Below are 112,984 nucleotides of genomic sequence, written 5' to 3'. Positions count from 1 at the left end.
CGTGGTGGCCATCACGATCTCCCGAAGACATGAACGGCCTGTAGGATCGGGCCGCGCGCCGTCCGTCGCAATGTCATTTCTCCCGCACTTTCTGCCATGACCCATCGCGTCGCCATGCTCGTGTATCCCGGCTTCCAGTTGCTCGATGCCGCCGGGCCCGTTGCCGCGTTCGAGATGGCCGACTACGCGCGCACGCCGTATTACGCGATTCGCATCGTCGCGGTGCAGCCGGGGCTGGTTCGCAGTTCGTCGGGCGTGAGCTGGCACGCCGAGCCGCTGCCGGAGGCGGCGGACCTCGATACGTTGCTGGTCGCGGGCGGCGATGGCGTCGATGCGGCGATGGCAGACGACGCGACGTGCGCATTCGTCCGGCGCTGCGCGGCGCGCGGCATCCGCGTCGCGAGTGTCTGTTCGGGCAGCCTGCTGCTGGCCGCGGCCGGCGTGCTGGACGGCCGGCTGGCGACCACGCACTGGGGCTGCGGCGAGCGTTTCGCGCAGGCGTTTCCGCAGGTGCGGCTGGCGCTCGACCGCATCTACGTGAACGACGGGCCGTTCTGGACGAGCGCCGGCATCACGGCCGGCATCGACCTGACGCTCGCGCTGATCGGCGCGGATCGCGGCGAGCGGCTGGCGCGCGCGGTCGCGAAGCGGCTGGTCGTGTACTACCGGCGCCCGGGCGGGCAGTCGCAGTTCTCGGCGCTGATCGAACTCGACAGCGCGCATGGGCGCTTCCAGCCGTTGCTCGACTACATTCGCCGCAATCTCGGTGCGCGCTTGCGCGTGAGCGACCTGGCCGAGCAGGCGTGCATGAGCCCGCGTCAATTCGCGCGGGCGTTCCAGACGGAAACCGGTCTCACGCCGGCCAAGGCCGTCGAGAAACTGCGCGTGGAAGCCGCCCGCGCCGCGCTGGAAAGCGGTGCGGCATCGCTGCAGCGCGTGGCGAACGAGTGCGGGTTCGGCGATACGGAAAACATGCGGCGCAGTTTTCAGCGCTGGCTGGGCGTCGCGCCGTCGACGCTGCGTTCATAGACGGGCGCCGGCGCGATCGGCGACGGGGCGTGACGTGTCGCGCCGCATTCGCCGCCCGCTCAATCGCCGGCCGGATCGTCACGCTCCGCCGCCACGCGCGCGAGCCATTCCGCATAACTCGATGCAACACGTTCACGCCGGTCGTCGTCATGCCAGACCCGGATCACTTGCCCGACCGTGCCGCCTTCGGCGGGATCGAGGTCGACGCACAGATGATTGCCGCTGCCGTCGTGCGTGAACGGAATCCACTTGAGGTTGTACCAGTCGTCGCGGATGCCGGCGGCCGGGTCTGACGTCATGTCGTCGAAGTCGCCACCCGATACCAGTTTCTTCCAGATCGACCATTGCGCGACGATCTCGTGCGCGCTCAGCAATGCGTCGTTTTCGGCGAAGACGGTTGCCGGATCGGCCTGGCCGTCGTGAAGCCGAAGGCTTTCCAGCAGGTCATCCGGCAGCGTCGTGCCCAGCGTGCCGTGCAGTGCGGCGATCGCGTGCGCTGAGGCCGGCCCGTTGAGACCGCCGGGAAGGTGCTTCGGATCGGCGTCGATCCGGTATTCGATGCGTTGCCATGATTCGCGAACGTCGGGGACGGTTGCGTCAGCAACCAATGTGCCGGTACCGGTGCGGGTGTCGGTGGCGGCTGCTTGCGGTGGCAGTGGCGGCGGCGCGTCCGTCGCCGTATCCGGAGGTTTTACCTCGCCGCGACGCGGCGCTTCGTGGCCGGTGCGGTCGAGCCGTACGAACAGGACGGGCGCACCGGCAGGCAGCACCGTTTCCCCGGCCGGGATCGCGACGAGCACCTCGGCGTCGGTCACGGCGCGAATGGGTCCGTCTCCCTGGCATGGCAGCAGGCTGACCCGCGATTCGCCGCGTTCGGCGCCATGCCGAACGCCCCAGCGCATCCCGTTGAGTTCGGCGTCCGGTGCGATATCGTGCGCGGTCAGCGCGGTTTCCCAGTGCGGGCCCGGCGACGCGACATGCTCCAGCGAATCGAGCACGTACCGGACGATCGCATGCATCAATACCGCGACGCCGCTCGTATGGCCCGGCAGGTTGACCAGTACCGCCTGATCGTAGCTGACCTTCGCTTCCGACCTGTAGATGTAGCCGTTCGGCCTCGTATATTCCACCAGCCACTTCTTCGGTGGCGAGCGGTCCATACTGCGTCCGACATTGAATATTCCACCGGGCGTCTGCTTGATCCGGATCGTGTCCCGACTGTTCGGGTACGCCATCTGGCTGTTCAGGCCGCGAATCTGGAATGGATCGCCCGCCGGCAGCCCGGCGCCGACGATCAGGTCGTAGCGCCCGGCCAGTTCGGCCAGTTGTCGCCCGAACGCCTGGTCGTCGCGCCACGCGTCGGCCGACCACGGAACCGCGGAGGGCAGTGGAAGATACTCGACGGCAGGCACGTCATAGCCCCATTGCCGCAGGATCGCGCGGACATACGGGCCGCACGAATCGTAGCGCTGCCACGATTCGCGTACATGGCCAGGCGGCACCACCTCGTAGCCGGCGATCACGATGCCGATGCGCGGCCGCTTCGTAACGGCCACCTCGCGCACGCCCGCCGCAATCAGCGCCGCCTGCCGCGCCGGCGTAATCCGCAGACCCTTCTCGAGCAGCACGTCTCCTTTCCGGTATTCGCTGCCGGCGGCGATCACGTGCTGGCCGGGCGCATACGGCGCGCGAAACCGCAGGTATGCGCCCACGTCTGCGCTGGCGCAGCGATGGGTGGACGTCGGCGCAAGGGTGTCGGCGTGCTCCGGCATCGTCACGTAGGCCGGGATGCTGGCCGCGTGGCCGGGCGCGAGCGCGCGGGCGGCCGGGCTCGCCGTTCGCGACGCCAGATAGCCCAGCGAGCGTTCGCAGTCGAGATCGACCGGTTCGCGATGCGTCGCGCGAGCCGTGTCGGATGCGCGCAGCGCATAGCCGTCGCACGCGGCAAGCGGAACGGATGGCACATCGTCCGGAGCGATGACGTCGACCGCGGTGACGCGCGACACGGCGTCGTCGATCGCGACCGTCTCGCTCAGCATCGCGCCCGGGACGAGTTGGCGGCAATAGTGCTCATAGACCTGCTTGAGCCACGCGGGGAAGGGGGCAGGTACGCTCATCGGGTTCCTTGTATCGACGCTTCGGGGCGCACGGCGATCCGGTCGGGTGGCCCGTGCCGCTCTCCCGGCACATCGGCGAAGCCAGTTTTTTGTGAAGCGTCATTGGACGATTCATCGAGACGTCATGTAACTGTCAGGGATGTCAGGGATGTCAGGGCGCGGTGGGCGTCGAAGGCCCGCCCGTGCCTGAATGCGCGTTGCTGTGACGCAGGGATGACGCGCCGCAGCGTATCTGCCCAACAAGCGGAACGGTCTGGTGCACACTGCGGTCTTAAACTTTTTGCAAGGAGCGGCAGATGGCATCGAGCCAAAGCACAGTCGATTTCATCGTCGAGCAGATGGCGGCGGCCGGTACGGTCTCGGCACGGAAGATGTTCGGCGAATACGGTATCTACTGCGACGGCAAGATGGCCGCGCTCGTCTGCGACGATCGGCTGTTCGTCAAGCCGACACCCGAAGGCCGCGCGTTTCTCGGCGCCTGCGAAGAAGGTTCGCCGTATCCGGGCGCGAAGCCGCACCTCGTCATCTCCGGCGAGCGCTGGGACGATCGCGAATGGCTGTCGGCGCTGATCCGGATCACCGCCGCGCAGTTGCCGGTGCCGGTGAAGCGGAGCCGATAGCGGCCCCTTCGCGTGCAATGTTGCGCTGCGGCCAGGCGTATTCTGTGAAACATGTGCGCGACCATCGCGCGCCAGGCGGGAGCACAAGAATGAAGACATCCGGAGATCCGCGCCGCACGTGGCTGGCTCGCCGCGCGTGGCACGCGCTTGCTGCGGCCCTGTGCGTTGGCTGGAGCGCGCTGTCGTTCGGCGCGGACGATGCGGCGACGCTGCTCGACCGTTACCGCAGCCTCGGCCCGCAACTGAAGGACAACGCGTTTCACCGGCCGCTGGTTCTCGAATCGGCGGAAGCGTCGTCGTCGCTGAAGGGCGACATCTACGCGGTGGTCGATTATCCGTACGCGGTCGTCAGCAGCCAGCTCGACGAGCCTGCGCAGGGCCCCGCGAACTGGTGCGCGGTGCTGATCCTGCACCTGAACACGAAGTATTGCCACGCGTCGAGCGGCAGCAACGGCCCGGTGCTCGACGTGAACCTCGGCCGCAAAATCCAGCAGAAGCTGTCGGACACCTATCGCGTACAGTTCCGCTATCGCGTGGCGGCCGCGACACCCGACTATTTCCAGGTCGACCTGACCGCCGACAGCGGCCCGATGGGCACGAAGGATTACCGGATCGCGCTGGAGGCCATTCCGGTCGGCGCGTCGCGCACGTTCCTGCATCTCACGTATTCGTATGGCTTCGGCACGGTCGGCCGCATGGCGATGAAGACTTACCTCGCGACCGTCGGCAGCGACAAGGTCGGCTTCACGACCGTCAGCGGCGCATCGGCCGCGCAGCCGCAGTACATCGGCGGTGTGCGCGGGCTGCTGGAGCGCAACACGATGCGCTACTACCTCGCGATCGACACGTATCTCGCGACGCTCGACAAGCCGCTCGACCAGCGCCTTGCGCGCTGGTTCGATGCGACCGAGCAGTATCCGCAGCAACTGCACGAGGTCGAGCGCGGCGCCTATCTGCAGATGAAAGCGCAGGAGGTGCAGCGGCAGCAGGCGGCGCGGTAGGCGGTGCGCGGAAAACGCTCTCCCGCACGACTTACTTCAGCGTGCGCATCGCCACTCCCGTGCCGGACGGTTGGGCGAGTTCGGCAACCACCTTGAGCGGTACCTCGCCCACCCCCATCGCACGTTCGATCAGCAAGTCGTCGCCATGTTGGGCCAGCAACGCCTGCAACCGGCCGAACTCGCCACACCAGAGCGTTTCGACATCCTTGTCGCGGGCAACGTCGCGATTCGCGACGAGGGAAACGGCCCGAACCTGCAGGCGGCCGGCTTGCGCCTGACCGCCGACTTCGACGCCATAATCCGGCAGCGAGGGTTTCTTGACGACGACCCGGCCGTCCTTCGCCCATGCGGTCGTCATGCCCTCATGCACTTCGTAGCCGAGTCGCGCCAGGCCATTCAGGATCGCGTTGCGCCGCGCCTCCGCTGCCTGTTGCTGCCGCACCTGCGCGATCAGGTCCTGCCCGGTTCGGGTCAACTCGGCCACGACGTCCGGTGACGTGGCGATATCGCACTGTCGAGCGCATTCGACAAAATTCGCCGCGTCTGCCGTGTGGCAAGCCCGAATCTCCGCCGTCAGTTCTTCCAGTGCCGCGATCGCCGCGCGACGTGCGCGAGCGGCCTCGATTGCACTTGACAGGTCGAGGATCAGGCTGTCGAGCAACAGGTGCTTGCGCGCGTCGTTCACCTCGTCTTCGAGCGTATCCAGTCTCGACGAGAATCCGGCAACGGCTTGCGGGTCCAGAAATACCCGTGCTTCTCCGATCTGTCGATCGAGACGGTCGATCGACGGATCGCGAGACGCCGCCCGTTGCGCGGCCTTCCAGGTCTCGAAGTCCGCCGACTGTTCGGCGGGCATCAGGCGATTCGCCAGCGCCCGTTGCGCATCGTTGAGTGTGCGTCCCGCAGCCGGCGTCAGAAGGGCGAACCCTTGCGCGAGCAGCGCATCGGCATGCTCGAGCAGATCGCCCGAGCGCAGGCGATCAAGCTGGCCATGAAGCTCAGCCGGTATCTCGATCCCTTTCGCTTCCAGCGCGCCGAGCAAGGTCGTCGCGCTGTACCGTCCTTGCCGCCGGCGTTTCTCTGCCTGCTCTGCGTGCTCGACGGCCACCTGTTGACGCCGGGCGAGATCCGCCTTCAGGAAAGCAATCTCGTCGGGCACTTTCTTCTGCAACTCCATGAACGCGTCGGCGGCGATCAATGCGGCCAGCGCTTCACGTCGAGCCCGAGTTGCCGCGATCGCTTCGTCCGACAGCGCGCCGGTACGTCGGCCTTCGGCAATCCATGTGGCGATGGCCTGGTCGAGGCGCTGCAGATGTCCGTCGCAGATCGCGACGATTTCCTCGCGCGTCACGATCCGGACGACTTTCGGGCCGCTCATGCCATCACCTCCTGGTTCAGTGCCTGCGCGACGGCTGCCTTCAGGCGAGCCTTCTCTGTCTCCGGTGCGTGGTACCAGGCTTGCGACGAGACGCGATGCAGCGTCGGAATGGCGCGTCCCAGCACGGACGGCCGCCAGATTTCCCGGGCACGCGCATGTTCGAGCAGGGGATGACGTGGCGCATCGCATTCGATGCCGATCGCATAAAGACCGGTTTCCGGATCCGCGATCGCAAAATCAAGCCCGAAGGCGTCGCCTTCCTGGGCGGGCACCGGTGACAGGCCGAGTCCCCTCAGATAAGCCTGCACATCTTCCGCGAAGCCGTCGACGACACCCGTCTGCTGCAACTTCGCATGCGCCCGTTCGCTGCTCATGCGGCCAAGCAATGCGCGGCCGGCGGGCAGTTCACCGTTCGACATCGCGCGTGCGTATTCCATATAACCCTGAAGATAATCGCGCGGAATCGCGGGCTTGCGCTGCGTCGTGAGCATGTCGGAGATCTCACGGATCGGCATCGACGTGATGAGCACGACTTTATGGCGCGCACGCGTCACGGCCACGTTGAGGCGTCGCTCGCCACCGCTTTGGCCCAGCACGCCAAACATGCGCCGGAAGGTGCCCTGGCCGTTGCGCCCGAAGGTCGTGGAGAAGACGATGATGTCGCGTTCGTCCCCCTGGACGTTCTCGACGTTCTTCACGAATACGGCCATGTCCTCACCGCGATCGGTTCGCTCGAGTTCCTCGCGATACGCGTCGCGGAATGCTTCATCCTCTTCCGCGCGCTGCTCCAGGCGCTCCAGGATGAGGTCGGCTTGCTTGCGGTTGAACGTGACCACGCCGACGGACGGGCGCTGTGCGTAAGGCTGTTGCCACAGTTGCGCCAGATAGGCGACCACGCGATCCGCTTCGTCGCTGTTGGTCTGCTGCGCGTAAAGACCATTCACCTGGACGAGTTCGAGCGGCTTCACCTCGCGCACCGTGGCATCCGGATGGCGGACCGGCACACTGAGGTTGTTCTCGTAGAACGCGGCGTTTGAATAGCCGATCAGCTCTCGATACGCCGAACGATAGTGGATCTGCAGCGTCGACACGGGCAGTGCGCTCCGTGCCAGTTGCAGCACGTCAGGGCAGTCCTTGATTTCGCGTCGGTTCCAGGTGTCCTCGAAGCGCTCGCGTTCGTCTTCCGTCGCGGCCTCGTCGGGTTGCTCGCCGTCGAAGATGTCCGTCTCGTCGCTATCCGCCCGGCTCGAAAAGAACGCCGTCGGCGGCATTTGCTTCTCGTCGCCGCTGACGATCGACAAGTTACCGCGGAACAGCGTCGGAATCGCGTATTCCACCGGCATCTGCGAGGCCTCGTCGTAGACGACGGAATCGAACAGCCCCGATTTCAGCGGCAGTACGCGGCTCGCGACATCGGGGTTCATCAGCCACACCGGTCGCAGCGCCATCAGGCCCAGCCCCGTCCCGAGTTCGATGAATTCGCGCAGACGCCTGGAGCGCCGGCCGGTCAAACGCGTCACGTCCTCCCAATCGCGCGCCGAACCCAGTCGGCCGTGGTCGATGCCGTTGCGAAGCATCTCGCGGTTCAGGCGCCGCATTTCCCCGTCGGCGGCCGCGAGTGCTTCGATCTTGGCGGCCGTTTCGCTCTGGTCGAGCAGCAATTCGGGATGGTCCTGCTCCATGCGCCGCTTCCATCCGAGCCGCGCCTCGCGGTTGATCATGCGCCGCACGGCGTCGTCGAGGCGTTCAGGCGGCAGACGCGTCAGCGCGTCTTCGTGGTCGCGCATGATCGCAAACACGTCGAGTGCGTCGGCGGTGACATGCCGTGCCCGGGTGCGGAACTGCTGATAGGCGGCGAGCGTCGGCAACGCATCGCCGATTCGGTTCAACGGCGCCTGATAACTGATGTTGTCGGCAATGGTCTGCCGACAGGCGGTGACGAGTTCTGCCGAGAGCCATTCATCGAGCGGCCTCAGCGCCCGCAGACTATGCTGGCGCGCGCTGTGCCGCACGAACGCGGTCTCGAAACCGTCGAGCAACTGTTCGACGGGCGCCCGATCGCCGGTCATCACGGCCGAGTCGAATTCGTCGCCGCGTGGCGCGATCGCCAGATGCTGCGCGAGTTCGCGGATGTCTTCGAGCTGGCGCAGGCGGGTCAGGCAGGCATCGGCGAGCGTCGGCCCGCACGCGGGCTCGACCGTCTCGAGATGCAATGCCCGGCTGATCGTGTTCAATGTGTCGCGCAGCGGCCGCCAGGTTGTTTCGAGCCGGCTGGCGGCCAGCAGCTTGCGGAGCGTTTCGTCGGTCGCGGGCGCGCCGCAGCCGGTGACGAACTTCATCAGGCGGCCACGCCGCAGATACGTGACCGGGTTAAGGCGGCGCAAGAGAGACGGGGCGCGAGTCGCCAACGCCGCCTGGGCCTCGAGCTTGCGGAGCGCGGAATCCGGCAGGTGCGCGACGGCAGCCGACAGCACCGCATCGAAGCCGCTGGTCTCGACGGCCAACAGATCGCGATGCAGGGTGCCGAGCGCCGAGTAATACCGATGACCTTCCGCATCGGCATGGTCGGCCGGTCGGAACAAGGGCAGCCATTGAGCCAGCCGTTTGCGTTGTGTCTCGTCCAGCGCGACGAGGCGGCCGGCGTTGGCATCGAGCCAGGCCCGATACGGGGCGGGGTCGTCGACATCGAAGCGCGCGGGATGCGCGGCGAGCGTCTCGATGCGCAGGCGCTCCGCATCGCGGAAATCCGCGAAGATCGTGTTGAACGCGTCGAGCGTGGCGGCATCGGTCGCGAACGACTTCAATTGCGCCAGCGGGCTGCCCTCGAACTTCGACGGCAGCCAGTAGCGGGCGAGCGGTGCGCAGTGTTCTTCCAGCGTGGTCAGTGCCGAAATATCGAGCGTGGCAAGCCGGGTACGCAACTGCGGCACGCTGACCGGCGGCGTGCCGGCTTCGAGCCGGATCAGTTCGCCGAGCAGCGCCCGATAGCTGAGGCCGGTCGATGCGTCGACGCGATGCAGCGCGGCATGCTGGCGATCGAGTTCGCCCTCGAGGGCCTCGATTCTCGCGGCCATGCGTTCACGCTGGCGTATCAAACCGGGGTCGAACGCGGCACCGCGAAAGATCGCATCCAGTTGTTCGCGGACGGCGCGAATCGTCGGCTCGCGGTCCTTGTTGACGTCGTTGAGCATCACGATGCGATCGCCCAGGCCTTCCGCGACGAGACGCTTGCGAACGACTTCCAGCGCGGCATGCTTCTGGCAGACGATCAGCAGGCTCCGGCCTTGTCCGATCGCGTCGGCGACCATGTTGACGATCGTCTGGCTCTTGCCGGTACCGGGTGGCCCTTCGACCAGCAGGCCGGGGCCCTGACGGGCCTGCAGGATAGCCGCTTCCTGCGACGGATCGCTTGCCACCGTCAGGAATCGGCCGAGCTCGGTCGACGTAGCCTCGGACGCGTCGTAGTCGGATTTGTCCTTGAGCCGCAGCATCGATTCGAGCGCCGTGCCGGAAGGCGACAATTGCTTGAGCTGGCGCAGATCCTCGCCGATGGCCTGGCCGGCGAAGTCGACGTGAAACAGCACGCCGGCGCAGGCGAGGCGCGTCGCGCCGGCGGGCACGTCGAGGGTCGGCAGCGGCAGCGCACCGAGTTTGCGGCTTTCCACGTCGGCCAGCAGGCCGAAAGCATCGACCACGTCGGCCGCTTTCAACGCGGAACGTCCGAGCACCTCGTCGGCTGCGACACGCCATGCCTTGACGGCCTCGCGTCCCAGCAGGCCCTCGAGTGCCGGGTTCAGGCGAACCTCCTCGCGCTCGCCGTCGAAAGCCATCGCCACCTGGCGTCGCGTGCCGAGCTCCATCAGCAGTTTGACCGGCCACAACAGGACGGGGGCGATGCGAGGGCGCGTCGTGCTGCGATGATCCTTGTAAAGCAGGAACGGGAAGCCGAGATAGAGGCCGTCGATGCCGGTATCCCGCTTGTAGAGCGAGGTCTGCCGGTACAGCGTGTTCAACCGGCCTTCGAGCGTTCCGCTTGCACCGAACACGGCCGGGTCCACCGGTACCGTCTGTACATTGCGCTGGAGCAGATGGTCGAGGAGCGCGGTGCTGGCGAATCGCTCACCGTTCAGTTCGTGGAGATCGACCCGCCCCGTGGTCTTGCCGATGGTCATCCGTACCAGCGGACCGCGCAATACGGTCGTGGCGACTTTCTTCTCGAAGAAGTCGAGGATCTGCGACACGTATTGCTGCTTCTGCGGTTCCAGCCACTGCTCGGCGGGCACCGACAACAGAACGACGACTTCGTGCAGGGGCAAGCGACGTTCCAGCCGGAACTGCTCCGCCCATTCATCGACGGTCGGGTTGCCGGTTCGCGCGAATCCGGCGATCCGGTCGTCGACGGCATGGAACAGGTCGACGCGCGGCAGCGCAAGCGCGATCCGGGCAGCCTGGCGATCGAAGACCAGAATCTGCTCTCGTTCCGCGAGGGCCGCCGCCTGGTCGAGGATCTCGTCGACCGGGCGAAACTGTGAAATGGCCGCGCTCAACAGAACGATCAGGTCTTCCTCGCTGAGGACGCGGCGTTCCGACAGCGACAGCAGGCCGTGATGATCGGAATCCGGCAACAACAGGCGCCGTTCTTCCCATTGCGCGGCCAATTGGGCACGCGACGTGGAAAGCAGCGCGATGCGCACCAGGTCTTCGTTCAGTTCGATGCCAAGATACGCAGCCCGGTGTCGTACTTCATCGGCTCGAGCGCGTAGCCTGGACAGCCAGCTTTCCGTTCCCAGCCGCTCCAGGAACGTCGGCACCGGCCCGGTCACCAGGTCGTAACCTTCCAACGGGTTGTGCAGCAACCAGCCGGGCGTGACGATGTCGCCGCGCAGAATGAGCGGCATGTCGGGATTCAACAGCTTGAGCGCGATCATCAGGCGGCCCTCGTCATCGACGCCGTCGAGTTGCGCAACCTGACGCAGGCCGGCCAGCACTTTCGCACCGGCACCGGCTTGTTCCGCCCATGTCAGGACAACGCCGCGATTCAGGTGATCGCGCGCCGCTTCCCAGTTCTCGCGCTCCGCCGCGGCGAGCGCGAAGATCGCCGGCTTGCGATATTGGCGGGCGCCCAACGCGATGCTGGCGCCTTCGTCGCCATCGGAATCGATCGTCGCCGCCGACGGTGCATCGACCGGTTTGCCGTCCAGCCAGGCCTTGACTTGCGGCCATTGCCAGCGTTGATGTCGGTCACGCGCGAGCAGGCCTCGCAGCAAAAGGTGAAGCGAGGGATCCAGATCGTCCGGTAACGTGACGCCGTTGGCCAGCACGTGAATCAGAAACGCGCGCGGATTGATGCCCTCGAAGCAGCGGCCGTCCGTCAACTGCTCGAGCAGGATCATGCCGAGGCTCCACCAGTCGGATGCCGCGGCGACACCGCCCGCAATGGCCTCGGGCGCCATATAGCGCGTCGTTTCGAGCGGCGAGACGATATCGAGATCGAATTCGGACAGCCGCGCCGAACCGAAGCCGCTGATGACGAGGTCCAGCGGTTCGCGGCTGCGCACCAGCAGCGTGCCGGGCCGCAGGTCCCGATGCCGAAGCCCCACGTCCGAAAATGCCTGCAGGGCCTGGCCCAGTTCATCGACCACCCGGCGGATCGTCGCGCGATCGCGGACGGCCACGCCGAGATCCGCCAGCGTCCCGCCGCTCATCTCCTCGGCGACTTCGTACGCACGTTGATCCCAGCGTCCGGTAGCGATGATCTCCGGAACGTGCTCGCGCGGCAGGCGGCGCACCACATCGTAGACGGCCGGGTCCGGTTCCGCGCCCGGCCGATACAGCGTCAGCACGGCCTGCCTGCCGGTCCCGTCCTGCTGGGCCACATAGCGTTCGCGCACGCCGTCCGTGCTGGAAATCTGGCGCAACAACCGCCAGCCGTCGATCCGCGTTTCTTCGACGGGCGGCGGCGCGTCCTCCGCCGAGCTGCCGGCAGGAGCCTCGTCGCCGGCGCCGAGCCGCTGTGCGTCGGCGGGCATGGCCGGATCCGCGCCGCATTCGAGGCACATGAGGTCGCCGTCGTTCATCGGATGGCCGTTCGTGCACGACAACGAGGGCGGCACGGCGGATCCGGGTGCGTCCGCAGCCACTTGCTGGCTGACCGTCTCGACCGTGACCACATCCTGGGGGCGCCAGCCGTTCGCCCGGATCGGTACGCCTGACAAGTCCCAGTTGCAAACGGCATCGCCGACCGTGCCGGCACAGTACCACTCGTCCACCGACCGCTCGGTTCGGCAATTCGGGCAAAAACGCATCATGGCTGACATTTCCTGTCTTATCTGTTTCTCGCCTTGTCGGCACTGATCCGGACGTGATGCCCCTGATCGGTCAATAGGTCTCTCAATCGATGAAAATCGTCCCGGCCCGGTATCCCCGCGAACCAGACGCTACCGTCCTCGTCGAACATGACGTCCAGGGCCTTGCCGGTGTGCCGAGGCGCGTGTTCGTACTGTGCAAAACGCGCGTGGCCAAGTGCCGTCAGGCAATGTAATCGCTGGTTGTCGCTGCCGCGCAGCGTGTGTGTCTGCGGCGCGTCGATGTCGAACGGATCGGAGATCAGCGCATCGATCAGGCCGTCGGCGCGTGCCAGCGTATCGTCCAGCGATTCGATCGGGTGGCCGCTGTAGACGAGGATGTCGCCTGCCGACAGTTGCCGCAGGCCATGCAGGAGCGCAATCAGCGCATCGGGCTGATCGAACGGCTCGCCGCCCGAGATCGTGATGCCGGTAGCGTCGGGCAACCAGGTTCGGACCTGCGCCAACAGCGCATCGACGGTGGTTTCGCCCCCGGCGTGCGCCCAGGTATCCATCGAAATGCAGCCCGGGCATCGGATCGTGCAACCTTGAAACCAGATGCCGATCCGCTGCCCCGGCCCGAGCGTCGTCACGGGAAAGTGCAGGCGCGAAACGCGGATGTCCATGGCCTACTGCTTTTGCAACTGGAACGCACCCGAGTCGATGCCCGAGATGACGAAGCGATCGCCGGCGCTCGCATCCTGATCGAACAGGCCGCGTGCCAGCGGGTTGAGCAGATGCGCTTCGATCTGGTTTCGGATGCCGCGGCCGCCGTTGGATAGATCGCCGAGGCATCGCGCCTGGAGCGCGATCCTGGAACTGGCGTCCAGGTCGACGGCGATACCCTGGGAGGCGACGTCGTCGAGCACGGCACGAACCATCTGCTCGAAGATCTCCGTCGCGACATCCTCGCGGATGAAGTCGAAGACGATGATGTTTTCGCCGATGCGGTTCAGGATTTCGGGCCGGTTCAGGACCAGCTTGAAATGCTGCTGGATTTCCCCGAGCACCTTCTTCTGGATGTCCGCAAAGTCGTTTCCCGGCTGGATATTCGCCACGCGCTGACCCGATTCGTCCTGGCGGTAAATGCCGAGGTTCGACGTGAAAACGATCAACGCTTCGGAAAAGTACACGCGGTCGCCGCGCCCTGACGTCAGCACGCCGTCATCGAGGATTTGCAGAAACTTGTCGAGAATGCGCGGATGCGCTTTTTCGATTTCGTCGAAGAGCACCACGCTGAACGGGCGTTCGCGAATCGCATTCGTCAATTCTCCGCCGACGTCGTAGCCGACGTAGCCGGGCGGCGCGCCGATGAGGCGCTGGTCGGCATGTTCCGCGCTGAATTCCGACATGTCGAAGCGGATGTACGCGCTTTCGTCACCGAACAGCAGGCTCGTGATCGTCTTGGCGAGTTCGGTTTTCCCGACGCCGGTCGGGCCGGCGAGGAATGCGACACCGCGCGGCCGGTTGCCTTTCCGCTGAGAACCCACCCCCGTCATCGCGCGCTTGACGAGGTCGAGCATGTGCGTGACTGCGTGCGTTTGCCCTTTGACGCGGCGGCGAATGAACGCGTCGGCGTGACGGATCTTGTCGCGGTCGATTTGCTGCCACGGATCCTCGGTGACGCCCACTTTATAACGCCGCACGGCGTCGGCAATTTTATCGAGGGGCACCTGCTCGACGCGGGCGAGCGTGGCGATCGCGTTCATATCGGCGAGCAGCAATCCCTCGGAACCGTCGACGAACGCGGACGCCGCGTCGGCAAGATGGTCCGGCGTCGCGGCCTGGGCACCGGGTACGCCGCGCAGCAATGCACCGGCCAACGCACGACGGGCGGCACTGTCGGGTTTCGACACGGGAATATGCCGGATGCGCGGATTGTCGATCAGCAACCAGTCCGGCAGATCGCCTTCCTTGTCGACGATCCAGATCACGGTATTGAAAAACGGACGTCGCAGTTCTCCCGCGGGGCGGGGGGCCGCCATATGCGCCAGCACCAGTGCGCGCGTGAACAGCGTGTGCTCGGCCGGGTTCAGCGTTTCGGCGCGAATCGCCAGTCGGGAAGCAAAATCGACGACGAGGGCAATCGGCGGGCCGGGCAGCGCGACCAGGCGTTCAACGCATGCGGTGAGCGCATCGATGCCGCCCGGCGCCGTGCCGTCGACCGGTGTCAGGCCGAGACGTCGCAGGGTTTCATCGGCAGGCTCCGTGGGCGACACCCGGCTGTCGGGCACCGTGAAGCCGGAAATCGGATTCCAGACGACGAGCTGCGCATAACCCGCCTCGCGAAGATTGTCGCCGAGCGTATTCACCAGCGACTGCGCCGTCACCACTTCGGGGGCAACTTCACAGGCCTGTAAATCGCGGACGTTTCCCGACAGCACGAACTGGCTTTTCAACGGGAGGAAACGCAGCAGATCCCGTAACCATCTGGGTTTGACGTAGGCAGGCATGTCGTGATGGCGCGCAAAGAAAGCGAAAGCAAAACGTTATCACAGCCACTCGACCGATATATACCGAACGAATAGGGCTGCCGGAAACGACTCGATTTATTGATAGGCGCCGGGAAATGAATCTCGACGGCCCTATTCATTTTCCGGTTGCGCCCAGCAGCCCCGCGACGACGTCGACGATCCGCTGCAGCAACGCTTCGTCATAAGGCAGCCACGGCACCGCGCGCAGCGGCGACGGCGGCGGCTCGATCGCGGGTTCGACGGGTGCGCCGTCGCGCGTCACGCGCCCGGTCGCGCAATGTACCGACCACGCGCCGACCCGCACGTGGCGTTCGTCGAGCGTCATCCGGCCTTGCGCGATCGGTTCGGCGAACACGAGCGCGAGCACCTGCTTGCGATGCCGCGCCATCGTGCCGAGCGGCAAGCCGGACAGCCCGTGCAGGCGCTGTTCGCGCTCGTTCCGCGCGGCGCGCTGGCGCACCGGGTCCGCCAGCGTGTCGGCCGCGCGCGTTGCTTCGTCGTCGAGCGCAAATGCGGCGACGCTGACAAGCAGGTCGACCGCGCGCGCCACTTCCGAGAACACGACGGGATCGATTTCGCCGATCGGCGCGGCGATCCAGCGCCGCTCGCGCCTGCGCTCGACGTGCAGCCTGCCCGACGTGCCCTGGCCGTCCGTGCCGGGAAAGAGCCGCGCGGCGACGCTGAAGGTCGCGCGCACGTCGCCGAACTCGCGCGCGAGGCCGTCGTCGTACGCGCGGATCGACCAGCCTTCGCGGCGTGCGACGCCGATCAGCGGGCGGCTTGCGAGGACATGACCTTCGAACATCGCGGAATGACTGGCCGCGGCGTCTTCGTCGGCTGGCACGTAGAACTCGCGGAACGCCTGCCGAACGGGTTGCCGGATCGCACGGCCGACGATCGCGCGCTGCCACGCGAGCCGCTCGTCCGCATCGGCCAGCAGCGGATGCCAGAGCCGGATCTCGCTGTCGGCGTCGAGTTCGCACGCCGCGCCGGCGGCGTCGCGCAGCACGACCTTGCCTTTCGCGACGTCGGGCATGAACGAGACCGTCGCGCCGTCGCGCGCGCGTGCCTGCCAGATCATGCGGGTCGAGAACGCGGCGCCGGCCGGCGCATCGACGAGGCGCTCGCGCCATTCGGCATGGCCCAGCGTCATCGACTGCCAGAAACCCGCTTCCATGCAGGTGGCGAGCATCGTGAGCTGCTTCTTGTCGGGTTTCGCGTCGAGCGTCATGCGCAGCGCCGTGTGCGGCCGCTCGCCGAGCGCGCGTTCGGCGGGCTTCAGGTTGCGCGCGAGCTTCTTCTGCACGCCCGCGTGACGTACGGTGGCCAGCGCATCGCGCAGCGCACGCAGGCTCTCGGGTGTCGGGATCGTCTCGACCGCATGGCCGAGCGCGATTGCAAGCGATTGCGACGGCGCGGTTTTCGCGGCGGTCGGCGCGACGCACACGCCGGTCAGCAGCGGCCCGATCAGCGGGGGGAGCCACGGGGCGTCGCGATAGGCCGCGACGCGCGCCGCGCGCGCGACGACCTGCGCGTCGTCGGTCGTAAACGCGCGATCGGCCTGATAGGGGACGTCGCCCGCGTGAATCGCGGCGACGTGCCGCGCGGCTTCGGTCAGCGTGTCGCGCGCGAAGTCGACGTAAGCGGGCTCCTCCGCGAGCGTGGCGGCCGGATCGTCGGCATTGAACCACAGCCGCTTCGGCGCGAAATAACCGTCGTTCGTGGCGGCCAGCGCGAGCAGCGCGGCCGGCCCGAGTTCGGGCAGCACGTCGAGCTCGCGCACGCGCGCCGGTGAATCGGCATTCAACTGCGCATACGCGTCGCGCAAGGCCGTGATGTCGCGCCGGCCGGCGAACGAGAGGAGGGCATATTTTCCGTACGCGGAGAGTCTTTGCAGGCCGTCGTTCTGCGGTTCGTCGAGGATGCGCGCGAGTTCGGCCTGCAGCGATGGCGCGGGCAGCGCGTCGAGACACGACAGTTCCTGCAACGCGCGCTGCCACGCGCCGGCCGGAATGTCGCGGAACAGTTCGAGCGCGGCCTCGGCATCGACGAGCGGCGCGAGATCGAGCGCGTCGATCTGCGCGCGCAGCCAGCGCGCGAATGTGGCGCGCGGATCGTCGTAGGCGTAGTCGTGCTGCGCGACGCGTTCCTCGGTGCGGCGCAGCGCGGGCCACACCGCGCCGAGCGCATGCGCGTCGAGCGTCGACAGGTCGGGCGGCGCACCGGTGAAGCGCGGGTGGTCGGCGGTGCCGGTCAGCCGCTCGACGAGCTGGGCGACGACAGGCGGGTGGACGGATTCGGTCATGATGTTGGGTGGCCCTCGCGTGGCGGCATCGGATCGGCGTCGGTGGTGTCGTGGCGTCAGCGCGGCCGCAGCCGCTCGACCCTCTCGTGGATGACGATAGGGCGGATCGCGCGCAGCAGATGCATCTCGCCGCCGAGCGTCGCTGTGAGTTCGGGGTGGGCAGTCTTCATCGCGTCGATGGCGGCGACGAGGGTGCGCTCAGTCATGCGACGCCTCCTCGCCGGCGGGGCGCGCGTGGTCGGGCACAGCTTCACCGGCGTCTGCCAGCACGCGGCGCGCGATCTCGATTGCGCGGGCCGCGGCCTGGCGGCCGGCGTCGGTCGTCCTGATCCGCGGGCGGCGGGTATCGTCCGTACCCGCAACGGATGCTTCGACAGGCGACAGCACGAGACGCGCGGCCGCGAGCACGCGCGCGGCCGCACGAGCGGGCGGCGCGGTTTCGGCGGCCGGGGCCGTGCGCGCGGCGTCCGCGCGCAGCAGCAGGCGCTCGGCCGCGCGTCGTGCACGAACGCCGGCCCGACGGCTCGCGCGCGCCGACTGGCGCTCGAGCAGTTCTTCGCTGGCGTCGGGGATGTCGACGACGACCTGCACGCCGAGCCCCTGCAGGATCTGGAACACCTTGCCCCACTGAATGGTGTCCGCGCCGCGCTCGGCCTTGACCATGAACGACTCGCTGACGCCGACGCTGCCGGCCGCGTCGTCCTGGCGTAGTTGCTGCACTTTCCGCGCGGCGCGGATCACGCCGCCGATGTCGGATGCCTGTTCGATCGTGTATCGCATGGTTGAGCCCCGCCACCGTTGCCGGCGTGGCAGGATGAAAACTGTAAGATCGAACAGTATTGCATCTCGATGGAAGCATTCAAGAGAAAACCGTTCGCTCGACGAGTTTGGGCTCGTTGGCGACGGTGTCGAAAGAATAACTGTTAGATCGAACCGTTTCACTTCCGAATTGCCGGCAACGTGTACCGACCGTCCCGCGGCCGCAGGGCGCATTCGCGGTTCGTGGTCGTGCCTTCCCTGAAAGCCACGCGCTCCGTCCGGCGCCGCTGCGCGCGATTCGCCGCCATCGCGGCCCATTCATAAGACGTACAGTTTTCCTGTCGTGCGCGATTCGCGCCGAACTGTACTCTTGTTCGCGTGATCGATGTGTGTACTCGTCGCAAACTGTTCTGCTCTTAAGATTCCATCATCAAGTGCACAGTGCCGCAGATCCAGTCGTACCGGAACGCTGTCGGCGCATCTTCAAGAGAGAGCCAGTGCGATGGAAAAGGCAAAACCGGAGGGAAAGATCAGGAATCACGACGGCCCGGTCGGCGGGCGAAACACGTGCGTATCGGATGCATGCGGTCGGGCGACACGGCTGCGCAAGCCGGCGGGAGGCGCGCGATGAAACTCTATGAAAAACTCGCGGACGACATCGAGCGCCTGATCCGCCAGGGCGTGTACCGGCACGGCGACCGGATTCCGTCGGTGCGGCAGGCCAGCCAGCAGCACCGGATCAGCATCACGACCGTGCTGCATGCGTATCTGCTGCTGGAAAGCCGCGGGCTGCTGGAAAGCCGGCCGCAGTCGGGATATTTCGTGAACCTGCGCCGCGACGACAGTCATGCGCCGGTGCGCGAGCTGCGGCCGTCGAAGCCGATCGCGATCTCGTCGTCGGTTGACGTGAGCCGGCTCGTGCTGTCGACGCTGCGCTCGATCGGCACCGACGACGCGGTGCCGCTCGGCTCGCCGTATCCGGATCCGAGCCTGTTCCCGTTCGAGAAGCTGAACCGCTACGCGTATGCGGCCGGCCGCGACAAGTCGCTGTGGGGCGTGACGGACGGGCTGCCGCCCGGCCATCCGAGGCTGATCCGGCAGATCGCGCGCCGTTACCTGGAAAACGGGATGTCGGTCGACCCGAACGAGATCATCGTGACGGTCGGCGCGACGGAGGCGATCAACCTGTGCCTGCAGGCCGTTGCGAAGCCCGGCGACACGATTGCGGTGGAATCGCCGACGTTCTACGCGATGCTGCACGCGATCGAGCGGATGGGGATGAAGGCGATCGAGGTGGCCACGCACCCGGAATACGGGATCGACATCGCGGCGCTGGCCGCGATCGCGAAGTCGCAGCCGATCGCGGCATGCATGGTGATGCCGAACTTCCAGAACCCGCTCGGCTTCCAGATGCCCGACGAGCGCAAGCGCGAGCTGGTCGAGTTCGCCACGAAGGCCGGGATGCCGCTGATCGAGAACGGCGTGTACAACGAACTGTATTTCGGCGACGCGCATCCGAGTTCGCTGAAGTCCTACGATCGCAGCGGGATCGTGCTGCATTGCTCGTCGTTTTCGAAGAGCCTGACGGCCGCGTACCGGATCGGCTGGGCGCTGCCGGGCCGCTATCGCGACCAGGTCGAGAAGCTGAAATTCCTGAACACGCTCGCGACGCCGTCGCTGCCGCAGCTCGCGATCGCGGAGTTTCTCGAACGCGACGGCTACGAGCATCATCTGCGGCGTCTGCGCAAGGCGTATGCGCAGCAGGCGAACCTGATGCGCGCGATGGTGTCGCGGTTCTTTCCGGAGGGCACGCGCATCTCGAGCCCGGCGGGCGGGTACGTACTGTGGGTCGAGCTGCCCGCGCAGGTCGATGCGATGCGGCTGTACCAGCTCGCACTGGAGCAGGGGATCACGATCGGGCCCGGCTACATGTTCTCGATCACGGACAGCTACCGGAACTTCATCCGGCTGAACTACAGCAGCCCGTGGTCGCCGGAGATCGAGCAGGCGGTGATCGCGGTCGGGAAGCTGGCGGCGGCGTGCATGCGGTGAGCGGGGGCGGGCGATGCCTGCGCTTCGATGACGAAGCCGGCCTTGTGCCGGCTTTGTTATGTGCGCCCAGCATGGGCGCACTCCTGCGGGTGCAAGTCCCGCCATAAGCTTGACGGATGGCCGCGCCGTCCCGGCACACGGGATCGAACCGGCTCCCGCCGCGCACGGCCGGCCGGGATCTCCGTCGATCAGAGGCTGTCCAGGAACGCCTGCGTGACCGCCACCCACGGGCCGTTCCCGTCGTTGTTCGCATCGTATTCGACCGCGGGATTCTGGCCGCCCCAGATGATCAGGCCGGCCGCGGCGGTGCTGCGGATCGTGTTCAACATGCTCTGCCACGTCGACGCCGGGATCAGCGTCGTGTTCTGGTCGTAGTACTGCGGCCAGATGTACGGAAAGACCGGGTGCGTGCCGGTGCTGCTCTGGCGATCGATCGTTCCGGTCGTGGCGAGGTCTGCATTGAGCTGTGCGGCCCATGCCGCGCCCGTATACGGCGACGTGCCGTTGGCCTTCACGTATTCGCTCGGGAAGTACGCGGTTCGGCCGTTGTTGAGATCCATCAACTGCGCGATGTCGCGATAGGCGCTGGCGGAATCCACCGCGCTGATGTTGGCCGCGTTCGCGAGCCCGTACCACCCGAGCACGCGATTGGGGCGAATCGCCTGGGTCCATTGTTGAAGTTGCTTGAGGATCGCGAACCGGTTGGCGATCGTCGCCGTGCTGCCGGTCAGGTACAGCTTTTCGCAGTCGAGCACGAGATAGCCGGCCGAGTCGGCCGGCGTCGGATCGTACGTATTGACCAGCGCCTCCCAGTCGCTTTGCGACGGCAGTTTCACCTTGCCCGTCGATGCGTCGTACGTGAGCGGCTGGCAGTAGCGGGCCGGGATGAAGTTGGTCTTGATCGAGCCGTGCCCGAGTGAGACATCGGCGTATGCGGTGTTGTCGAGCACCGTAAACGACGACGCGGCATCGACGTCGCGGGGATGGACGAACGCAAGCGCGATCAGCGCGGCCGTGCCGACGATGGCGGTGCGCGATGCACGCGGGCGGAGGGATACGGATGGCATGGTTCGACTCCTGGTTGGCAAAGTGGAAAGGCGTGGCGGGCGGCGCATGGACTGCGCGCGCCGGCCACGCGGCTAGAACACCGTCTCGATGCCGGCATAGACGCCGGTTTGTCCATGACCCGGTGCGGGGTTCGTGCCCCAGCCGGCGTTCATCGGCCCCAGCCCCGGGCTCTGCGGATTGACGCCGAAATTGGCGTTGGCACTGTTGAACACGTGCGCGGCCATGCTGTACAGGAAGGTCCGCTTCGACAGGTCGTACATGCAGCCGACGCCGACCATCGTCACGCGCGATTCGCCGTCGTGATCGGCGGTCCACTTGCCGGGGCCGACCTTCATCGTGTAGGCCGCACCCTGCAGGTGGAGGAAGGGGTTCACGTCGTATGTGAGGCCGGCCCACCAGAGGTCGGCGCGGTCGGACAGCCCCGCCGGCGTATCGGGCGCGGAGTAGTGCGTGTAGGCGGCCTGCACGCGAAACGGGCCGAACCGGTCGCGCACGCCGACGAACAGCTCGCGCGAATAGCTGAACAGGTTGTTCTCGATGCCCTGCGCGTTGCGGATCTCGTCCCAGACCACCCGCACCTGGAAATCGCCGTGCGTGTAGGCGCCGCTGAAGCCGTCCGCGCGCCCGGCCTTGCCCGCATTGCCCGGATCGCCCGCGTTGAAGTTCGTCGGGCTGTTGCCCAGGTTCAGCTCCGCGTCGAACGAGAAGCCGTGCAGATCGGGCGACAGGTAGCGGATGCCGTTGGAGAGGCGGGAGCCGTTCCGGTACGCGACGAACGATTGCGCGCCGAAGTTTTCTTCGAGCAACGGGTCGTATTCCCATACGTAGTTGTTGAGCATGGGCCCCTGGCCGAACCGGATCGTGCCGTAGGTGTCGTTCTTCAGCCCGACCCAGGCCGCGCGCTGGAAGATCAGCCCGGCGACCAGCGAGCCGGTCGGCGTGAACGCCGACTCGAGCCAGAACAGCGCGTGATTGCCGTTTCCCAGGTCTTCCGTACCCTTCAGGCCGATGATGTTGACGCCCCAGTCGCTGCCTTGCGACCAGCGGGACGCGGGCCCGTGCGGTGTCTGCACGCCGCTCGTGTACTGGACGTCGCCGCCGAGGCGTCCCCACAGCAGGACGTTCGATTGCGCATGCGCGAGGGTCGTCACGAGGCACGCGACCGCGAAGGCGATTCCGCTTTTCATTTATTTAGCTATCCATATTGAACAGAGCGATAAAGAGACGGCTGCCCCCGGCACGACCGCCTTTCCGCCGGGTGCGCTCAGCGCGGCTGTTGCACCGGCAGCGGCCCGTCGGCGCGCGGTTCCGCGCGGTGCGAAGCGGGGCGAACGAACTGCCGGCGCTGATCCTGCGTCAGCCCGAAGCACCACGTGAGCACGAAGGCCGATGCATAGGCCGTCGCCGTCGCGAGGCAGTAGACCGCGATGCTGCTGCCCAGCCCCATCGGCCCCGTGACGAGCGGGATCAGCATCAGGTTGGCGGGGCCGATCGTGGTCGCGCCCACGAAATCGCCGTGGCTCGCGAAGTACCCGAGCACGAGCGCGCCGATGCCGCCGCCGATCGACGACGTGACGAGCGGGCGCCCGAGCGGCAGCGTGACGCTGTACAGCAGCGGTTCGGAGACGCCCAGCATGCAGGTCGGCAGCGTGTCGCGGATCCGCTGCTTCAGGCCCGCATCGTTCACGCGGAAATAGAGCGCGAAGGCCGCACCGGCCTGCCCGCAGCCGGACATCGCGAGGATCGGGAACAGCGCGGTGAAGCCGTATTGCGCGATGAGCTGCGCATGAATCGGGATCAGCGCCTGATGCAGCCCGAACATCAGGAGGCCCACGAACGACGCGGCGAGGACGAACGCGGCCGGCATGCCGCCGACATTCAGCAGGAGCGTGGTGAGCTTGCTGACGCCGTTCGTCAGCACGTCGGCCACCGGCATCAGCACGAACAGCGTCGCGACGCCCGCGACGAGCAGCGACACCGTCGGCGTCACCAGCGTCTCGATCGCCGGCGGCACGCGTGTGCGCAGCTTGCGCTCGACCAGTGCGACCAGCACGCCGGCCAGTAGCGCGCCCATCAGCCCGCCCTGGCCGGGCCGCAGCACGATCTCGCCGAGCAGCGGCAACGTGAACGCGGGAAGCTTGGTCAGCGCCGGGACGATCATCACGCTGGCGGCGGCGCCGCCGAGGCTCGGCGTGCCGTCGAATTCGCGCGCCGCATTCATGCCGACCTGGATGACCAGGAACGCGAAGAACGCCGTGCCGATCGTCGACGCGACGGTCGAGAGAAAGGTCAGGTCGCTCGCGCTGTCGGGCGGCGAATGCCGGGCCCAGAGCAGCAGCAGGCCGCCGAGCGCATTGATCAGCCCCGCGCCGACCAGCGCGGGAATCAGCGGCGTGAAGATCGCGGCGATGCGGCGCAGGAAGCTGCGCACCGCGCGGTTGCCGCGCTTGGCGGGCGCGGGCGGCGTCGCGGCCGGCGCATCGTCCGGTGCGCGTGCGTCGCTTGCATCGGGTTCGCTCGATGCCTGCGCGAATGCGCTCCATACCTGCTTGACCGCGCCGGGGCCGATCACCACCTGCAGCGGATCGCCGGTCACCACGCCCAGCACGCCGGGCAGTTGCCGCAGCGCGGCCGGATCGGCGAGCGCGGGATCGACGAGATTGACGCGCAGTCGCGTCATGCAATGCGTGTGATTGCGCACGTTCCGCGCGCCGCCGATCGCAACGAGAATCGCGCGGGCCAGTGTCCCGAACCGCTCTGCCGTGTCCGCCGCCATGCTTGCTCCTGTGAAATACCGAACCGCCCCGGTCCCGAGGCGGATACGTTGAACTGTCGATGGATTGGAACGTACCAATTCATATAATGGTTGGCAATAGGTAGTTTTTTAGAAGCTGTCCAGGGATCGGATGGATAGCTTTTCAGTTCCGGAGATAACAGGGGCAGAGTTGCGTCATGACGCGTTATTTCATTGGAATGTGCTTATTATCAATGGCTTGCGGGTGATCTGTTGCGGGTGGCGGCGAAGTTGGCGGCTTCCTTGATGCGACATCCGATGAATCGGTGATTTACAACCAATGCCATACCAATTATGATCGAACCCACTTCTCACCCAACCTGTGGAGTGCCCCCATGCCGCTGGACCGTTTGATCACCGAGCAGCCCAACGTCTTCAGCGCCAACCTCGATCAGCTCAGCATCGAAGAAGGCGTGGCGTTGATGAATCGCGAGGATGCGTTCATCGCGCCGTGCGTGGCGCGCGCGTTGCCGTCCATCGCGGCGGGGGTGCGGGCGGTCGCGCAGGCACTCCGCGCGGGCGGCCGGCTGGTCTATATCGGTGCCGGCAACAGTGGGCGGATCGGCTATCTCGATGCGCTGGAATGCCAGCCGACCTTCGGCATGTCGCCGCAGGAAGTCGTGGGCATCGTCGCGGGCGGCTTCGTCGGGGTGTCCGAGGGCATCGAGGATTCCGCGGAAAGAGGGCAGGCGGACCTGGAGGGCATCGCGCTGCGGCGCGAGGACGTCGTGGTCGGGCTGAGCGCGAGCGGCCGCACGCCCTATGTGATCGGCGCGCTTCGCCATGCGCGGCAGATCGGCTGCCGTACGGTCTCGGTGGCCTGCAATGGCGGGAGCGAGGTCGGCGCGGTGGCCGATATCGCGATCGAAGTGGACTGCGGCCCGGAGATCCTGGCCGGGTCCACGCGCCTGAAGGCCGGGACCGTCCAGAAGATGGTCTGTAACATGCTGTCGACGCTGTCGATGGTCGCGCTCGGCAAGACCTATGGCAATCTGATGGTCGACCTGCAGGTGCACAATCACAAGCTGCAGTTGCGGGCGCAATCGATCGTCGCGCAAGCGGCGGGTGTCGCGCCGGACGTCGCGGCGCGCACGCTGGCGGAAGCGGGCAACCGCCCGCGGATCGCGATACTGATGCTGTTGGCCGGTTTGAGCTGCAGCGAAGCCGAGGCGTTGTCCGTCGAGCATGGCGGATCGATTCATCACGCGCTGCAGTCGCGCAAGCCGTCCTGATGCCGTGCATCGCACCGTGTCGCCTGTTCAATCCTGACCATTTCTAGTGTATCGATGACGGAACGCCGCCTGGATGACCTTCTTTCGCCCGACTCGCAACCCGACGCGCACCTGTTCGGCGCGTTGCAGGTCGCCGAGTTGCATGCGCCGTCGTCGAGCGGCGCGAGAATGCCGATCGCGTCGCGACTCGCGCGGATGCTGCGCGCGCTGATCGTCGACGGCACGATGAAGACCGGGGAGAGCTTTCCGCCGGAGCGGGAACTGGCCGCCCAGTTGCAGGTGTCGCGCGACACCGTGCGACGCGCGATCGAGGAGCTGATCCGCCAGGGGCTCGTCGAGGCGCGGCAGGGCGCGGGGACGTTCGTCTCCGCGCGCGTCGAGCAACCGTTGACCGAGATCACCAGTTTCTCGGACGACATGCTCCGTCGCGGCTTCCGTCCGGGATCGCACTGGGTCAAGCGCGAATTGCGCCGCCCGACACCGGAGGAATCGCTCGCGCTGGGGCTCGCGCCGGATTCGGTCGTCATGCATCTGGAGCGCGTCAGAACGGCGGATGACGTGCCGATGGCCGTCGAGCGCGCGGTGCTGGCCGCCGATCTGCTCGGCGGCAACCTGGAATTCGGCGATTCACTTTACGGGGCGTTGAATGCCGCCGGCATTTGCCCGGTCAAGGCGCTCCAGCGGCTGCGTGCGGAGCTGGCATCCGGGCTGGATGCCGAGTTGCTCGGCATTCGCCGCGGCGATCCGGTGCTGCATATCGAGCGCCGGTCGTTTTCGGTCGAGGGGCGGCCGCTCGAACTGACGCGATCGTTCTACCGTGGCGATCGTTACGACTACCTCGCCGTGATGGGAAAGGCGTGATTGCCTGAGCGGTCGATCCGGTTTCCCGCTCCCCGGTCAGCCGGTCTCCGGCAGCCAGATCCCGGCCGGCTGCCGGCCGCGGATGTCCTGACGCCCCAGCTTGGTTCGCAGTCGCATCACGAAATCGCGTGCCGTCGCGGTCAATAGATCCTCGCTGGGATATGCGAGGTACATGCCAAGGCGCGGCGTGCCGCCGCGCAGTTTCAACTGCTTCAGCTTGCCTTCGCGAAAGCGCGGCTCAAGCAGCGGCAACGCGGGTGTCGTCCAGATCGACACGGCCGGCATGCGCAGCGACAGCTCGCCGTAGAGATTCATCGACGAGCAGCGGATCATCCGCTTCGGCAACGGCATCCCGTATGCGTTGAACAAGGTGACGACGAAGCTCGACGGGTCGTCCGTCGAGTCGAGCACGAGCCACGGCAGATCGTGCAACTGCTCGATCGTCAACGACGTCGGCCCGCCGTAGGAACCCGAAATCGTCAGCAACGTATCGAGCTCGTAAAGCCGCTGCCATTCGAACGACGTCGTCTGCGGATCGCTGTATTGCGTGAACAGCCCGACGTCGACGGTGCCGTCGCGCAACCCTTCGACGATCTGTTCCGCGCGCCACTCGAGTACGTGCAGTTTCGCGTCCGGGCGATTCGCGGCGAAGTCGGTCAGCGTCTCCGCGAGCGCCCGGCTCGACGCTGGCGGTGTCATCGCGAGCGTCAACTGCCCGTTCAACGCGCCGCGGATCGCCTCGACGTCCTCGATGATCCGGTGAACCTCGCGGTGAATCGCACGCGCACGCTTGAGCACGCCGACCGCATACGGCGTCAGGGTCGCGCCGCGCGCGGAACGCACGAGCAGCGGAATGCCCAGCTCGCCCTCCAGCTCCCGGATCGAACGGCTGACCGCCGGCTGCGTGACGAACAGCCGGCGCGCGGCTTCCTGCAGGCTGCCCAGCTCGGCGACCGCCTGCAGCGCTTCCAGTTGTCTCAGTTTCATGGTGCCGGCGCTTGTGTCTGGTTATAAGAAAACATCATAGGCCTAAAAAAATTTGTTTTGTCCGGGAATTTCTGTCCGGGAATGATGCGATGACAGGCGAATCGTGCCGATCCGCACAGTGAGGATTTTCCCGATGCAAAACTCCACCCTCGATCGAGCGGTCGATGCCGCACCGCGTACGCTGAATGCCACGGCGACCCGCAAGCTGATCGTCGCGACGTCGCTCGGCAACGGACTCGAAATCTTCGATTTCACCGTGTTCAGCTTTTTTGCCGCACACATCGGTGCCGCGTTCTTTCCGTCGCAGGATCCGCTGACCTCGCTGCTGCTCGCGGTCGGTACCTTCGGCGCCGGCTTTTTCGCGCGTCCGCTCGGCGCGCTGCTGATCGGCAGCCATGCCGACCGCGTCGGGCGCCGTGCGGCGATGACGATGACGATCTGGCTGATGGCGATCGGTACCTGTGCGATCGCGCTGTCGCCGACGTATGCGCAGATCGGCGTGGCCGCACCGCTGATCGTGCTCGCGGGCCGGTTGCTGCAGGGCTTTTCGGCGGGCGGCGAAGTCGGCGCGTCGACCACGCTGCTGATGGAGTCCGGCCAGGCGCGCCGCCGCGGCTACATGATCAGCTGGCAAATGACGAGCCAGGGCATCGCCGCGGCCACGGGTGCGGTGGTCGGCCTGATCCTGACGCGCGCGCTGCCGGCGGATGCGGTCGCGAGCTGGGGCTGGCGTGTGCCGTTCCTGATCGGGCTGCTGATCGCGCCCGTCGGCTACTACATTCGCCGGCATTTGCCGGATCACCATGCGCGGGACGGCGTGGAAAGGGTCCAGAGCCCGCTGCGCGAGTTGTTCACGAACCATGTCCGCGCGTTCGTCGTCTCGACGTTGATGATCATCAGCGGCACCGTGTCGATGTACACGCTCGTCTACTTCATGCCGAACTACCTGTCGCGCGTGATGCACCTGCCGGCGACGCTCGGGTTCTCGGCGGCGCTGCTCGGGTCGATCATGATCGTGATCGTGTCGCCGGTCGCGGGCGTGATCGCGGATCGTGCGATGCGCCGCAAGCCGCTCGCGATCGTGCTCGGCGTGATCGGCGCGAGCTGCACGCTTCCCGCGTTCTGGCTGCTCACGCATACGCCCGCGCCCGGCATCGTGCTGGGCGTGATCGCATTGATGGTCGCGCTGATGATCCTGGGCACGGGCAACGGGATGCTGATGATCATGGAAGCGTTCCCGGCATCGGTGCGCGCGAGTGGTTTTGCGAGTACGTATGCGACCGGCGTCACGCTGTTCGGCGGCACCGCGCAGTTCGTCGTGACCGCACTGGTCGTGCGGACTGGTCACCCCTTTTCGGCGGGGTGGTACGTGTTTGCCGCGAATATCGTCAGCCTGCTCGCCGTCTGTGCATACCGCGCGGCGAAGCGCGCGTGAGCGATGCCGTTCCCCCTTCTTCAGAGCCCCTACATTCATGTCGCAAGCCTCACTGATTCCGGCGTTGATCGAACGCCAACCGTTCTTCGCTCAATTGCGCCGCGAGGTGCACATGTATCCGGGCCTCGGCTTCGAGGTCCGGCGTACCGCCGACATGGTCGCCGAGCGCCTGCGCGAGTGGGGCTATGACGTGACGACGGGTGTCGGCGGCACTGGCGTCGTCGGTACGCTGAAGCTGGGCACCGGCACGCGCCGGATCGGGATTCGCGCGGACATGGACGCGCTGCCGATCGTCGAGAACACCGGGTTGCCGTGGAGCAGCAGAATTCACGGGCACATGCACGCGTGCGGGCACGACGGCCATACCGCGATCCTGCTCGCGGCGGCGTGGCAGCTTGCGCAGACGCGCGGGTTCGACGGCACGCTGCACCTGATTTTCCAGCCGGACGAGGAGAACCTGTGCGGCGCGAAGGCGATGATCGACGACGGGCTCTTCGAGCGCTTCCCGTGCGATGCGGTGTACGGCCTGCACAATTTCCCGGGCCTCGCGGTCGGCACCGCGCTCGTCGTGCCGGGACCGGTGACCGCGTCGTCGGACCGGATCAGCGTCCTCGTGCGCGGCAAGGGCGGTCATGGCGCGATGCCGCATCTCGCGCGCGATCCGGTCGTGGCCGCCGCCGCGATCGTGATCGCGCTGCAGTCGATCGTCTCGCGGAGCGTGAAGCCGGGCGACCTGAGCGTCGTCACGGTCGGCCAGATCAACGGCGGCTCCACGTTCAACGTGATTCCGCAGCATGCGGAACTGTCGATCAACGTGCGCGCGACGAACGTCGATACACAGAAGCTGATCGAGCAGCGCATCCGCGAGATCGTCGATGCGCAGTGTGCGTCGTATGGCGTGAGTGCGGACGTCGAGATCGAACATCTCGTGCCGGTGATGGTGAACCACGAGCGGGAAACGGCCTTCGCAGCGGAGATTGCGCGCGGCGTGTTCGGTGCGGAGGCGGTGTCGAGTACGCGCACGGCCGGCGGCTCGGGCAGCGAGGATTTCGCATGGATGCTGCAGGCGCGTCCGGGTTGCTATGTCGTGATCGGCAACGGGGAGGGGAGCTGGGGCGGGTGTTCCGTGCACAACCCGGGGTACGACTTCAACGACGAAGCCATTCCGTATGGCGCGTCGCTGTGGGTGCGACTGGTCGAGGCCTATCTGAAGCAGGCGTGACCGGGCGGTGGTCGCGCCGGCCGCGATGATCGGCCGATCGACGGAACGCATGGACACCGGGCGACGAGCCCGGTGTTTTTTTACGGATGCTTCGACGCAAGCGCGCCGAGTTCAGAACTGGTGCGCAATCCCGATCGACACGCTCGTCAGAGAATGCCCCTTCGCCACGATCGTCGAGCCCGACGTGCTGTCGTAGTTGTACGTGAGCGCCGATTGCGGGCCGTTCTTCAGGAACGCGACGCGCGTGTAAAGCGACGTGCGCCGGGAAAGGTAGTAGTCCGCTCCGATCGTGCCGCCCCACGCGTAATTCTGCTTGATCGTCGTATCGCGATAGTCGAGCGCGATCCGATACAGCGTGCGGCCGCTGAAGCGTTGCAACCCGACCGTGTACAGGCGCGCGATCGCATCACCGGCGTAGTGCGGAATGTATTGCAGGTAGCCGACCTGTGCGACGACGGGCCCGAAGTCGTGCTCGATGCCGGCGATGTACAGGTCCGTGCGCACCGATCCCGCGTCGCCCGTATTCGGGCTGCAACTGCCGGCGAAGCCCGGATCGCACCAGGTCTGGCTGTAGGCGATGCCCGCGATCGTCGTGTCGGAGTTGAACCCGAGCGATGCGCCGCGCGTGTGGACCGCCGGCCCCGGTGTCTGCGTCGTCTTGAAGCCGTAGCTGAAGCCCGCGGTGAAATACTGCAGGAAGCGCGGCGACGTATAGTTGATCAGGTTGTTCATCCGGTTGCTGCCGTCGGCTGTCGCGCCATGGCCGAGATCGGCGTTGACCAGGCCCATGTACGAGAACACTGCCTCGTGCGCGTTCGCGTAGAACGGATCGATCGCCAGCGCCGCGGTGCCGGTCACCGAATAGGTACGGCCCAGCGTGATCTTGCCGTAGCGCGGGTTGTCGAGGCCGATGTACGACGCGCGATTGAACAGCGAGTTCGTATCCTGTACCGCACCGTTGTTCGCGATGAATCCCGATTCGAGGCGAAAGAACGCGGTCCATTGGTCGCCGAGGTCTTCCTGTCCGTACAGGCCGAACTTCGAGGTCCACGTGTTGCCGCTCTGCATGCGCACCATCGACTTGCCGCCGGCGTTGATATAGTTGACCGCCATGTCGACCGAGCCGTACAGCGTGACGAAGCTGCGCCCGGTGGCGACGTTCCACGCCTGTGGCCCGAAGCCGGGCGTGACGGCGCCAATGACATAGGACAACTGACCGGATGCACAGGCAGGGGAGGTCGCGGTGAGCAGGAGCGCGCAGGTGCAGGTACCCGCGATCGTCGCGAAACGGATGGGGCGAGACTGGATGGAACGCATGTCGGTTTATTTATAGTGGCTCGAGCGTTGACGGGAACGGCGCGGCGCGCATCGCTCGTCGGGCATGCTTGCTGTCCGTCGATACGCGACACGTAAGCGTCACCGGACCAAAATCACAGCACCAATCAAATTCTTTAAGAGCTAAAAGATTTGGTTGGGAAGGAGGCAGGTCGCGGTTCGTCGCGGCGAGCGCAGGGCATCGACACCTGCCGGTGTTCCAGGTCGACACCGGTGAGAGGCCGCGCGGCACGGCCATGGCCGGCGAGATCCGGCCCACGGCAATCGTTCAAAAAAACGGGACCGTCGATTCAAATAATTCGAATTTTCAGAATGCCTAGACTGAAATCGTCAATCCCCACAACAGGTGACCCAATGGCCCAACCCGCTTCCGATCTGGAAAAAGTCGCCCGAATTGCCCCGAAGCTTGCTCAGTTGAGCGAAGACGTGCTGTTCGGCGATGTCTGGCAGCGCCCCGAGCTTTCGCCGAGAGAGCGCAGCATTGCAACGGTTGCCGCGCTCACGGCGCTGTATCGCCCCGAGCAACTGACCGGACATCTGCAGAGAGCGATCGCCAACGGCGTCACGAGGAGCGAGCTGGGCGAACTGTTTACCCACCTCGCGTTCTACGCCGGCTGGCCAGCCGCGGCATCCGCGGTCAATGCGCTGGCCGCGCTGCCGGAATAGCGGAGGGGGCGAGATGCCATATGCACGAATCGCGTTGCATGACGGTAAATCCGCCGACTGGCTGGCGGCGATTTAGACCAGCCTGCAGGATGCGCTCGAGGAAGCGTTCGAGGTGCCGGCGGGGGACTGTTTCCAAGTGTTTCAGCAGTGCCGGCAGGGCGAGCTCGTCTATGACCGGGACTACGGCGGCGGGCCGCGTAGCGGTGATTTCTTGCTGATCCACATCACGGGCGGCCGCCCTCGCAGTTTCGCCTGCAAGGAGGCGTTCTACGCGCGACTCGTCGAACGGCTCGCCGACAACCCGGGTATCGCGCCCGCGGACGTGATGGTGATCATCTGCACGACCGGCCCCGACGACTGGTCGTTCGGGCACGGCCGGGCCGCATCGCCACCGGTGGCGTCTGCTCATCAGGCCGTACCTGGTGACACCCGGATGCGGGATCCCCGAGCCTGACGCGGCTGCGTTCGCCGATCGACGCGCCGATCTCGTAGCGGGCCGGCGATGCACACCGGCCCGCTACCCGCGCGCATCGATCGCGCCGAATGCGATTCACGTCGCGGCCGCGAACTTGGCCACGCCGCTGCGTGCATTCGCGTCGGCCGCGAGGCGCCGCTCCAGGTCGGTCGCATGGTCACGATCCCATGCGAGCACCTTGGGCGTCATCAACGTGTGCCACAGCGGCGGAATCATCGCGACGACGATCGTCGTCAGGTAGCCGCCGATCATCATCGGGGCATCGGAAAACGGTTTGAGATCCTGATAAGGCACTTCGCCTTGCGCATGATGATGCGAATGGCGCGTCAGGTTGAACATCGACCACGAACTGATGCGCCGATTGGTATTCCATGAATGGCGCGGCTGAACCGGCGTGCCCGGATCGCGAACGATACCGTAGTGCTCCATGTAGTTGACGATTTCCAGCAGCGCTTTGCCCCACAGCGCGCAGAGCAGGAAGTAGGCGCCCGTTCGGTACCCGTCGATGCTCCACGCGCCCGCGAGCAACAGCACGCTCGTCAGGTGGCCGCGAATCACCGCGTTGAATGGCGTGAGCAGACCGTGCCCGGCACGCTTCAGGCGTTTCGCCTCGATCTTCCACGCGCTGACGTTGCCTTTGAGTGTCGACGCGACGACGTGAACATAGACATTGCGGCCGCGCGGCGCCGTGGCGGGATCTTCGGTCGTCGACACGTAGCGATGGTGCCCGTAGACATGCTCGATCGAGAAAATCGTATCGAAGCTGAACGCGAGCAGCCAGCGGCCGATGAACATCGACGTCCGGTCCCACGTGCGATGGGTCAGCTCGTGCGCGGGAATGGTGCCGATCATCCCGATCATCAGGCCGGTCAGCACGATGCCGGACACGTGGTGTAGCCCGTTCCCCGTCGCGCGTGCCGCCAGCGCGTCGTATCCGGTCACCCTTTCGATCAGCGCGCCGAACCCGAGCGGGTCGGATGCGGCCATCGACCAGACCGACGCGAACACGATCAGCGACAGCAGCGGCAGTGCCATCCAGAGTTGAAACGTCAGGATGCCGGAATGGCGCAGGACGGGTGTCGACGTGTCGTCGCCGCACAGCGCGTCGCCGACGATATAGAACGCGAGGATCGCGACCAGATCGATCGTGATCCACGCCCCGCCCGCGACGAACGCGGCGATCGACGAGAGGCCGATCACGTGAAACAGGAAATACTTCAGATAGTGGTGCATGGGAACGTCTCCTCCTCCGGGTTGGTATTGAAATTCACGAGATTGCCTGCGTGTCGTGCTGCGTCGTGAACCGGTCGGCGTGAATGTGCGCGTGGGACAGGCCGCGCGCGAGCAGCGCGCCGGTTGCCGCGTCGATCATCGGAGGCGGCCCGCACAGGTACGCATGTGCGTCCGCCGGCAGATCGTCGGCGATGCCGTTCGTCACCAGCCCGCGTGCGCCTCGCCATGACGAATCGAGCGGCTCTTCGGACAGGATCGGCAGAAAATCGAAGCGGTCGTGCCAGCGACGGGCCAGATCGGAAATCGTGTCGAGCGCGTACAGGTCGCGCTGCGCGCGTGCGCCGAACAGCAGCGTGACCGGCCGCGCCACGCGCGCCGCTGCGCCGTCTTCCAGCAGCGACAGGACTGGCGCGAGGCCGCTGCCGCCGGCAATCAGGATCAGCGGGGCGGCGGCGGCGCGCATCCAGAAGTCGCCGAGCGGACCTTCGACGGTCACCGTCTTGCCGACGACGTCCTGTTCGTGCACATGACCGGAAAACACGCCGCCGGGCACCTTTCGCACGAAAAACACCGCCTGCGCATCCGGCCGCACGCCCGTCGCGAACGAGTAGCTGCGGGCCTCGCCGGGCAACGACGCGAGGGACAGGCGTGCATGCTGCCCGGCCTTGTACGGCAGCGATTCGTCGAGCTGGATGCGCAGCCGCAGGATGTCGTGCGTCAGCCGGTCCTGGCCGATCACGCGGCCGCCGACCGTGCGTCGCGCGCCGTCACGGCTCATGTCGACGGCGACGGTCACGTCGGTTCGCGGGATGCTCTGGCAGGCCAGGATGAACCCCTGGTCGAGATCGTCGTCCGACAGGATGTACCCGGTCTGCGTGAGCTCCTTCACGCGACCGTCGATCAGCCTGCACTTGCACGTCGCGCACCCGCCGACCCGGCAGCTGTGTGGAAAGTCGATTCCCTGGCGCAATGCCGCCTGCAACAGCGTTTCACCCGGTTGAACCGCGATCGCGCGATCGTTGACGACGGCCGTCACAGTCTTGGGTTTTGTCAGGAAGCTGAGCATATTCCCTTCCGGTCGGTACGATTGAGGTGCGTTCATCGTAGGGAACCGGCCACGTTTCCGGGAGTGCTCGAATTGACATCGATGGCGCATTTGCGGTCAATTGATGTCCGTCACGCAACGAGGATGTCCGACATGTCCGAGACGGACTTTTTTCTTCAACCGCAGTACGCGCTCCAGATCTCGGATCAGGTCGTCCGAATGGGCGCGCGTTTGCCCGACTGGTTCGTGCAGCTGCAGCGGCCGGGCGCCAACGGCGAACTGACGGTCCAGGATTTTTCGTTCGACGCGTTCAAGCGGCTGGTGAGCGACGCGATCGATGCAACCGGCGAGCCGGCGTTCGGGCTGCTCGTCGGGGAACGGCTGCGTATCGGCAGCCACGGGATACTCGGCTATGCGATCACCAACAGCGTGACGCCGAGACAGGCACTCGAACTCATCGAGCGTTTCGTGCAGGTGCGGACCTCGCTCGTTTCCGCGAAGCTCGAGGTCGCGGGCGAACATGTGCGGCTCGTGTTCGTCGAGCGCCATCCGCTCGACGGCATCCGGCAGCCGGTGATGGAAGCGATCGTGCTGACGATCAAGAACCTGCTCGACTACATCACGCGCGGTGCGAGTTCGGCATCGTTCGTGGCGCTCCCGTTCGATGTGCCGGACTACGCGAATCTGGCGAGGGACCTGTTCGGTTGCGACGTCCGTTACGGCCTGAACTGGACGGGCCTGGATTTCCGGGCCACCGATCTGGACCGGGCGCTCGACAGCAGCAATGCGCGCGCGTTGACGGAGGCGGTGCACATCTGCCAGACCGAACTCGCGAACCTGACCCGGCAGCATACGCTGCCGTCCAGGGTCCGGCGGCTGATGCTCGAGAAGGTGGGCGCGTTCCCGTCGCAACAGCAGACCGCCCAGCTGCTGAACATGACGCCGCGCACGTTGCATCGGCGCCTGGCCGACGACGGAACGTCGTATCGCGAGATCCTCGAAGGCGTGCGCCATACGCTGGCGCTCGAGAGCGTGAGGTCGAGCAAGCTCAGCCTGCAGGAAATCGCGTTTCTGCTCGGCTACGACAGCCTCGGCAATTTCCGGCGTGCCTTCATCCGCTGGGAGGGCAGGTCGCCGTCGGAATTTCGTCGCGCCGCCACGGGTGCGTGATGCGTGGCGAACGGCGATGCCGTGCTTGCCGGGGGCGGCGCGGCGTTACCCGCCCGTCACCGGCGGAAAAAATGCCACCTCGCTGTCCTCCCGCACGATGAATTCCCCCGTCACCATCTCGAGATTGACGGCCGCGCGCACGGGCCGGTCCATTCGCAGCGCTTCCGCGCTGCGCGCGTCGCGTGCTGCCAGCGTGTCGCGCAGCGCGTCGACGGTGAGTTCGCGCGCCTCGATCTCGACGATTTCCTCGTCGCGATCGAGTTGTTCGCGAATGCTTGCAAAGTATTTGATCGTCAGTTTCATCGCGATGTCTTGAAAGGAATCGGCGGAATCGGAACACGCGCAGCGCGCACGTCAACCCCAGCGCCGCATCGCCTGGTCGTCGTGCGCCTTCGCCTCGACCCAGCCGGATACGCCGTCGTGGCGGATCTCCTTCTTCCAGAACGGTGCATGGGTCTTCAGGAAGTCCATCAGGAATTCGCACGCATCGAACGCGGACCCGCGATGCGCGGCCGCCACCACGACCAGCACGACCGCCTGGCCGAGCGGAATGCGCCCGACACGATGCACGATCTTGATCGCTTCGAGCTGCCAGCGCGCGCTGGCTTCCTCGACGATGCTCCACAGGGCCTGTTCGGTCATCGTCGGATAGTGCTCGACCTCGAGCGCGACGACATCGTCGACGTCGCCTTCGTTGCGCACGACGCCGAGGAAATTCACGACCGCGCCGACATTCGGATTACGAACGATCGGCGCGAGCTCGGCGCCGGCGTCGATCGGCGCGTACTGCACGCGCACTTCGAAGCCGGCGGTTATCGATGGTGGCGGCTCGGGGTGCGGCTCGGTCGCGCCGTCGGGAGCGGGGCCGCCGGCGTGCAACGGATCGTCCGGCAGCCCGGCACGGGATTCGGTGAAGGTCGTCATGACAGGTTCTCCTGTAGGCGGTGCGTTCTGTGTCGCGCGGCGGCCCCTCAGCCGCCGACCAGCGACATGCGCACGGTCGGATAGGTCTTGCCCGGCGCGCGGGCCGGCCGTGCGGCCCGGCGCTCGGAATAACGGTCGTCGCGGTGTGTCCAGCGATCGCGCACGGCGGCGGCGAGGTCGGCGGTCGATGCTGCGTCGTCGAGCCACGGCCGCAGGTCGGTGTCTTGCGTCGCGAACAGGCACGTATAGAGCTTGCCGTCGGCCGACACGCGGGCGCGCGAACAGGTGCCGCAGAACGGATGCGACACGCTCGCGATGAAGCCGACCTCGCCGGCGCCGTCGATGTGTGCGCAACGGATCGCGGTCGCGTCGTGCGCCGGTTCGCCGACGAGCACGAGCGGATAGTGTTCGTCGATCGTTTCGCGCATTCGTGCGGCCGGCACGACCTTGTCGCCGGACCAGAAGCTCGCGCCGCCGACGTCCATGTACTCGATGAAGCGCACGGCCACGCCGGTATGACGGAAGTGGCGCACGAGCGGCAGGATCTGGTCGTCGTTCACGCCGCGCTCGATCACCGCGTTGACCTTGACCGGTGCGAGCCCTGCCGCCTGCGCGGCCTCGATGCCGGCCAGCACGCGCGACACGGGCACGTCGGCATCGCTCATCCGGCGGAACACCGCGTCGTCGAGCGCATCGAGGCTGACGGTCACGCGCGACAACCCCGCGTCGCGCAACGTGCGCGCCTTCGCGGCCAGCAGCGAGCCGTTGGTCGTCAGTGCGATTTCGACGGGCTTGCCGTCGACGGTCGTCAGCGCGGCGAGGCGTTCGATCAACGCTTCGAGGTTGCGGCGCAGCAGCGGTTCGCCGCCCGTGATGCGGATCTTTTCGACGCCGAGCGACGTGAACGCGCGGGCGATCTTTTCCAGTTGCGCGAACGACAGCCGTTCGGACGACGGCATGAACGCATAGTCGGCGCCGAAGCTTTCGCGCGGCATGCAGTAGCCGCAGCGGAAATTGCACTGGTCGATCACGGACAGGCGCAGGTCGCGCAGCGGGCGGCCGAGCGTGTCGGTCGTGCGGGGGAAAGCGCCGGGCGATGCGCCGCCGGAAAGTGCGGCAGCGGCCGGCGCGGCGGAAACGATGGCATTCACGATCGGTTCGTCGGCCTGCAAGAAGTAAGCGGTGGGGCGTCGCCGGTCGGCCGTGCGTGTGCGGATGGGCAGGCGCACGGCGCGTGACGAGCCTCTTCGTGAGGATAGTCCGCCAGGTTTTTCCGGCAGGGACACAATCGCGCCCGAATTGCAGGAATACAGTTCGGCGCGCGGCCGGTGCGGCCTGCGTGGCCTGTCTGGCGAAGGGCGCGGATCGGGCGCGTGTCCGGCGTCGCGATCATGCGAGCCAGTGCGTGAATTCGTAATACGGTACCGCGTCGCCGCACGCGATGCGCTGCCCGGCCGGCAGCCGGGCCAGTCCGCTCGCCTGCACGAGCGACTGCAGCGTGCCGGCGCCTTGCTGGCGCAGCGTGTCGAGGGCGGGCATGCCGTCGAGGCCGACGGTGCAGTGCACGCGCACGAAGCGCTCGCGCTGCGCATCCGGTTCGAAGTCGCCGTCGATCGGCAGCGACGGCACGATCGGCAGGCGTGCGCTGCGCCCCTGCAGGCGGCGGATCAGCGGCGCGACGAACAGCGCGAACGCGGTCATCGCGGCGCCCGGATTGCCGGGCAGCAGCACCACCGGTTGCATGTCGAGCCGGGCGAGTGCAACCGGCTTGCCCGGCTTCATGCGCACGCCGGCGACGATGAACGAGGCGCCGAGCGCGTCAAGCGCGGGGCGCAGCAGATCCTTGTCGCCGACCGACGCGCCGCCGACGCAGATCACGAGGTCGCAGCCCGCGTGCAGATCGCGCAGCGCACGATCGACGGCGGGCGCGGTGTCGGCCGCATGCAGGCTCATCGCGACCTCGGCGCCGGTTCCCGACACCAGCGCGGCGAGCATCGGCGCATTGCTGTTGTAAATCTGTTGCGGCGCGCGGGGCTGCCCGCACGCGACGAGTTCGTCGCCGGTCGTCAGGATGCCGACGCGCAGCGCCCGGCGCACGTCGACGCGCGCGAACCCTTGCGCGGCGGCCACGCCGACATGCATCGCGCCCATCCGCACGCCGGCCGGCACGAGCAGGTCGCCGGCGCGCACTTCCTCGCCCCGGCGGCGGATGTGCGAGCCGCTGCGCTGCGGCGCGTCGAACGCGACCCAGCCGTCCTGCTCGCGTGCATGTTCCTGCATCACGACGGTGTCCGCGCCCGGCGGAATCATGCTGCCGGTGAAGATGCGTGCCGCCGTGCGCGGGGCCAGCGGCGCCGGGGTGTCGCCTGCATAGCAGCGCTGGGCGACGTGCAGCGGCTCGCCCAGTGCGAGATCCGCGTGACGCACGGCGTAGCCGTCCATTGCGCTCTGGTCGGCCGGCGGCTGGTCGAGCACGGCGGTGAGCGGCGCGGCCAGCACGTGGCCGGCGGCTTCCGCGACCGGGCGGGAGATCGTGGCCTCGAGCGGCGCGAACGCGCTGGCGAAATGCTGCTGCGCGGTATCGAAATCGGTAAGGGGTTTCATCGGGAGAGAGCCGGATGCGCTTGAGCGAGCGCCGGTTGATCAGGTTGAACGGCGTCGGGCGACACGTACTCGACGAAACCGTCGTTGCGGCAGAAGCCGAGCAGCCGCACGCCCGCTTCGCGGGCGACGTCGATCGCGAGCGACGTCGGCGCCGAGATCGTCGCGATCATCGGGATGCCGACCCGCGCGGCCTTGCGCACCAGTTCATAGCTTGCGCGGCTCGACAGGAACACGAAGCCGTCGTGCAGGTTCGCGCGGCGCCGCGCGAGCCGGCCGATCAGCTTGTCGAGCGCGTTGTGGCGGCCGACGTCCTCGAACACGTCGAGCACGGCGCCGTCGCGATCGCACCAGGCGGCCGCGTGAATGCCGCCCGTCTCGCGCATCAGCGCCTGATGGGCCGGCAACGCGCGCGCGGCGCGGGCGATCGCGTCCGCGCCGATACCGGCTGCGGTGCCGGCGGCGGCGATGCGCGGCGGGTGCAGGTCGAGCTGCGCGATGCTTTCGATCCCGCACACGCCGCAGCCCGTGCGGCCGGCCAGCGCGCGCCGGTGCGCCTTCATCGCCATGAACGCCTGCTGCGACACGGTCAGCCGCACTTCGGCGCTGCCGGGCCGGCATTCGCTTTCGATATCGAAAACGTCCGACGCGCGCTCGACGATGCCTTCGCTCAGCGCAAAACCCAGGCCGAACACGTCGAGGTCGATCGGGGTCGCCATCATCACCGTGTGCGCAATATCGTTGAACACGAGTGCAACCGGCGTTTCGTCGACGACGCGGTCGACGGTGTCGCGCGCTTCGCCGGCACGGTGACGTGTCACATGACACGCGGTGCTGCCGGTCGGATCGTCGCGGCGGATGCAGGACTCCATGCGGTTTTCTCCAGGCGGATCGGCCGGCGGGCCGGCCGGGTCGGGCGCGGATGCCCGACCAGGGGATTCGATGCTGCCGGGCGGGCGCGGCCGAGGGGCGCGCCGTGGCCGCGGGCAGGCGTTGAGTCGGATGTTAACGGGGATGAAAGGTGCGCCGGATGTACAGCGCTGCAACGCGGAAAGCAGTACAGCTGACCATCCCGCAGGCACGAAATGTGTTTTCCGGGCACACATCTTCGGCAACGGAAGCAGCACAGTTTCAGCGCACGTTCGAACGATTGCGAGTATCGTTGCAAACGCGATATCGTCATTCACGCTTCGATGCCATGCGAGTGACCGTTTGTGTTCGCATGTGTTGTCGCCAAGCCGTCGCGCGATTTCCTGCTTCGGGCGTACGTCCTCACAACCACGAGCAAATTACGGTCATGGAAATCTTCGATGCGTTCCATCTCGCCCGATTGCAATTCGCGTTCACGGTGTCGTTCCACATCGTGTTTCCCGCGATCAGCATCGGCATGGCGAGCTTCCTGGCGGTGCTGGAATGGCGCTACCTCGTCACCGGCGACGCCGCCTACAAATCCATGTTCCAGTTCTGGTCGAAGATCTTCGCGATCGGCTTCGGGATGGGCGTGGTTTCCGGCGTCGTGATGGCGTACGAGTTCGGCACCAACTGGGCCGGCTTCTCGCGCGTCGCGGGCAACATCACGGGCCCACTGCTCACGTATGAAGTGTTGACGGCATTCTTCCTCGAAGCCGGTTTCCTCGGCGTGATGCTGTTCGGCTGGCAGCGCGTGAGCCCGCGCGCGCACTTCTTCGCGACGCTGATGGTCGCGGTCGGCACGCTGATCTCGACGTTCTGGATTCTCGCGTCGAACAGCTTCATGCAGACCCCGCAGGGCTACAAGATCGAGAACGGCCTCGTCGTGCCGGTCGACTGGTTCAAGATCATCTTCAACCCGTCGTTCCCGTACCGCCTCGTACACATGACGATTGCGGCATTCATCGTCGCGGGCTTCATCGTCGCCGCGTGCGGCGCGTGGCACCTGCTCAAGGGGCGCCGTGACGAGCCGGTGAAGCGCAGCTTCTCGATGGCGCTGTGGATGCTGCTGATCCTCGCGCCGATCCAGATCGTCGTCGGCGACGCGCACGGGCTGAACACGCGCGAATACCAGCCGGCGAAGATCGCGGCGATCGAGGGGCTGTGGGAAACCGAGAAGGGCGGCACCGCGCTGAACCTCGTCGGGCTGCCCGACATGCAGGCCGAAACCACGCACTATGCGATCCAGGTGCCGCACCTCGGCAGCCTGATCCTCACGCACAGCTGGAGCGGCGAGATTCGCGGGCTGAAGGAGTTCCCGCCGCAGGATCGCCCGTATTCGCCGATCGTGTTCTGGACGTTCCGGATCATGGCGGGCCTCGGGATGCTGATGCTGCTCACCGCGCTGCTCGGGCTGCTGCTGAGAAAGGGCGGGCGCCTGTATGAAGCGCGCTGGTTCCAGTGGTTCGTGGTGGCGATGGGGCCGTCGGGCATCCTCGCGCTGCTCGCCGGCTGGATCACGACCGAGGTCGGGCGGCAGCCGTGGACCGTGTACGGCGTGCTGCGCACCGTCGATTCGGTCGCGCCGCTCAGCGCGCAGCAGGTCGGCGTGTCGCTGCTGATCTTCGTGGTCGTGTATTTCCTGGTGTTCGGAACGGGTATCTATTACATGATGAAACTGATGAAGCGCGGGCCCGCTGCCCAGGCCGGGTATATCGAGCTGCACCGGCACCCGGGGCTGCGCAAGAGCGCGCTGTCCACGCCGCTGAACGTGACCGAAGCGGAGTAAGCCATGCAAATCGATCTTCCTGTCATTTGGGCCGCGATCATCGGCCTCGGCGTGTTCATCTACGTGATGCTGGACGGCTTCGATCTCGGTATCGGCCTGCTGTTTCCGTTCTTCGATGCGAAAGCCGAGCGCCAGGTGATGCTCGACACCGTCGCGCCGGTGTGGGACGGCAACGAAACGTTCCTGGTGCTCGGCGGCGCAGGGCTCTACGGCGCGTTTCCGGTCGTGTATTCGACGCTGCTGCCGGCGAACTACCTGCCGCTGGTGCTGATGCTGGTCGGGCTGATCTTCCGGGGTGCGGCGTTCGAGCTGCGCGCGAAGGCCACCCGCACGCAACACATGTGGGATCTCGCGTTCATCGGCGGCTCCGCGCTCGCCGCGTTCTGCCAGGGGATCGTGCTCGGTTCGCTGCTGCAGGGCATCAAGATCGAGAACAACCAGTTCGCAGGCGGGCCGTTCGACTGGCTGTCGCCGTTCAGCCTGCTGTGCGGGATCGGCGTGCTCGTCACGTATGCGACGCTCGGCTGCGGCTGGCTGATCCTGAAGGTCGACGGCGAACTGCAGCGCAAGATGCGCCTCCTGATGAAGCCGCTCGCGGGCGTGCTGCTCGCCGTGATGGGCGTGGTCAGCCTGTGGACCGTGATCGGGCTGCCGGCCGTCGCGCACCGCTGGTTCGGCAGCGGCAACCTCGGCTGGTTCCTGCCGGTGCCGATCCTCGTCGTCGCGTGCGTGTGGGGCATCTTCCACACGGTGAAGCGCGAGCACGAGGCCACGCCGTTCCTGCTGACGCTCGCGCTCGTGTTCCTCGGCTACACGGGGCTCGTGATCAGCATCTGGCCGAACATCGTGCCGCCGTCGCTGACGATCTGGGACGCGTCGTCGAGCCATTCGAGCCAGAAGTTCGCGCTCGTCGGCACGGTGATCGTGCTGCCGATCATCCTCGTGTACAACGCGATGCAGTACCGCGTGTTCCGCGGCAAGGTGCGCGAGGGCGATATCGGCTATCACTGAGCGGCTATCACTGAACGCCGCATGATGTGACGGGCGTGGCGGGCGCGGGCGTATCATCACGCGCAACGCGGCACACGTGCCCGGCATTCACCCGACAGCGGCCCGCCACGCGCGGGCCGTTGTGCATCGGGCGCAGGCGCGCCGTCTGATGCATCCCTTGGCAGTCGAGAAAACACCATGATCGTCCGACCACAACAAAACTGGCTCAGGATGCTGTTCGTCTGGAACGGCTCCGTGCTGCAATCGATCATTCCGCAGCTCGTGTTCATGGCGATCGTCAGCACGCTGGCGGTCTTCACGAACGGGCGCATCTTCGGCGAGAAGATCCCGCTCAACACCGCGCCGTTCACGCTGTTCGGGCTTGCGCTCGCGATCTTTCTCGGGTTTCGCAACAGCGCGAGCTTCGAGCGCTTCAAGGAGGCGCGGCATCTGTGGGGCAACCTGCTGATCGCGGCGCGTACGCTGACGTCGCAGATCAATCGCTACCTGCCTGACAGCGTGAGCGACGCCGAGCGCAACCGGCTGGCCGACCTGCTGATCGCGCTCACCTATGCGCTGAAGCATCAGCTTCGTCATACCGATCCGACCGCAGACCTGCAGCGCATTCTCGGTGCGGAACGTACGGCGGAGCTTGGAGGCAAATGCTTCAAGCCGGTCGCGATCCTCGACGAGCTGCGCGGCAGCATCGTCCGTGCGCTGGGCCGCGCGCCCGGCAGCGACGCGACCCGCTGGATGGTCGAGACGCAACTCGACGAGGTCGGCAAATCGGTCGGCGGTTGCGAACGCATCCTGTCGACGCCGATCCCGTTTTCGTACAGCGTGCTGCTGCATCGCACCGTGTATGCGTATTGCGTGCTGCTGCCGTTCGGCCTCGTCGATTCGACGGAGTTCTTCACGCCGCTGATCTGCGTGTTCATCTCGTACACGCTGATCGCGCTCGAAGCGATCGCGAGCGAGGTGGCCGAGCCGTTCGGCCTCGCGCCGAATGCGCTGGCGCTCGATGCGATCACGCGCACGATCGAGCGGTCGGTGCTCGAACTGGGCGATCGCCCGCTGCCGGAGGAATTCGTGCCGGCGTCGACGTACCAGATCACGTAGGCGGGGGCGCGCAAGCGCGGAAGTGGCGGATCGCGTCGGGCGCTAGAATGGCGCTTGACTGTTCTTCGGACCTGACGCAATGACCCTCGTCGATACCTATCTCGCCGGCTTGCGCGCTGCACTGCCCGACAACGACAATGCGGCGCTTGCCGCTGCCACGGGCGCGACGCCCGTGCAACTCGACGCGCTGCGCGCCGTGTATCCGCAGTGCCCGGCCAGCCTGATCGAATTGCTCGGCAAGCTCGACGGGACCTACCGGCGCGATTACGACGGCACGACGGTCAAGGTTCTGGTGCTGGGCTCCGACGTCTACGAATACCCGTATTACCTGCTGTCGGCCGCCCAGATGCTCGAGAAAGGGGCGAAGTACCGCGACAGCATCGAGGAGATGTATGGCGACGACGCAAACGACGACGGCGAACTCGTCGATCCGCGCATCGACATCGTGCTGCCGCTGGGCCGGCGGCTGTGCTTCTCGCATTGCGTGAACAACGGCGGCACGTCGCAGCTCTACATCGATTTCGACCCGGCGCCGGGCGGCAAGGTCGGGCAGGTCGTGCGCTACCTGCACGATCCCGACAACTATGCGGTGATCGCCGACGACTTCGACGGCTACCTGCGCAAGCTGATCGACGGCGGTTATGCGTTTGTCATCGATGTCGACGAAGCATAACGGCGGGGCGTGGCTGCCAATTCAGGAGAGGTTGAAATGCGAATCTACGTGACGAGTATTTTTGTCGACGACCAGGACAAGGCGTTGACGTTCTATACCGACAAGCTCGGGTTCAAGCTGAAGAACAACGTGCCGGTGGGCGAGTACCGCTGGCTGACCGTGGTGTCGAAGGATCAGCCGGACGGCACCGAGCTGCTGCTCGAGCCGAGCCACCATCGTGCGGTCGGGCCTTACAAGCAGGCGCTGTACGAGGACGGCATTCCGGCGGCATCGTTCCAGGTCGACGATCTCGATGCGGAGTTCGTGCGGCTCAAGGCGCTCGATGTCCGCTTCACGCTGGAGCCAATGGACGCCGGGCCCGTGCGCGTCGCGGTCGTCGACGATACGTGCGGGAACCTGATTCAGTTGATGCAGATGAAGTGAAGTAAGACGCCGCCGCGCGGGGCGTCCACGCGGTTGCGGCCGGCCGCGCATCGTGCAACCAGCTGCGCTCCTGCGTGCGGCTCCGGATGCGCCACCCGCATTCGGTTCGCACCAGCAGGTCGCGATACCAGAGCCCGACGAAGCACATGCGATTGCGGCCCGCGTCGTCGGCCGAGATCATCATCGCCTGGCCGGCCGTTCGCGCGGTCGCGGCGTCGCCGTCGACGATCAGCAGCGACGTCGAGATCGTGTGCCGGGTGCCGCGCATCGCCGACGTCACCTGTTCCAGATAGGCGGCAATCTCCGAACGGCTGCCGACCGGGCCGCCGAAGGCCGTGTAGTCGAGGGTCGCATGGGTTGCGAAGAGGCGCTCGAATTCATGCCGTCGTGGCGGTCGACGGCGTGGCAATAGCGGGTCAGCAGATCCTGGATCTCTATCCGGTCGATCGTTTCCTGGGGCGTCATGGTGTCGTGGGTGGGTGACGGGGAAACGATAGCGGGGGCGGGCGGGGGGCATCGGCGGAGTGGACTAGGGCCGGCCTGCTGTCGGCGTGAACGACTTCGCACGTGTCGGGGGCGGGCGCTCGGGTATCGCCCACGAGCAGCAGGGTGACTTCGGTGCGAAATGCCACGCTCATGTAGACTCGTGTGCCCTTCAACGGAGTAGATGCGATGCAACTGCTTGATCACGTATCAATCAGCGTGCCGGATATCGACCTGGCGCGCCCGTTCTACGATGCCATCATGGCCGCGCTGGGCGCAGCCAAGGTCTATGACCGGCCGACCGCGCTCGGCTATGGCGAACGCTGCAATGCGAACGACACCGCGTCGACTTTCCTGGCGGTCTATCTCGATCCCGCTGAAGTCGGCGTGAGCAAGCGGCACTGGTGCTTCAAGGCCGCGAGCCGCGAGCAGGTGGATGCGTTTTTCAAGGCCGGCCTGTCGACGGGCGGGCAGTCCGACGGCGAACCCGGCTTGAGGTCGCATTATCACGGCGACTACTACGGCGCGTTTCTCGTCGACCCGGCCGGTAACAGGGTGGAAGCGGTGTGTCACGCGGCCGCGCCGACGCACGCGTCGTGATGCGGTTGCGGTGGCATCGACGCTCGCTTGCGCATGTGACGCGGTGGTGATCGCCGCGCGCCGGGCCGATACCGTCCGGCGCGCGAAGCGGGTTCGCTCTGCCTGCGCTGCTCAATCGAAGTAGTTCAACCCCATCGCGCCCTTCACCTCCGCGAGCGTCGCGCCGGCGACATCCCGCGCGTGCATCGTGCCGCGCTTCAGGATCGCCATCACTTCGGCCTTGTCGGCCTCGAATTCGCGGCGGCGCGCGCGGATCGGCTCGATCAGCGCCTGCAGCCGCTCGTTCAGCACGCGCTTGACGACGCTGTCGCCGAGCCCGCCGCGACGGTAGTGGGCCTTCAACTCGTCAACCTTCTGCACGTCGGGCTCGAACGCGTCGAGGAACGTGAACACGACGTTGCCCTCGACCTGGCCGGGATCGTTCACGCGCAGGTGGTTCGGGTCCGTGTACATGTCCTTCACGGCCTGCGTGATCTCGTCCGGCGTCGAGCCGAGCGTGATCGCGTTGCCGAGCGACTTGCTCATCTTTGCCTTGCCGTCGATCCCCGGCAGCCGTGTGACCGGCGACAGCACGGCTTCGCATTCGACCAGCACGGGTTGCTCGACGGTCGCGTTGAAGCGGCGCACGAGTTCGTTGGTCTGCTCGATCATCGGCAGCTGGTCGTCGCCGACCGGCACGTGCGTCGCCTTGAACGCGGTGATGTCGGCCGCCTGGCTCACCGGGTAGGTCAGGAAGCCGGCCGGGATGTCGCGCTCGAAGCCGCGCAGGCGGATCTCTTCCTTGATGGTCGGATTGCGTTCGAGGCGAGCGACCGTGACGAGGTTGAGCAGGTATTGCGACAGCTCGGCAAGCTCGGGCACCTGCGACTGCACGACGATCGTCGAAATCGACGGATCGATGCCGACGGCGAGATAGTCGAGCGCGACTTCGATCACGTTCTCGGTGACGCGCTGGCGGCGGCCCATGTTGTCGGTCAGCGCCTGCGTGTCGGCCAGCAGCAGGAATTGCTTCGCTTCGTGCTGCATTTGCACGCGGGCGCGCAGCGAGCCGATGTAGTGGCCGAGGTGCAGCGGGCCGGTCGTGCGGTCGCCGGTGAGGATGGTCGGACGGGTCATGTTGGTCGTTGCTCCGGGTTATCGAAGCCGCCAGCCATGGTGTCTGCAGAAACGCAAATGCCGCCATCGCTGGCGGCATCACGTTTGGGACATGCAAAAGGAAACGGGCCGCCTGGGTCAGGCGCGCCACCAGCAATGCACGTTCGGCGAGGCAGGTTGGGTTTCCATTGCGTGAGTATAGCGTAGTGCGGGGATGGACATGCTGCGTCAGCGTACGACCGACTCCATCGCGAGGTAGGCGGTTTCGGCCGACGGCCACAACAGGTACAGCAGGCCGGCCATCAGCAGCAGCGCGCCGGTGCGCGCGAGTGGCGTGCGGTCTTTGCCGTGCGGAGGACGGGGGGGCTGCTTCGGTTTCTTCATGCTTGCAGGCGCGGGGCGCGCCACTCCAACGGTTGCTGCAACGGTTCGCGCGGGGCGATGCCGGGGTGTTGCGGGGTTCAACGGGGCCTTCAACCACGTCGTGCTGCGTTTGAGCATGCATTCGGTACGTGGGTCGGCCCGGCGCGCGACGATCCCGGGCAGATCGGTCGTGTGCGACGCGCATGCTATCAGCTTGGCAGACCGAGAACCGTCAAGAATTGTCGGGCAATGGCTGGTTCGACGTGCGTTCAAACACGGAGACGTTTGTCGCCGGCCTTCAGGGAGAATAGAAAAATCAATAAAATCAATGAATTGTATTTCATTGAGGATTCGTCAAACCCTCCGTCGCGCGATCGCGCGGCCGCTGGCATCGTGCGATTGTTTTTGCGTGAACGTTGCATTTAAAATCAGTGACCAAACAATTAAGTGCGCAGGTGGCTTGGCGGTCTGAGAGCGCCGTTGCCGAATGCCCTATCGACAAGTGAACGTGACCGAAATGCTGCGCGCCTTCGTTGGCGCGCTCGATCAGAACAATCGTGCGATCCGGTTTCGCTGGGGCCGTCACCAGGATGCGCTGGCCCACGTCCTGGTACCGCAAACATCGATTGGACGGAAGGCATCTGTGCCGGGAGCGAAGGGCACCTGACCGGTCAGTCTTCATGCCCGGATCTTCCGCTCTCCACCTTTCTGGGGTTGCCGCTTGCGGTGCAGCCGAGATGGATCGAGGAAGCCGTACCCGATCAACGGGATCATCACTGATGTCCGCGCCGACCGGCTTTCTCTTTCAGCATCCGTCCCGTGATGAGCGTGCGACAGGCGTTCGCTTATCCTGAGTAGGCTTCCCAAATCGTGCTAAATCAATTGCGTTCGACTCCCGCCAACCGTATCGGCTTTACGCGGTTAATTTCTGCTTTCCTGCTCCTTGCATGTGCAGCCTGCTCAATGAACGATTCTCTTCCTCGCAACATGTCGTTGACCGCCTTCAACCCTCATCGCACAGCATTTGAGTGCAAGCACGAGGTTGACGTGGTTCCTCCGCTCGATCCCGAGGCCGATCGATGGAACCAGCAAGCAATGGCGCTCACCAGCGCGCTGTTGTGGCCGAACCAGCGCAATTACAAGGGTGCTGTCGATTTGTGGACGAAGGCAGCCGAGCGCAAGCACTGGAAGGCAATGCTGAATCTGGCGAATGCCTACGCCCAGGGGGAGGGGGTGGATCGTGATTCCGAACATGCCCTGCAGATCACCGAACAGGCGATGAAACTGGGTATTCCGGCGGCCTACGATCTGATGGGTACGTATCACATGGACGGCATGGGCGTAAAACAGGATGCCAGCCGCGCCTATGCATTCTGGCAATTGGCCGCCGATATGGGCAGTCCGAGTGCGATGGCGTATCTGGGTGACAAGATGGACGCGCTCTATGACGACCCCAAGGCGGGGTTCTGGGGCAACCGCAAGATCGCACTCCAGATGCTTGAATGTGCGGTCGCGCAGGGCAACGGACGTGCGGCGTATGTGTTGGGAACGACGATTGCGGGTGATCGAGCCGAGTGGAGCGAGAATAACGAACGTGCGCTCAAGACGCTGCATGCGGGCGTGAAATTCGGCAGTGCCGAGAGTGCGGGATGGTTGAGTGCGTCGTTTGGCAAGGGGGACGCGCTGGTTGGCCATGTCAAGGATGAAGCCCGCGCCGAGCGCTACGGCGTCCTTGCCGATCGCCTGGAACGCGACCCCGACCTGCGTCTGCCGAACCTGGACAAGGTGGTGCCGCTGCCGCCGGCCAAACTGCCCAAGTGGGACGGAAACAAGGAGACGTTGATCGACGCGGCGAAGGCGGTGGCGTCCGCGCCGGCGTCGCCGGTCAAGCCCGCGGTGCACCCCGTGTCGCTGCATACGGGCCGCGCGCACGTGCCCGATGGCTACATGCTGCCGGAGAAGCCGCAGGTCGCCGCTCCTCCACAGGCGGAAACGACCGCTGCTCCTGTCGGCGGATACTGGCTTGCACAACTGAAGTATCCGACTGCCGAACGTCACTTCGCATCGCATGCGGCTCAGGTACCGATGCATGACCGGCGGGAGGAACTGTTCGATCGGAGCCGCCCCGGTTTGATGCCGGAGGATGGCCGCATCTTCTTCCACTATGTCGGTGACGTGATTCCCATGCCCGCGCAACCGGTGGAATCGCATCCGCGCGTCGCGCAGGGCATCGTGCGCGACGCCGAATTTCCCGATCCGGCGATCCGGTGTCGCGGCACGCGCGCGTGCCCGGTGACGGGCATCTGGCAAGCCGATGTGGCCGGCGATCATCCTAGGGCGGCCACGTTCAACCAGTGGTATCGGCAGTCCTACGTGATGCAGGGCGACACGTTCCCCGACCCACGGGCCATGCATCTGGACGTATCGCCGGCGGACGTGACATGGACGTGGTGGAACGAGGCCAATCACCTGGGGTTCGCGAAGCTGCCTCAGGTCAGCGTCGGCAACACTTCCGATAGCGCTTGAGGGGGCGTGATGCGTAAATCGACGATTGCAGCGACGGTGTGTGTCGGTGGTCTGATCCTGGCCGCCTGGGGTACGATTGCGGCAATGGGGGCCGTGGCCCAGAACAGCGGAGGTAGCTACGGTTCGCACGATGTGAGCGATTTTGCGATCGAGAACTTCCTGTTTCTCGGTCCGCTGCTTGCTTTGAGTGGCTTGGTCGCTTGGTTCGCCAGCCGGGGTTCGGCAACATCCGACGACGATGACGAGGAACAGCCCTCGGGCAAGGATGAAAGCGACGCCGCCGCTCCAGCGCACCGGGAAGCAGATCGATGAGCAGTTCTGAAATCATCTACAAGCACGATCAGTGGCGCAAGGGCGCGGGTGGTGCGCCCGCGGGACTGTCCGGTCAGGCAGACAGTTCGGCCTATGCCGGCCTCGATCTGGGGCTCGCGCAATTTGCCGGCAGCAGCTTCAACGGTAGCAGCTTCGCCGGCACGTCATTCCGGCAAGCCGGCTGGACGGGCTGCCGGTTCTCGGCCTGCACGTTCGCAGGTTGCAATTTTGCCGAGATTGCGATTTCCGGATGCACATTCGTCGATTGCAGCTTCCATGACGCCGCCTTTCAGGGCAGCACGTTCAACGGTGTGAAATTTCTCGGATGCAAGTGGAACGGTGTCAGGTTCGACGGCAACACGTGGCATTCGGTGCAGATGCTGAACTGTACCGGCACCACGGTTGAAGCTCACGGTCTCAAGGGACTCGACGTCGATTTCACCGGGAGCTATTTCGAGCATCTCGCCTTCGAGGATATGGAAATCAACGGCGGGCATTGAGTCGAGGGGGGTGTTACGGGGCTTCGTCAACCGAGTTGCGAGTTGGCCCGCAACGGTTACGTGCTCCATGTTCGGTCGCGCGTTTCGAAGCGGCGCACCCGTCGACTCGGTAGTGTCGTCATCTCCAATCGCGGAACGCGTGTCAGGTACGCGCCTTTTCCGCTCGGCTGCATAAGAAAGGAATCACGGCATCTCGGAGCGATACGCGGGATAGGGCGCTGGCATCATTCGCGAATCGTTGGCCGGTATGTTGACACCCAGCAGAGACAGAAGTGGCGGATCAAAGCAATTCTCAGGAAAGAAGTTGCTGAAATACGAAACGTCTTCGTCACGGTCTGCCCTCTCGAACATGGCTTCGATGGGGCCCCAGTAGTATCGCCAGGACAACCTGTCAATCTCGCGTTGTCGATCGGTCGGAAGCGCATCAACCGCAATTTCGTTCAGTCCGTCACGAGAGAACTGATAGACGCGCCAAAGCGGGTCGATCAGGAAATTGGGTGCACTCGGAGAGAAGGCAACATAGTCTGCTCCGTCCTGGAGACCTATCCGGCCATCGTGCAATCGTGGCAGCGTGCATGGGAGCACGTCGTACCGTTCTACGTGTTCCCGCCAGAGATTCGACGGGTCGTTTACACGACCAACGCCATTGAGAGCCTGAATATTCAACTGCGCAAGATCATCAGGACGCGCGGCCACTTCCCGAATGACGAGGCCGCGATCAAACTGCTTTGGCTGGCGCTGCGCAATGTGCTGGCCAAAACGGTACGCGCTGCCTTCGACTGGAAATCAGCGATGAACCAGTTTGCTATTCTGTTCGGCGAGCGGTTTACGCAGGCGCGCGGATAACCTGTTGTTCAACCGCCTTGCCCACAAAAATGCGGACAGGTTCGCTGAATCAGGTGCGCTGATTGACCTCCTCTGTTCAGATTGCTTCGCAATCCATTAATCCGCGCGCGCATTTTCGAGTACCACACTGCGATCTCACCAAATCGTTATTTTTCTGCGCGCCATCATTATCTTCACCTTGATTCCATTAATGTGACCTGGCGCGCTGACGCATCAGGTTCACGACCTATAACGTCATTACGCTTCACCCAACTTCACACCCAATAAGAGATCCGATATGAATCGATCATTCCGAATCGCCGCCGTATCTATCGCCGCGCTGTGCGCCGTGTCATTCCAGATCGCGCGCGCCGCGCCCCCCGACGTCACGGTCTATCCGGCTGCCAATGGCAGCGATCAGTCCGATGCGCTGCAACAGGCGTTCGACGCGCTGCAGCCCGGCCAGCGGCTCGTGCTCGCGCCCGGGCAGTACGCGGTGAGCCGCTCGCTGACCGTGAAGAATCCGCAGGTCGTGATTTCCGGCTATGGCGCGACCCTCAGCGCCACCCGCAGCGAGGACCAGACCATCGTGATGAGCGGCAAGAACTCGACGCTCGTCGGCGTGACGCTGGTCGGCACCGGCACGACCCGGCTGACGACGCCCGAGTCCACCAAGGTCGAGGTCACCGGCATCGGCGTGCAGGTGCTCGACGTCTCGGTGCGCGGCGGCAGTAGTGCCGGGCTGTTCGTGTTCGGCGGCAAGGACGTCGCGCTGGTCGGCAACGACGTGCGCGACACGCTCGCGGACGGCATCCACACCACCTACGGCTCGCGCAACGTGCTGGTGCAGGACAACACGGTGACCGGCACCGGCGACGACCTGATCGCGGTCGTCAGCTACATTCCCGACGGCGCGATCAGCAGCAACGTGCTGGTCCGGAACAACAACGTGTCCGGCAACTACTGGGGGCGCGGCATCACGGTGGTCGGCGGCGCGGACGTGACCATCACCGGCAACACGGTGCGCGGCGTGGAGAAGGCAGCCGGCATCCTGGTCGGCCAGGAGGACGGGTACAACACCTACGGCGCGAACAACGTCGTGGTGTCGAACAACACGATCTCCGACATCTCCTTGCCCAATCCCGGCAACCCCCGGCCGGAAACCGGCATGGCCGGTATCGACCTGAACACCTACTCCGGCAAGGTCACCCGTGTCGCCGTGCTGGACAACCGGTTGTCCAGCGTCCGGTACTCCGGCGTCCGCGCGCTCGGCAACGTGTGCCAGTTCCGCATCGAACGCAACACGCTCACGTCGATCGGCGGCACGGCGCTCGACCTGATACAGGCCCCCAGCTGCGCACCGAGCCAGATCGTCTGCTCGGCCAATACGCTCGATGGTCGGGCGTTGACGCCAACGGGCTGCGTGGCGAGCGCGACGCTCGACATCACCGGCGCGAACGTCTCGAGCTTGCCGGTGGTGCGCGATGCGTTGCGGCAGCCGCGCAACGCGGCGGCCACGGCGCAGGCGCACTGACATCGCGACGCGGCGCGGCGCGCGCGGCGAGGCGACCCGCCGACCAACTGGCGACCGCGTACCCGTACGCGGCCGTGGACCTACGCCGCGCCAGCACGCACTGGCTGCGCCACACCTTTGCGAACCACGGTCTGGACGCCGGCGCCGGCATCCGTGATATGCAGGAGCTGCTCGGCCATGCGAGCCGTGGCACCGCCACGCTCGCCACCCCCGCCATCCCCAGTTTTTTGTTCGTCAACACCAACAAAAATCATCATTTCGCGCCCGCCTGCGCATCCGCAGAATGTCTCCATTCCAACTTACGCGACAGCACGCGCGTCGCGCTGAGCCGCACTTCAGAAGGAGACAGCCGTGGCAGTCGAAACAACCTCAATCGATACGCTCGTCGTCGGCGCCGGTCAGGCCGGCGTGGCCATGAGCGAGCACCTGGGCAAGCTGGGCGTACCGCATCTCGTGCTCGAGCGCAACCGCATCGCCGAACGCTGGCGCACGGGGCGCTGGGATTCGCTGGTCGCGAACGGCCCCGCGTGGCATGACCGTTTCCCGGGGCTCGAATTCGATGGTCTCGATCCCGACGCGTTCGCGTCGAAAGACCAGGTCGCCGACTACTTCGAAGCGTATGCGCGCAAGTTCAACGCGCCGATCCGCACCGGTGTCGAGGTGAAGCAGGTCGTGCGCAATACGGGCAAGCCGGGGTTCGTCGTCGAGACGTCCGACGGCACGATCGAGGCGAACCGCGTGGTCGTCGCGACGGGGCCGTTCCAGCGCCCGGTGATTCCGCCGATCGCGCCGGACGACGCGCGCTTCGTGCAACTCCATTCCGCCGACTATCGCAATCCGGGCCAGCTTCCGGAAGGCGCGGTGCTGGTGGTCGGCGCGGGTTCGTCGGGCGTGCAGATCGCCGACGAGCTGCAGCGCGCGGGCCGGCAGGTCTACCTGTCGGTCGGCCCGCACGATCGTCCGCCGCGCGCGTATCGCGGCCGCGACTTCTGCTGGTGGCTCGGCGTGCTCGGCGAATGGGACAAGGAAGTCGCGACGCCCGGCCGCGAACACGTGACGATCGCTGTGAGCGGCGCACGCGGCGGCCACACTGTGGATTTCCGCAAGCTCGCGAACCAGGGCGTGACGCTCGTCGGGCTGACGAAGTCGCTCGACGGCGGCGTGGCCGTGTTCGAACGCGATCTCGCGATCAATCTTGCGCGCGGCGACGAGAACTACCTGTCGCTGCTCGACGCGGCCGACGCCTATGCGGCGCGCAACGGCCTCGACCTGCCGGAAGAACCGGAAGCCCGCCGCATCCTGCCGAATCCCGACTGCGTCGCGCATCCGATCCTCGCGCTCGACCTTGCCGGCGCGGGCGTCACGTCGATCATCTGGGCGACGGGCTACGCGGTCGACTACGGCTGGCTGAAGGTCGACGCGTTCGCCGACAACGGCAAGCCGCAGCACCAGCGCGGCGTGTCGAAGGAGCCGGGCATCTATTTCCTCGGGCTGCCGTGGCTGTCGCGGCGCGGCTCCAGCTTCATCTGGGGCGTGTGGCACGACGCGCGGCACATCGCCGATCACATCGCGATACAGCGCACCTACCTCGAATATCACGACGCATCGCAGCGCCGCCCGACGTCGCGCCCGGAGCAGGACGGCGCCGCGTCGCACGCCGACGCGCACCCGCTTGCCGACGCGGTGAACTGACCGACTCCATGCCGTCTGCCGCACCGCGTTCGCTTCCGGTGCGGCGGCGTGAACATTCACGACTGAAGGATTTCGATGAGCCAACCCACCCATACCCGTATCCGCATGTTCAACACGAAGGATACCTACCCGAACCAGACGCTCGACAACGACCTGTGCCAGGCCGTGCGGGCCGGCAACACCGTCTACGTGCGCGGCCAGGTCGGCACCGATTTCGACGGCAAGCTGATCGGCCTCGGCGATCCGCGCGCGCAGGCCGAGCAGGCGATGAAGAACGTCAAGCAGTTGCTGGAGGAAGCCGGCAGCGACCTCACGCACATCGTGAAGACGACGACCTACCTGATCGACCCGCGCTATCGCGAGCCGGTGTACCAGGAGGTCGGCAAGTGGCTGAAGGGCGTGTATCCGATTTCGACGGGGCTCGTCGTGTCGGCACTCGGCCAGCCGCAGTGGCTGATGGAAATCGACGTGATCGCCGTGATCCCGGACAACTGGCAGCCCAACCGCGCGTAGGAGGCGACATGACTTTCTCCATCGTCGGGCGCTGCCCGGAGACGGGCCAGCTCGGCATCGCGATCAGCTCGTCGAGCATCGCGGTGGGGGCGCGCTGCCCGTGGGTGCGTGCAGGCGTCGGCGCCGTGGCGACGCAGAACATCACGCTGCCGGCGCTCGGCCCGCAGATCCTCGACCTGATCGAGCACGAACAGCTCGCGCCCGCCGCGGCGCTCGACCGTGCGCTCAGTGCGAACGGCTGGAGCCAGTACCGGCAGGTCACGGCGATCGACGGGCAGGGGCAGACGGCGTGCTTCACGGGCAAGGAAGCGCTCGGCACGCATCACGCGGTGCGCGGCGAGCAATGCGTGGCAGCCGGCAACCTGCTGGCCGCGCCGGCCGTGATCGACGCGATGGCGCGTGCCTTCGAACAGGCGTCCGGCCTGCTCGCCGATCGCCTGCTGGCCGCGATGCATGCGGCGATGGCGGCCGGCGGCGAAGCAGGGCCGGTGCATTCGGCCGCGCTGAAGGTGGCCGGCGACGTGATCTGGCCGATCGTCGACCTGCGCGTCGACTGGGCCGATGCCGATCCGGTCGGGCAGCTCGATGCGCTGTGGCAGGCGTATCGCCCGCAGATGCAGGACTACCAGACGCGCGCGCTGAACCCGACCGTCGCGCCGAGCTACGGAGTGCCGGGCGATGAATGACACGTCGAGCCGCGCGCTGCTCGAACGGCTGATCGGTTTCGCGACGGTCAGCCGCGATTCGAACCTCGAGATGATCGGTTTCATCCGCGACCATCTCGCGGGCCTCGGCGTCGAGAGCGAACTGTTCTACAACGCGGAACGCACGAAGGCGAGCCTGTACGCAACGATCGGGCCACGCGATCGCGGCGGCATCGCGCTGTCGGGCCATACCGACGTGGTGCCGGTCGACGGGCAGGCGTGGACGGTCGAGCCGTTCCGGCTGACCGAGCGCGACGGCCGCCTGTACGGTCGCGGCACGGCCGACATGAAGGGGTTCATCGCATCGGTGCTCGCGGCCGTGCCGGCGTTCGTCGCCCGGCCGCTGAGCGTGCCCGTGCATCTCGCGTTCTCGTACGACGAGGAAGTTGGCTGCCTCGGCGTGCGGCCGATGCTCGACACACTAGCCGCGCGCGCGCACCGGCCGCGTCTGTGCCTGATCGGCGAGCCGACCGAACTGAAGCCGGTGCTCGGCCACAAGGGCAAGCTTGCCATGCGCTGCCACGTGAAAGGCGCGGCGTGCCACTCGGCGTACGCACCGTCGGGCGTCAACGCGATCGACTATGCGGCGAAGCTGATCGGCCGTCTCGGCGAGATCGGCGATGCGCTCGCGCGGCCCGAACGGCACGACGAACGCTTCGATCCGCCGTTCTCGACCGTGCAGACGGGGCTGATCAAGGGCGGCCGCGCGCTGAACATCGTGCCGGCCGAATGCGAGTTCGATTTCGAAGTGCGGGCACTGCCGGATTTCGATGCACACGACGTGCCGAGGAAGCTGCAGGACTATGCGGAATCCGAACTGTTGCCGAGGATGCGCGCGGTGCAGCCCGATACCGACATCCGGCTGCAGCCGCTGGGCGCGTATCCGGGGCTCGCGACCGCGCCGGACAGCGAAGCCGCGCGGCTGCTCGCGATGCTGAGCGGCTCCGATGCATTCGGGACGGTGGCGTTCGGCACCGAAGGCGGGCTGTTCGGGCAGGCCGGCATTCCGACCGTGGTGTGCGGGCCTGGCAGCATGGACCAGGGACACAAGCCTGACGAGTTCGTCACGCTCGACCAGCTTCACGGCTGCGACGCGATGCTTGCCCGGTTGGCTGAGCATCTTTCCACACCCGTCTGACATTGCCACCGCCACCACGCACGCACCGCATCCCGCGGCGCGTGCGTTTTCCTGTTCCTTATCGCGCCGTTTCCGCGACGATCTGCGCGAGCCGTTCGCGGCAGAAATCGACGAACGACTGCGCCTGCTTCGTGAGCTGACCGCGCTTCAGCCGCGCGCTGACGAGCCCCGACGGGCTCACCGTTTCGCTGAGGCCGATCGTCACGACCCGCTGGCCGTCGTATGTGTATTCGGAATGCGGGCGCGTGACGAGCAGCGAGAAGCCGAACCCCTGGCCGACCATCCCGCGCACCATCTCGATCGACGGCGATCCGAACACGATGTTCGGCGTCAGCCCGAGTTCGTGAAAGAGGCTGACGAAATACGTGCGGCTCGGCTGTACGTCGAGCAGGATCATCGGCTCGACGCAGAGGTCGCGCAACGACACGTGCGACTGGCCCGCGAACCGGTGGTTCTCCGGCAGCAGCACGTACGGCTGCTGCGGCGGCATCAGCGGTTCGGTCTCGATCGTGCCGTCGAGGTCGTGGTCGTACATGAGCGCGAGATCGAACGTGCCGGACGTCAGGCCCTGCACGAGTTCCTGCTGGTCGCCGTCGCGCAGCCGGATGTTCACGCCCGGGTAGCGCTCGCGAAAGCCCGCGATCAGTTGCGGCAGATAGAGCGGCGCGACCGTCTCGAAGCAACCGATGTCGATCTGCCCGGTGATGACGTCGTTGTCGGCGAGCGCGTTCTGCTCGAACTCGTGCGAGATGCGCAGCAGCTCCTGCGCTTTCCGGTAGAAGCGCGTGCCGCTCGGCGTGAGCGACACGCCCTGCGCGTGATGGCGGATGAACAGCTTCACGCCGAAGCTTTCCTCCAGCCCCTTGATCGCGCTGGAGATCGACGGCTGCGCGATGAAGAGCTGGCGCGATGCCTCGGCGACACTGCCGGATTCCACCGTCGTCACGAAGTATTTCAGTTGCCGCAAAGTGTAGTGAGCCACAAGCACCTCTGATGCACGGCCCCGGCGTGCCGCCGCGGGCGCTATCTGTCCATGGTTTGCGTAGCACCTTACCTGAAAGCTCCCCGGTGCCGAAATGTCCGCTGCAGAGCTTTTTCGTATGTCCCGGAAATATTTTTAGTATTTTCCGGCCGCGATGCGCGTGGCGCACCATCGTCTCCAACCTGGATCACGACGTTCACGAGGCGGCCGTGCATGCGCCGGCGGGAGAGTTATTCCGTCCCCGCATGCGCATCGTCCGTTTCGTTCGACACCGCCGCGCGGGCACGCGGTGCGTCGTCGCTCGCGTATCCGGACCCGATGGCAGGCGCGTCCCCCAACGCGCGCCGGCTGACACGGCACGCGCGCATCGCCGCGCAGGACAGGAGACATCACCATGACGAACGTGGACCGCACTGCGTCCCCGATGATAGAGAAGCACACGATCGGCTACGTGCCGCCCGCGGAGCGCCACGGCAAGGTGCGCGACCTGTTCACGCTCTGGTTCGGCGGCAACATCGCGCCGCTGCCGATCGTGACCGGCGCGCTTGGCGTGCAGATCTTCCACCTGAACCTGATGTGGGCCATCGTCGCGATCGTCGTCGGCCAGGCGGTCGGCGGCGTGCTGATGGCGCTGCATTCGGCGCAAGGGCCGCAGATGGGCATCCCGCAGATGATCCAGAGCCGCGCGCAGTTCGGTTCGTGGGGCGCGCTGCTCGTGACCGTGATCGCGGCCGTGATGTACGTCGGCTTTTTTGCGTCGAACATCGTGCTCGCCGGGAAGTCGGTGCACGGCATCGCGTCGTCGGTGCCGGTGCCGGTCGGCATCGTGATCGGCGCGGTGGGGTCGGGGCTGATCGGGATAGTCGGCTACCGGTTCATCCACATCCTGAACCGGATCGGCACGTGGGTGCTCGGCATCGGTATCGTTGTCGGCTTCTGGATGATCCTCACGCACGTGACGACCGACGATTTCCTGACACGCGGCGGCTTCGATTTCGCGGGCTGGCTCGCGACGGTGTCGCTGTCGGCGTTGTGGCAGATCGCATTCGCGCCGTACGTGTCGGACTACTCGCGCTATCTGCCGGAGGACGTCGGCGTGGCGTCGACGTTCTGGGCGACCTATCTCGGCTGCACGATCGGCTCGACGCTCGCGTTCATCTTCGGTGCGGTCGCGGTGCTCGCGGTGCCGGCCGGCGCGGACACGATGGATGCGGTCAAGCAGGCGACGGGCCCGCTCGGCCCGCTGATGCTCGTGCTGTTCCTGCTGAGCGTGATCAGCCACAACGCGCTGAACCTGTACGGCGCGGTGCTCGCGGTGATCACGTCGGTGCAGACGTTCGCGTACAAGTGGATTCCGACCGCGAAGGCGCGCGCGGTGGTGTCGGTCGTGATCTTCGTCGCCTGCTGCTACGCGGCGATCGGCGCGTCGACGAACTTCGTCGGCAACCTCGTCGATCTCGTGCTCGCGCTGCTCGTCGTGCTGGTGCCGTGGACGGCGATCAACCTGATCGACTTCTATGTGATCCATAAGGGCAAGTACGACATCAAGTCGATCTTCATGGCCGATGGCGGGACCTACGGCCGCTTCAATCCGCAGGCGCTGCTCGCGTATGCGATCGGCATCCTCGTGCAGATTCCGTTCATGAACACGCCGATGTATGCAGGCCCGATTCCCGCGCATCTCGGCGGCGCGGACCTGTCGTGGCTCGTGGGGCTCGCGCTGACGTCGCCGCTGTACTACTGGCTCGCGACGCGCGACAGCGCGTATCGGCGCCGGCAGACGGGCGCGACGATACCGCCGACGGCGGCGCGTTGATCGGCGCATGGCTCAGTGCGCGGGAGGCGGGCAGGGTGCCGTCTCCTGCGCTGCGTGGTGGAGGGGGCGGTGAATGCCGAATACCGGATGCAGGCTTGCCGTGCGGTCATCGCACCGCGGTCCCGGATCCGGCAGGTAACGCGTCCGGTCGTTCGCGACGAGATGGGGAAACCGCAGATGGAGTAGAGTGCATCGTCCGGTCCGGCCGGATGTGCGGGAAACGCAGCGATGCGACCGCGCATACGGCCACACGCGACCGGATCGCATCTCCATCCGCCGATGCCGACAACCGGCCGCGGCGGGCCCGACAATCGATCGTGGAGCAGGAACATGCCCCTTCAGCTGCATAATCCGGCCGGCGTCGCCGAGCCGTTTTCCCATTACAGTCACGGCGTCTCGGCGCCGGTCCAGGCACGCTGGCTGCACATCTCCGGCCAGGTCGGAGCCGCGCCCGACGGCAGTGTGCCGGAGGATCCCGAGCAGCAAATGGAACTGGCCTGGGACAACCTGTTCGCCGTGCTGGCCGATGCCGGCATGGTGGCGTCGGATCTGGTCAAGGTGGACGGGTTCCTGACCCGTCCGGATCTGGTGCCGCTCTATCGCACCGTGCGCGAGCGGCGGTTGGGCGGCCATGCGAGCGCATCGACCGTCGTGATCGTCAGCGGCCTGGTCGTGCCGGCACTGCTGGTCGAGATCCAGGCGGTCGCGGCGAAGTAGCCGGGCGAGCCGTGCGCGGCACGGCGCCCGCGGCCGGCGGCAGGCCCGCGGGGCGCGCCGATTCGCGCCCGCGAACCTGACGCTGCTTCAGACCACCGCGGAGCGTGCGACGCGCACCGGCACCGACTTGTACGACGGCGTGCCGCTTTCCTTGTCGATGTAGTCGAGCGGCACGAGCACGTTCGCTTCCGGGTAGTACGCGCCGACCGACCCCGGCGCGATGTCGTACTCGATCGCGGTGATCTTCTCGAGACGCAGCGCGCGGCCCGATGCGGTGACCGTCTCGATGTCGACGAGGTCGCCGTGTTCGAGCCCGTACTTCGCGAGATCGGCGGGGTTCATGAACAGCACGTCGCGCCGCCCGAACACGCCGCGATAGCGGTCGTCGAGTCCATAGATCGTCGTGTTGTACTGGTCGTGGCTGCGCAGCGTGATCAGCCGCAACACCTGCTCGGCGCCGAGCACGTCGGCATCTTCCTTCACGCCCTTGTAGACCGAGAACATCGCCTTGCCGGTCGGCGTCGGCCACACGCGCTCGGTGGGCGGCAGCGGCAGGCGGAAGCCGCCCGGCGTGCGGATGCGCTCGTTGAACGCCTCGAAGCCGGACACCGTGCGGTCGATCAGGTCGCGGATGCGGTCGTAGTCGGCGATCAGGTCGAGCCATGCGACCTTGCTGTTCGGCAGCGTCGCATGCGCGATCCCGGCGACGATCGCGGGCTCCGAGCGCAACTGGTCGGACGCCGGCTTGAGCTTGCCGGCCGATGCGTGGACCATCGACATCGAATCCTCGACGGTGATCGACTGCCGGCCGGTTGCCTGCATGTCGAGTTCGGTGCGGCCGAGCACGGGCAGGATGAAGGTTTCCTTGCCGACCAGGAGGTGCGAACGATTCAGCTTCGTGCCGAGATGCACGCTCAGGTCGAGTTTCGCCATCGCCGGGAACGACAGCTCGGGATCGGGCAGCGCGACCGCGAAGTTGCCGCCGAGGCACAGCAGCGCCTTCGCGCTGCCGTCGATCATTGCCTGCATCGCTTGCACCGCGTCATGCCCGTGATGCGCGGGCGGCGTGAAGCCGCACACGTCCTCGATCTTCTTCAGGAACTCGGCCGACGGCTTCTCGGTGATGCCGACCGTGCGGTTGCCCTGCACGTTCGAATGGCCGCGCAGCGGGCAGACGCCGGCGCCGGGTTTGCCGATGTTGCCGCGCATCAGCAGCAGGTCGGCGATCAGGCGCACGGTTGCCGTGCCCTTGTTGTGCTGCGTGACGCCCATGCCGTACGTGACGATCGTCGCGTTCGACTTCGCGTAGGCGAGCGCGACCTGTTCGAGCTGCGCCTGGCTGAGCCCGCTCGCGCGCTCGATGTCGCCCCACGACGTGGCTTCGAGGTCAGCCGAGAACGCGTCGAAGCCGTTCGTGTGCTGCGCGATGAAGTCGCGGTCGAGCACGTCGCCGCGCTCGGCTTCGAGCTGCAGCAGCGCCTTCATGATGCCCTTCAATGCGGCCGCGTCGCCGCCGGCGTCGACCTGGTAGTACGTCGATGCGATCCGGGTCGAGCCGAACGACGCCATCTCGATCATGTCCTGCGGATCGGCGAAGCGTTCGAGCGCGCGTTCGCGCAGCGGGTTGAACACGATGATCGGCACGTTGCGGCGCGAGCACTCGTGCAGCGTGCCCATCATCCGCGGGTGGTTCGTGCCGGGGTTGTGGCCGATCGAGATGATCAGCTCGCAGTGGTCGAAATCCTCCAGCGATACGGTGCCCTTGCCGATACCGATCGACTGCGGCAGGCCGACGCTGGTCGGTTCGTGGCACATGTTCGAGCAGTCGGGAAAGTTGTTGGTGCCGAGCTCGCGTGCGAACAACTGGTACAGGTACGCGGCTTCGTTCGATGCACGGCCCGACGTATAGAACTCGACCTGCTCGGGCGTCAGCGCGCGCAGCACTTCGCCGATGCGCGCGAACGCGTCGTCCCATTCGATTGCGCGGAACGTGTCGGACGCGCGGTCATAGACGAGCGGATGCGTGAGCCGGCCCATGTTCTCCAGCTCGTAGTCCGACATGCGCAGCAGCGACGACACGGTATTCGCCGCGAAGAACTCGGGCGTCACGCGCTTGGTCGTCGCTTCCCACGTGACGGCTTTCGCGCCGTTCTCGCAGAACTGGAACGTCGATTTGTGTTCCTTGTCGGGCCATGCGCAGCCGGGGCAGTCGAAGCCGTCGGGCTGGTTGGTCCGCATCAGCACGATCGGTGCTTCGATGGTTTCCATTTGCGTGCGCACCGCATCGGCTGTCGCGCGAAGCGCGCCCCAACCACCGGCGGGCCCGTCGTACTTCCTGATGCCTGGCACTTCGCGTCGATTTGTCATGTGAATCTCCATCTGCCGGTCCCGATGCGGGCGGCTCGGTTTGCGCCGTGTCGCGGCGTGGGGCGGCTCCGTCGCATGGACGTAGCCGGTCATGCGTGCCCCGGGCGAGCGGGGCACGCGGGGTTTCAGTGCGCGTCCTTCTTCGCGCCGGACGACTTCTTGCCGGACGGTTTCGCGGCAGGCGCGGGCGGCGGTGCATCGGCGGGCGTGTCGCCTGCCTTGGCCTCGCCGGTGGCCTTGGCCGCCTTGCCGTTCGGTTTCGCCTTGCCGTCGGCGTCCTTCTTAGCGTCCTTGGCCTCCTTCGCTTCAGGCGCCGCGAGCTTGTTGAACTTCACTTCGTCGCTGGCCTTGTCGTAGTCGACTTCGCATCGATCGCCCGACTGCAACCGGTCGGCAAGGATCTCCTTTGCGAGCCGCGTCTCGATGGTCTGGCGGATCTGGCGTTTCAGCTCGCGCGCACCGAACTCCGGCTGGTAGCCGGCTTCGGTCAGGTGCTCGACGAGCGAGTCGCCCATCACGAGCGTGATGTCCTGCGCGGCGGCCGTGCGCACCACGCGGTCGAGCTGGATCTGCACGATCGCGCGGATGTTCTCCTTCGACAGCGCGTGGAAGACGATCACCTCGTCGATCCGGTTCAGGAACTCGGGGCGGAAATGGCCCTTCAGCACCTGCATCAGTTCTTCGCGGATCGCCTTGTCGGTCTTGCGCGCGGCTTCCGGCTGCGTGAGGTTGTCCATGATGATCGTGGCGCCGAGGTTGCTGGTCGCGATGATGATCGTGTTGCTGAAGTCGACCACACGGCCCTTGCCGTCGGTCAGGCGGCCGTCGTCGAACACCTGCAGCAGCACGTTGTAGACGTCCGGATGCGCCTTCTCGATCTCGTCGAGCAGGATCACGCTGTACGGGCGGCGCCGCACGCGCTCGGTGAGCTGGCCGCCTTCGTCGTAGCCGACGTAGCCGGGCGGCGCGCCGATCAGCCGCGCGACCGCGTGCCGTTCCATGTATTCGGACATGTCGATGCGGATGATCGCCTGCTCGTCGCCGAACACGGTCTCGGCGAGCGCCTTCGCGAGTTCGGTCTTGCCGACACCCGTCGGCCCGAGGAACAGGAACGTCGCGATCGGCCGGTGCGTCTGGCCGAGCCCCGCGCGGGACAGCCGCACCGCATCGCTGACAGCTACCACCGCGTCGCTCTGGCCCACCACGCGCTCGCGCAGTTGCTCTTCCATCTTCAGCAGCTTCTGGCGTTCTTCCTGCGTGAGTTCGGACACCGGGATGCCGGTCAGCCGCGACACGACCTCGGCCACCGATTCGACGGTCACTTCGAGCGTCTCGGAGCCGGTCTTGCGCTGCCACGCCTCCATCATCTCGTCGACGGCTTTCTGTTTCTCGTTGATCTGCTCCTCGAACTGCTTCGCCTGGTCGAAGCGCTTGCGCGACGTCGCGTAGTCCTGTTCGCGCTTCAACTGCGCGATCTGCGCTTCGCCTTCCTGGATGTCGACCGGGCGCGACGTCGCACCGATCCGCACGCGCGCGGCGGCCTGGTCGATCAGGTCGATCGCCTTGTCGGGCAGGAAGCGCGACGTGATGTAGCGGTCGGCGAATTCCGCGGCCGCGACGAACGCATCGTCGGAGAACGTCACCTGGTGGTGCGCCTCGAGGCTGTCGCGCAGCCCGCGCAGGATCACGATCGTCTGCTCGACGCTCGGCTCCGGCACGAACACCGGCTGGAAGCGCCGTTCGAGCGCCGCGTCCTTCTCGATGTACTTCTGGTATTCGTTGAGCGTCGTCGCGCCGATCAGGCTCAGCTCGCCGCGCGCGAGCGCGGGCTTCAGCACGTTCGCGATGTCGAGACCGCCTTCGCCGCCGCCCTGACCCGCGCCGACGATCGTGTGCAGCTCGTCGATGAACAGGATCAGTTCGTCATGCTTCGCAGTGACTTCGTCGATCAGCTGCTTCGCGCGCTCCTCGAACTCGCCGCGATACTTCGCGCCGGCCACCATCGAGTTGATGTTGACTTCGACGAGCCGCTTGCCGCGCAGCACCTCGGGCACGTCGCCGTTGACGATCCGCTGCGCGAGCCCTTCGACGATCGCCGTCTTGCCGACCCCCGGCTCGCCGATCAGCACCGGGTTGTTCTTCTTGCGGCGCGCGAGCACCTCGATCGTGCTCTCGATTTCCTGCGCGCGGCCGAGCACCGGGTCGAGCTTGCCCTGGCGCGCGATCGCGGTGAGGTCGCGGCCGAACTTGTCGAGGTTCGGCGTGCCGGTCGGCGCATCGACGCGGCCGTCCTCGGCACCCTTGCCGACCACCTTCACGACTTTCTGGCGCAGCGCCTCGGGCGTCACGCCGTATTTCTTCAGCAGCGTGCCGGCGATGCTGTCCGGTACCGATGCGAGGCCGATCAGCAGGTGCTCGGGGCCGATGTACGAGTGACCGAGATCGCGCGACGCCTGGAACGCGTACTGCACGGCCTTCTTCACGCGCGGCGAGATCGACAGCTTGTCGAGCGGCGCATCGGGGTCGGCCGTGCCGGTGTGCGCATGCTGGTCGATGTACGACCGGATGTCCTGCGGCGACAGCTTCAATTCTTTCAGCAGCGCGGCGCACACGTCGGTGTCCGCGAGCGCGTACAGCAGGTGTTCGGAATCGAGCTCGCTGCGGCGCAGCTCGTGCGCCTTCTCGGCCGCGCGCTGCAGCAGTTCCAGCGTCTGCTCGCTGAACGCGTCGGTCGGGTCGACCGATTCGCGCGGAATCTCGGCGGCGAGCGGCGCTTCGTCGTCGAGCCCGCCGAACAGCGACGACGAGCCGCCACCGCCCAGCAGCGAGTCGAACGGGTTCAGCATGCTTTGATGCCGCATCAGCTGACGGAAGTGGTAATCGCAGATCGAGATCGTCTTGCGCTCGCCGTCCTGCATCACGGTTGCGCGCGCGACGGCCGGCCGGGCGTGGCAGATATCGCAAAGTGCGGGCATGGTGGTCTGGCTCCTGTCGGTGAAAGTGGGTCGAAGGGTGAAGTTCCGATGCGGTGCGGCGCTTGGCGCATCCCGACCGCGAACGCACGGCACGCAACACGGCGGCGCGCGGGCAGCGCTCGGGCTGTCGTGCAGCGCGCGTCGGCGTCGTGCACGGTCGCGGTCAGGGCGGCAAGCGTGCGTGCCGGGAGGAGCCCACGGCATCGCTTCGACTGCGTTCAAAATAGCGAATCGGCGGAAGCCATCCAAGACACAGTTCCGCAACGGCCCGGCCGCGAATTGCACCCTCGTATGCGGGTGCGCACGGGTGGCAAGGAGTACAGACGGGCGGGCGCGCGGCGGCACGGGCGTGCGCGGCGGATGCAGCGGGTGAGGGCAGGAGGCGGGAACGGGCAGAACGCGAGCGGATCGCGGTGCGACATCGGCGCGCAGGGCGCTGCTTGCGGGCGGGGCGGCGGCGATGCGGGAGGACAAGCGCGGCGCAAGCGCCGCAGCGTGTGCGTGCCCCGACCGGCTATGCGCAACCCCCCACGCACCGCAGACGATGCGTGTGTGACGGCCGAAGGCGAGGGCGAGTTGCACGGTCCGGGCCGGACACGGCGCAACCGTGGCGTGCCGCGGTCAATCCGGGAGGGTCATCGCGAGCCGTTGCCGGGCGATCTGCTTCACGTCGGTTGACAGTGCCGCATTCGGTAGACCATTGGCCCAGACGGAGAACGAATCCTCGATCAGGTTGCGCGTGTCGGGCGGCAACTCCGCCAGGACCAGCGACATGACGGTGAACAGCACGGCGGTGTCGCCGGCCTGGCTGCTCGCGTTCGCATCGACCGCCTGCTTCAGGTGGTCGACCGACGCCTGCAGCGCCTGCAATGCCTCATTCGAATCGCTCATCACACACTCCATGCAAGATGGGTTCGATCGGCGACGAACATGCGGCCGGCGGTGCGGCTGGTCGCGCGCGACGCCCGGCGGGCATCGCGCGCGGGCAATCGCGGTCAGGCCGCCGTGTTGCCCTGCGGCGCCACGGCTACCGATGCTTCGCTCGTCAGCATCAGGAACGTGAACGTTTCGCGCAGGTACAGGCGGACGACCTTGTCGGTATGGCTCGTGTAGCCGATGGATACGTCTTCCCCGAGATGCAGTTCGTAATCGCCGCCGCGCGTGGACAGCACGCAGCCGCCGCTGATCGCCGGCGCCCAGATGATCTCGCCGCTGACGATCCGCTTGATGTGGCCGAGGACCGGATAGCCCTGGTCGCGCGCCTCGCTGAGCGCCGTGTATGCATCCGAACCGAGCACCACCGAGTACGGGCCGTCGACGCCGGCGAGCCGCAGCGCCTCGAGCGCGTCGCTGATCGCGTCGGGATACGCGCCGACGTCCGCCGGCAGCGTGAGCTTGCGGTTCGACGTGCCTTCGCGGATGCCGAGAATGCCTGCCGCCTGGTAGCCGTCGAAAATCGCGTCGTCTTCGGCGAACGCGAGCCGCTGCGCGGCGTCCTTCGCCGGTTGCCAGTCGGCGTCGCGCGCGCCGCGCTCGACGCTGTCGATCGCATCGCGGCTCAACTCGAACGGCACCGTCAGCTCGACGATCGTGCGGACTTCGCGCAGCCGCGCATTCACTTGCTCGCGCGGGGCGGCGACTTCGACGAGGTGCCCGGTACCGACGGCCGACAGCTCGGGGCCTTCGGGGCCGTCGACGTCGACGACGCGGCGGCCGGCCACCGATCGTTTGAACGTGCGTGCCACTTCCTCCTCGATTTGTTGCCAGGCGGAAGACGAGATCGGGGCGAGTTCGCGGTGCAGGTTATTCATGGGTTCTTGTTGCCTCACGTCTGCGAAAACACTTCATGGTGGGCCAATCGGCTGAAGGACTGCGCCTGATGCCAGGCATGCCGATCGCGGGCGAAAATGCATATTAGCAGGCTCTATTGACACCACTGCAGCACAAATCGAAACGACACCCTGCGGTGGCGCAACTGTTCTGCAATTCGCGTGTGGGGCGAGGGTGTGTGCGCGTGCGGCATGCGGCGATGGGATGGCCGCGATACCAGGGGCGGGCCGGCGGTAACGCCGTTCGGGCTGCGTTCGATGCTGTGCGGAATCATTTCCGGTCGACGGCCTGTCGCGTGTCGTGCATTCTTACGAACATTCATCCGGCAGGGTTTCCGGAAGCCGGGGTTGGGCGGCGTTCAGTCGTCGCGACCGGGCGCGGATGAATCATAGACACAGCCTATTGAAGCTTCACAACACGTGGAGGTCGTTCATGGCACTGCAACTCGTTTCGCCCGAAGACAAATACATGTTGAAGACGGGCGTGATCAATCACGAGGATGTCATCGGGCATTTGCGGCAGGTATTGAACTCGTTTGCCGCGAAGCCGGAGTACAGCAAGTTCTATATCGGCATCACCAGTGACCTGTACACCCGGCTGGCGAAACATCGAGCCACCAAGCCCGATTTCAAACTGATGTGCCCGATCTACCTCGAAGCGCACAACCTGGTCGGGAACGCGTTCGACCGGCTGGAGCGCAAGGCGATCGAGACATTCCGTACCGGCATCACGCACCCTCGGTCCGGTGAGCGGCTGCTGGCATGCAGCAACGGCCCGGGTGGGGCGCTGCCGAAGAACTGGCTGTATATCCTGGTCGGCTGATTCGTCGAGGCCGAGCGCCGGGAATGCATGCCTCTGCGCGTCACGGCCTGCACGCGAGGGGCAGCCCCTGTGCAGCGCCGCACGCCCTCTCCGCACGCGCGCCCCGGCCGACTGAACGACGGCCGTTCCGGACACGCCCGGCGCGGGGTTGCGCGCCGGACTGCCGTCGGCACCTTGCCTTACGACGGCACGCCTTTCAGCGAGCCGATTTTCAGCGAGCCTTCGCGATGCGGCGTGGCTGACGTCGCTTCCGGCTGCGCGGCGTCTGCGGCCGGCGCCGCGCGATCGGCGAGCGCTTCGAGCAGATCGGCGGACGGCACGAAGAACAGCGAGCCGGTGACCGCGCGGCTGTAGTCGAGCAGGCGGTCGTAGTTGCCGGGCGGGCGGCCGACGAACATGTTCTCGAGCATCTGCTCGATCGGCGCCGGCGAGCGCGCATAGCCGATGAAGTAGGTGCCGAATTCGCCTGAACCCGGGCGCCCGAACGGCATGTTGTCGCGCAGGATCTTCACTTCCTGGCCGTCCTCGTCGAGCGTGGTCAGCGAGCTGTGCGAGCACGACGGCTTCACGTCCGGCGCGAGCTCGATGTCGGCGAGCTTGGTGCGGCCGATGATGCGCTCCTGCGTCTCGACCGCGAGCGCGTTCCAGCCGGCCATGTCGTGCAGGTACTTCTGCACGATCACGTAGCTGCCGCCCGCGAATTCGTCATCCTCGTCGCCGATCACCGTGAAGTCGACCGCCTCGCGGCCTTCCGGGTTCTCGGTGCCGTCGACGAAGCCGATCATCGCGCGCTGGTCGAAATTGCGGAAGCCGTGCACCTCGTCGACGACCGTGACGGCATCGCCGAGCGCGCCGAGCAGCTGCGTCGCGAGTTCGAAGCACAGATCCATCGCTTCCGCGCGGATGTGCAGCAGGATGTCGCCCGGCGTCGCGACCGCGACACGCTGCCCCGCACCGAATTCGCGGAACGGATGCAGCGCGGCGGGGCGCGGGTTGCCGAACAGCGCATCCCAGGCGTCGGCGCCGAAGCCGCACACGCAGGTGAGGTTGCCGCCCGGCACGCGCTTGCCGACCGAGCGCACGAGCGCGGCGATGTCGCCGCACCATGAACGGATCGTGTCGGCGTGATCGGCGCCGGGATTGATCGTCGCCACGAGGAAGATCGCGCTGCGCGTGATCGTGCTGTGAACGTTTTGGGAGAGCGGGGGAGGTGTCTGCATCGTGGCCTGCCGGTCAGTCATGTCGGGACGGAAGTGCCGTGGTGCGCGAAGGCGAACGGTTGAACTGTGTCATGCGACTGTTCTCTTTGTGTCATGCGGATGAAGGACATTGCGCGGATCTCGCGCAACGGGCCGCAGCGGTGGCGGCCGGCCGCACGGCGCGTGACCTGCCCGCACCGCGTAACGTCGTCGAGCAAGCAATCTAGCAGCTTCGGCCAGTCTTTGGAACACGTATTGCCAATCTGTCATTCGAATGCGTCAAACAGGGCCGGATTTCGTGCGATGCCCGCGCAGCTGTACTCCTGGCGTGCGCGGCGCTGTGCTCTTGAGCACCGGTGCCGCGTGCAGTAGATTAGGTCCCGCTGCGCCCGCCGACGAGGAGCGTCATCATGAACCTGCTGGAAGCGATGCGTGTGTATGTCGCGGTGGTCGAGCATGGCGGCCTGTCCGGCGCCGCGTCCGAACTGCGGCTCGACGAAGCGCAGGTGAGCGAACGGATCGACGGTCTCGAACGGTATCTCGGCTGCCGCCTGCTGCTGTGCCGCGAGCACGACGATGTCGCCTGCACCGACGCGGGCGACGCGTTCCACGTGTGCTGCCGCCGGACGCTGTCCGCGGTCGAGCAGGCGATTGGCGCGGCCGGTCCGCAAGCGGCGGATGGGCCGGATGCGCACGATGCCGTGCATGCCGCCGCGCGTGATGCGGTTTTCCCGCCGCCGCCCGGTGCCGCCCATGCCTCAACACAGCGACTGTCACCTTGAATACGACCACCATTCCCTGCTCGCCCGCCGAGCGCATTCGCCGCCGCTTCGGCCATTTCCTTCACGCGGCCGAACTGGCCGGGCTGATCGTGATCGGGCTCGCGACCGCGTTCGCGATGACGCAGGAAGCGTGGAAGGTCGTGCTCGCGGGCGAAGTATCGCTGACCGACCTGCTGCTGATGTTCCTGTATCTGGAAGTGCTCGCGATGGACGTGCGCTACCTGCGGCTCGGCCGGCTGCCGGTGCGGTTTCCGCTGTTCATTGCGATGACGTCGCTCGCGCGCGACCTGATCCTGCGCGGCGCGACCGACAGCCCCGAACGGATGCTGATGACAACGTTCGGCATCGTGCTGCTCGCGGTGGGCGTGCTGATCCTGAGTTTCGGCCAGCATCGGTTTCCGGCCGACGTCGACGATGTCGAGGAGGATGCGCATGCGCGCCGGTGACGCACGAGCGGCAAGCCGTATGCATGGTCCATGTCTCTGCCAGGAGGGTGCCGGATGAGCACGCATACCGTTGAAACGAAACAGGCGATCGAACTGCAGCATGCGGCGTCGAACGCTTACCGGCTGGCGCGCGACACGCGCGATGCCGATCCGGTGCTGGCTCGCGCGCCGTCCGTCGCCGGGCTGCAGCGGGCGGCTGCGCACGCGTATGCCGATGCGGCGCGTGCGCGTGCGGCGGCCACCGGCATCTGAATCGAATCCGGCCGTGCCGCATGTGCGGCGGCGGCTGCAACTGACTATCCAACCGAGCGAGGTGTCGAATGACCAAGCAACTGATCGTCGCCGTGTTCGGCAGCGTCGACACGGCCCGAGAGGCCGCGAACGATTTCGAGGCGCTGTCGGAGAAGGACGAAGGATTCCACGTCGAGAACGGCGTCGTCGTCGAGAAGGACGCGACCGGCAAGCTCGCGGTACTCCACGCCGAATCGCGGCCGTTCAAGGGCGGCGTGATCGGCGCGATCGCGGGCGGCTTGCTCGGCCTGCTGGCCGGGCCGCTCGGCGTGGTCACCGGCATGGCGGCCGGCGCGGGGGCCGGCATTCTCGCGGAAGCGGCCGGCAACGCGCTGCTCGACGGCACGTTCGTCGAGACGGTTGCGGCACGGCTCGTGCCCGGCAGCGTCGCGGTCATTCTGGAGGCGAAGGAAGACACGCCGTTCTCGGTGGACAACGTCGTGACGGGATTCGGCGGCAAGGTCTACCGTCAGGCACTCGATTGAGACCATCCCTTTCGAACGGCTTCGGGAGAACCGCATGCGCATCGATCAATCGTACCGTCGCTTTGACATCGCGGCGACGCTGTCGCCGCTGCCCGGCAACCGCGCGATCGTCAACGTCGACGTGACGACCGACGATCCGGCCCGTGTCGCCGATCTCGGCACCGGGCAGTTCCTGCAGATCCGCAAGTGGGTCGAGTCGAACGACGTCGCGATGCTGACGGTGGTGTTCGACGAGTGCAAGGTCGCGATCGATCACTACGCGGACAACGTCGACGACGCTTGAACGCACGCGAGGCCCGCGCATGGCCGGGCTTCGCGTGACTGCCGCCCGACGGCCATCGGTAATCCGTGATGACGTGCGCCGGGATCGCGCCCGGAGCGTGACCTCGTGCGATCGCGCGAGGCCGTTCGCCGTCGCGTTCTAATCTGTTCACCACGCCGGCCGGATTTCACGTTTCCTCGCCAAACTGTCACTTACATTCGTCGAAATGACGCAGTAGGATGCCGAACCTTGTCTTGATGAGATTCGCATTGCTATCCGCCTTCAATTTCGATAACGGACGAGGTTCGCACCGGGACGCCCGCGCCCGGGCACGGCTATCCGGCTTCGTGCACCGGCGCGGCCATGCCGCCCATGCATCGCAGGCCGGTTCACCGCTGGCGGGGCGAGGCGGATGAAGCTCTACGAGAAATTTGCAAACGACGTAGAGCGACTCATCCGGCAAGGCGTATATCGACACGGCGATCGTGTGCCGTCGGTGCGGCAGGCGAGCCAGCAGCACCGGATCAGCATCACGACCGTGCTGCATGCATATCTGCTGCTGGAAAGCCGCGGGCTGCTCGAAAGCCGCCCGCAGTCGGGCTATTTCGTGAACCTGCGGCGCGACGACAGCCATGCGCCGGTACGCGAGCTGCGGCCGTCGAAACCGATCGCGATCTCGTCGTCGGTCGACGTGAGCCGGCTCGTGCTGTCGACGCTGCGCTCGATCGGTACGGACGACGCGGTGCCGCTCGGCTCGCCGTATCCGGATCCGAGCCTGTTCCCGTTCGAGAAGCTGAACCGCTACGCGTATGCGGCCGGCCGCGACAAGTCGCTGTGGGGCGTGACGGACGGGCTGCCGCCCGGCCATCCGAGGCTGATCCGGCAGATCGCGCGCCGTTACCTGGAAAACGGGATGTCGGTCGACCCGAACGAGATCATCGTGACGGTCGGCGCGACGGAGGCGATCAACCTGTGCCTGCAGGCCGTTGCGAAGCCCGGCGACACGATTGCGGTGGAATCGCCGACGTTCTACGCGATGCTGCACGCGATCGAGCGGATGGGGATGAAGGCGATCGAGGTGGCCACGCACCCGGAATACGGGATCGACATCGCGGCGCTGGCCGCGATCGCGAAGTCGCAGCCGATCGCGGCATGCATGGTGATGCCGAACTTCCAGAACCCGCTCGGCTTCCAGATGCCCGACGAGCGCAAGCGCGAACTGGTCGAGTTCGCCGCGAAAGCGGACCTGCCGATCATCGAAAATGGCGTGTACAACGAACTGTACTTCGGCAACATGCATCCGAGCACGCTGAAGTCGTTCGACCGTCACGACATCGTGCTGCACTGCGCGTCGTTCTCGAAGAGTCTGACGGCCGCGTACCGGATCGGCTGGGCGTTGCCGGGGCGTTATCGCGAGCAGGTGGAGAAGCTGAAATTTCTGAACACGCTCGCGACGCCGTCGCTGCCGCAGCTCGCGATCGCGGAGTTTCTCGAACGCGACGGCTATGAGCATCACCTGCGGCGGATTCGCAAGGCGTATGCGCAGCAGGCGAACCTGATGCGGACGATGGTGTCGCGGTTTTTCCCGGAAGGCACGCGCATTTCGAGCCCGGCGGGCGGGTACGTGCTGTGGATCGAGCTGCCCGTGCAGGTCGATGCGATGCGGCTGTACCAGCTCGCGCTGGAGCAGGGGATCACGATCGGGCCCGGCTACATGTTCTCGATCGCGGACAGCTACCGGAATTTCATCCGCCTGAACTACAGCAGCCCGTGGTCGCCGGAAATCGAGCAGGCGGTCGTGACCGTCGGCAAGCTCGCCGCCTACTGTCTCGACTGAATGGTCCGCCGCGCGTCGAGCGTCCAGCGTGGCGTCGTCACGTCAGCCGGTACGACTGCGCACCCGTTCCCGCGAGCGTGCCGCCATCGACGATCAGGTATTCGTTGCGGATCGGCTTGCCGTCGAACCAGCATTGCAGGATCTCCAGCGTGCCGGCCGCGTAGCGTGCCTGCGCGGACAGCGACGTGCCGGAGATGTGCGGCGTCATCCCGTTGAACGGCATCGTGCGCCACGGGTGATCGGCCGGCGCCGGCTGAGGAAACCACACGTCGCCGCCGTAGCCCGCGAGATGCCCGGACGTGACGGCGTTCACGACCGCGTCGCGGTCGACCAGCTTCGCGCGCGCGGTGTTGATCAGGTACGCGCCGCGCTTCATGCGCGCGATCATCGCCGCGTCGAACAGGTGCTCGGTCGACGGGTACAGCGGGATCTGCAGGTTGACGATGTCGACGGCGCTCGCGAGCGACGCGGCGTCGGCGTGATACGTGAGCGCGAGTTCCTGCTCGATCGATGCATCGAGCCGGTGGCGCTGCGTGTAGTGCAGATGCAGCCCGAACGGTTTCAGCCGGCGCAGCACCGCGAGCCCGATGCGCCCCGCGCCGACCGTGCCGAAATGCATGCCTTCGACGTCATAGCTGCGCGACACGCAATCGGCGATGTTCCAGCCGCCCTGCTGCGCGATCGCATGCGACGGCAAGTAGTTGCGCACCAGCGCGAGCGTCGTCATCACCACGTGCTCGGCCACGCTGATGCTGTTCGAGCCGGTGACTTCGGCGACGGTGATGTGCGCACGCGCGGCGGCGTCGAGATCGACGTGATCGGAGCCGATGCCGGCCGTCAGCGCGAGCTTCAGCTTCGGCGCGCGCGCGATCCGTTCGGCCGTCAGGTACGCGGGCCAGAACGGCTGCGAGATCACCACGTCTGCTTCGGGGAGCCGGCGCTCGAATTCGGAGTCGGGGCCGTCCTTGTCGCTCGTGACGATCAGCGTGTGGCCGTGCGCTTCCATGTAGCCGCGCAAGCCGAGCGCGCCGGACACCGAGCCGACGAGTTCGCCAGGCCGGAAGCCGGGCGGGCCGGCGGGCGTCGGCACGGTTTGACCGTCCGCGTAATGCGTGACGACCGGAATCGCATCGCGCACGTAGCGCGGCGGATAGCCGTCCACGGGATCGGGGTAGAGCACGCACAGGACGGTAGCCATCGGGTAGCACTCCGGGTGACAGGGTGAAGGCGCGCGGCAGGCGGATTGCGCAGGACGCGCGACGCGCGCCTGGGGCGGCACGCGTGTTGCGCCGCAGCGTTGGTGACGTTCTACGCCCGTCATGGATCTCGTACAAGCTACAGTCCGTGTTTGCGTGCGCTGCGGGGGCGTCTGTACCTGTTCTTTTCATGAGGGACGCCGATAATGGGATCGTTACCTGACTCTGCGGGAGCGATGTCATGTCCGGAAGCGATTCCTCGTCTTCACGTCCCGATCTCACGCAAGGCATCGCGCTCGACGATCTCGGCGACGGTGCAATGATCGAGGGCCATGTCGGCGATGCCGCGGTGCTGCTGGTGCGCCGTGCCGACGAACTGTTTGCCGTGGGCGCGCAATGCCCGCACTACGGCGCGCCCTTGGCCGACGGCCTGCTGGAGGGCGGCACGATCCGCTGCCCGTGGCATCACGCGGCGTTCTGCCTGCGCACCGGCGAGTTGCTGCGCGCGCCGGCGCTCGACGGATTGCCGTGCTGGCGCGTCGAACGCCGCGACGGTCGCGCCGTCGTGCTCGATGCGCAACCGGCTGCCGTGCCGCCTGCGTTGAATGCGGCCGGACTGCCCGCATCGGTGGTGATCGTCGGCGGCGGCGCCGCGGCGATCGCGGCCGCCGTGACGCTGCGGCAGGAAGGCTATCCGCATCCCGTCACGCTGCTCACCGCCGATTCCGATCCGCCTTACGACCGGCCGAACCTGTCGAAAGACTATCTCGCGGGCACGGCCGACGCCGACTGGCTGCCGCTGCGTTCGCCGTCGTTCTACACCGATCACCATATCGACGTGCGATGCGACACGCGTGTCGTCCGAATCGATACCGTGCAGCAGGCGGTCGAACTGGCCGATGGCAGCCGCGTCGGATACGGCGCGCTGCTGCTTGCGACCGGGGCCGAGCCGAACCGGCTGACCGTGCCCGGCGCGGATCTGCCGCACGTGTGCGTGCTGCGCTCGCGCGCCGATTGCGACGCGCTGATCGCCAAGCTGAAAACGGCGCGTCGCTGTGTCGTGGTCGGGGCGAGCTTCATCGGGCTCGAAGCCGCCGCCGCATTGCGCACGCGCGGGCTCGACGTGCAGGTCGTCGCGCCCGATGCGCTTCCGATGGCGCGCGTGCTCGGCGAAGCGCTCGGCGGCACGATCAAGGCATTGCACGAGTCGCACGGCGTCGTGTTCCATCTCGGCGCGACGCCCGCGCAGATCACGCCGGACAGCGTGACGCTGTCGACCGGCGACGTGTTGCCGGCCGATCTCGTGGTGGTCGGCATCGGCGTTCATCCGAACGTGGCGCTCGCGCAGGACGCGGGGCTGGCCGTCGAGCGCGGCGTGACGGTCGACCGCTTCCTTCAGACGAGTGTGCCCGGCATCTACGCGGCCGGCGACATCGCGCGCTGGCCCGATCCGCTGACGGGCGATCGTATTCGCGTCGAGCACTGGGTCGTTGCCGAGCGGCAGGGCATCGTCGCGGCGCGCAACCTGCTCGGGCAGCAACGGCCATTCGACGCGGTGCCGTTCTTCTGGAGCCAGCATTACGACCTGACGATCAACTATGTCGGGCATGCGGAGCAATTCGATCGTGTCGAGATCGATGGCGACCTCGGTGCACACGATTGCTCGATTGCGTACTGGCGCGGCAACACGCGCCTCGCTGTCGCGACGATCGGCCGCGATCTCGACAGCCTGAAGGCGGAAGCGGCATTCGAGCGGCAGATTGCAGCCGCGTGACAGTGGCGTGACGACATGATTCGAACCCGGAGGCGAGATGAATCCCGATGTCCGTACACGTTTCGAAACCGAGTTTGCGCCGCGCATCGCGGCGCGCGTGCTCGGCCTGTATCAGCCTGGCGAAGTGAGGGTGGACGTCGTGCCGCATGACGGGCAGGGCAGCCCGACCTGTGTGGATGTCATCGGCCTCACGTCGACGGTCGGGCTGCCGAACCGGCTGAACGCACGGCTCGCGTGGCGCGACGACGCGATCGATGCGCTGCTGGCCGAGCCCGACCGCAGCCGCTTCGACCGCTATCTCGCGGCGCTGCCGGTCACGATCGAACGCTGGCAGATGGAATTGCCGGTCGACTTCGGCACGCGGACCCAGCGCGATCGCGAGATCCTGATCGGCGATCTGGAATTCGATGCGTGATTGCGTCGGGTGCAGACCGCCGATGAGCCGCGCGCCGTCAGCGGTCGCGCGTCTTGATGATCACGCGGCCCTGGTCGATGCCACCGCGCAGCGCTTCGTCGCACGTGAGCCATTCGGGTGTGACGAGCTCGGGCGCCGGCAGGTCGACCGGCGCGCCGTCGCGGAAGATCCGTACCTGCGCGACCCACGCGCCGTTCGCATTGCGCGTCGCATCGACGCGAATCTCGTGATCCATGAAGGTGTCGGTGGCTTGCATCGGTCGGGGCCCTCCGTCGTGCGTGATCGCGGTGCGTCGATCGTAGCAGCATGGCGCGCGCCGTGCATCGGAAACCATGCGGAACCTGCGCACGATTCGAAGCACGTTTCGTCGCGCGAGACGGGAGCAAGCCTGTGGCCTTCGACCTGACCTTTTCCATCAAGGTGTTCGCGGCGCTGTTCGCGATCATGAACCCGATCGCGAACATCCCCGTGTTCCTGTCGCTGACGGAAGGCGCGGCGGACGGCGTGCGCCGCAAGGTCGCGCTGACGGCCGCGATCGGCGTGACGGTCGGCTGCATCGTGTCGGCGGTCGCGGGTGGCGCGATCCTGCATATATTCGGACTGACGATCGACGATTTCCGGCTCGCGGGCGGGCTGCTGGTGCTGCTGATCGCGTTGTCGATGCTGCACGGCGCGCCGAGCCGCCAGCATTCGCCGGGCGACGGCGAAGGCGCCGACCCGGCGGCGGCCGAGAGCGTCGCGATCTATCCGCTGACGATCCCGCTGCTCGTCGGCCCCGGCACGATCGCGACGATGATCGTGCTCGGGCACAGCGCGTTCTCGACCGGGCAGGAACTCGCGTTCGCGCTCGGGCTCGCCGCGTTTCTCGTGCTGCTGGCGGTTTCGCTGCTGTCGGCACCGCTGATCGGTCATTACCTGTCGCCGCGCGTGACGGCGGTGACGCAGCGCCTGATGGGGATGATTCTCGCGGCGATCGCGATGCAGATGATCGTCGCGAGCCTGAAGGCCGCGTTCGGGCTGCCGCATTGAGCGCGGCGCATCCTGACCCGGCCGCCTGATTTCACGGAGTGGCGGATGAATACGCTGATTGCATTGTCTTATCCCGACCTCGCGGCCGCCCATCGTGCGCTCGCCGAACTCGATACGTTGCGTGACCGGCACGTCGTCGCGCTGTCGGGCGTGGCGCTCGTCGAATGCACAACCGATGGACAGTTGCGTGCGCATGCGGTTGACCCCACGCGCACGCCGCCCGGATCGCTGCTCGACAGCGTGGTCGAGCACATCGAATCGTCGCTCGATGCATGGCGCGAGCGGCCGGTGGACGACGCGCTGATCGACCGCGTCGCGCGCAAGGCGCGCCCCGGCACCGTGTCGCTCGGGCTGGCCGCGACACAACTCGACATCTACGCGCTGAGCACGGCGCTCGCACCGTTCGGCGGTGAAGTGATCGACACGACGCTGTCGATCGACGACGAACTGAAGCTCGTCGAAGCGATCTCGAAAGCACGTGACGGCGGCAATCATGCCGCGGCCGACTGACTGACGAAGGGCACAAGGGCACTCGGTGCGCGGCGAGTGAATCGGCAGGGTCTGAAGCGAACGCCAGCCGTCGAGCTGCCGCGTATCGTCGCTCGTGGTTTTCGACATGCGAAAAGTCAGGCCGGAAAGTTTGACCGCATCTGTCGAAGAAGTGCGCAAAAGATGTGATCGGGGCGACTTCACGCCGCATGATTCGCACGAAAACGACGACGTTCTTACCGATTGCGACGCATTGAATCTGGCAATGCGGGTGACCTGCGCGGATAGATTTATTCGATGATCGGCGAATGCGCGACTTGGCTCTTCTATACTGACAGGGACTGCTTTTCACGGGAGGACAGCCAGTCCGCACGAGCGCATCGATCGTGCCATGTCGTCGTGCGACCGGCGGCCGGACTTCGCTGCAACCCGCCGCGGCCTCGGCCGACACACGCGCCGGGCCGCTTCACAAGGAGCCACGATGCCCTACGTCCTGATCGTCGAAGACGACGCCGATACGCGGACGATGCTCGCGGCGCTCGCGCGCATGCAGCAGCTGTCGTGCGATACGGCCGCGACGCTCGAAGAAGCACGCACGCTCGTCACGACACTTACCCCCGATCTCGTGCTGTGCGATCTCGTGCTGCCGGACGGCAACGGGATGGAGCTGTTCGATGCGTTGCCAAAGAATTCGCACTGCGAAATGGTGATGACCACCGGCCACGCGAGCCTCGAAACCGCGATCGACGCATTGCGGCGCGGCGCGACCGACTACCTGGTGAAGCCGCTGAACATGCAGCGGCTGAACAGCATCTTCGCGCGCGTGCCGCGCACCACGGCGCTGCACGAGGAAATCGCCGAGCTGCGCTCGGAACTGCAGCGCCTTGGCCGCTTCGGCCGCATGCTCGGCAGTTCGCCCGCGATGCAGGCCGTCTACGACGCGATCGGCCGGGTCGCGCGCACCGAGGCGTCGGTGCTGCTGACGGGCGAATCGGGCACCGGCAAGGAGCTGGCCGCGCAGACGGTGCACGACCTGAGCCTGCGTCGGCGCGGCCCGTTCCTGGCCGTGAACTGCGGCGCAATCGCCACGAACCTCGTCGAGAGCGAGATGTTCGGCCACGACCGCGGCAGCTTCACGGGCGCGGAACGCCAGCACAAGGGCTTCTTCGAACGCGCGGACGGCGGCACGCTGTTGCTCGACGAGATCACCGAGATGCCGCTCGAATCGCAGGTCAAGCTGCTGCGCGTGCTCGAGACGGGGCGCCTCACGCGGCTCGGTTCGACGCGCGAGATCGACGTCGACGTGCGCATCGTCGCGGCGACCAACCGCGATCCGGAAGCCGCGATGGCGGACGGCAAGCTGCGGCCCGACCTGTTCCACCGGATCAACGTGTTTCCGATCCCGCTGCCGTCGCTGCGCGAGCGCGGCGACGACATCCCGATGCTGGCCGATGCGTTCCTGCAGCAGTTCAACGCCGAAAGCGGCCGGAACCTGCGCTTCGCGCCGGCCGCGCGTGAAGCGTTGAAGACCTATGCGTGGCCCGGCAACGTGCGCGAGCTGCGCAACTTCGTGCAGCGCGCGAGCATCTTCAGCGACACAAACGTGATCGATACGCTGCCGCCGCCGATCATGGACGAGCTGTCGAACCTGGCCGATTCGCACGAGGATCGCGTGACCGTGCCGTTCGGCACGTCGCTCGACGAAGTCGACCGGCGGGTGATCCTCGGCACGATCGCGCAATGCGGTGGCGTGAAGGCGCAGGCGGCCGAGGTGCTCGACGTCAGCCTGAAGACGATCTACAACCGGCTCGCGCAGCTCGAAGACGAAGCGGACAAGCCGGAATCCTGATGCCGCTGCGACGCGCGTGCCGCCTGCCGGATCCGCGTGCGATCGCGGTCGAACGGGCCGGTGCGCGAAATGCGTGCCCAAAACTTGCCGTGGGCTTGTAAAAAAAACGGTTCCGGCGCGCGCGCGGCCGGGAGCGAACGCGCGCGAACCGCGACGCGTGGCGACCGGCCGGCCTGGCATGAAAGCTGCGTGAATGCTGTATCCGAAGCGAAACCCGCGAAACGTCAGGAGGACCATCGATGTCCGTCTCGCTTGCGCTGCAGATGCGACAGCATCTGGCACTTACGCCGAGGCTTCAGCAGTCGCTGCGGTTGCTGCAGTTGTCCTCGCTCGAATTTCAACAGGAGTTGCGGCAGGCGCTCGATCAGAATCCGTTTCTCGAGGATGGCCAGGGCGACGAGGAGCCTGCGGCCGACGCACCGGGGCAGCAGGCCGATGCCGCTGCACCCGAAGCGGCGCCGGAAACCGACGACGCACGCGTGCCGGACGGCGAGGTGCCCGAGGTGCCGGAGGTGTCCGAAGTGTCGTTGACGGCTGCGCCCGCGCCGCGCGGCACGCGTCGCCAGGGCGAAGATGCCGGCGGCCTGTCGCCCGGCGAATGGCTGGCCGTCGAACCGTCGCTTCACCAGCAACTGCACGATGCGTTGCGGCTCTATCAACTGAACCGGCGCGACCGCGAAGCCGCGCGCATCGTGATCGACGCGCTCGACGACGACGGCTACCTGCGCCAGGAACTGGCCGAACTGCTGGCCGCGGCCGACCCCGCGCTATTGTTGTCGGAGCAGGATCTCGCGGTCGCGCTGCGGCTCGTGCAGATGCTCGACCGGCCCGGCATGGCCGCGCGGTCGCTGTCCGAGTGTCTCGTGCTGCAACTCGATGCGATCGCGGCTGGCACACCGGCGCTCGCGGAAGCGAAAGCGATCGCGCGCGAGCATCTCGAACGGCTCGCGCGCCGCGAGACGGCCGAGATCCAGCGGCGCATCGGCTGCAACCCGCAGACGCTGCATGCGGCCTGCGCGCTGGTGCGCGGCCTCGACCCGCGCCCCGGCAATCATTACGGCAGCACGCGCGGCGACTACGTGGTGCCCGACGTGATCGTGCGCCAGGTGCGCGACGACTGGATCGTGACGATCAACCCGGCCGTGCTGCCGCGCGCGCGGCTGCACGAACGCTATGCGACGCTGTTCGCGCAGTCGAGCGGCGAGCGCGATTCGCCGCTCGGCCAGCAGTTGCAGGAAGCGCGCTGGCTGATTCGCAACGTGCAGAAGCGCTTCGACACGATCCGGCGCGTCGGCGAATGCATCGTCGCGCGGCAGCGCGATTTCTTCCGCTATGGCGAGATCGCGATGAAGCCGCTGGTGCTGCGCGACATCGCCGAGGAACTCGACCTGCACGAATCGACCGTGTCGCGCGCGACGGGCAACAAGTACATGGCCACGCCGCACGGCACGTTCGAGTTCAAGCATTTCTTCCCGCGCAAGCTCGAGGCGGCCGGCAAGGGCGTGTGCTCGGCGGCGTCCGCGAAGGTGCTGATCCGCGACATGATCGCGGCCGAGCGGCACACCGACCCGCTGTCCGACGTCGCGCTCGCCCACAACCTCGCGGGGCGCGGCATCCTGCTTGCGCGCCGCACGGTGACCAAGTATCGCCAGGCGATGAAGATTCCGCCGGCCGACTTGCGGCGCCGCGACGCCGCATGACGGCCGCCGGCGAGCGCATCGCGCGCACGTGCCGACCGTCGCGTCGACGTGCGCGCCAACGACAGGCGCGCAATCATGCCAGCGCAATCGCAGGCCGGAAGCGCGCATTTTTTGCATCGTCATCGCAGATTGGTACAGGAGGCCACCGTGCAAAATCAACAGGAAGCACAGGTTCGCGACCCGTATCGCGGGCACGAGATCCGGGTGTGGGCGCGGCGTAACGACAGCGGCGCGTGGCGCGACGAGGTGCAGGTGTATGTCAGCGGCGCGCGCATCGAGCTGGCCGCGCCGGCGGCCGACGGCCCCGACTGGATGACCGAGAGCGAAGCGCTGCTCGCGGGCGTCGAGCGCGGCCGCTACCTGATCGACAAGCGCATCGACGACGATTGAGTCGCGCGGCGGCCAGGTGTCGATCCGGCGGGGGCGTGGCCGGTGGTCGTTCGCGGCCTGACCACACGGACGGCGATCCGGCGCAGGTGCCGTCGGCGAAGGGGGCGCCTCGGGCGGTTCAGGGCCGCGCGGCAATCTCGTCGAGATGCCACAGCAGATCGGCCGGATCGTCGTACACGCGCAGCGCGCCCGCGCGTTCGAGTTCGTCGCTGCCGTATCCGCCCGACAGCAGCCCGACGCCGAGCGAGCGGCAGCGGGCCGCGGCGAGCATGTCCCAGATGCTGTCGCCGACCACGACCGTATGCTCGATCGGCACGTTCAATTGCGCGGCGGCGGTCAGGAACAGGTCGGGATCCGGCTTCGCATACTTGACCTGGTCGCGCGTGACCACGACGTTTTTCGCCGGATCGACGCCGAGCGCCTCGAGATTGATGGCGGCCGTTTCCATCCGCCCGCTGGTCGCGATCGCCCAGCGAATGCCGGCCGCCGACAGCGCGGCCAGCAGTTCGCGCGCGCCCGGCAGCGGCCGGACCTGCGCGCGCAGCCGCTGGTACGCAGCCGCATGGAGGCGGGCGAGTCGCTCGACGCGCTCGGCGTCGAGGTTGCCCGACGTCTCGCGCAGCAGCTGATTCAGGAACAGGCCGCCGCTCATGCCGATCTTGCGGTGGATGCGCCACACCGACAGTTCGATGCCCTCGGCATCGAGCGCTTCCTTCCACGCGAGCACGTGCTGGTAGACGCTGTCGACGAGCGTGCCGTCGAGATCGAACAGAAAGGACGTTTCAATGCGCATGTGAATCTCCTGGCTCGATGGGGCTCGAGCGAACGGGTCGTGAGAAGCCGGTCGGCACATTATCGGCGCGTGGCCGTGTCATGACCATGTCCCGCAGCCATCCCGCGCCGCGCCGTGTCATATGCCGCTGGTACAATCGCCGCGATCGCCGGGCCGGGTTCTCCGCGCCGCGCGCCCCCAACCCTCGTCTCGCCGATTCCAGGTATGGCTACACCGGACGCCGTCAGTTCCAAGCACTCGTGGTGGGGCGTACTGGCCCTGGCACTCACCGCCTTCATCTTCAATACCACCGAATTCGTGCCCGTCGCGCTGCTCAGCGCGATCGGCGACAGCCTGCACATGCAGCCGACCGACGTCGGCCTGATGCTGACGATCTACGCGTGGGCCGTGGCCGTCGTGTCGCTGCCGCTGACGCTGGCCACGCGCCATGTCGAGCGTCGCAAGCTGCTGACGGGAGCGTTGCTGGTGTTCATCGGCAGCCACGTCGTGACCGGCGTCGCGTGGAATTTCGCGGTGCTGATGGTCGGCCGGCTGGGCATCGCGTGCGCGCATGCGGTGTTCTGGTCGATTTCCGTGCCGCTGGCCGTGCGCCTCGCGCCGAGCGACCGGAAAAGCCGCGCGCTCAGCTTGCTGGCGATGGGCACGGCGATCGCGATGGTGGCCGGCATTCCGCTCGGGCGCGTGGTCGGCGAGACGTTCGGCTGGCGGGTCACGTTCCTGATCATCGCCGGTGCGGCGGCTGTCGCGTTGCTGCTGCTGCGCGCGACGTTGCCGGTGCTGCCGAGCCAGGGCGCCGGGTCGCTCAGCAGCGTCGGCGTGTTCCTGCGCAAGCCCGCGCTGGTTGCGCTGTACGCGATCACCGTGCTCGTCGTGACCGCGCACTTCACGTCGTACACGTACATCGAGCCATTCGTCCAGAGCGTCAATCACGCCAGCAGCAGCCGGATTACCTACGTGCTGATCCTGTTCGGTATCGCCGGCATACCAGCCGCGATCTGCTTCAACCGCGTCTATCCGCACCGTCCGGACGACTTCCTGCTCGGGTCGGTCGTCGCGCTGGCGGGATGCCTGCTGATCCTGTTCCCGTGCGCGCTGAACATCGTCACGCTGTCCGTGCATACGCTGGTCTGGGGCGGCGCGATCGTCTGCTTCGGCCTCGCCATGCAGGCATGGGTGCTGAAGCTGGCGCCGGAGGGCACCGACCTGGCGGTGTCGATCTTCTCCGGGCTGTACAACGTCGGCATCGGCGCCGGTGCGCTGATCGGCAACCATATCGCCGGCGACTTCGGGCTGCCGTGGGTCGGCACGTTCGGCGGCGTGGTCGGCGCGGTGGCGGTCGGGATCGCGTGGCTCGCGCTGCGGCTGCACGCGAGGCAGGCGGTGGCATAGCCGGCGCCGGGTTGCGGCGTGCGGCGAAGGCGGCCACGGCCCGGCCTCGCGCTTCACCGGTCATGCCACCGAGTAACCGCCGTCGGCCACGAGCGCATGCCCTGACACATAGCTGGAATCGTCCGACGCGAGGAACGCGACGATCGTCGCCATCTCCTCGGCGGAGCCCCAGCGTCCTGCCGGTGTCGATGCGGCAAACGCCTGTTGCGCCTCCTCCGACGGCCAGATGCCGCGATGATGGAACGGCGTTTCGATCAGCCCCGGGCACAGTGCGTTCACGCGCACGCCTCGCTTGAACCATTCGATCGAAGCGGTCTTCGTCATCCCGATCACCGCGTGCTTGCTCGCGATATAGACCGACGCATTCTCGAAGCCGATCAGCCCGCCCATCGACGCGTTGTTGATGATGCTGCCCGACCCCTGCCGCAGCATGATTTCGGCGGCGAACTTCATCGAATTGAATACGCCGCGTACGTTCGGCTCGAACACCCTGTCGAACCGCTCGGCGTCCTGCTCGAGCAGCGGCGCGAACACGCCTTCCGTGCCGGCATTGTTGAACGCGATGTCGAGGCGTCCGTAGGTCTCTACTGCGAAACCGAACAGCTTGCGCAGATCGTCTTCGTTCGCGACGTCCGCGACGAAGGCGCTGGCTTCGCCGCCGGCGGTGATGATTTCGTCGACCAGTTGATCGAGCTCGGGCTTGCGCCGCGCGGAGACGACGACCTTTGCACCGCGACGCGCGAGTTCGATCGCGGAGGCGCGGCCAATGCCGGAACTGGCGCCCGTCACCAGGGCGATGCGGCCGTCGAGTTGGGCCGGTTTCGTGCTTGCGTTCATGATGAGATGCTCCAGAGTGATGGATGAAAGCGCCGCATGTGGCTGAGTCGGATCGGTTGCGATGCACGCTTGATGTGCATTGTGGTCGCTCGCCGGTCGTAAAAAAATGGAACAATGGCGCATTCAGAATTCCCGTTTCGGGAATGAAAAGCGCGGCCGCCTGCGCGTGCCAGGAGCGTTCTCCATGCTCAACCGACTCGACATCCTGAAGATCTTTTCCGCGGCTGCCGCGGCGCCCACGTTCCGCGAGGCGGCAGCGCGCCTGGGTGTATCGCCGCAGGTCGTGACGCGTGCGGTGCGCGAACTGGAAGAGATGCTGGGCGAAACGCTGTTTCACCGGACGACCCGGAGCGTCCGGATCACCGCGTTCGGGCAAGCGTTCGCGCGTGACGCGCAGACGGCGCTGGCCGCCGTCGACGGGCTGTTCGGGCCCGCGACCGGCCAGGCCGACGAGCCGGTGGGCGTCGTCAGGATCACGGCGCCGTCGGGCATGGGGCGTCGTTACGTCCAGCCGATCCTGAGCGATCTCATGCGGCGCTATCCGGGGCTCGTGCCCGACCTGAGGCTGTCGGACGTGCCGTCGCCGGTGGTCGACGAACAGATCGATATCGGCGTGCGCGTCGGGGCGATCGGCGACAACCGCTTCGTTGCGCGGATGGTCGGGCCGTTGCCGATGTGGATCGTCGGCGCGCCGTCGCTGATCCGGCGGCTGGGTGAGCCCAAAAGCCGCAAGGACCTCGAATCGATGCCGGTGACGTGCCTGATCGATCGCGCGAGCGGCCGGGCGTGGCCGTGGATGTTTCGCGGGGAGCACCAGTTCGTCCCGTCGTCGCCGGCGTATCTGACCGACGACACCGAGGTAGAGATCGAGGCCGTGTGTGCGGGAGTAGGGCTCGGCCAGTGCTCGGAGTATCTCGTCCGGCCGTATATCGACAAGGGGCGACTCGTGCGGCTGCTGCCCGGCCTCGAGCCCGAGCCGTGGAAACTGCACGTCTATCGGCCGCGACGCGGGCCGATGCCCCGGCGCATCCGGGTCGTGTACGACGAGTTGGTGGCGAAGCTTGCGGACGCAACGTGGCGAGGGTAGCCGGTGCGGCCGCGCTGCCCGGCCGCTGATCGCGTTGGCGCGCAGCGGCGTCAACCACCGATCGACGGCATCGGCACACGGAGCAGCAGAAACGTGTGCCGCGCTCGGCCATCCAGCCAAGGGGGGGTGCGCCATTCGCCGCCAGACACGCGGCAAGCCGACATATTGCGGCATCATCATGGCGCCGCCGCACCCGCATTCGGTGCCCGATATTCGACTGGAGACTGTGCATGCCGATACCCCGGATTGAAACCCGCGACGCGATGGGCGATCCCGATGTGGTCTATCTCAACCCGGATCACGTGCTGTGGATGTCGCAGCCGACCGCTGCGCAGCGGCGGCCGGGCGGCACGGCCATTCGCGTGGACGACCGCGTGAAGGGCGGCTCGTTGCTGATGGCCGACAATCCGCCGCCCGCTCGACTTCTGCAGGATCTCGGGCCGTTCGTGACGGTGACGCTGGCGAATCCGTCGTCCGACTACCCGGACGGTCTCGTGCATGTGCGTGCGCATGCAATCGTCAAGATCGCGACCGACGACCACGACAAGCCGCTCGCCGAGCGCACGCTCGGCTGGGTCCACGTCCAGGACGGCTCCGCCTTCAAGGTCAGGGATTACGCCGGCGTGGCCGCGCAATGGCAGGCGTCGGTGGCGGCTGCCGGCCGCTGAGCGGGTCTTCACGCGTGCGCCATGACGCTGCGGTCCGTCGTGCCGCAGTTGGCGGGCCGTGTTTTTCCCCGGGATACCGGCTGCCTTGCCTCGTGCGCCGGGGCGAACGGCCCAGGTGCCGGATGGCCGGGGCGAACCCTGCGCCCGCTCGGTGTCGTATTCGATACGCAATACGCGAAGCGTCGATCAGCCGGGTAACATGGCGCATCGTGACGAACCCGTGCTCGTTCGGGCCTTGGTCGCGGAATCGCCCGTCGAAGCGCTCGATACAGGTGTTCTCCACCGGCTTGCCGAGGAACCGTCCGCCATGAACCTTGCCGTGTCCGATATCACGCCGGAGGAACTCCGGCTGTTCGGCGACATCGTCGCCCGCCTGGAAGAACTGGGGCCGGTCGTCGATGTGAGGACGGTCGTGCTGCCCGCGATCACGCAGCTGCTTCGCGCGGATTTCGCCGCATCGTTCGATTGCGACGAGCAAACCGGCCTTTGGCGCAACGGGTTCGCGTACAACGTCGATCCGTTGCAGATCGCCCGGTACGAAGCATGGTTCCAGCATATCGATCCGGTGACGTCGCATCTGCGCGCGCGCCGCGTGGCGACCTGCGTCGATGAGGTGGTGAGCCGGCGCGAGCTGGAGCAGACCGAGTTCTACAACGATTTCCTGTGCCGCGACGGCATGCACCACGGCATCAACGTCTACGCGTTCGACGGCGCGACGCACGTCGGCGATCTGCGCATCTGGCGCGCACAAGGGCGCCCCGATTTCACCGAACGCGACAAGCTGCTGCTGAACGGCATCGAGCCATTTTTCCGGCGCGCGCTGCTGCGGCGGCGCCACGCGTGCGCGGGGCTGACCGAGCGCGAGAGCGACGTCGCGCGGCTCGTCGCCGCCGGTTATACCGACAAGGACGTCGCGCGCACGCTCGGCATCGGGCTGTCGACGGTCCGCACCCATCTGCGGCGCGTGATGGCGAAGAAGGGCGTCGCCAACCGCGCGAGCCTGGCGGCCGCGCTGGCGTGACTGGCGGCGTGGCCGTCGGCCGGGGTCATCCATTGTGATGATGGGCGTCAAAATCGGCGCGCCCTACCTTGTGACGATCCCCTGTCACGAGGACCGACGACGATGCCCACCCTGGGACACCTGACGCTCACCGAAGCCCGGCACGCGCTCCTGCGCCGGGAGTTTTCCTGTGTCGAATACGCGTACGCAATGATCGAGCGGCACGCACGCTGGCGCTACCTGAATGGTTTTACGTGCGTCGACGATGCGCGGCTGCTCGCCGAAGCGGCCCGCTGCGACCGCGACCTCGCGACGTCGGCCACCCCGCACGCGCTGCTGGGCCTGCCGATCGCGATCAAGGACAACATCGACACCGCCTGCCTGCCGACCGGCAACGGCACGCTGGCGCTGCACAACCGCGTGCCGCCGCAGCATGCGCCGGTCGTGGCGCGGCTGCTGGCGCACGGGGCGCTGATCGCGGGCAAGACCAACCTGCACGAACTGGCATTCGGCGTGTCGGGCAACAACCGCGTGACGGGTGCGGTACGCAACCCGTACGACTTCAACCGGATGCCGGGCGGCAGCAGCAGCGGCTCGGGCGCGCTGGTCGGCGCGGGCGTGGTGCCTGCCGCGCTCGGGACGGACACCGGCGGCTCGGTCCGGATTCCGGCGGCGCTGTGTGGCGCCGTCGGCCTCCGGCCGACCGTGGGGCGCTACCCGTCGGCTGGCGTGGCGCCGATTTCGCGCACGCGCGACACCGTCGGTCCGATCGCGCGGTCGGTCGAGGACATCGCGCTGCTCGACGCGATTCTGTCGGGCACCGGCGCCGCAACGTCGCTGCCGACGCGCAACACAACGCGCCCGGTGCGCCTTGCGGTCCCGCGCACGACGTTCTGGCGCGGCCTCGCGCGGGATGTCGACGCGGTGGCGAATGCCGCAGTGGCTAAGCTGGCGCAGGCGGGATTCGAGTGCGTCGACATCGACCTGAACGACTATCCGGGGTTCTTCGACGACGAGCCGGCCATCATCGCGATGTATGAATTCCGTTCGTCGATGCACGCGTATCTGGTCGAGAACGGCTACGACCTGTCGGTCGACGACATCGTCGCGAACGTGGGGAGCCCGGACGTCGCGAAGATCGCCCGCCATATCACCGGCCCCGACGGTATCGGCGAAGCGGCGTACCACACCGCGCTCGACCGGCGTACCCGGTCGCGTGCCGCGTATCGGCAGTGCCTCGCCGACAGCGGCGCCGATGCGCTGGTCTTTCCGACCACGATCGCCACCGCGTGCCCGATCCCGTCGGGTGACGCGATGATGCTCGACGGCGAGACCGCGTCGGTGTTCTCGACCTACATCCGGAATACCGAGCCGGGCAGCAATGCCGGCGTACCGGGCATGACCATCCCGGCCGGCCTGACGGCGGCCGGGTTGCCGGTCGGTCTCGCACTGGACGGGGCGGCCGGCACCGATCGTGAACTCATCGCGGTCGCGCTGGAAGTTGAGCGGGTGCTCGGGCGGCTGCCGTTGCCGGACGATGGGTATGGGGCAGAGGGCCGGTTGGGCGGGTACCCGGGCGTCGATGGCGCGTCGTGACGCCGTGTTGCCGCGCCGGGGTGGTGTGGTGCGGCGCCAGAATGAATCGCCAGCGCCGGCGGCGCTCGCCACGATGCCGGCCGGGCACGTCCTGTGGATTGCCCAGACGCCGCCCCGCGCGCGTGCTCGACCCGGGGCGTAAGCACCGCTGCCGTGAATCGTGTCGGCGCCACATAAGCTTGCGCCGACAACCGGTCGAACGAACGGCCACGAAGCCGATGGCCGACCGCGCATGGCGAGAAACTTGCCCCCGAGCCCCCGATGTGGCATCAGGAAAACCCTGACAGCGGCCCGCCGAGGCCACTTTTTTACGTCGCTGCGCGCGTGGCGACCGATGCCAAACCCATCTGCGGCCGCTCGCATCCCGGGTGGCCGCTCCCCTCGATCCAGCATGGCTTCCAGGCCGTATTGCCTGTCATGGAGGGTATGGTAAACCGCGAAATCAAACGAATATTCCCGAATTTCAATACCTGTCAGGTATTGAAATGGCCGCCTAAAAGTATTGGACGCTCGATCCGGCCGAGACGTATAAATCGCCTCAAGAACTTCACCCCACGGCGTGCCCCATGTCCTCCGTCACCATCGAACGCATCGAAACCCGCCTCGTCGATCTGCCGACGATCCGCCCGCACAAGCTGTCGGTGGCCACGATGTACGGCCAGACGCTGATGCTCGTGAAGGTGTTCTGCAGCGACGGCGTGACGGGCCTCGGCGAAGGCACGACGATCGCCGGCATGGCTTACGGCCCGGAAAGCCCCGAGGCGATGAAGCTCGCGATCGACACGTATCTCGCGCCGGCAATCGTCAGCAAGGACGCGACGCGCATCCAGACGCTGATGGCGTTCCTCGGCAAGCTCGCGAAGGTCAACCACTTTGCGAAGAGCGCGCTCGAAACCGCGCTGCTCGACGCGCACGGCAAGCGGCTCGGCGTGCCGGTGAGCGAGCTGCTCGGCGGTCGCCGCCGCGATCGCCTGCCGGTCGCGTGGACGCTCGCGTCGGGCGGCACGGCCACCGACATCGCCGAAGCCGAGCGGATGCTCGACCAGCGCCGCCACAACGTGTTCAAGCTGAAGATCGGCGCGAAGGCGCTCGATACGGATATCCGCCACGTGGCCGAGATCAAGAAGGCCGTCGGCGATCGCGCGTCGGTGCGTGTCGACGTGAACATGGCATGGAGCGAAACACAGGCCGCGCGCGCGATTCCGGCGCTGGCCGATGCCGGCTGCGAACTGGTCGAGCAGCCGGTGGCCTCGGCCGCGGCGCTGGCGCGCCTGATGCGCCGGTTCCCGATTGCGCTGATGGCCGATGAAATCCTGCAGGGTCCCGACAGCGCATTCGACATCGCGAAGCATCACGGCGCGGACGTGTTCGCGATCAAGATCGAGCAGAGCGGCGGCCTGTTCGCCGCGCAGCGCGTCGCCGCGATCGCGGATGCGGCCGGCATCGAGCTGTACGGCGGCACGATGCTCGAAGGCGCGTTCAGCACGGTGGCGTCCGCGCACCTGTTCGCGAGTTTCGCGAACCTGCAGTGGGGCACCGAACTGTTCGGCCCGCTGCTGATCACCGAAGAGATCCTGACGCAGCCGCTCGATTACAGCGACTTCGAACTGACCGTGCCGGACGGCCCTGGCCTCGGCATCGAACTCGACGAGGACAAGGTCAGGCGTTTCACCCGCGACGGGCTGACGAAAGTCGCGCGATAACCCGAGCCAGGCAACGGCCGTCATTCCCCCTAATACACGTGGAGACACCATCATGAGCGTCAAAGTTTTCGATACCCGGGAAGTGCAGGATCTGCTGAAGGCCGCGTCGAACGCGGGCGGCAACGAAGGCAACGCGCGCACGCAGCAGGTCGTGCTGCGGCTGCTCGGCGACCTGTTCAAGGCGATCGACGATCTCGACATCACGCCCGACGAAGTGTGGGCCGGCGTCAACTACCTGAACAAGCTCGGCCAGGACGGCGAAGCGGCGCTGCTCGCGGCCGGCCTCGGTCTCGAAAAGTATCTCGATATCCGGATGGACGCCGCGGACAAGGCGGTCGGCCTCGATGGCGGCACGCCGCGCACGATCGAAGGGCCGCTGTATGTCGCGGGTGCGCCGGTGCGCGACGGCGTGTCGAAGATCGACCTCGACGCGGACGACGGCGCGGGCCCGCTGGTGATCCACGGCACGGTTACCGGCCTCGACGGCAAGCCGATCGCGGGCGCGGTGGTCGAATGCTGGCACGCGAACTCGCACGGCTTCTATTCGCACTTCGACCCGACCGGCAAGCAGAGCGATTTCAATCTGCGCGGCGCGGTGAAGACGGGCGCCGACGGCAAGTACGAATTCCGCACGCTGATGCCGGTCGGTTACGGCTGCCCGCCGCAGGGCGCGACGCAGCAGTTGCTGAACGGCCTCGGCCGCCACGGCAACCGCCCGGCGCACGTGCACTTCTTCGTCGACAGCCACGACCACCGCAAGCTGACGACGCAGTTCAACATCGATGGCGATCCGCTGATCTGGGATGACTTCGCGTATGCGACGCGCGAGGAGCTGATCCCGCCCGTGGTCGACAAGACCGGCGGCACGGCGCTCGGCATGAAGGCCGATGCGTACCAGGACATCGAGTTCAACTTCGTGCTGACGCCGCTGGTGCAGGGCAAGGACAACCAGATCGTCCACCGCCTGCGCGCAGCCGCGACGGCGTAACCGCCCGCCGGCGCGGCGCGGATGCGCCGCCGCCGGCCGGGTTCCCGCGAGATTCAACCGATTACCGATGCGAGCGTGCTTGCAGGACGCGGCACGCGCATGGGAGGAGCCAACATGTCCGCCACGATCGACCAAGCCACCGACCTGGATCACCTGCTCGCCACCGCCGTGCAGGACGACAAGGCGGCCGGCGTATTCCGCTGCCGCCGCGACATCTTCACGAACGCCGAGCTGTACGAGCTGGAGATGAAGCACATCTTCGAGAGCAACTGGGTGTACCTGGCGCACGAAAGCCAGATCCCGGCCAACAACGATTACTACACGACGTGGATCGGCCGCCAGCCGATCGTGATCACGCGCGACAAGACCGGCGAGCTGCACGCGGTCATCAATGCCTGCGCGCACAAGGGCGCGATGCTGTGCCGCCGCAAGCATGGCAACAAGGGCAGCTTCACGTGCCCGTTCCACGGCTGGACCTTCTCGAACACCGGCAAGCTGCTGAAGGTGAAGGACGAGAAGACGACCGAGTATCCGGTGCAGTTCAACACGCACGGCTCGCACGACCTGAAGAAGGTCGCGCGTTTCGAGAACTATCGCGGTTTCCTGTTCGGCAGCCTCAGCGCCGATGTGCTGCCGCTCGAGGCGTACCTCGGCGAAGCGCGCGTGATCATCGACCAGATCGTCGACCAGGCGCCGGACGGGCTCGAAGTGGTGCGCGGCAACTCGTCCTACATCTACGAAGGCAACTGGAAGATGCAGATGGAGAACGGCTGCGACGGCTACCACGTCAGCACCGTGCACTGGAACTACGCGGCGACGATGGGCCGCCGCAAGGAAGACGGCACCAAGGCCGTCGATGCGAACAGCTGGAGCAAGTCGGTCGCGGGCGTGTACGGCTTCGACAATGGCCACATCCTGCTGTGGACGCAGACGATGAACCCGGAAGTGCGGCCCGTGTATCAGCACCGTGAAGAGATCAAGGCGCGCGTCGGCGACGTGCAGGCCGACTTCATCGTCAACCAGACCCGCAACCTGTGCGTGTACCCGAACGTGTTCCTGATGGATCAGTTCAGCACGCAGATTCGCGTGGTGCGGCCGCTCGGTGTCGACAAGACCGAAGTCACGATCTTCTGCTTCGCGCCGAAGGGCGAGAGCGAGGCCGACCGCACGATCCGGATCCGCCAGTACGAGGATTTCTTCAACGTGACGGGCATGGGCACGGCCGACGACCTCGAAGAGTTCCGCGCGTGCCAGGCCGGCTATGCAGGCATCACGGCGATGTGGAACGACCTGTCGCGCGGCGCGCCGCTGTGGGTCGACGGGCCCGACGAGAACGCGAAGAAGATGGGGCTGAACCCGCGCATTTCCGGCGAGCGCAGCGAGGACGAAGGGCTGTTCGTGTGCCAGCACGAACACTGGGTGCATGTGATGCGCGATGCGCTGAAGAAGGAACGCGGGGAGGTGGCAGCATGAGCTTCGATTACCGGACTGTCTGCGCGGCGCTGTATCGCGAAGCGCGCCTGCTCGACGATCGCCAGTGGGACGCGTGGCTGACCTGCTACACGGAGGACGTCACGTACTGGATGCCCGCATGGGACGACGACGATCGGCCGACCGAGGATCACCAGAGCCAGATCTCGCTGATGTACTACCCGGACCGCGGCGGCCTCGAGGATCGCGTGTTCCGGATCAAGACCGAGCGCAGCGGCGCATCGACGCCCGAGCCGCGCACCAGCCACAACGTGACGAACGTCGAGGTGCTGGCCGAGCGCGACGACGAGGTGGACGTGCGCTACAACTTTCACACGCTGAACCACCGCTACCGCGTGACCGATCACTTCTTCGGCACGATGTTCGTCACGTTGCGCAAGGTGGGCGATGAACTGCTGATCTCGTACAAGAAGATCGTGCTGAAGAACGACTACATCCGGCAGGTGCTCGACGTGTACCACGTCTGACACCCGTTGCTTTGTCATGAAAGGAAGTGGAGGCGACGCCATGTCCAGTTACAAGATTGCACTGAATTTCGAGGACGGGGTAACCCGCTTCATCGACTGCAAGGCCGGCGAGAAGGTGCTCGATGCCGCCTTCCGCGCGAAGATCAACCTGCCGATGGATTGCTCCGACGGGGTGTGCGGCACCTGCAAGTGCCGCGCCGAAAGCGGCAGCTACGACCTCGGCGACGACTACATCGACGATGCGCTCACCGAAGATGAAAAGGACGGCGGCCTCGTGCTGACCTGCCAGATGGTGCCGCAAAGCGATTGCGTGATCGCGGTGCCGACGTCGTCGGTCGCGTGCAAGACCGGCCAGAGCGGGTTCGCCGCCACGGTGACGAAGGTCGAGCAGCACAACGACGCGGCCGTCGTGCTCGAACTCGACGTCGGCGCGGCCGCGCCCGTCTTCCTGCCGGGCCAGTATGTGAATATCGACGTGCCCGCGAGCGGGCAGCACCGTTCCTACTCGTTCTCGTCGGCACCGGCCGATGCGAAGGTCAGCTTCCTGATCAAGAAGATTCCCGGCGGCGTGATGAGCACCTGGCTCGAATCGGCGCAGCCCGGCGACAAGCTGGAACTGCACGGGCCGCTCGGCAGCTTCTACCTGCGCGACGTGCAGCGGCCGCTGCTGTTCCTCGCGGGCGGCACGGGGCTTGCGCCGTTCCTGTCGATGCTCGAGGTACTCGCGCGCACCGGGTCGCAGCAGAAGGTGCACCTGACCTATGGCGTGACGCGCGATCTCGACCTCGTGCTGGTCGAAGCGATCGAAGCCTACGCGGCGAAGCTGCCGAATTTCAGCTTTGCGACGGTCATCGCGGACACCGCGTCGAACCATCCGCGCAAGGGCTGGGTCACGCAGCACATCCCGGCCGACGCGCTGAACGACGGCGACGTCGACGTGTATCTGTGCGGGCCGCCGCCGATGGTCGACGCGGTGCGCAAGTACTTCGACGACGAAGGCGTGAAGCCGAACAGCTTCCACTACGAGAAGTTCACCCCCAACGTCACGGCAAAGGCGGCGTGATCATGCAACGATTCTCTGGCAAGGTCATCGTCGTCACGGGCGCCGCACAGGGCATCGGCCGCGGCGTCGCGCTGCGCGCGGCGGCCGAAGGCGGCCGGGTGCTGTTCGTCGATCGCGCGGATTTCGTCGCCGAGGTCGCGGCCGAAGCGACTGGTTGCGAGACGGCCGGCTTCGTCGCCGATCTCGAAACGTACGAAGGTGCGCAGGCGGCGATCGCGCACGCCGTGCAGACGTTCGGCGGCATCGACATCCTGATCAACGGCGTCGGCGGCGCGATTCGCATGCGCCCATTCGCCGAATTCGAGCCGGCACAGATCGATGCGGAAATCCGCCGTTCGCTGATGCCGACGCTCTATACCTGTCACGCGGTGTTGCCGCACCTGCTCGCGCGCGGCGGCGGCACGATCGTCAACATCTCGTCGAACGCGACGCGCGGCATCCGCCGCGTGCCGTACTCGGCGGCGAAGGGCGGCGTCAATGCGCTGACGGCGGCGCTCGCGATGGAATACGCGGCGCACAACATCCGGGTCGTGGCGACCGCGCCGGGCGGCACCAGCGCGCCGCCACGCCGCGTGCCGCGCAACGCGGCCGGCGACAGCGAACAGGAACAGGCATGGATGGGCGAAGCCGTGCGCCAGGTGACGGAATCGACGTTCTTCAAGCGCTACGGCAGCCTCGACGAACAGATCGCGCCGATCCTGTTCCTCGCATCCGACGAGGCGAGCTACATCACCGGCACGGTGCTGCCGGTCGCGGGCGGCGACACGGGTTGAGCGGCGCGTCGTGACGCCGCTTGCACGTGTTCAACGTGTGTTCATCGACAACCAATCGGCCGGCGCGAAGACGCCGGCCACGGAGACCCCCATGCGTGATCGCAAAGCCATCGTTCCGGCAGGAATGGAAGCGGTGTACGAAAAGATCGGCTACGCGCCCGGCCTGAAGGTCGGCGATACGCTGTACGTATCCGGCCAGATCGGCCGCGATGCGGCGATGCAGCTCGTCGAAGGCCGTGAAGCGCAGATCGTGCAGGCGTTCGAAAATCTGAAGCTTGTGCTGGATGCCGCCGGCGCATCGTTCGCCGACGTGGTCGACCTGACGACCTTCCATACCGACATGCGCGACCTGCCGTTGTTCATGCAGGTGCGCGACCGCTACCTCGACACCCACCCGAAGCCGGCGTGGACGGCGGTCGGTGCGCACATGCTGGGCGGCGCGCCCGGCTATATCGTCGAGATCAAGGCGGTGGCCGTGTTGACGGCGTGAATCGCGTTGACGTGATGCTGGCGCGAAGAGCCGCCGTCCGTGCATCGAATCGTCCCGTCGCGCGCTGAAATGGCGCGAGAACCTTCGCGACGCACGACGGAATCCTGACGAAACGCTTTCTCTCGACCTGCGGCGTGAATCGTCGCGCCGCAGTCAGCGACAAGTCGGGCGAGATCGTTTATGGTGCGAGGGAACGCAGCGTCGTCTCTTTCCTTCCGTCGAGAATCCGCGATGAAATGCCTGCCACGCGCCATCTTCGCCGCCCTCGCTTTCACCGTCGCGCAAGCTGCGCTCGCCCAGGCGCCGGGAACGGTACAGCTCGAAGACATGACCTGGACCGAACTACGCGACAGCATCCGGGCCGGCAAGACCACCATCCTGATTCCGATCGGCGGGACCGAGCAAAGCGGGCCGTACGTCGCGCTCGGCAAGCACAATGCGCGGGTCAGGGTGCTGTCCGAACGGATTGCGGAAGGCCTCGGCAACGCGATCGTCGCGCCCGTCATCGCCTATGTGCCCGAGGGCGGCTATGCGCCGCCGACCTCGCACATGCGCTTTCCGGGCACCATCACCGTGCCCGACGACGTCTTCGAAAAGACCCTCGAATCCGCGGCCAACAGCTTCCGGGTCCATGGCTTCACGAACATCGTGTTTCTCGGCGACCACGGCGGCTACCAGAACGACATCAGGCAGTCGGTCGCCCGGCTCAACAAGTCGTGGGCCGGCACGGGCACGCGCGCGTTCGTGCCGGCCGAGTATTACGGCACCAGTTCCGACGGTTATGACCGGATCCTGCGCGAGCATGGCGTGCCGGCCACGGATATCGGCACGCATGCGGGGCTGGCCGACACATCGCTGCTGCTGGCGGTGGCGCCGCGCATGGTCAGGGTCGACAAGCTGCGCGACGCCGCGAAGCCCGGTGCCGTCGACGGCGTCTACGGCGGCGATCCGCGTCATGCGAGCGTCGAACTCGGCCGGCTCGGCACCGACGCCATCGTGTCGCGCACCGTCGACGCAATCAGAAAGGAAATCGCCGGCCGCTGATGCAGGCGCGCCATCGCGCTATTTTTGCCGTCGTTCCATTCAATCGAACAGGAACACCGCCATGCAACCGCGTTTTCGCCGTCACAACCGCTTCCCCCGTCTCGCGATCGTCATTGCGGCAGCGCTGGCCGGCTTCTGCGCTCACAGTGCGATCGCGGCGTCCGCCGTCGCGGCCCTACCCGGCATGCCGCCCGTCATCAATCCCGACAACCTGTACAGCGAGGCGCAGGCCGGCCGCATGAGCGTGGCGGTAGCGGGCGCCTTGCCGCGCATCTATGTGCCGAACCTGCGGTCGAACGACGTCTACGTGATCGACCCGGCCACGTACAAGGTCGTCGACCGGTTCGCCGTCGGCCGCAGTCCGCAGCACGTCGTGCCGGCCTGGGATCTGCAGACGCTATGGGTCGCGAACAATGCGGAAGGGCGAACCGACGGCAGCCTGACGCCGATCGATCCGAAGACGGGCAAGCCCGGTCAGGCAGTGAGCGTCGACGATCCGTACAACATGTATTTCACGCCCGACGGCAAGGATGCGATCGTGGTGGCCGAGGCACATGCGCGGCTCGACTTCCGCGACCCGAAAACGATGGCGCTGAAATCGAGCCTCGATGTCCCGCAATGCAAGGGCATCAACCATGCCGACTTTTCGATCGACGGCCGCTATGCGCTCTTCACGTGCGAGTTCGGCGGCAAGCTGGCGAAGATCGATCTGGTGAATCGCAAGGTGGTCGGCTACCTCGAGCTCGACCGGAAAGGGATGCCACAGGACATCCGCGTGTCGCCGGATGGCAAGGTGTTCTATGTCGCCGACATGATGGCGGACGGTGTATACGTCGTCGATGGCGACCGCTTCACGAAGGCCGGTTTCATCCCGACCGGCGTCGGGACGCACGGACTGTATCCGAGCCGCGACGGCACGAAGCTCTATATCGCGAATCGCGGCTCCAATCTGGTCCACGGGCCGCGCCACGGCAAGGGCGGCGTATCGGTGCTCGATTTCGCGACGCGCAAGGTGGTCGCGACCTGGCCGATCCCCGGCGGCGGCAGCCCCGACATGGGCAACGTCAGCGCGGACGGCAAGACGCTGTGGCTGTCGGGCCGCTTCGATGACGTCGTCTACGCGATCGACACCACGAGCGGCGCGGTCCGGTCGATTCCCGTCGGCATGGAGCCGCACGGCCTGACGGTGTGGCCGCAGCCGGGGCGCTATTCGCTGGGGCATACGGGAAACATGCGGTAGGGCGGCGGCTGGCCGGCGCGTACCGGCACGGCCGTTCGACAGGCGGGCCGCATGGCTCGCCGATGGAAACGGCGCAAGTAACCGCCGCGGGGCAAACCGCGCGCGGTTCGCGCGCCTGTCTGGCCCCTTGCCGCGCATCGCGGCCGCTGCCGCCGGGCACGGGGCGTCCGACGAGCGAGACGCAACCGGCGCGCGTGGTCGCCGTCGCAGCTGCCACGTGGCGTCCCAACCGGAGAAAGCCGATGACCGAACGTCAGTCTCCCGACACGAACCCTCCGCACATGGAGCCCGGCGCGCACGACGCGCTCGAACACCTGCTCGGTAGCCTGCACCGGCATGGATTTCTGCATTTGGCGAGCGAGGTCGTCAGCGCGAACGCGCGGCTGGCCGACACGTTCGTCGATGCACTCGACAAGCCGGGCATGCAGAGCGGCATGCAGAATCTCGCGGTGCTCTTGATGGCGCTGTCGCGCATTCCGCCGGAGCAGTTCGGCAAGGCCGCGTTCGCGGCTGCCGACGCGCTGCACCACGTTGGCGCGTGGCAACCGGCGCAGCACGCGCATGTCGCACCCGGCGTGCGCGGCGCCTACCGGCTGCTGCACGACGAAGCGCTGTGGGACGCGCTGACGCCGTTGCTGGAAGGATTGAAGGTGTTCGCGCAAGGGCTTGCGCGCAATCCGGAGACGCCCGTCACCGCGCTCGGCGAGAAGACGAACGGCACGTGACGGTGTCCGGTCGCGGGCCGGTATCGGCGTGCCCGACGCCAAGCGGCAACGGCTGCAGGTGCTGCACACGTGCAGTGGCAGGTGCGCGGCCGGCCGACGCGAGCGGTCGCGGGCCACGACAGGCCGCATGCGAAGCAGCGTGTTGGCCCATATGCCGCGCTATTCCCACGCGTGCTTGCTGAACTGATAGCCTTTGCAGCGGATCGTCTTGATCCGCTTCGGTTCCGTGATGTCATCGAGCAGCTTGCGGCGCAGCTTCGAGATCCGGCCGTCGATCGAGCGATCGAAGCCGTCGAACTCGATGCCGCGCAACAGCACCGTCAGGTCTTCCCGGCTGACGACCTCGCCGGCGCGGCAGGCAAGGGCCCACAGCAGGTCGAATTCGGTCGACGTCAGGCGAGGCGCGCTACCGTCAGGAAGGCGAACCTTGCGATCCGCGCGGTCGATCGAAAACTTGCCGAACTCGAACCGCTGAGGGGAGGCCGGCACGTAGTCAACCGGTCGCATGCGTAGCCGCCGCAGGTGGGCCTTGATCCGCGCGAGCAGAATGCGCGGCTCGACCGGCTTGTGGAGAAAGTCGTCCGCGCCGAATTCCAGGCCGAGCAGCTCGTCGAACAGTTCGTCGCGGGCCGTCATCATGATGACGATGCCGTCGTACTGCAAGCGTGCTTCGCGGCAAATCTCGAAACCGTCCTTGCCCGGCAGGTTGATGTCGAGCAGCACCAGGTCAGGGCGGCGCGTGACGATCGTCGACACGGCATCGGTGCCGTCAAGCAGCGTGTCTACCTCGTACTGATGCTTGCGCAGATAGTCTGCGGTCAGTACGGACAATTGAACGTCGTCTTCGACGAGCAGGATTCGGATGGGCATCGCTAAACGAGGGGGCAAAACGGGAACATGGCGAGCGGTTAGGCCCAGTCCGAACGCGTGGTAGCCGAAGCGACGCGGATAATACTGCGTAACATTCCAGAGGAATGTGACGAAATCTGCATCGCCCGCTGATCCTGTCCGCGCGGAAATCTTTGCCGGCTCGCCGCAAATACCGACGAACGGCTCGACGAACGGGCAAAATGCGTCGGCGCGATATCCGGCGCGTCGCCGGGAGAGAACCACGCCCCAGTGCCGTTCGGGCAAAAGCGTTGGCGAACGTCAGCTTGTGCGGACGCCGCTACGCCACTCGATTCGGGCCAGGTAAAGGTTACTCGACAGATCATTACGAAATATTACACGATCTGTTGTCAATGGCTCCTTACAATCCCCCAACCGAAGAGAAAAAAGAGGAGCCGCGTTTCCGGCCCGACGTCAAAGACCTGGTGAAGACGACGGCGATAACCGGTACGCGCAGTGACCCGCCCCCGGTGCGTGACTGCTGCCATTGCAGGCGTGCGGATCCGCGTTGACGCCGCATCGGCCTTCGAGGGGAAAAGTTGTCGACGGGACGATGGACAAATAGGAATGCGAAATGGAGCCGTTGCAAGTCATCCACGGTCTCAAGGTGTGGAGCAAAATAATCCTGTCACTCCCGAGTCGCCGTGAATCCAGCCTTTCGGCCCGCGAGGTGCCGATTTCATTGACGATCCAGCGAAAATAGTCCGGTCAAGTCGTCTGCGTCCGCATGGAGTTTGTCAACTCACGAGGCAAACGTCGAGTTCCGGCGGCCCACTCCCCATTGTTTGATCGAATCCCGACGCACGACGCAGCGTTCAGGCTGGACGCTTTCTATCGCGAGCAAAATTCGCTGACGGTGGGAAGGCCGCGTTGTGGGACGTCAGCGGGCAACCGCATGTGTCGATTTTCAGCAGCGACGTGACATTCGCCCGAAGGTGGCATATGGCTGAACCTCGACGCGTTTCGGCCATGCGCCCCATGTAGTACGTACTACGACAGGCCGACTTCCAGGGCGTACGCGGGATTTCAATTCGATCTGCCTGGCGCGATCGGCGGACGCTATTTTCGGTTCCTCAGGAATGCCCGTCCGGCTGCCGTGATCGAAATGCACGGACGGCCATTCAATGGGGAACTCACCAACCCCGCGCCGATCAATTCCCGCGTGATGGACCAGCCGGGCGCGGGCGCCTGCCGGCCATAGCGGACCTCGGCAAGACGCTCCAGCGCACAGATTGCGGGCGCGGAGAGGATGGGTGCGCTTGTCGTATCGTTGTCGTTCATCGTTTCTCCCGTATGTTGATCATGACCGCGCGCGTCGGAAGCCGGGAAATCAGTTGGCAAGACATGCTTTCAGGCGCGTCCAGTCGTAACTGGCGCCGACTTCAATGCGTACCGCCGTGTCAACGAGATCGAGGCTGTGCCGTTCGGTATGTCGCTCGGCACGTTCCATCAATGCCTCGAGCGATGGCAGGGGGGCGTTGCGCTTCCAGGCGAACGCGATCATGTTGGATGTACTGTCTTCCGCCGGCGTGAGTGCAATCGAAGCACCGAAAGTGTCATAAAGCCGACCGAGCATGTCGCCGAGACGCGGATCCTCACCCAAAAAGTTGACAACCAATACACCGTCGTTACTCAACCGTGCATGGCAGGTTTGGTAGAAGGCCGAACTGCAAAGTTCGGCCGGCGCGCCATCTGCATTGAAGCCGTCCAATAGCAGTGCGTCGAACGTTTGCGTCGTGGTCGACAGGTGGCGTGCCGCATCCGCGCACACGACCGTCAGGCGTTCGTCGTCGGGCGGGATGTGGAATCTATCGCGTAGCGCAATCACGTCGGGATTGATTTCGATTGCCGTGATGTGCGCCTCGGGCAAGTATCGATGGCAATACTTCGCCAGCGAGCCGCCGCCCAGACCGATCAAGCCAATACGAGCCGATTCCGGTTGGAATAACAGGAAGCCCATCATCGTGCGTGTGTAACCGAGTGCAAGCGCATCCGGCGCGGCGCGCAGCATGGTGCTTTGCATACCGCGGCCGTCGAAGCACAGCGACACGAGGTGCTCGGTTTCCACGACGATCGGTTTGTCCGTGTGAGCGGTTGCATGATCGGCTCGAACGGCAAGGAACGGAAGGTCAAGCGGCGGCATGCGCGTCACTCCTTCTGTAGCAATGGCCTAAGCGCCTGAAGTGCGGCTTCCTCGTCCGGGCCGGCAGCGAGTACCTGAGCGGAGGAGCCGCCACGCATCTGCAACGACGCGACGGCCATACCATCTTTCGCGTTACCACGGCGCCCGTTCGCGACGGGCAGGATGTCGCTCGCGAAGCGACGCGCCATATCGACGAGTGCATCCTGGGACGGGGACGCACCTTTCCCGATCCGGAAACAAACGACTGCTGCCACGTTGTGCAAGCCTCGACCGAGATCGTTGGGTTCAGCACACGCCGACCGTGCAACGCGCAACGAACGCCCGGAATTCACTTTCCCACGTCGCGCCGCGCAAATCGACAACGTCGGCGAGTCGTCTCATTTCACCGTTCTGGTACACGGTGGCCAGCGATCGTGGCGGCACCTCTCGCGTGAAACAGCGTCCGTCCCAGTCGAGGAGCAAGTGCGGATGACACCGAAATCGGGCACTGGCCGCCGAGAGCGGATCCAGGACGTGCCTGGCCGATTCCCGGGGATAGACGAAAGCAAGGTGAATGCCGATGGCTGCAAGCTGTTCGCCCACGTCGTGGAAGCGATGAACCATCTGGAATCCACGTTCGCCAGCGCGCCCGACACCTACGGCGATGAGCCCCCGGTTTCCCGCGACGTCCCGCAGGGTTACCGGTCGTCGGTCGGGTGCCAGTAGTGCCCTATCCAGATCGAACATGTCGACATCCTCAGCGAATCCACCCTCAAGTCCAGTGAAAGGCGGCAAGCGCATGATTATAATCCAGCGGTGCGTTTATGTGTGTTTGATTGTAATGGTGTGTGCATGTTTGGATGGCCGTCCAGGCGACGGTGCGGCGTTGTCGCCGGTGCAGCCGGCCGCCCTCCACGCTGACCGACTCGATCAGATCGATTGGACGCTGCAATGAAGGCAGCCCCTTCATCTCCGCAATGCGCGATGGAAATACCTACCCGGACGGCACCTTGTACGGGTGCGCCGACTGCGGTCACGAGTGGTCGCCGAACGCCGGCGCCGCAGCCGACGCCGCTGACGAGTCGGTAGCGAACGTCGTCAAAGACGCCAATGGGAATGTGTTGTCAGACGGCGACGCGGCCGTGCCGATCAAGGATCTGCGCGTGAAGGGGGGCATCGATCACGCTGAAGGTGGGCACCAAGGTGAGGAGCATTGGGGTCGTTGGCGGCGACCACGAAATCGACTGCAAGACGGCCGCCGGCAGTTTCATGCTCAAAGCGTGCTTTCTGAAAAGGGCATGACGCCGTGCCGTGTTCACGGATGGTTGCGTAGCCGCTGCCGATCATTCATCAATCGTTCGACCGCGTGAGCACGCTGAGCATGGATAGTGACGACCGAACCTCCGGCGACACCCTCGTCAATTTCCTGTCAACGGCGTTGAATGGCGGGCAGCCCTTTGTGCCGGAAACGTGCCGCGCAATCTTGTGGCCCTTCGATCGCTTCGCCGCCCGGCGCTTCATCTCGCGCTACGAACCCGAGCAGATCGCGCTCGGCTACACACGGATGAGGGGATTTCCGCTGCTGCAATCCGCGCCCCGACACATCTGCATGATCGGGCTTGGCGGTGGATCGCTGGCGAAATGCGGCTACCGGCATCTGACCGGGGTGGCGATCGATGCGGTCGGGATCAATCCTGCGGTGATTGCGCTGCGTGACTCGAATTCAACCCGCGCTTCGTTTCACCCGTTTGCCGAGCGGGCTCTTTGTCTTGTCGCTCACGCCGTGTCGCTCGAGGTGCTCGCGGATCAACTGCCGCACCACTTGCGACACCGTCAGATCTTGTGCTGTGCAGAGCATTTCAAAGGCTTCTTTCTTCGCCGGATCGATCAGGATGGTCAGGCGTTCGGTTTTCGTTTCCATTGCGGGGAAGGGGCAGCCAATATGCCAATCGAATTATATTGCATTTGCTTTCGCCGGCGCGGCGCGGCTGGGCGGCAGCCCCCGGTTGCGATTGACGGTGAGTCAGACGGTATCATCGGCTGACAGTACGCTGACCAATGCCCGAGCGGCCAGTGCTTCGTCGGGGCCGATCGCGGTGATACGAATGACGGTGCCGGATGGTGCGCACAACGTCATGACCGACATCACGTCTTTGGCGTTGACCGCCTTGCCGTGCGACGTGCAAGTGATGTCGCTCACAAAGCGCGACGCCGTCGTCGCGACAAGCGCGGAACGGTATCCGTTCAGGCCAAACCGGCCACCAACGTAGACTTGCTCTTCGAGCATGCATGCTCCGGGGTTGTGGGTCGAGATTCACGCCGCCTCGCGCGGCTTCAAGGCCGGCGATTCAGCCGGCAGAGACAGGCGAGCACATCGTCGACGACAGGTACGATCGCGAGTGTGACAAGCGCTGCGGCGAGCGGGACCGTCGACACGTAGCCCACATGCTTGAAGCCAACTGCACCGGCCAGGCCGCCGATCAGGAAGGACGCCAGCATCGTGCCATGGATCTTCAGCTTCGCGCGGTTGGCAATGACCGCGTGCACGTCCGCATCGACCTTCGACCGATTCCAGTAAAAAAGCTTCCCCAGTTCGATACCGAGGTCCGTCACGATGCCGGTCATGTGGGTCGTGCGGATTTCGGCGCCGGACAGCTTCGTGATCATCGCATTCTGCAGCCCCATGATGAAGCACAGCAGGATCACGGTCACGGGCACGAAGAACGCCTCCCAGAGTGCAAGGTGACTGCCGAGCAGGCCGAACAGAAGCAGCAGCGCAGCCTCGACCACCAGCGGCAGCACGTACTGGCTCTGAAGACTGCGGCGGCGCCCCCAGTTGACGAGCACCGCGGAGCACCCCGCGCCCACGAGAAACGACGCGAGAGAACCAATGCTGGCGAGCACCAGCCGAATATCCCCGAGCGCTGTCTGGTCGGCGATCGCCGATACGATGCCGCTCATGTGCGACGTGTATTGCCTGACCGCAAGGAAGCCGCCGGCGTTGGTCGCGCCGGCGACGAAGGCGAGCGAAAATCCGAGCTGACGGTTGGCGCTCGCGCTGCGGTGTTTTCCGGTCAGGCTACGAAAGTACTGCGCTGGCATAGGGTCTTCACTCAGTCGCGCGGATTGGGATCCGGGCCGCCGTTCAGGCACCCGGGGCCCGGGTCGCAAAGAAGCGGCGCAGGGCGCGCCGGATGCTCCGTGGCATGTGGTTCACATGATAATGGCATTATCATATCCTGTTAGCTAGATGAGTCGTTCAGTGTCATAATGCGCACGGAACGATGCCGTGCGGTTCCGCGGCTATTTCGTGCAACTCGCCCAACCCGTGCGTACTGGAGACAATCCGGATGCCCCCCGTGCCTGTCGTCCATCTGGTCCTGCTGGCCGCGGCCGTCTGGCTCGCGATCGGCACGCTGGGGCTTGGTGTGCTGCATCGCACAAGGCTCGTGGCGCATGGGTTGTTTCCGCTCGGCGCGCTGGTCGGGCTACTGTTGGGCGCGGCGGGGCTCGCCGGCATCTTTGCCGAACCGTCGGCTGCGGTGCTGCCGATCGGACTGCCCGACCTGCCGTTTCATTTGCGTGTCGACCGGCTGTCCGGTTATTTCCTGTTCGTACTCGGCATCGTCAGCGCCGGGATCGGTGCCTTTTCTGCAGGCTATTTCCGCAAGGGCGAAGGGGCCGCGCCGGGACTCATCTGTTTCGAATACCACGTGTGCGTCGCGAGCATCGCGCTGGTCCTCATCGCGGACGATGCCTACGTGTTCATGGTCGCCTGGGAAATGCTGACGCTGTCCGCGACCTTCCTCGTGATGACCAACCACCGGCTCGGCGAGATCCGCCGGGCCGGCTACCTGTATTTCCTGATCTCGCACGTCGGCGCGCTCGCGCTGCTGCTCTGTTTCGGCATCCTGCAGGCGCGCACCGGCGACTACACATTCGCAAACATGCGGGCGCAATCGCTCGACGCGTTCTGGGCGTCACTCGCGTTCCTGTTCGCGCTCTTCGGCTTCGGCGCAAAGGCCGGCATTTTCCCGCTGCACGTGTGGCTGCCCGAGGCCCACCCTGCGGCGCCATCGCCTGTATCTGCGCTGCTGAGCGGATTCGTGCTGAAAGTCGGTCTGTATGGCCTGCTGCGCACGGTGTTCGACTTGTTGCACGTGCAGATCGCCTGGTGGGGCGTGCTGTTACTCGTGCTGGGCGTCGGCACCGCGCTGCTCGGTGTCGTGTTCAGTACGATCCAGGTCGACATGAAGCGCCTGCTCGCCTATTCGTCGATCGACAATGTCGGTCTGATGATCGTCGCGCTCGGGATCGCCGTGCTGTTTCGTGCCTACGGGATGACCAGTCTTTCCGCGCTTGCATTGACCGCGATGCTCTACCAGATCGTGGCCCACGCGGCGTTCAAAAGCCTGCTGTTCCTTGGTACGGGTGCCGTGTTGCACGCCACCGGTGAACGCAATCTCGGCAAGCTCGGCGGCCTGATCCGCTTCATGCCGTGGACCGCATGGGCGATGCTCGCGGGCGTCGCGGCGAGCGCGGGTTTACCGCCGCTGAGCGGATTCGCCGCCGAATGGCTGCTGCTGCAGAGCGTCCTGTTTACGCCGAGCTTGCCGAATTCGATACTTGCGATGACGGTGCCGATCGTCGCTGCGCTGATCGCGATGTCGGCCGCGCTGGCGGGTTATACGATGGTCAAGTTCTTCGGCATCGTGTTCCTCGGGCAACCTCGGGAGGCGAAGCTGGACCGCGCACGCGATGCGAACACGTGGGAGCGGCTTGCGTTCGGCTGGTTCGCCGTCATCGGCGTGCTGCTTGGACTGATGCCCGCGCAGTTCGTCAAGGTGCTCGATCGCATTACGCGCGCACTCGTCGGCGCAGGCGTCGGTGCCGAGAATCACGGCTGGTTGCTGTTCGTGCCGGTGTCGACCGCGCGGGCGAGCTACATGCCTGCGGTATTCATGCTGTTTTTCATTGCGTGCTGTGGGGCCGCATGGGTGCTGGTGAGACGGTTCTACCACGGCCGGGTGCGGCGCGCAGCGCCGTGGAGTTGCGGCTTTCCGTTCACGTCTGCCCGGATGCAGGACACCGCGGAAGGGTTCGGGCAGCCGATCCGCGAGATCTTCTCGCCGCTGTTGCACATCGAGCGGCAATTGCCGTCGCCGTTCGACGCGCAGCCGGTGTACCGCGTATCGATCGCCGATCGAACCTGGTCAGCGTTCTACGCGCGTATCGCGGCGCTCACGCAGCGAGCCGCAGACTGGGCCGGTCGCCTGCAGACGGGCAAGATTGCCGTCTATCTGACCTATAGTTTCGCCGTACTGATCCTGCTCCTGATGCTGGTGAGACGATGGTAACCCTATCCGGCGTGCTATCGCAGACCCTCGAGATCGTGGTCGCGCTCGCGGCGGCGCCGCTGCTCACGGGCTGGGTCAATCAGTGCCGCGCCTGGTTGCAGAACCGGCGCGCGCCGTCGATCTGGCAGCCGTATCGCATGCTCCACAAGCTGTTCAACAAGGAATCGGTCGTCGCGCACGGCGCGAGTCCGGTCTTCCGCGGCGCCCCCTACGTCGTCTGGGCGGCGATGACGCTCGCATGTGCGATCGTGCCGACGCTGTCGACCGAGTTACCCCTGTCGCCGGCCGCGGACGCGATCGCGCTGGTCGGCCTGTTCGCACTCGCGCGCGTCGCGCTGTCGCTCGCCGCGATGGACGTCGGAACGGCGTTCGGCACGCTCGGCGCCCGCCGCGAAATGCTGATCGGCTTCCTCGCGGAGCCGGCGCTGCTGATGGTGCTGCTGTCGGCCTCGCTGATCACGCAGTCGACACTGCTGACGAGCATCGTGGAGACGCTGGGGCGTAGCGAGCTCACGATCTACCCGAGTCTGGCCTTTGCCGGGATCGCATTCACGCTGGTGTCGCTGGCCGAGAACGCGCGGCTGCCCGTCGACAATCCGGCCACCCACCTTGAACTCACGATGATCCACGAGGCGCTGATCCTCGAATACTCGGGGCGTCATCTCGCGTTGATGGAATGGGCAGCCAGCCTCAAGCTGTTCGCGTATTCGTGCATCGGTCTCGCCCTGTTCATACCGTGGGGGATCGCGAGTGCTGGCAATCCGCTCGCGCTCGTACTGGCCGTGCCGGTGCTGTTCGCCAAGCTGATGGCAGGTGGGGCCGCGCTTGCGGTCGTCGAGACGGCCAACGCGAAGATGCGGATCTTCCGGGTGCCGGAGTTCCTTGCCACCGCCTTTCTGCTCGCGGTGATCGGCATGCTCGTTCATCTGTTGCTGGGGGCATGAATGCACGGCTACGCGACGCAACTGATCAATTTTCTCGCGGCCGTGCTGCTGATGCTGTCGTTCGCGATGCTCAGCCAGCGCCGGATTCTGACGCTGATCCATCTCTATACGTTGCAGGGTGTCACACTCGTGTCCGCGAACCTGATCCTCGGCTTCGTGACGGGCGACGGGCACCTGTACGTGTCCGCCGGGCTGACGCTTGCGCTGAAGGTTGGCCTGATTCCATGGATCCTGTACCGGCTGGTTCGACGGCTCGATGTCCAGGCCGACGTCGAACCGCTCATCAATATTCCGACGACGCTGCTCATCGGCATCGTGCTCGTGGTGATTGCGTTCAACGTCGCGTCGCCGATCAGCCAGCTTGCAACGTCGGTGGCACGCGGCACGCTCGGGATCGCGCTTGCGTGCGTGCTGCTGTCGTTCATGTCGATGATCACGCGCGCGAAGGCCATTCCGCAGGTGATCGGTTTTCTGTCGATGGAAAACGGGCTGTTCTTCGCGGCGACGGCCGCCACCAACGGCATGCCGATGATCGTCGAACTCGGCATCGGGCTCGATGTGCTGATCGGTATTCTGATCCTGGGCGTGTTCATGTTTCAGATTCGCGAGCAGTTCGACAGTCTCGACATCCATCACCTCGAGAAGCTCAAGGATGAATGACGCTCACGTCGTGTTCACTGTGCTCGGCATCCCGCTACTGGCGGCCGGATGCCTGGCGTCCGTGCGGCCGAGCCATGTCGCACGCGGCTTGAACGTGGGCTTCAGCTTCCTGACATTCGCGGCAACGCTCGTGCTGGCCGCACGCACCGTCGAGCACGGACCGTCATTTGTGTTCGGGCAGGCTTTCTTTGTCGATCCGCTCAACGTGTACCTGGTTGCGCTCACTGCGTTCGTCGGCTGGACGACGTCGCTGTTCTCGCGGCCGTACATGCAGGTCGAGGAAGCCCGCGGCCGGATGACGCAGGCGCGGATGCGGCTTTATCACAGCATGTATCAGCTTTTCATGTTCGCGATGCTGCTCGCGCTCCTCACCAACAACCTTGGCGTGCTGTGGGTCGCGATGGAGGCCGCAACACTGGCGACCGTGCTGCTGGTCAGCGTCTATCGGACCGCCGCGAGTCTCGAGGCGGCTTGGAAGTACTTCATCCTGTGCGGCGTCGGTATCGCGCAGGCGCTGTTCGGCACGATCCTGCTGTATCTGGCCGCGAGCCGGCAACTGACCGACGGCGACGCGCTGCTGTGGACGAGCCTGGCCGCCGTCAAGGCCCAGCTCGATCCGACGATCGTTTCGATCGCGTTCGTGTTCCTGCTGGTCGGCTATGGGACGAAGGTCGGGCTCGTGCCGATGCACAGCTGGCTGCCGGACGCGCATGCGGAAGGGCCGACACCGATCTCGGCGGTGCTGTCGGGCCTGCTGCTGAACGTCGCGCTGTACGCGGTACTGCGCTGCAAGGTGCTCGCGGACGGCGCGCTCGGCAACGGTTTGCCGGGGCGGCTGCTGGTGGGTTTCGGACTGGTGTCGGTGCTGGTCGCGTCGTTTTCGCTGTTTCGGCAGAAGGACGTCAAGCGGCTGTTCTCGTATTCGTCGATCGAGCACATGGGGCTGATGACGTTCGCGTTCGGGCTCGGCGGTCCGGTCGCGACGTTCGCCGGGCTGCTCCACATGACGGTTCACTCGCTCGTCAAGTCGGCGATCTTCTTCGCAGTCGGCCACGCGGTGCAGAAAGCCGGCACGCAAGCGATCGAAGGCATCCGCGGGCTACTGCAGGTCAGCCCGACGGTCGGCTGGGGAATGATGCTCGGCACGCTTGCGATTCTCGGCCTGCCGCCGTTCGGCGTGTTTGCGAGCGAGTTCCTGATCCTCACGACCGCAATGAACACGTTACCGTGGACCGCGCCGTTGTTGCTGCTCGGGCTTGCCGTCGCGTTCGCGGCAATCTTCGCGCGCGTGCAGCGGATGGTGTTCGGCGGCGAGACGACGGCCAGGCCGCTCGCGCACCGGCCGGCGCTGCTACCGGTTTTCGTCCACCTGGGGCTTGGCCTGATGCTCGGCCTCTACGTGCCGCCTTATCTGGCGATGTGGTATCGCCAGGCGGCAACAATGCTGGCGGGGTGACGCATGCGGCTCGATTTGATGCAGATCGGCAGCGCGACGCGCCTTGTGGAAGGCGCAGGCCAGATTCCGGCGATCGTGACCGATGTCGACGAATCGAAGTGGCTCGAGATCGCCCATGCGGCGCAATCGGAACAATGCCGGCTCGTTGCGATGTGGGGCGACGAAGCACCTGAGCGCGTATTCACGGTGAATGCGGCGTATGAATGCGAGGACGGCATCCTGTGGGTACGTCTCGCAACGGGCGACAAGCCGCGGCCCGAAGGGGATTTCCCCGATCTGGCCGAAATTTTTCCGTACGCGGCGCGTATGCAGCGGGCGATTTTCGATCTAATCGGCTTGCGCGCCCGTGCGGCTCTGGATACACGCCCGTGGCTCCATCACGGAAATTGGCCCGCCGATTACTTTCCGTTGCAAACGCAGGCGACCGGCGTCGAACGCTTCGAGTCGAATGAGGCAGATTATCCGTTCGTACGGGTGGCCGGCGACGGCGTACATGAGATCGCCGTCGGGCCGATTCACGCCGGTACGATCGAGCCAGGCCATTTCCGGTTCTCCGTCGTCGGCGAGAAGGTGCTGCGGCTCGAGGAACGACTTGGCTATGTACATCGCGGCGTCGAACGGTTGTTCGAACGGACGGCCGCATCGAACGGCCATCGCGTTGCGGGCCGGGTTGCCGGCGACTCGACCGTCGCGTTCTCGTGGGCCTATTGCATGGCGCTCGAGCAGGCGTATGGTGTCGAGCCGTCAAGGCGTGCGCTTTATGTGCGCGCGCTCCTGCTCGAGCGCGAGCGTATCGCCAATCATCTGGGCGACTTGGGCGCGCTCGGCAACGATGCCGGTTTCGGATTCGGTCTCGCGCAATTCTCGCGGTTCAAGGAGGACTGGATACGGATGAACGCGCGGGCCTTCGGGCATCGCTACCTGATGGATCGGGTTGTGCCGGGAGGTGTGGCAGTTGATCTTTCTCTCGAGCACGCGGCCGAACTGTCGGTTCAATGCGAAAGCATCGAACGCGACGTCCACGCGATGCGGCAGATTTACGACGATCAGTCGGGATTGCAGGACCGCTTTCTCGGCACCGGCCGGCTGAAACCTGACGTCGTCGAGCATTTCGGTGTGCGCGGCATGGCGGCCCGTGCCAGCGGCCGAGCGTTTGACCTGCGCGCAGACCTGCAAGCAGCGCCGTATGGCGACCTCACCGTCAAGACGGTGAGCGACGTACGCGGCGACGTCGC

At 66.2% G+C, this 112,984-nt stretch carries 105 protein-coding genes and 2 pseudogenes (2 of these 107 cut by a window edge); 65 read left to right on the top strand and 42 right to left on the bottom strand.

What is annotated here, in order from left to right; all coding sequences use genetic code 11:
- A protein-coding gene (locus QZM67_RS09325; RefSeq protein WP_301802033.1) for a DJ-1/PfpI family protein crosses the window boundary here: on the bottom strand, positions 1 to 12 show its start. The gene continues 705 nt to the left of window position 1, outside the view; only the first 12 of its 717 coding nucleotides appear in the window; the start codon lies at positions 10 to 12; its stop codon lies off the left edge, out of view.
- Between the two features lie 84 nt (positions 13 to 96).
- Here QZM67_RS09325 and QZM67_RS09320 point away from each other — a divergent pair, with 84 nt between their 5' ends.
- On the top strand, positions 97 to 1,029 hold the full coding sequence (locus tag QZM67_RS09320; RefSeq protein WP_301802032.1) for a GlxA family transcriptional regulator: 933 nt from the start codon (positions 97 to 99) through the stop codon (positions 1,027 to 1,029).
- Between the two features lie 59 nt (positions 1,030 to 1,088).
- On the opposite strand, the gene QZM67_RS09315 is transcribed toward QZM67_RS09320, so the two are convergent.
- On the bottom strand, positions 1,089 to 3,146 hold the full coding sequence (locus tag QZM67_RS09315) for an SMI1/KNR4 family protein (RefSeq protein ID WP_301802030.1): 2,058 nt from the start codon (positions 3,144 to 3,146) through the stop codon (positions 1,089 to 1,091).
- A 296-nt stretch (positions 3,147 to 3,442) separates the two neighbouring features.
- Between QZM67_RS09315 and QZM67_RS09310 the strand changes: the two genes are divergently transcribed.
- Together QZM67_RS09310 and QZM67_RS09305 are read left to right on the top strand one after the other, a co-directional pair.
- Positions 3,443 to 3,766, top strand: a complete 324-nt coding sequence (locus QZM67_RS09310) for a TfoX/Sxy family protein (protein WP_043192078.1) — start codon at positions 3,443 to 3,445, stop codon at positions 3,764 to 3,766.
- A gap of 89 nt (positions 3,767 to 3,855) precedes the next feature.
- Entirely contained in the window at positions 3,856 to 4,767 is a 912-nt protein-coding gene (locus QZM67_RS09305; RefSeq protein ID WP_301802029.1) for a hypothetical protein, read from the top strand.
- 31 nt (positions 4,768 to 4,798) lie between these two features.
- Here QZM67_RS09305 and QZM67_RS09300 read toward each other — a convergent pair whose 3' ends face one another.
- The 7 genes from QZM67_RS09300 to QZM67_RS09270 form a co-directional block, all read right to left on the bottom strand.
- The gene (locus QZM67_RS09300; RefSeq protein ID WP_301802028.1) at positions 4,799 to 6,118 is read right to left on the bottom strand and encodes a hypothetical protein; all 1,320 of its coding nucleotides are present in this window, start codon (positions 6,116 to 6,118) and stop codon (positions 4,799 to 4,801) included.
- A 23-nt stretch (positions 6,119 to 6,141) separates the two neighbouring features.
- Positions 6,142 to 12,453, bottom strand: coding sequence for an AAA domain-containing protein (locus tag QZM67_RS09295; protein WP_367620438.1), 6,312 nt, complete (start codon positions 12,451 to 12,453; stop codon positions 6,142 to 6,144).
- A gap of 17 nt (positions 12,454 to 12,470) precedes the next feature.
- Positions 12,471 to 13,115 carry a 4Fe-4S single cluster domain-containing protein gene (locus tag QZM67_RS09290; RefSeq protein ID WP_301802026.1) on the bottom strand — a complete coding sequence of 215 codons (645 nt, stop codon included), beginning with the start codon at positions 13,113 to 13,115 and terminating at the stop codon, positions 12,471 to 12,473.
- A 3-nt stretch (positions 13,116 to 13,118) separates the two neighbouring features.
- The gene (locus QZM67_RS09285; RefSeq protein WP_301802025.1) at positions 13,119 to 14,942 is read right to left on the bottom strand and encodes an AAA family ATPase; all 1,824 of its coding nucleotides are present in this window, start codon (positions 14,940 to 14,942) and stop codon (positions 13,119 to 13,121) included.
- A gap of 136 nt (positions 14,943 to 15,078) precedes the next feature.
- The gene (locus tag QZM67_RS09280) at positions 15,079 to 17,268 is read right to left on the bottom strand and encodes a DUF4132 domain-containing protein (protein ID WP_301802024.1); all 2,190 of its coding nucleotides are present in this window, start codon (positions 17,266 to 17,268) and stop codon (positions 15,079 to 15,081) included.
- Between the two features lie 56 nt (positions 17,269 to 17,324).
- On the bottom strand, positions 17,325 to 17,474 hold the full coding sequence (locus QZM67_RS09275) for a hypothetical protein (protein WP_301802021.1): 150 nt from the start codon (positions 17,472 to 17,474) through the stop codon (positions 17,325 to 17,327).
- Positions 17,467 to 18,048, bottom strand: a complete 582-nt coding sequence (locus QZM67_RS09270) for a transcriptional regulator (protein ID WP_301802019.1) — start codon at positions 18,046 to 18,048, stop codon at positions 17,467 to 17,469. The genes QZM67_RS09275 and QZM67_RS09270 overlap by 8 nt, the downstream gene beginning before the upstream one ends.
- Before the next feature lie 606 nt (positions 18,049 to 18,654).
- Between QZM67_RS09270 and QZM67_RS09265 the strand changes: the two genes are divergently transcribed.
- Complete coding sequence (locus QZM67_RS09265) at positions 18,655 to 20,079, top strand: PLP-dependent aminotransferase family protein (protein ID WP_175021687.1); 1,425 nt, start codon at positions 18,655 to 18,657, stop codon at positions 20,077 to 20,079.
- A 188-nt stretch (positions 20,080 to 20,267) separates the two neighbouring features.
- Here the strand turns inward: QZM67_RS09265 and QZM67_RS09260 are convergent, their stop codons facing one another.
- The 3 genes from QZM67_RS09260 to QZM67_RS09250 form a co-directional block, all read right to left on the bottom strand.
- Entirely contained in the window at positions 20,268 to 21,146 is an 879-nt protein-coding gene (locus tag QZM67_RS09260) for a hypothetical protein (protein ID WP_175021688.1), read from the bottom strand.
- Positions 21,147 to 21,218: 72 nt separating this feature from the next.
- A complete protein-coding gene (locus QZM67_RS09255; protein ID WP_175021689.1) occupies positions 21,219 to 22,334 on the bottom strand; it encodes a porin in 1,116 nt (371 codons plus the stop codon).
- 77 nt (positions 22,335 to 22,411) lie between these two features.
- Positions 22,412 to 23,923, bottom strand: coding sequence for a PTS transporter subunit EIIC (locus tag QZM67_RS09250; protein ID WP_301802012.1), 1,512 nt, complete (start codon positions 23,921 to 23,923; stop codon positions 22,412 to 22,414).
- A gap of 353 nt (positions 23,924 to 24,276) precedes the next feature.
- Between QZM67_RS09250 and murQ the strand changes: the two genes are divergently transcribed.
- Complete coding sequence (gene murQ, locus QZM67_RS09245; protein WP_175021691.1) at positions 24,277 to 25,173, top strand: N-acetylmuramic acid 6-phosphate etherase; 897 nt, start codon at positions 24,277 to 24,279, stop codon at positions 25,171 to 25,173.
- A 54-nt stretch (positions 25,174 to 25,227) separates the two neighbouring features.
- Positions 25,228 to 26,034, top strand: a complete 807-nt coding sequence (locus QZM67_RS09240; protein WP_175021692.1) for a GntR family transcriptional regulator — start codon at positions 25,228 to 25,230, stop codon at positions 26,032 to 26,034.
- Between the two features lie 36 nt (positions 26,035 to 26,070).
- Here the strand turns inward: QZM67_RS09240 and QZM67_RS09235 are convergent, their stop codons facing one another.
- The gene (locus QZM67_RS09235) at positions 26,071 to 27,021 is read right to left on the bottom strand and encodes a LysR family transcriptional regulator (protein WP_301802006.1); all 951 of its coding nucleotides are present in this window, start codon (positions 27,019 to 27,021) and stop codon (positions 26,071 to 26,073) included.
- Between the two features lie 133 nt (positions 27,022 to 27,154).
- Here QZM67_RS09235 and QZM67_RS09230 point away from each other — a divergent pair, with 133 nt between their 5' ends.
- The gene (locus tag QZM67_RS09230; RefSeq protein WP_301802005.1) at positions 27,155 to 28,456 is read left to right on the top strand and encodes an MFS transporter; all 1,302 of its coding nucleotides are present in this window, start codon (positions 27,155 to 27,157) and stop codon (positions 28,454 to 28,456) included.
- 37 nt (positions 28,457 to 28,493) lie between these two features.
- The gene (locus QZM67_RS09225) at positions 28,494 to 29,678 is read left to right on the top strand and encodes a M20 aminoacylase family protein (protein ID WP_301802004.1); all 1,185 of its coding nucleotides are present in this window, start codon (positions 28,494 to 28,496) and stop codon (positions 29,676 to 29,678) included.
- Positions 29,679 to 29,789: 111 nt separating this feature from the next.
- Here the strand turns inward: QZM67_RS09225 and QZM67_RS09220 are convergent, their stop codons facing one another.
- Positions 29,790 to 30,995, bottom strand: a complete 1,206-nt coding sequence (locus QZM67_RS09220; RefSeq protein ID WP_301802003.1) for a porin — start codon at positions 30,993 to 30,995, stop codon at positions 29,790 to 29,792.
- Positions 30,996 to 31,367: 372 nt separating this feature from the next.
- Here QZM67_RS09220 and QZM67_RS09215 point away from each other — a divergent pair, with 372 nt between their 5' ends.
- Both QZM67_RS09215 and QZM67_RS09210 read left to right on the top strand, forming a co-directional pair.
- Positions 31,368 to 31,679, top strand: a complete 312-nt coding sequence (locus tag QZM67_RS09215) for a carboxymuconolactone decarboxylase family protein (protein ID WP_301802001.1) — start codon at positions 31,368 to 31,370, stop codon at positions 31,677 to 31,679.
- A gap of 112 nt (positions 31,680 to 31,791) precedes the next feature.
- The gene (locus QZM67_RS09210; RefSeq protein WP_367620434.1) at positions 31,792 to 32,133 is read left to right on the top strand and encodes a tautomerase family protein; all 342 of its coding nucleotides are present in this window, start codon (positions 31,792 to 31,794) and stop codon (positions 32,131 to 32,133) included.
- Positions 32,134 to 32,229: 96 nt separating this feature from the next.
- On the opposite strand, the gene QZM67_RS09205 is transcribed toward QZM67_RS09210, so the two are convergent.
- Both QZM67_RS09205 and QZM67_RS09200 read right to left on the bottom strand, forming a co-directional pair.
- A complete protein-coding gene (locus QZM67_RS09205) occupies positions 32,230 to 33,387 on the bottom strand; it encodes an alkane 1-monooxygenase (RefSeq protein WP_175021699.1) in 1,158 nt (385 codons plus the stop codon).
- Positions 33,388 to 33,421: 34 nt separating this feature from the next.
- Complete coding sequence (locus QZM67_RS09200; RefSeq protein WP_301801998.1) at positions 33,422 to 34,453, bottom strand: 2Fe-2S iron-sulfur cluster binding domain-containing protein; 1,032 nt, start codon at positions 34,451 to 34,453, stop codon at positions 33,422 to 33,424.
- Positions 34,454 to 34,585: 132 nt separating this feature from the next.
- Here QZM67_RS09200 and QZM67_RS09195 point away from each other — a divergent pair, with 132 nt between their 5' ends.
- Positions 34,586 to 35,602, top strand: coding sequence for an AraC family transcriptional regulator (locus QZM67_RS09195; RefSeq protein WP_301801996.1), 1,017 nt, complete (start codon positions 34,586 to 34,588; stop codon positions 35,600 to 35,602).
- A 45-nt stretch (positions 35,603 to 35,647) separates the two neighbouring features.
- Here the strand turns inward: QZM67_RS09195 and moaD are convergent, their stop codons facing one another.
- The 5 genes from moaD to fdhD form a co-directional block, all read right to left on the bottom strand.
- The gene (gene moaD / locus QZM67_RS09190; protein WP_301801995.1) at positions 35,648 to 35,905 is read right to left on the bottom strand and encodes a molybdopterin converting factor subunit 1; all 258 of its coding nucleotides are present in this window, start codon (positions 35,903 to 35,905) and stop codon (positions 35,648 to 35,650) included.
- A 51-nt stretch (positions 35,906 to 35,956) separates the two neighbouring features.
- The gene (locus QZM67_RS09185) at positions 35,957 to 36,526 is read right to left on the bottom strand and encodes a molybdenum cofactor biosynthesis protein MoaE (protein WP_043192060.1); all 570 of its coding nucleotides are present in this window, start codon (positions 36,524 to 36,526) and stop codon (positions 35,957 to 35,959) included.
- A gap of 47 nt (positions 36,527 to 36,573) precedes the next feature.
- Positions 36,574 to 37,698, bottom strand: coding sequence for a GTP 3',8-cyclase MoaA (moaA, locus tag QZM67_RS09180; RefSeq protein WP_175021703.1), 1,125 nt, complete (start codon positions 37,696 to 37,698; stop codon positions 36,574 to 36,576).
- Between the two features lie 217 nt (positions 37,699 to 37,915).
- Complete coding sequence (glp, locus tag QZM67_RS09175; protein WP_301801992.1) at positions 37,916 to 39,130, bottom strand: gephyrin-like molybdotransferase Glp; 1,215 nt, start codon at positions 39,128 to 39,130, stop codon at positions 37,916 to 37,918.
- Positions 39,127 to 39,999 carry a formate dehydrogenase accessory sulfurtransferase FdhD gene (fdhD, locus tag QZM67_RS09170; protein ID WP_301801990.1) on the bottom strand — a complete coding sequence of 291 codons (873 nt, stop codon included), beginning with the start codon at positions 39,997 to 39,999 and terminating at the stop codon, positions 39,127 to 39,129. Before fdhD ends, glp begins: the two co-directional genes overlap by 4 nt.
- A gap of 425 nt (positions 40,000 to 40,424) precedes the next feature.
- Between fdhD and QZM67_RS09165 the strand changes: the two genes are divergently transcribed.
- From QZM67_RS09165 to QZM67_RS09145, 5 genes are all read left to right on the top strand, one after another.
- The gene (locus QZM67_RS09165) at positions 40,425 to 41,825 is read left to right on the top strand and encodes a cytochrome ubiquinol oxidase subunit I (RefSeq protein WP_301801988.1); all 1,401 of its coding nucleotides are present in this window, start codon (positions 40,425 to 40,427) and stop codon (positions 41,823 to 41,825) included.
- A gap of 3 nt (positions 41,826 to 41,828) precedes the next feature.
- The gene (cydB, locus tag QZM67_RS09160; protein WP_043192049.1) at positions 41,829 to 42,836 is read left to right on the top strand and encodes a cytochrome d ubiquinol oxidase subunit II; all 1,008 of its coding nucleotides are present in this window, start codon (positions 41,829 to 41,831) and stop codon (positions 42,834 to 42,836) included.
- Between the two features lie 177 nt (positions 42,837 to 43,013).
- A complete protein-coding gene (locus QZM67_RS09155) occupies positions 43,014 to 43,934 on the top strand; it encodes a bestrophin family protein (RefSeq protein ID WP_301801985.1) in 921 nt (306 codons plus the stop codon).
- A gap of 79 nt (positions 43,935 to 44,013) precedes the next feature.
- Positions 44,014 to 44,607: an SMI1/KNR4 family protein gene (locus QZM67_RS09150; RefSeq protein ID WP_301801983.1), complete on the top strand. Its 594-nt coding sequence runs from the start codon at positions 44,014 to 44,016 to the stop codon at positions 44,605 to 44,607.
- A gap of 36 nt (positions 44,608 to 44,643) precedes the next feature.
- A complete protein-coding gene (locus tag QZM67_RS09145; protein ID WP_175021707.1) occupies positions 44,644 to 45,030 on the top strand; it encodes a VOC family protein in 387 nt (128 codons plus the stop codon).
- Here the strand turns inward: QZM67_RS09145 and QZM67_RS39930 are convergent.
- Complete coding sequence (locus tag QZM67_RS39930; protein ID WP_367620433.1) at positions 44,939 to 45,547, bottom strand: nuclear transport factor 2 family protein; 609 nt, start codon at positions 45,545 to 45,547, stop codon at positions 44,939 to 44,941. The two genes, QZM67_RS09145 and QZM67_RS39930, sit on opposite strands and share 92 nt — an antisense overlap.
- Before the next feature lie 155 nt (positions 45,548 to 45,702).
- Here QZM67_RS39930 and QZM67_RS09135 point away from each other — a divergent pair, with 155 nt between their 5' ends.
- A complete protein-coding gene (locus QZM67_RS09135) occupies positions 45,703 to 46,113 on the top strand; it encodes a VOC family protein (protein WP_301801978.1) in 411 nt (136 codons plus the stop codon).
- 111 nt (positions 46,114 to 46,224) lie between these two features.
- On the opposite strand, the gene trpS is transcribed toward QZM67_RS09135, so the two are convergent.
- Both trpS and QZM67_RS09125 read right to left on the bottom strand, forming a co-directional pair.
- Complete coding sequence (gene trpS, locus QZM67_RS09130) at positions 46,225 to 47,229, bottom strand: tryptophan--tRNA ligase (RefSeq protein WP_175021710.1); 1,005 nt, start codon at positions 47,227 to 47,229, stop codon at positions 46,225 to 46,227.
- Between the two features lie 207 nt (positions 47,230 to 47,436).
- Complete coding sequence (locus QZM67_RS09125; protein ID WP_175021711.1) at positions 47,437 to 47,592, bottom strand: hypothetical protein; 156 nt, start codon at positions 47,590 to 47,592, stop codon at positions 47,437 to 47,439.
- A gap of 487 nt (positions 47,593 to 48,079) precedes the next feature.
- Between QZM67_RS09125 and QZM67_RS09120 the strand changes: the two genes are divergently transcribed.
- From QZM67_RS09120 to argE, 10 genes are all read left to right on the top strand, one after another.
- On the top strand, positions 48,080 to 48,238 hold the full coding sequence (locus tag QZM67_RS09120) for a hypothetical protein (protein WP_301801975.1): 159 nt from the start codon (positions 48,080 to 48,082) through the stop codon (positions 48,236 to 48,238).
- A gap of 296 nt (positions 48,239 to 48,534) precedes the next feature.
- Complete coding sequence (locus QZM67_RS09115; protein WP_301801974.1) at positions 48,535 to 50,097, top strand: DUF6396 domain-containing protein; 1,563 nt, start codon at positions 48,535 to 48,537, stop codon at positions 50,095 to 50,097.
- Positions 50,098 to 50,106: 9 nt separating this feature from the next.
- A complete protein-coding gene (locus QZM67_RS09110) occupies positions 50,107 to 50,409 on the top strand; it encodes a hypothetical protein (RefSeq protein ID WP_301801973.1) in 303 nt (100 codons plus the stop codon).
- Positions 50,406 to 50,909: a pentapeptide repeat-containing protein gene (locus QZM67_RS09105; protein ID WP_301801971.1), complete on the top strand. Its 504-nt coding sequence runs from the start codon at positions 50,406 to 50,408 to the stop codon at positions 50,907 to 50,909. Before QZM67_RS09110 ends, QZM67_RS09105 begins: the two co-directional genes overlap by 4 nt.
- 60 nt (positions 50,910 to 50,969) lie before the next feature.
- Positions 50,970 to 51,755 carry a transposase gene (locus tag QZM67_RS09100; RefSeq protein ID WP_301802216.1) on the top strand — a complete coding sequence of 262 codons (786 nt, stop codon included), beginning with the start codon at positions 50,970 to 50,972 and terminating at the stop codon, positions 51,753 to 51,755.
- 277 nt (positions 51,756 to 52,032) lie between these two features.
- Positions 52,033 to 53,268 carry a right-handed parallel beta-helix repeat-containing protein gene (locus tag QZM67_RS09095; RefSeq protein ID WP_301801969.1) on the top strand — a complete coding sequence of 412 codons (1,236 nt, stop codon included), beginning with the start codon at positions 52,033 to 52,035 and terminating at the stop codon, positions 53,266 to 53,268.
- A gap of 351 nt (positions 53,269 to 53,619) precedes the next feature.
- The gene (locus QZM67_RS09090; RefSeq protein ID WP_301801967.1) at positions 53,620 to 54,960 is read left to right on the top strand and encodes an NAD(P)/FAD-dependent oxidoreductase; all 1,341 of its coding nucleotides are present in this window, start codon (positions 53,620 to 53,622) and stop codon (positions 54,958 to 54,960) included.
- A gap of 75 nt (positions 54,961 to 55,035) precedes the next feature.
- Positions 55,036 to 55,473: a RidA family protein gene (locus QZM67_RS09085; RefSeq protein WP_011349682.1), complete on the top strand. Its 438-nt coding sequence runs from the start codon at positions 55,036 to 55,038 to the stop codon at positions 55,471 to 55,473.
- A gap of 8 nt (positions 55,474 to 55,481) precedes the next feature.
- On the top strand, positions 55,482 to 56,159 hold the full coding sequence (locus QZM67_RS09080) for a DUF1028 domain-containing protein (protein ID WP_301801964.1): 678 nt from the start codon (positions 55,482 to 55,484) through the stop codon (positions 56,157 to 56,159).
- Complete coding sequence (gene argE, locus QZM67_RS09075; RefSeq protein WP_301801962.1) at positions 56,152 to 57,315, top strand: acetylornithine deacetylase; 1,164 nt, start codon at positions 56,152 to 56,154, stop codon at positions 57,313 to 57,315. Before QZM67_RS09080 ends, argE begins: the two co-directional genes overlap by 8 nt.
- 58 nt (positions 57,316 to 57,373) lie before the next feature.
- Here the strand turns inward: argE and QZM67_RS09070 are convergent, their stop codons facing one another.
- On the bottom strand, positions 57,374 to 58,297 hold the full coding sequence (locus QZM67_RS09070) for a LysR substrate-binding domain-containing protein (RefSeq protein ID WP_043192025.1): 924 nt from the start codon (positions 58,295 to 58,297) through the stop codon (positions 57,374 to 57,376).
- A gap of 394 nt (positions 58,298 to 58,691) precedes the next feature.
- Between QZM67_RS09070 and QZM67_RS09065 the strand changes: the two genes are divergently transcribed.
- Positions 58,692 to 60,113 (top strand): cytosine permease, encoded by a 1,422-nt coding sequence (locus tag QZM67_RS09065; protein WP_301801960.1) that lies wholly within the window; start codon positions 58,692 to 58,694, stop codon positions 60,111 to 60,113.
- Between the two features lie 330 nt (positions 60,114 to 60,443).
- Positions 60,444 to 60,830, top strand: coding sequence for a RidA family protein (locus tag QZM67_RS09060; RefSeq protein ID WP_175021718.1), 387 nt, complete (start codon positions 60,444 to 60,446; stop codon positions 60,828 to 60,830).
- An 87-nt stretch (positions 60,831 to 60,917) separates the two neighbouring features.
- On the opposite strand, the gene QZM67_RS09055 is transcribed toward QZM67_RS09060, so the two are convergent.
- The 4 genes from QZM67_RS09055 to QZM67_RS09040 all read right to left on the bottom strand — a co-directional run bounded on the left by QZM67_RS09055 (position 60,918) and on the right by QZM67_RS09040 (position 67,983).
- Positions 60,918 to 63,197: an FdhF/YdeP family oxidoreductase gene (locus tag QZM67_RS09055; protein WP_301801958.1), complete on the bottom strand. Its 2,280-nt coding sequence runs from the start codon at positions 63,195 to 63,197 to the stop codon at positions 60,918 to 60,920.
- A 125-nt stretch (positions 63,198 to 63,322) separates the two neighbouring features.
- Positions 63,323 to 66,172 (bottom strand): ATP-dependent Clp protease ATP-binding subunit, encoded by a 2,850-nt coding sequence (locus tag QZM67_RS09050; protein WP_301801957.1) that lies wholly within the window; start codon positions 66,170 to 66,172, stop codon positions 63,323 to 63,325.
- Between the two features lie 621 nt (positions 66,173 to 66,793).
- Positions 66,794 to 67,063: a hypothetical protein gene (locus QZM67_RS09045; protein WP_122950572.1), complete on the bottom strand. Its 270-nt coding sequence runs from the start codon at positions 67,061 to 67,063 to the stop codon at positions 66,794 to 66,796.
- 104 nt (positions 67,064 to 67,167) lie between these two features.
- Entirely contained in the window at positions 67,168 to 67,983 is an 816-nt protein-coding gene (locus QZM67_RS09040; protein WP_301801956.1) for a family 1 encapsulin nanocompartment shell protein, read from the bottom strand.
- Between the two features lie 451 nt (positions 67,984 to 68,434).
- Between QZM67_RS09040 and QZM67_RS09035 the strand changes: the two genes are divergently transcribed.
- The gene (locus tag QZM67_RS09035) at positions 68,435 to 68,824 is read left to right on the top strand and encodes a GIY-YIG nuclease family protein (protein WP_175021723.1); all 390 of its coding nucleotides are present in this window, start codon (positions 68,435 to 68,437) and stop codon (positions 68,822 to 68,824) included.
- Between the two features lie 179 nt (positions 68,825 to 69,003).
- Here the strand turns inward: QZM67_RS09035 and QZM67_RS09030 are convergent, their stop codons facing one another.
- On the bottom strand, positions 69,004 to 70,065 hold the full coding sequence (locus QZM67_RS09030; protein ID WP_175021724.1) for a Dyp-type peroxidase: 1,062 nt from the start codon (positions 70,063 to 70,065) through the stop codon (positions 69,004 to 69,006).
- Positions 70,066 to 70,433: 368 nt separating this feature from the next.
- On the opposite strand from QZM67_RS09030, the gene QZM67_RS09025 reads away from it, so the two are divergent.
- The 6 genes from QZM67_RS09025 (at position 70,434) to QZM67_RS09000 (ending at position 74,126) form a co-directional block, all read left to right on the top strand.
- Positions 70,434 to 70,805 (top strand): LysR family transcriptional regulator, encoded by a 372-nt coding sequence (locus tag QZM67_RS09025; protein ID WP_301801955.1) that lies wholly within the window; start codon positions 70,434 to 70,436, stop codon positions 70,803 to 70,805.
- Complete coding sequence (locus QZM67_RS09020) at positions 70,802 to 71,251, top strand: phosphate-starvation-inducible protein PsiE (protein WP_043192008.1); 450 nt, start codon at positions 70,802 to 70,804, stop codon at positions 71,249 to 71,251. The genes QZM67_RS09025 and QZM67_RS09020 overlap by 4 nt, the downstream gene beginning before the upstream one ends.
- 54 nt (positions 71,252 to 71,305) lie before the next feature.
- Entirely contained in the window at positions 71,306 to 71,503 is a 198-nt protein-coding gene (locus QZM67_RS09015) for a hypothetical protein (RefSeq protein WP_175021726.1), read from the top strand.
- Positions 71,504 to 71,571: 68 nt separating this feature from the next.
- Positions 71,572 to 72,027, top strand: a complete 456-nt coding sequence (locus QZM67_RS09010) for a DUF1269 domain-containing protein (protein WP_043192005.1) — start codon at positions 71,572 to 71,574, stop codon at positions 72,025 to 72,027.
- 34 nt (positions 72,028 to 72,061) lie between these two features.
- Positions 72,062 to 72,310, top strand: coding sequence for a hypothetical protein (locus QZM67_RS09005; protein WP_175021728.1), 249 nt, complete (start codon positions 72,062 to 72,064; stop codon positions 72,308 to 72,310).
- A gap of 391 nt (positions 72,311 to 72,701) precedes the next feature.
- Positions 72,702 to 74,126, top strand: coding sequence for a PLP-dependent aminotransferase family protein (locus tag QZM67_RS09000; protein WP_043192001.1), 1,425 nt, complete (start codon positions 72,702 to 72,704; stop codon positions 74,124 to 74,126).
- Between the two features lie 37 nt (positions 74,127 to 74,163).
- Here the strand turns inward: QZM67_RS09000 and QZM67_RS08995 are convergent, their stop codons facing one another.
- Positions 74,164 to 75,324 (bottom strand): NAD-dependent formate dehydrogenase, encoded by a 1,161-nt coding sequence (locus tag QZM67_RS08995; protein WP_301801954.1) that lies wholly within the window; start codon positions 75,322 to 75,324, stop codon positions 74,164 to 74,166.
- Between the two features lie 239 nt (positions 75,325 to 75,563).
- Between QZM67_RS08995 and QZM67_RS08990 the strand changes: the two genes are divergently transcribed.
- Positions 75,564 to 77,096: an FAD-dependent oxidoreductase gene (locus QZM67_RS08990; RefSeq protein WP_301801953.1), complete on the top strand. Its 1,533-nt coding sequence runs from the start codon at positions 75,564 to 75,566 to the stop codon at positions 77,094 to 77,096.
- 37 nt (positions 77,097 to 77,133) lie between these two features.
- Complete coding sequence (locus QZM67_RS08985) at positions 77,134 to 77,511, top strand: DUF5594 family protein (protein ID WP_301801952.1); 378 nt, start codon at positions 77,134 to 77,136, stop codon at positions 77,509 to 77,511.
- 37 nt (positions 77,512 to 77,548) lie between these two features.
- Here QZM67_RS08985 and QZM67_RS08980 read toward each other — a convergent pair whose 3' ends face one another.
- A complete protein-coding gene (locus tag QZM67_RS08980; protein ID WP_011349700.1) occupies positions 77,549 to 77,767 on the bottom strand; it encodes a DUF6566 family protein in 219 nt (72 codons plus the stop codon).
- 134 nt (positions 77,768 to 77,901) lie between these two features.
- Here QZM67_RS08980 and QZM67_RS08975 point away from each other — a divergent pair, with 134 nt between their 5' ends.
- The 5 genes from QZM67_RS08975 (at position 77,902) to QZM67_RS08955 (ending at position 82,968) form a co-directional block, all read left to right on the top strand.
- A complete protein-coding gene (locus QZM67_RS08975) occupies positions 77,902 to 78,540 on the top strand; it encodes a MarC family protein (RefSeq protein ID WP_301801951.1) in 639 nt (212 codons plus the stop codon).
- Positions 78,541 to 78,585: 45 nt separating this feature from the next.
- The gene (locus tag QZM67_RS08970; protein WP_301801950.1) at positions 78,586 to 79,050 is read left to right on the top strand and encodes a DUF1269 domain-containing protein; all 465 of its coding nucleotides are present in this window, start codon (positions 78,586 to 78,588) and stop codon (positions 79,048 to 79,050) included.
- Positions 79,051 to 79,510: 460 nt separating this feature from the next.
- Positions 79,511 to 80,878: a sigma-54 dependent transcriptional regulator gene (locus tag QZM67_RS08965; protein WP_301801949.1), complete on the top strand. Its 1,368-nt coding sequence runs from the start codon at positions 79,511 to 79,513 to the stop codon at positions 80,876 to 80,878.
- Between the two features lie 239 nt (positions 80,879 to 81,117).
- A complete protein-coding gene (rpoN, locus tag QZM67_RS08960) occupies positions 81,118 to 82,578 on the top strand; it encodes an RNA polymerase factor sigma-54 (RefSeq protein ID WP_301801948.1) in 1,461 nt (486 codons plus the stop codon).
- Between the two features lie 147 nt (positions 82,579 to 82,725).
- Positions 82,726 to 82,968, top strand: a complete 243-nt coding sequence (locus tag QZM67_RS08955) for a DUF6566 family protein (protein ID WP_301801947.1) — start codon at positions 82,726 to 82,728, stop codon at positions 82,966 to 82,968.
- Positions 82,969 to 83,086: 118 nt separating this feature from the next.
- Here QZM67_RS08955 and QZM67_RS08950 read toward each other — a convergent pair whose 3' ends face one another.
- Complete coding sequence (locus tag QZM67_RS08950; protein ID WP_175021742.1) at positions 83,087 to 83,761, bottom strand: HAD family hydrolase; 675 nt, start codon at positions 83,759 to 83,761, stop codon at positions 83,087 to 83,089.
- A 204-nt stretch (positions 83,762 to 83,965) separates the two neighbouring features.
- Between QZM67_RS08950 and QZM67_RS08945 the strand changes: the two genes are divergently transcribed.
- The gene (locus QZM67_RS08945; RefSeq protein WP_301801946.1) at positions 83,966 to 85,150 is read left to right on the top strand and encodes a sugar transporter; all 1,185 of its coding nucleotides are present in this window, start codon (positions 83,966 to 83,968) and stop codon (positions 85,148 to 85,150) included.
- A gap of 60 nt (positions 85,151 to 85,210) precedes the next feature.
- Here the strand turns inward: QZM67_RS08945 and QZM67_RS08940 are convergent, their stop codons facing one another.
- Positions 85,211 to 85,987, bottom strand: coding sequence for an SDR family NAD(P)-dependent oxidoreductase (locus tag QZM67_RS08940; protein WP_301801945.1), 777 nt, complete (start codon positions 85,985 to 85,987; stop codon positions 85,211 to 85,213).
- Between the two features lie 184 nt (positions 85,988 to 86,171).
- On the opposite strand from QZM67_RS08940, the gene QZM67_RS08935 reads away from it, so the two are divergent.
- From QZM67_RS08935 to QZM67_RS08870, 14 genes are all read left to right on the top strand, one after another.
- Entirely contained in the window at positions 86,172 to 87,074 is a 903-nt protein-coding gene (locus tag QZM67_RS08935) for a LysR family transcriptional regulator (RefSeq protein WP_301801943.1), read from the top strand.
- A 230-nt stretch (positions 87,075 to 87,304) separates the two neighbouring features.
- Positions 87,305 to 87,742, top strand: a complete 438-nt coding sequence (locus QZM67_RS08930) for a hypothetical protein (protein ID WP_301801941.1) — start codon at positions 87,305 to 87,307, stop codon at positions 87,740 to 87,742.
- A gap of 307 nt (positions 87,743 to 88,049) precedes the next feature.
- Entirely contained in the window at positions 88,050 to 88,763 is a 714-nt protein-coding gene (locus QZM67_RS08925; RefSeq protein WP_043191963.1) for a helix-turn-helix transcriptional regulator, read from the top strand.
- Between the two features lie 102 nt (positions 88,764 to 88,865).
- The gene (iaaH, locus tag QZM67_RS08920) at positions 88,866 to 90,338 is read left to right on the top strand and encodes an indoleacetamide hydrolase (RefSeq protein ID WP_301801937.1); all 1,473 of its coding nucleotides are present in this window, start codon (positions 88,866 to 88,868) and stop codon (positions 90,336 to 90,338) included.
- A 566-nt stretch (positions 90,339 to 90,904) separates the two neighbouring features.
- A complete protein-coding gene (locus QZM67_RS08915; protein ID WP_301801935.1) occupies positions 90,905 to 92,041 on the top strand; it encodes a muconate/chloromuconate family cycloisomerase in 1,137 nt (378 codons plus the stop codon).
- A 52-nt stretch (positions 92,042 to 92,093) separates the two neighbouring features.
- Positions 92,094 to 93,029: a catechol 1,2-dioxygenase gene (gene catA / locus QZM67_RS08910; RefSeq protein ID WP_089454381.1), complete on the top strand. Its 936-nt coding sequence runs from the start codon at positions 92,094 to 92,096 to the stop codon at positions 93,027 to 93,029.
- A gap of 114 nt (positions 93,030 to 93,143) precedes the next feature.
- Positions 93,144 to 94,502: a Rieske 2Fe-2S domain-containing protein gene (locus QZM67_RS08905; protein ID WP_301801932.1), complete on the top strand. Its 1,359-nt coding sequence runs from the start codon at positions 93,144 to 93,146 to the stop codon at positions 94,500 to 94,502.
- Positions 94,499 to 94,987, top strand: coding sequence for a benzoate 1,2-dioxygenase small subunit (gene benB, locus QZM67_RS08900; protein WP_089454383.1), 489 nt, complete (start codon positions 94,499 to 94,501; stop codon positions 94,985 to 94,987). The genes QZM67_RS08905 and benB overlap by 4 nt, the downstream gene beginning before the upstream one ends.
- 40 nt (positions 94,988 to 95,027) lie before the next feature.
- On the top strand, positions 95,028 to 96,050 hold the full coding sequence (benC, locus tag QZM67_RS08895) for a benzoate 1,2-dioxygenase electron transfer component BenC (RefSeq protein ID WP_301801929.1): 1,023 nt from the start codon (positions 95,028 to 95,030) through the stop codon (positions 96,048 to 96,050).
- A gap of 2 nt (positions 96,051 to 96,052) precedes the next feature.
- A complete protein-coding gene (benD, locus tag QZM67_RS08890; protein WP_175021749.1) occupies positions 96,053 to 96,823 on the top strand; it encodes a benzoate diol dehydrogenase BenD in 771 nt (256 codons plus the stop codon).
- A 91-nt stretch (positions 96,824 to 96,914) separates the two neighbouring features.
- Positions 96,915 to 97,313, top strand: coding sequence for a RidA family protein (locus QZM67_RS08885; RefSeq protein WP_175021750.1), 399 nt, complete (start codon positions 96,915 to 96,917; stop codon positions 97,311 to 97,313).
- A gap of 231 nt (positions 97,314 to 97,544) precedes the next feature.
- Positions 97,545 to 98,357 (top strand): creatininase family protein, encoded by an 813-nt coding sequence (locus QZM67_RS08880; RefSeq protein ID WP_175021751.1) that lies wholly within the window; start codon positions 97,545 to 97,547, stop codon positions 98,355 to 98,357.
- 61 nt (positions 98,358 to 98,418) lie between these two features.
- Positions 98,419 to 99,597, top strand: coding sequence for a YncE family protein (locus tag QZM67_RS08875; RefSeq protein ID WP_301801925.1), 1,179 nt, complete (start codon positions 98,419 to 98,421; stop codon positions 99,595 to 99,597).
- A gap of 242 nt (positions 99,598 to 99,839) precedes the next feature.
- On the top strand, positions 99,840 to 100,322 hold the full coding sequence (locus QZM67_RS08870) for a DUF1641 domain-containing protein (RefSeq protein WP_301801923.1): 483 nt from the start codon (positions 99,840 to 99,842) through the stop codon (positions 100,320 to 100,322).
- 159 nt (positions 100,323 to 100,481) lie between these two features.
- Here QZM67_RS08870 and QZM67_RS08865 read toward each other — a convergent pair whose 3' ends face one another.
- The 5 genes from QZM67_RS08865 to QZM67_RS08845 form a co-directional block, all read right to left on the bottom strand.
- Positions 100,482 to 101,192 carry a response regulator gene (locus QZM67_RS08865; protein ID WP_301802214.1) on the bottom strand — a complete coding sequence of 237 codons (711 nt, stop codon included), beginning with the start codon at positions 101,190 to 101,192 and terminating at the stop codon, positions 100,482 to 100,484.
- Between the two features lie 1,077 nt (positions 101,193 to 102,269).
- Positions 102,270 to 102,491, bottom strand: a complete 222-nt coding sequence (locus tag QZM67_RS08860) for a hypothetical protein (protein WP_301801922.1) — start codon at positions 102,489 to 102,491, stop codon at positions 102,270 to 102,272.
- A 49-nt stretch (positions 102,492 to 102,540) separates the two neighbouring features.
- Positions 102,541 to 103,353: a fused MFS/spermidine synthase gene (locus QZM67_RS08855; RefSeq protein ID WP_301801920.1), complete on the bottom strand. Its 813-nt coding sequence runs from the start codon at positions 103,351 to 103,353 to the stop codon at positions 102,541 to 102,543.
- A gap of 5 nt (positions 103,354 to 103,358) precedes the next feature.
- Complete coding sequence (locus QZM67_RS08850; RefSeq protein WP_301801917.1) at positions 103,359 to 103,607, bottom strand: HPr family phosphocarrier protein; 249 nt, start codon at positions 103,605 to 103,607, stop codon at positions 103,359 to 103,361.
- A gap of 31 nt (positions 103,608 to 103,638) precedes the next feature.
- Positions 103,639 to 104,079 carry a hypothetical protein gene (locus QZM67_RS08845; RefSeq protein ID WP_301801915.1) on the bottom strand — a complete coding sequence of 147 codons (441 nt, stop codon included), beginning with the start codon at positions 104,077 to 104,079 and terminating at the stop codon, positions 103,639 to 103,641.
- A 204-nt stretch (positions 104,080 to 104,283) separates the two neighbouring features.
- On the opposite strand from QZM67_RS08845, the pseudogene QZM67_RS08840 reads away from it, so the two are divergent.
- Positions 104,284 to 104,634: pseudogene (locus QZM67_RS08840) on the top strand (zinc ribbon domain-containing protein YjdM).
- 79 nt (positions 104,635 to 104,713) lie between these two features.
- Positions 104,714 to 105,049 (top strand): annotated as a pseudogene (locus tag QZM67_RS08835) (spermidine synthase); the annotation flags it as partial.
- A gap of 6 nt (positions 105,050 to 105,055) precedes the next feature.
- Here the strand turns inward: QZM67_RS08835 and QZM67_RS08830 are convergent.
- The 3 genes from QZM67_RS08830 to QZM67_RS08820 form a co-directional block, all read right to left on the bottom strand.
- A complete protein-coding gene (locus tag QZM67_RS08830) occupies positions 105,056 to 105,253 on the bottom strand; it encodes a ribbon-helix-helix protein, CopG family (RefSeq protein WP_175021758.1) in 198 nt (65 codons plus the stop codon).
- A gap of 102 nt (positions 105,254 to 105,355) precedes the next feature.
- The gene (locus tag QZM67_RS08825) at positions 105,356 to 105,619 is read right to left on the bottom strand and encodes an HPr family phosphocarrier protein (protein ID WP_301801914.1); all 264 of its coding nucleotides are present in this window, start codon (positions 105,617 to 105,619) and stop codon (positions 105,356 to 105,358) included.
- A gap of 47 nt (positions 105,620 to 105,666) precedes the next feature.
- Positions 105,667 to 106,434: a YoaK family protein gene (locus QZM67_RS08820; RefSeq protein WP_175021777.1), complete on the bottom strand. Its 768-nt coding sequence runs from the start codon at positions 106,432 to 106,434 to the stop codon at positions 105,667 to 105,669.
- 248 nt (positions 106,435 to 106,682) lie between these two features.
- Here QZM67_RS08820 and hyfB point away from each other — a divergent pair, with 248 nt between their 5' ends.
- The 5 genes in view from hyfB to QZM67_RS08795 are tightly spaced (at most 3 nt apart) and all read left to right on the top strand, a layout consistent with a single transcriptional unit that may run on beyond the window.
- Entirely contained in the window at positions 106,683 to 108,689 is a 2,007-nt protein-coding gene (hyfB, locus tag QZM67_RS08815; protein WP_301801912.1) for a hydrogenase 4 subunit B, read from the top strand.
- Positions 108,683 to 109,633, top strand: coding sequence for a respiratory chain complex I subunit 1 family protein (locus tag QZM67_RS08810; protein WP_301801910.1), 951 nt, complete (start codon positions 108,683 to 108,685; stop codon positions 109,631 to 109,633). The genes hyfB and QZM67_RS08810 overlap by 7 nt, the downstream gene beginning before the upstream one ends.
- Complete coding sequence (locus tag QZM67_RS08805; RefSeq protein WP_175021762.1) at positions 109,634 to 110,293, top strand: formate hydrogenlyase; 660 nt, start codon at positions 109,634 to 109,636, stop codon at positions 110,291 to 110,293. It abuts the gene before it with no gap.
- Positions 110,286 to 111,749 (top strand): hydrogenase 4 subunit F, encoded by a 1,464-nt coding sequence (locus QZM67_RS08800; protein WP_301801907.1) that lies wholly within the window; start codon positions 110,286 to 110,288, stop codon positions 111,747 to 111,749. Before QZM67_RS08805 ends, QZM67_RS08800 begins: the two co-directional genes overlap by 8 nt.
- Positions 111,750 to 111,752: 3 nt before the next feature.
- Positions 111,753 to 112,984: the 5' portion of an NADH-quinone oxidoreductase subunit C gene (locus tag QZM67_RS08795; RefSeq protein ID WP_301801905.1), read on the top strand. The gene runs 331 nt beyond the window's last position; the window shows 1,232 of its 1,563 coding nt (coding positions 1-1,232); the start codon lies at positions 111,753 to 111,755; the stop codon falls past the right edge of the window.

The sequence above is a fragment of the Burkholderia sp. AU45251 genome, assembly GCF_030482905.1.
GTDB classification, from domain to species: domain Bacteria; phylum Pseudomonadota; class Gammaproteobacteria; order Burkholderiales; family Burkholderiaceae; genus Burkholderia; species Burkholderia aenigmatica.
Note: the sequence above shows the minus strand (reverse complement) of the source record. Positions and strands in the feature narration are given on the sequence as shown.

What these genes read in the sequence shown, in the direction of transcription:
- QZM67_RS09320 (WP_301802032.1), top strand. Translation starts at nt 97, where the DNA reads ATGACCCATCGCGTCGCCATGCTCGTGTATCCCGGCTTCCAGTTGCTC.
- QZM67_RS09315 (WP_301802030.1), bottom strand. Translation starts at nt 3,146, where the DNA reads ATGAGCGTACCTGCCCCCTTCCCCGCGTGGCTCAAGCAGGTCTATGAG.
- QZM67_RS09310 (WP_043192078.1), top strand. Translation starts at nt 3,443, where the DNA reads ATGGCATCGAGCCAAAGCACAGTCGATTTCATCGTCGAGCAGATGGCG.
- QZM67_RS09305 (WP_301802029.1), top strand. Translation starts at nt 3,856, where the DNA reads ATGAAGACATCCGGAGATCCGCGCCGCACGTGGCTGGCTCGCCGCGCG.
- QZM67_RS09295 (WP_367620438.1), bottom strand. Translation starts at nt 12,453, where the DNA reads ATGATGCGTTTTTGCCCGAATTGCCGAACCGAGCGGTCGGTGGACGAG.
- QZM67_RS09290 (WP_301802026.1), bottom strand. Translation starts at nt 13,115, where the DNA reads ATGGACATCCGCGTTTCGCGCCTGCACTTTCCCGTGACGACGCTCGGG.
- QZM67_RS09285 (WP_301802025.1), bottom strand. Translation starts at nt 14,942, where the DNA reads ATGCCTGCCTACGTCAAACCCAGATGGTTACGGGATCTGCTGCGTTTC.
- QZM67_RS09280 (WP_301802024.1), bottom strand. Translation starts at nt 17,268, where the DNA reads ATGACCGAATCCGTCCACCCGCCTGTCGTCGCCCAGCTCGTCGAGCGG.
- QZM67_RS09275 (WP_301802021.1), bottom strand. Translation starts at nt 17,474, where the DNA reads ATGACTGAGCGCACCCTCGTCGCCGCCATCGACGCGATGAAGACTGCC.
- QZM67_RS09270 (WP_301802019.1), bottom strand. Translation starts at nt 18,048, where the DNA reads ATGCGATACACGATCGAACAGGCATCCGACATCGGCGGCGTGATCCGC.
- QZM67_RS09265 (WP_175021687.1), top strand. Translation starts at nt 18,655, where the DNA reads ATGAAACTCTATGAAAAACTCGCGGACGACATCGAGCGCCTGATCCGC.
- QZM67_RS09260 (WP_175021688.1), bottom strand. Translation starts at nt 21,146, where the DNA reads ATGCCATCCGTATCCCTCCGCCCGCGTGCATCGCGCACCGCCATCGTC.
- QZM67_RS09255 (WP_175021689.1), bottom strand. Translation starts at nt 22,334, where the DNA reads ATGAAAAGCGGAATCGCCTTCGCGGTCGCGTGCCTCGTGACGACCCTC.
- QZM67_RS09250 (WP_301802012.1), bottom strand. Translation starts at nt 23,923, where the DNA reads ATGGCGGCGGACACGGCAGAGCGGTTCGGGACACTGGCCCGCGCGATT.
- murQ (WP_175021691.1), top strand. Translation starts at nt 24,277, where the DNA reads ATGCCGCTGGACCGTTTGATCACCGAGCAGCCCAACGTCTTCAGCGCC.
- QZM67_RS09240 (WP_175021692.1), top strand. Translation starts at nt 25,228, where the DNA reads ATGACGGAACGCCGCCTGGATGACCTTCTTTCGCCCGACTCGCAACCC.
- QZM67_RS09235 (WP_301802006.1), bottom strand. Translation starts at nt 27,021, where the DNA reads ATGAAACTGAGACAACTGGAAGCGCTGCAGGCGGTCGCCGAGCTGGGC.
- QZM67_RS09230 (WP_301802005.1), top strand. Translation starts at nt 27,155, where the DNA reads ATGCAAAACTCCACCCTCGATCGAGCGGTCGATGCCGCACCGCGTACG.
- QZM67_RS09225 (WP_301802004.1), top strand. Translation starts at nt 28,494, where the DNA reads ATGTCGCAAGCCTCACTGATTCCGGCGTTGATCGAACGCCAACCGTTC.
- QZM67_RS09220 (WP_301802003.1), bottom strand. Translation starts at nt 30,995, where the DNA reads ATGCGTTCCATCCAGTCTCGCCCCATCCGTTTCGCGACGATCGCGGGT.
- QZM67_RS09215 (WP_301802001.1), top strand. Translation starts at nt 31,368, where the DNA reads ATGGCCCAACCCGCTTCCGATCTGGAAAAAGTCGCCCGAATTGCCCCG.
- QZM67_RS09205 (WP_175021699.1), bottom strand. Translation starts at nt 33,387, where the DNA reads ATGCACCACTATCTGAAGTATTTCCTGTTTCACGTGATCGGCCTCTCG.
- QZM67_RS09200 (WP_301801998.1), bottom strand. Translation starts at nt 34,453, where the DNA reads ATGCTCAGCTTCCTGACAAAACCCAAGACTGTGACGGCCGTCGTCAAC.
- QZM67_RS09195 (WP_301801996.1), top strand. Translation starts at nt 34,586, where the DNA reads ATGTCCGAGACGGACTTTTTTCTTCAACCGCAGTACGCGCTCCAGATC.
- moaD (WP_301801995.1), bottom strand. Translation starts at nt 35,905, where the DNA reads ATGAAACTGACGATCAAATACTTTGCAAGCATTCGCGAACAACTCGAT.
- QZM67_RS09185 (WP_043192060.1), bottom strand. Translation starts at nt 36,526, where the DNA reads ATGACGACCTTCACCGAATCCCGTGCCGGGCTGCCGGACGATCCGTTG.
- glp (WP_301801992.1), bottom strand. Translation starts at nt 39,130, where the DNA reads ATGAAACCCCTTACCGATTTCGATACCGCGCAGCAGCATTTCGCCAGC.
- fdhD (WP_301801990.1), bottom strand. Translation starts at nt 39,999, where the DNA reads ATGGAGTCCTGCATCCGCCGCGACGATCCGACCGGCAGCACCGCGTGT.
- QZM67_RS09165 (WP_301801988.1), top strand. Translation starts at nt 40,425, where the DNA reads ATGGAAATCTTCGATGCGTTCCATCTCGCCCGATTGCAATTCGCGTTC.
- cydB (WP_043192049.1), top strand. Translation starts at nt 41,829, where the DNA reads ATGCAAATCGATCTTCCTGTCATTTGGGCCGCGATCATCGGCCTCGGC.
- QZM67_RS09155 (WP_301801985.1), top strand. Translation starts at nt 43,014, where the DNA reads ATGATCGTCCGACCACAACAAAACTGGCTCAGGATGCTGTTCGTCTGG.
- QZM67_RS09150 (WP_301801983.1), top strand. Translation starts at nt 44,014, where the DNA reads ATGACCCTCGTCGATACCTATCTCGCCGGCTTGCGCGCTGCACTGCCC.
- QZM67_RS09145 (WP_175021707.1), top strand. Translation starts at nt 44,644, where the DNA reads ATGCGAATCTACGTGACGAGTATTTTTGTCGACGACCAGGACAAGGCG.
- QZM67_RS39930 (WP_367620433.1), bottom strand. Translation starts at nt 45,547, where the DNA reads ATGCCCCCCGCCCGCCCCCGCTATCGTTTCCCCGTCACCCACCCACGA.
- QZM67_RS09135 (WP_301801978.1), top strand. Translation starts at nt 45,703, where the DNA reads ATGCAACTGCTTGATCACGTATCAATCAGCGTGCCGGATATCGACCTG.
- trpS (WP_175021710.1), bottom strand. Translation starts at nt 47,229, where the DNA reads ATGACCCGTCCGACCATCCTCACCGGCGACCGCACGACCGGCCCGCTG.
- QZM67_RS09125 (WP_175021711.1), bottom strand. Translation starts at nt 47,592, where the DNA reads ATGAAGAAACCGAAGCAGCCCCCCCGTCCTCCGCACGGCAAAGACCGC.
- QZM67_RS09115 (WP_301801974.1), top strand. Translation starts at nt 48,535, where the DNA reads ATGAACGATTCTCTTCCTCGCAACATGTCGTTGACCGCCTTCAACCCT.
- QZM67_RS09110 (WP_301801973.1), top strand. Translation starts at nt 50,107, where the DNA reads ATGCGTAAATCGACGATTGCAGCGACGGTGTGTGTCGGTGGTCTGATC.
- QZM67_RS09105 (WP_301801971.1), top strand. Translation starts at nt 50,406, where the DNA reads ATGAGCAGTTCTGAAATCATCTACAAGCACGATCAGTGGCGCAAGGGC.
- QZM67_RS09095 (WP_301801969.1), top strand. Translation starts at nt 52,033, where the DNA reads ATGAATCGATCATTCCGAATCGCCGCCGTATCTATCGCCGCGCTGTGC.
- QZM67_RS09085 (WP_011349682.1), top strand. Translation starts at nt 55,036, where the DNA reads ATGAGCCAACCCACCCATACCCGTATCCGCATGTTCAACACGAAGGAT.
- QZM67_RS09080 (WP_301801964.1), top strand. Translation starts at nt 55,482, where the DNA reads ATGACTTTCTCCATCGTCGGGCGCTGCCCGGAGACGGGCCAGCTCGGC.
- argE (WP_301801962.1), top strand. Translation starts at nt 56,152, where the DNA reads ATGAATGACACGTCGAGCCGCGCGCTGCTCGAACGGCTGATCGGTTTC.
- QZM67_RS09065 (WP_301801960.1), top strand. Translation starts at nt 58,692, where the DNA reads ATGACGAACGTGGACCGCACTGCGTCCCCGATGATAGAGAAGCACACG.
- QZM67_RS09060 (WP_175021718.1), top strand. Translation starts at nt 60,444, where the DNA reads ATGCCCCTTCAGCTGCATAATCCGGCCGGCGTCGCCGAGCCGTTTTCC.
- QZM67_RS09055 (WP_301801958.1), bottom strand. Translation starts at nt 63,197, where the DNA reads ATGACAAATCGACGCGAAGTGCCAGGCATCAGGAAGTACGACGGGCCC.
- QZM67_RS09050 (WP_301801957.1), bottom strand. Translation starts at nt 66,172, where the DNA reads ATGCCCGCACTTTGCGATATCTGCCACGCCCGGCCGGCCGTCGCGCGC.
- QZM67_RS09045 (WP_122950572.1), bottom strand. Translation starts at nt 67,063, where the DNA reads ATGAGCGATTCGAATGAGGCATTGCAGGCGCTGCAGGCGTCGGTCGAC.
- QZM67_RS09040 (WP_301801956.1), bottom strand. Translation starts at nt 67,983, where the DNA reads ATGAATAACCTGCACCGCGAACTCGCCCCGATCTCGTCTTCCGCCTGG.
- QZM67_RS09035 (WP_175021723.1), top strand. Translation starts at nt 68,435, where the DNA reads ATGGCACTGCAACTCGTTTCGCCCGAAGACAAATACATGTTGAAGACG.
- QZM67_RS09030 (WP_175021724.1), bottom strand. Translation starts at nt 70,065, where the DNA reads ATGACTGACCGGCAGGCCACGATGCAGACACCTCCCCCGCTCTCCCAA.
- QZM67_RS09025 (WP_301801955.1), top strand. Translation starts at nt 70,434, where the DNA reads ATGAACCTGCTGGAAGCGATGCGTGTGTATGTCGCGGTGGTCGAGCAT.
- QZM67_RS09015 (WP_175021726.1), top strand. Translation starts at nt 71,306, where the DNA reads ATGAGCACGCATACCGTTGAAACGAAACAGGCGATCGAACTGCAGCAT.
- QZM67_RS09010 (WP_043192005.1), top strand. Translation starts at nt 71,572, where the DNA reads ATGACCAAGCAACTGATCGTCGCCGTGTTCGGCAGCGTCGACACGGCC.
- QZM67_RS09005 (WP_175021728.1), top strand. Translation starts at nt 72,062, where the DNA reads ATGCGCATCGATCAATCGTACCGTCGCTTTGACATCGCGGCGACGCTG.
- QZM67_RS09000 (WP_043192001.1), top strand. Translation starts at nt 72,702, where the DNA reads ATGAAGCTCTACGAGAAATTTGCAAACGACGTAGAGCGACTCATCCGG.
- QZM67_RS08995 (WP_301801954.1), bottom strand. Translation starts at nt 75,324, where the DNA reads ATGGCTACCGTCCTGTGCGTGCTCTACCCCGATCCCGTGGACGGCTAT.
- QZM67_RS08990 (WP_301801953.1), top strand. Translation starts at nt 75,564, where the DNA reads ATGTCCGGAAGCGATTCCTCGTCTTCACGTCCCGATCTCACGCAAGGC.
- QZM67_RS08985 (WP_301801952.1), top strand. Translation starts at nt 77,134, where the DNA reads ATGAATCCCGATGTCCGTACACGTTTCGAAACCGAGTTTGCGCCGCGC.
- QZM67_RS08980 (WP_011349700.1), bottom strand. Translation starts at nt 77,767, where the DNA reads ATGCAAGCCACCGACACCTTCATGGATCACGAGATTCGCGTCGATGCG.
- QZM67_RS08970 (WP_301801950.1), top strand. Translation starts at nt 78,586, where the DNA reads ATGAATACGCTGATTGCATTGTCTTATCCCGACCTCGCGGCCGCCCAT.
- QZM67_RS08965 (WP_301801949.1), top strand. Translation starts at nt 79,511, where the DNA reads ATGCCCTACGTCCTGATCGTCGAAGACGACGCCGATACGCGGACGATG.
- rpoN (WP_301801948.1), top strand. Translation starts at nt 81,118, where the DNA reads ATGTCCGTCTCGCTTGCGCTGCAGATGCGACAGCATCTGGCACTTACG.
- QZM67_RS08950 (WP_175021742.1), bottom strand. Translation starts at nt 83,761, where the DNA reads ATGCGCATTGAAACGTCCTTTCTGTTCGATCTCGACGGCACGCTCGTC.
- QZM67_RS08945 (WP_301801946.1), top strand. Translation starts at nt 83,966, where the DNA reads ATGGCTACACCGGACGCCGTCAGTTCCAAGCACTCGTGGTGGGGCGTA.
- QZM67_RS08940 (WP_301801945.1), bottom strand. Translation starts at nt 85,987, where the DNA reads ATGAACGCAAGCACGAAACCGGCCCAACTCGACGGCCGCATCGCCCTG.
- QZM67_RS08935 (WP_301801943.1), top strand. Translation starts at nt 86,172, where the DNA reads ATGCTCAACCGACTCGACATCCTGAAGATCTTTTCCGCGGCTGCCGCG.
- QZM67_RS08930 (WP_301801941.1), top strand. Translation starts at nt 87,305, where the DNA reads ATGCCGATACCCCGGATTGAAACCCGCGACGCGATGGGCGATCCCGAT.
- QZM67_RS08925 (WP_043191963.1), top strand. Translation starts at nt 88,050, where the DNA reads ATGAACCTTGCCGTGTCCGATATCACGCCGGAGGAACTCCGGCTGTTC.
- iaaH (WP_301801937.1), top strand. Translation starts at nt 88,866, where the DNA reads ATGCCCACCCTGGGACACCTGACGCTCACCGAAGCCCGGCACGCGCTC.
- QZM67_RS08915 (WP_301801935.1), top strand. Translation starts at nt 90,905, where the DNA reads ATGTCCTCCGTCACCATCGAACGCATCGAAACCCGCCTCGTCGATCTG.
- catA (WP_089454381.1), top strand. Translation starts at nt 92,094, where the DNA reads ATGAGCGTCAAAGTTTTCGATACCCGGGAAGTGCAGGATCTGCTGAAG.
- QZM67_RS08905 (WP_301801932.1), top strand. Translation starts at nt 93,144, where the DNA reads ATGTCCGCCACGATCGACCAAGCCACCGACCTGGATCACCTGCTCGCC.
- benB (WP_089454383.1), top strand. Translation starts at nt 94,499, where the DNA reads ATGAGCTTCGATTACCGGACTGTCTGCGCGGCGCTGTATCGCGAAGCG.
- benC (WP_301801929.1), top strand. Translation starts at nt 95,028, where the DNA reads ATGTCCAGTTACAAGATTGCACTGAATTTCGAGGACGGGGTAACCCGC.
- benD (WP_175021749.1), top strand. Translation starts at nt 96,053, where the DNA reads ATGCAACGATTCTCTGGCAAGGTCATCGTCGTCACGGGCGCCGCACAG.
- QZM67_RS08885 (WP_175021750.1), top strand. Translation starts at nt 96,915, where the DNA reads ATGCGTGATCGCAAAGCCATCGTTCCGGCAGGAATGGAAGCGGTGTAC.
- QZM67_RS08880 (WP_175021751.1), top strand. Translation starts at nt 97,545, where the DNA reads ATGAAATGCCTGCCACGCGCCATCTTCGCCGCCCTCGCTTTCACCGTC.
- QZM67_RS08875 (WP_301801925.1), top strand. Translation starts at nt 98,419, where the DNA reads ATGCAACCGCGTTTTCGCCGTCACAACCGCTTCCCCCGTCTCGCGATC.
- QZM67_RS08870 (WP_301801923.1), top strand. Translation starts at nt 99,840, where the DNA reads ATGACCGAACGTCAGTCTCCCGACACGAACCCTCCGCACATGGAGCCC.
- QZM67_RS08865 (WP_301802214.1), bottom strand. Translation starts at nt 101,192, where the DNA reads ATGCCCATCCGAATCCTGCTCGTCGAAGACGACGTTCAATTGTCCGTA.
- QZM67_RS08860 (WP_301801922.1), bottom strand. Translation starts at nt 102,491, where the DNA reads ATGAACGACAACGATACGACAAGCGCACCCATCCTCTCCGCGCCCGCA.
- QZM67_RS08855 (WP_301801920.1), bottom strand. Translation starts at nt 103,353, where the DNA reads ATGCCGCCGCTTGACCTTCCGTTCCTTGCCGTTCGAGCCGATCATGCA.
- QZM67_RS08845 (WP_301801915.1), bottom strand. Translation starts at nt 104,079, where the DNA reads ATGTTCGATCTGGATAGGGCACTACTGGCACCCGACCGACGACCGGTA.
- QZM67_RS08830 (WP_175021758.1), bottom strand. Translation starts at nt 105,253, where the DNA reads ATGGAAACGAAAACCGAACGCCTGACCATCCTGATCGATCCGGCGAAG.
- QZM67_RS08825 (WP_301801914.1), bottom strand. Translation starts at nt 105,619, where the DNA reads ATGCTCGAAGAGCAAGTCTACGTTGGTGGCCGGTTTGGCCTGAACGGA.
- QZM67_RS08820 (WP_175021777.1), bottom strand. Translation starts at nt 106,434, where the DNA reads ATGCCAGCGCAGTACTTTCGTAGCCTGACCGGAAAACACCGCAGCGCG.
- hyfB (WP_301801912.1), top strand. Translation starts at nt 106,683, where the DNA reads ATGCCCCCCGTGCCTGTCGTCCATCTGGTCCTGCTGGCCGCGGCCGTC.
- QZM67_RS08810 (WP_301801910.1), top strand. Translation starts at nt 108,683, where the DNA reads ATGGTAACCCTATCCGGCGTGCTATCGCAGACCCTCGAGATCGTGGTC.
- QZM67_RS08805 (WP_175021762.1), top strand. Translation starts at nt 109,634, where the DNA reads ATGCACGGCTACGCGACGCAACTGATCAATTTTCTCGCGGCCGTGCTG.
- QZM67_RS08800 (WP_301801907.1), top strand. Translation starts at nt 110,286, where the DNA reads ATGAATGACGCTCACGTCGTGTTCACTGTGCTCGGCATCCCGCTACTG.